This is a genomic window from Brasilonema sp. UFV-L1, from assembly GCF_012912105.1.
Taxonomy (GTDB): Bacteria; Cyanobacteriota; Cyanobacteriia; order Cyanobacteriales; family Nostocaceae; genus Brasilonema.
The window spans coordinates 1-110641 of sequence record NZ_QMEA01000006.1; the positions used below are offsets into that span (position 1 = coordinate 1).

Below are 110641 nucleotides of genomic sequence, written 5' to 3' on the forward strand. Positions count from 1 at the left end.
TCCCTTTTAGGGCGGGGAGGATGTCAATTAAATACTGTTTAATTTTAAAGTTAAGAAAAACCAACTCAAAGATATGCAACTCAAAAGATGGGAATCTCCTCGGCGAAAAGGTAGAAATGACAAGGGTAAAGGCGGTTCTGCAAGGCAAAGACAACTGAAGAAACAGCAGCAAATGCTCCGAAAAAGACTTAAGGAAGGTCATCAACCCGAAAAAGACAACCAACCACATAATCTCAAACAACCAGACAAGAGTAAAAAGACAAGACAGGGGGAAGAAAATTTAATCTTCCCCCTATTTTTTTCTCTTTATCTACCAGAGATGAAAACAACATACTTTGTAAGTGTACGTTACATAGGGTTGGGTAAATCCTGGTCAAACAGGACCACCGTCCATAAATGTCTATATTTTAAATCCACGATCCAGGAGCTTTCAAAGGGCGCGCCTTTGAAATTTTGGCAACAAACCCGACTCCGAAAGCGCCCTATCCATGCAATGCACGGCAATTTTGAGTAAGTGAGCGTGAAGGGGCGAAGAAGCTAAGCAGATTTCAATAATTTTGGCTCATTAGATATTTGTTTATTTGATAAAGATAGTATAAAAATAACAACAAATAAATATAAATTTTTGATAAAGTTTAGTGGATAATGACTAACGAAGCAGATATTTAGAGTAGATTGTTATACAGGCTAATGTAAATAAATAAATACCAGGGAACTCGGCAATTAACTGTAAAAGCGACTGCATCTCCATGTGTTAACTTTCGACCATCTACCAAGAGTTGAAACCAATCAGTCAAGTGAGATAGGCTGAGACATCGCAACATAAGGAATGGTCAGGAAAGCAATTTGTTCTCTATTCAACACAAGGAGTGACTTTATGGTAGGAAGAGTTTTTCTACCAACTCAAAGAGTGCTAGATTTTCCGATTACTGCCTTACGCTTGGATGAGCAGATACGAACAATGTTACGATGGGCGATCGCACGGGAAAGTAAAACTGTATGTGTGGCCAACGTACATATGCTGATGGAGGCATATTGGAATCCAGACTTTGGTACTGTACTGAAGAATGCAGACCTAGTTACTCCTGATGGTATGCCTCTGGTATGGATGATGAAGCTTTTGGGGGCAAGACATCAAGAGCGCGTACCAGGAATGGATATTTTACAGGCATCGTGCGTACTTGCTCAACAATTGAATGTCAGTGTTTTTTTTATAGGTTCTCAAACACAGATTCTTTCTCGTATGAGAGAAAGATTAAATCAGGAATTTTCAAATCTGAAAATTGCAGCGATGGAACCCTTGCCTTTTCGTCCCTTGACACCTGCTGAAGACAAAGCGCTGATTGAAAAAATCAATTCTAGTGGTGCTGGTTTGGTGTTTGTCTCTTTAGGGTGCCCAAAACAAGAAAATTGGATGGCTCAGCACAAAGATAAAATTCACGCAGTCATGGTTGGGCTAGGTGGTGTTTTTCCTGTGTATGCAGGAATCTATAAAAGAGCACCCCGTATGGTGCGAGATTTGGGTTTGGAATGGCTCTATCGGTGGATACAAGAACCCCGTCGCCTTTGGGGACGCTATACCAAGACTATTCCACCGTTTCTTTGGTTAGCTTTTAAGCAACTGTTGACTTCAACTTCGTTGATCAGTACGCCATTCCGTATTCGTGAACGGTACTTAGGATGGAGAGATTAATGATTGGTGAGTGTGGTGATTTAGGGGTTTCTTTCAAAAAATAAGGCAGCGCGAGCTGAGGGTAGTAGGAGCTCAAGGGAAGAGGATTTGACTTGTTTGTTTAATTCATAGCGGGTGGTGCGCCGCCAGTAAGGCTGCTCCTTTGATGCACATTTTGTAACCCTTGTATGGCAAAGATTTCAGTCAGTGAAGAATGCAGGTGCTTCTTTCAAAAGTTACGAGTGGCGATACTTCTGGCGGCTTATCGCTTCTGTAACATAGATTCAGAAACACAATGTCTCGAAATGCTTGCTATATAAGGGTTTGAAAATCTATGTTTTAGGAGTTAAGCAATCATCTTTGCTTAACCCATAGTTTTCCATGCCCTTCCATCCCTTCCCTCCTGCAATCACTGACAATATTCCGATAATCAGAATATCTGTTAGCTGATATCTTGCACTATTCTCAACAAGACCCAAACCTAGGGTTTGGAGAATCAGAAATTAAGGTTTCTACGAGCAGGCATTCTCAAGAAACCCTGTTTTTCACTTCATGCAAGATCTAAGGAACGCAAATGAGTACGAGTTCTTGCCACACGTGGGTCTTTTATACTTGTCAACTCAAATTTAGATGCGCTTACCCTGACGCATTGTCCCCGAAAAAATCGGGCAGCCTATGGCGCATCCGCGCCACGCTTTGCTATCAAGCCCCTTGATTAATCGAGGGGACAACACGCGTATCGTAATAAGGCTGCCCGATTTTTTTACGTGTAAGACCCCCGTGACCCACTAAAGTCAATTAATTTACACCAACCAATCATATAAGTTGAAAAATGAAAGCATCAACAATTAGAAAATTTACACAATTCCCACTACTTCCAAACAGAGTTGTAAAATGGCTAAATCGCTATGACACAGCTATTACCTATCCTCAATTACCAGTCGTTGTGCAAATTTCCTCATATGGTAGATCTAATCAATTTGAAATAAGGAATTTACATGCTGATATTCAACGCAATATCTATTTTCGGGGCTATTATGAAATCAGAGAAATCAATATAGTCAAACAGTTCTTGCGAGCAGGAGATATATTTGTTGACGTTGGAGCAAATATTGGTTTGTACACTATTTTAGCATCAAATATTGTTGGGCAAGGAGGTCGAGTGATTGCTTTTGAACCATCAAATCAAATCTCCAAGCACCTGAGACGCAATTTAGAAATAAATTTTATAAAAAATGTAAAAGTAGAGCAGATTGCCTTATCTCGTGAAAATGGACTAGCTACTTGGTCAGGAGTTATGGATACTAATGAAGGTGCAGGCAGTATTATTCGTAATCCTGAAAACTATACCTCAATTATAGAAGAAGTAAAAACTCTCAAATTTGATGATTACTTTGTTAGCCATGCTTTCAAAAAAATTAGATTCATGAAAATCGATGTAGAAGGCGCAGAAATGTTGGTTTTGCAAGGAATGAGTCAAGTTTTAGAGAAAAAAGCCGTTGAATACTTAATGATTGAAGTCAGCGATTATCTTTTACCAACAGTAGGTAGTAGCAGTCAAGAGCTTTTTCAAATGTTGCAAAAATCTGGTTATGATCTTTATTTAATTAAATACCTGCCATTTAATCGATATACACTGAAACTCATACAACACACAACAACACAGAAACATTATTTTGGCAATATTTTTGCAGTAGCAAATTAAATAGAAAAACTCAAATTAGACAATGGTAGTCTTCAGCGTCGTGTTTTGCAATATGACTACGCTTCCGTCTCTTAGTAATGCACCTTACCCAATTATGGTGTTTGCTCTGATGTAGCCATTGTATAATTAACAATAAACTACAAACATGCAAACTTTTTTGGTAACTGGTGGAGTCGGTTTTATTGGTTCTAACTTCATCTTGAAGGCTAGGAAAGAACTTTGGGCTAACATTATCAATCTCGACAAACTGACTTACGCAAGCAATCCTCAAAGTCTAGAAGATTTGCAGGATGATTCAGGATATCATTTTGTTCGTGGAGACATTGGTGATATTGAACTCATACGTCATCTTCTAGAGCAGTACCAACCAAGCGTAATTATCAACTTTGCTGCTGAAAGCCATGTCGATCGCTCAATCTTTAGCCCTCAGGATTTTGTGCAAACAAACGTAGTCGGAACATTTCAACTTTTAGAAGCAAGCAGGACTTACTGGGAAAAATTATCTCAAAACAAGCAAGAGCAATTCCGTTTCTTACATGTGTCTACCGACGAAGTATACGGCTCATTAGGTTCAACAGAGCCAGCTTTTCGGGAAAATACTCCGTATGCTCCCAATAGTCCCTACGCTGCAACAAAAGCAGGTTCTGACCATCTTGTACGAGCTTATTATCACACATATGGTCTTCCGACTTTAGTAACTAACTGCTCTAACAACTACGGTCCACGTCAGTTTCCTGAAAAACTGATTCCTCTGATGATTCTCAATGCTTTGAATGAAAAGCCCTTACCAATCTATGGTGATGGACAGAATATCAGAGATTGGCTGTATGTTGTGGATCATTGCGAAGCCCTTTACCTGGTTTTAAAACATGGCAGGATTGGAGAAACTTATAATATTGGAGGTAATAACGAACAAACAAACTTAGCAGTCGTAAAAAAAATTTGTGCAATCCTCAATGAGTTAGCTCCCAAACCGGACTTTTGCTACTCTTCTTTAATGACTTTTGTCAAAGACCGTCCTGGACACGACCGACGCTATGCAATAGATTGCAGTAAAATCGTCAAAGAATTGAGTTGGCAGCCAAAGGAGAATTTTGATAGTGGTTTGTTGAAAACAGTTCAGTGGTACTTGAGCAATCTCAAGTGGGTTGAGCAAGTTGAATCTGGTACTTACCAGACCTGGATTCAGCAGAACTACACAGATAGAGAAGCAGTCCTATCAACAAGAGCGAAATCCTAACCTATCTGAGGAGTAGTCAATCATGAAGGGCATTATTTTAGCTGGTGGTTCTGGTACACGCCTGTATCCCCTGACTCAAGTAGTCAGCAAACAACTAATGCCTGTTTATGATAAGCCGATGATTTACTATCCCTTGTCTACCTTAATGTTAGCTGGGATTCGTGAAATCCTGATCATTTCTACACCTGCTCATCTTCCACTGTTTCAGCAACTTCTTCAAGATGGTAGCCAGTGGGGTCTTAAGTTTAGCTATCTTGAACAACCAAGACCAGAAGGAATAGCACAAGCATTCATTTTAGGCAAAGATTTTATCGGCAACGACTCCGTATGTCTCATTTTAGGTGATAATCTCTTTTATGGGCACGGTTTAGTTGATGTACTGACTCATGCGGCTCAGTTGCGTGAAGGCGCACTGATTTTTGGTTATCGAGTCGCTGAACAACAGCGATATGGAGTGGTTGAATTTGATACAGCAGGTCAGGTAGTGAGTTTAGAAGAAAAGCCTAAGTTCCCGAAATCTAACTATGCTGTACCAGGTATTTACTTTTATGATTCTCAGGTTTGTGAAATTGCAGCTACTCTCAAACCCTCAGCCCGCAATGAGTTAGAAATTACTGAACTAAGCCAAGTGTATCTTCGTAAAGGGCAACTAAAAGTCGAGATTTTGGGTCCAGGCTACGCTTGGTTAGATACGGGTACCCATGAATCTCTTCATCAAGCTGCTAGCTTTATTCAAACTTTGGAACAACGACAGGGTTTGAAAATAGCTTGTATCGAAGAAATTGCCTACTGTCAAGGATATATCAATGCAGAGCAACTCTACCAACTCGCTAAACCATTAGCTAACAGCAGCTATGGGCGTTATCTCATGGATATTATCAATGGTGATATCTGTACGACTCAAGTTCATCAAATCAATCCGGTGAGATCAGCTCATTACTTCAAGCAGGAAGAGCGCAAAAACTAAGAGGGTAGTACAGTGAAGATTATACAGACTGAAATTCCTGATGTATTGCTGATTTCACCGCGAGTTTTTGAAGATGAGCGTGGCTTTTTTTACGAAAGTTACAATGAGCGAGTTTGGCGAGAAAAGATAAATGTTGTAGAACATTTTGTACAAGACAATTCTTCTTATTCAGCTAAGAACGTACTACGTGGTCTACACTATCAAATCAAGCAACCTCAAGGCAAATTGGTGAGAGTTTTGGTTGGTGAAGTATTTGATGTTGCTGTGGACTTAAGGAGTAGTTCTAAATATTTCGGTCGATGGGTTGGCGTTCATTTGAAAGCCAAGAACAAGCAGCAGCTATGGATACCAGCAGGATTTGCTCACGGTTTTTTGGTAGTTTCAGAATATGCTGAGACGCTTTACAAAACGACAGATTACTATGCGCCAGAGTATGAACGTAGTATATTGTGGAATGACCCTGATTTAGCGATCGCCTGGCCGCTCAAACAAGAACCCATTCTCTGTGCTAAAGATAGAGCCGGAAAACGACTCAAAGAAGCGGAGGTGTTTGCTTGACCAGAATACTCTTGACAGGGAGCACAGGTCAAGTTGGTTGGGAACTGCAACGAACTTTGATGACTCTTGGAGAAGTTATTTCTGTGGGACGTGAAATCTCCTCCTGTGGTCTACGCATAGATTTATCTCAACCTAACACCATTCGTCACGTGATTCGTGAAGTTCAGCCTGAGTTAATTGTAAATCCAGCCGCATACACTGCAGTCGATAAAGCAGAATCAGAACCTGAATTGGCGATGGCTGTCAACGGGACTGCACCTGGTGTGATTGCAGAAGAAGCAAAGTTGTTGGGAGCAGGAGTCATTCATTACTCTACAGATTATATATTTAACGGTCATCAGGCGACACCGTACACAGAGCAAGATGAACCATGTCCGCAAAATATATACGGAAAAACAAAACTAGCAGGTGAAAAAGCAATTCAAGCAGTTGGTGTACCTCATTTGATTCTAAGAACAAGTTGGGTTTATAGCTTGAGAGGTAAAAACTTTTTGCTAACAATGCTGAAATTAGCACGGGAGCGTGAAGAATTAAGAGTAGTAGATGACCAAGTGGGAGCACCAACTTGGAGCCGAATGATTGCTGAATCTACAGCACAAATTGTCTCTCAAGGAACACAAGATTTGATTGGTTTTTTGAGCAGAAAAAATGGGATATATCATCTAACTGCTACTGGTCAGACAAGTTGGTATGGCTTTGCAAAAGCTATTTTTGAATATGACTCTCAACGCAATGAATATAAGTTAGAAAAAGTGGTTGCAATACCGTCAGAGCAATATCCAACCCCAGCGAAAAGACCAGCTTATTCATCATTAGATACTGAGAAAATTTCTCGTGTATTTGGGTTAGTATTGCCTAACTGGCAAAGAAATTTAGAGTTGGTGCTTGGTTCATAACTAGGCAATACGGTTCGGATAACTCTTAAGATGCACATTTTATAACGCTTATATAGCAAGGCTTTCAGAAAATGAAAAATGCAGGTGCTTTTTTCAAAAGTTGCTAGCGGCGACTTTCGCGACTAGTGAGAGGCTCACATCTTGCATCAAGAAAACTTATGTTTTTTTGTCACTCAGTATGAAGCCAAAAGTCCTTTATTTAGCGCGAGAAAGGCAATAAAAACCATGTAGCTTTATTGCATATTTTTCTAGTTTCTACAGATTTCTAAGGTTAGGTGCAAAATAATACCGTTTCTCTAAAATCTAACTACAGATTGAACCAGGTCTATCATTGCACAAAGAGGGCTACTACAGACAAAGTGTAACCTTAATTTAGAATTGAGAAAATTGGTATAACTTGTTATACATTACCCTCAGAGAAATAACGGAAATTTCAGGCGAAATATTTAAAGAAAAGATAAAGGTATAAAAAATATACAAATACTTCCTGATACCAAGATGAATGTAAAGAAATAATGGAAGGGGGTACTAACAGTGTTTTTTTCTGAGACTTCAGAAATTTTGGCTGCAAACAACCACACATTGTCTCATTAATGATATATGGGTAAGTAAATGAACACAAAAGAACTCACCATTGAGGCAGGTAGGGCTGAGAAGCAGTACTGGAAAGACCTGTGGAAATACAGAGAGCTATTTTACTTTCTGGCATGGCGCGATATCTTGGTGCGCTATAAACAAACGGTGATCGGACTAGCATGGGCGCTGGTTCGACCTTTTTTAACGATGATTGTGTTCACATTTGTGTTTAGTACTATAGCTGGGCTACCGTCTGAGGGTAATGTACCCTACCCAATCATGGTCTATGCAGCGCAGTTACCTTGGCAATTCTTTTCTGGAGCGCTGAGTGAGTGCAGCAACAGCTTAATCAGTAATGCCAACCTGATTTCTAAAGTCTATTTTCCTCGGTTGATTGTGCCAACAAGTGCAGTGATTGTCAGCTTTGTGGATTTTCTGGTTGCTGGTATGCTTCTGTTGGGACTGATGGCATGGTACAACTTTGTGCCGGACTGGCGTATTCTAACTCTGCCAATATTTATTTTCATTGCATTTGTGGCGGCGATTGGTGCAGGGTTGTGGTTAGCAGCATTGAACGTAGAGTATCGAGACTTTCGCTTCATTGTGCCGTTTATTGTCCAGTTTGGTCAGTATATTTCACCTGTAGGGTATAGCAGCAGCAAAGTACCAGAGCAGTGGCGATTACTCTACTCGCTCAACCCGATGGTGGGAGTGATTGATGGTTTCCGCTGGGCGATTTCAGGCGGACAAGCAAGCATTTATTTACCTGGATTTTTTCTATCTCTAGGACTAGTTGTTCTGGTATTTTTTAGCGGAATTTGGTATTTCCGCAAAATGGAACGCAAATTCGCTGACATCATTTAGTAAGGAGGGATGACGTGTCGGATACAGTCATTAGAGTTGAAAATCTCTCTAAAAAGTACGTCTTGAGTCACCAGCAAACAGCGGGGAGTAGTAGCTACAATTCTTTGCGTGATGCTCTAGCAGATGGAGCAAAGTCTTTCAGTAAGAAATTACTGAAGCCTTCCGGTAACAGAACATTCAATCCAAACCGTGAAGAGTTTTGGGCACTTAAGGATGTTTCGTTTGAAATCAAGCAAGGTGATAGAGTAGGCTTTCTTGGGCGGAACGGTGCAGGAAAATCAACTTTATTGAAGATTTTGAGCCGGATTGTAGAGCCGACTCAAGGAAGGATTTCCATTAAAGGACGTATAGCCAGTTTATTAGAAGTTGGTACAGGTTTTCACCCAGAGCTTACTGGCAGAGAGAATATCTTTCTCAATGGTGCTATTCTGGGCATGAGCAAGGTAGAGATTAAACGCAAGTTTGATGAAATTGTGGCGTTTGCGGAAGTCGAAAAGTTTTTAGATACGCCAGTCAAAAGGTATTCATCAGGAATGTATGTACGGTTGGCATTTGCTGTAGCTGCTCACCTGGAACCAGAGATATTAATAGTTGATGAAGTGCTAGCAGTGGGAGATGCACAATTTCAAAAAAAATGCCTTGGTAAGATGCAGGAAGTATCTACAGATCAAGGTCGAACTGTTTTATTTGTTAGTCATAATATGGATGCAATCCAACGGTTATGCTCTCAATGTGTCATGCTTGAGCGTGGTCGATTAACCGCCCAAGGTGACACGAGTAGTATTCTCGTCCGCTATATGTCTAATAATTCCACCATACAAGCTTCGCCTAATCAATGGATTGATATATCACAAGTCAGGCGACAAACAGGAACGAGAGAGGCTCAGTTTATAGAGGTTAAGTATAGTAGCTTAAACGAAGATGCAATGCTTCAACCCTATTCAAATGGAGCGCTTGAATTTGTATTAGCTATTGAGTCAAAATCACCTCGGTCTGTTGGAAGCATTGCTGTGACTATCTATGACAAGTTAGGAACTAAGCTGGTTAATGCTGATTCTCTTGTGCTTGGTCAAAGCATAACTCTTCAAAATGGAAAAAATATCGTCAAGATAAAGATTGAAAAACTATATTTAACTCCAGGAATTTATGTACTTGGATTGTGGATGGCTGACCCCTTAACAGGGGTTGTCTTTGATTGTATTGAATCAGCATTAGAATTTGAGGTCATTAATTTTCAATCTGAAGGGCTTGGCATTAGACCAGACGCTGATGGTCTTGTGATATCTGAATTTGAAATTATGCAAATGAATGAATTAATTAGATAAGAGGAAATCAGAACAAACCAATTACTATAAGGAGTTCATGTATGAAAGAGCAACATCCTTACCGCGCAACTATTCCACCAGTACCAGAGGGAGAACCACCTCCACTCTGGTCAGTCATGATTCCTACTTACAACTGTGCAGACTATTTGCGTGAGACACTGGCAAGTGTCTTAGCCCAAGATCCAGGACCAGAGATCATGCAGATTGAAGTGGTTGATGACCAATCTACTAAGGATGATCCAAAAGCAGTCGTTGAGGAGTTAGGTAGAGGTCGTGTTGGGTTCTATCAGCAACCTCAAAATGTAGGTTGTATCAAAAACTTCAATACTTGTTTGCAGCGATCGCGCGGACATTTCATTCATTTGTTGCATGGTGATGATTGCGTGCGAGACGGCTTTTATCGAAGGATGCAGCAAGCCTTCGAGAGTCATTTTGAAATTGGTGCTGCTTTTTGCCGCCACATTTATGTGGATGAACATGGACATTGGCTATGGTTTTCTGCATTAGAGCAACCTGAAAGTGGAGTATTGAATAATTGGCTAGAGCAAATTGCTGTTATCAATCGTCTGCAACCACCGTCAATGGTAGTACGGCGTGATGCATACGAAAGACTTGGGGGATTTGATAGTCGTATATCTTGCTGTGCTGAAGATTGGGAGATGTGGGTGAGAATCGCAGCACATTATCCTGTGTGGTACGAAGTTGAACCTCTAGCGCTTTACCGCGTTCATTCAACATCTCTGACTGGACGCTGTGCACGTACTGGTCAAAACGTTCGAGATTTACGTAGAATTGTAGAAATTGTTCATCCATACTTACCAACATCAATTGCAAGCAAACTATCTGTACAAGCTAGAGAAAATTGGGCAATTTATGCCATTAAATACATCGCGCCTCAAATGCTTGATATAGGTGATAAAGTCGCCGCGAGCACTCAGATTCAAGAAGCCCTTAAGTGCAGTCATTCATTGAAAGTCATGAAGGAATTGGCTTCCCTTATTTGGCAAACCAAGAAATTCTGGCTGAAAGCACAGTATTGACAACATGAGAGATGATTTTCATGAGTGAATAACTTTGCTTTTTAGAAAGTTCTACACCTGAAATTGTATTTCAATCATCTAGCTTTTTTAAATAGATAGTAAATCAATAATTATGATTCAACAACAACACCTGTATCGACCTACTATTTTACCCGTGCCAGAGGGTACTCCACGACCTTTGTGGTCAGTCATGATTCCGACTTATAATTGCGCTAACTATCTGCGCGAAACGCTAGCTAGCGTTTTAGCGCAAGATCCAGGTTCTGAAGTTATGCAGATTTCGGTCGTTGATGACCACTCCACTAAGGATGACCCTGCAGCAGTTGTTGAGGAACTAGGACGTGGACGCGTAGATTTCTATCGTCAACCACAGAATGTTGGCTATATTAAAAACTTTGAAACATGTTTGCAGCGATCGCGTGGCAAGTTGATTCATCTGTTGCATGGTGATGATTGCGTCAGAGATGGCTTTTATCAGAAACTGCAACGAGGTTTTAAAGAAAACCCTGAAGTCGGTGCGGCTTTCTGTCGCCAGATTCATATGGATGAGCGAGGACATTGGACCCACATTTCTTGGTTAGAGCAGCCTGAAAGTGGCATTTTGAATAATTGGTTAGAGCGAATTGCTGTGCAGCAGCGTATTCAAACCCCATCAATTGTAGTACGGCGCGATGTATACGAGCAGCTTGGTGGATTTGACCGTCGCTTTTCCTGCTGGGGTGAAGACTGGGAAATGTGGACTCGTATTGCTGCTCACTATCCAGTGTGGTACGAAGCTGAGCCACTAGCTCTCTACCGCAGAAGTTCAACCTCTTTAACTGGAAATTCTGTGCGCACTGGTAAAAATATTCAAGATCTCCGCAAAGCAGTTGGTGTCATCAGAGGATATTTGCCAAGTGAGCGTGCCAATAAACTTGCAAAAACAGCATTAAGAAACTATGCATTTTATGCACTTAATTCTGCAAAGGAATTGCTTAGCGCAGGTGATAGTTATGCTGCCAGAAACCAACTTAGAGAAGCTTTACTATGTCATTCATCACTGTCGGTGGTTAACTCTTCTCTAAAATTAGGTATAAAAATTTTTTCCCACATAATGTTGTCCGGGATACGTTGGACACAGCCTGCAAATTCATAATCAAATTAATCTTTTGCTATCCTTAATGTACTGGAATTGTGTTTACAAAAACTTGTAGCATAAAAAAAGGATATAGCTTATGTCTGTAGGAATTGTTTACGTTGCAAATGGTGAGAGGTATGTTGACGAAGCATGTCAGTCAGCATCTAGCTTGAAGGATAAGATGCCACATATTCATATCACAATTTTTTCAACCAAGAGTGTGCAAAATCAGTGTTTTGATGAGCTTGTATTAGTAAAAGATTCTCAAAATCCTAAGCTTGATAAAATCCTTTATATGTCAAAGTCGCCATATGATTATACTCTCTTTCTAGATACTGATACGTATGTATGCGACGATTTTTCAGAGTTATTTACGCTCTTGAAAAAATATGATATTGGTGCAGTCGAAGCAGAACTTAGAGCAGGTAGAAATCAACTTGGAGAATTTTATAATTATCAAGAACTTAAAGATGTTGATGGTCAATTTATTTTTCCAATGTATAACTCTGGTGTGGTTTTATATAGAAAGTCTCTTCAAGTCAGCAAATTCTTTTCTGATTGGTTAACTTCATTTCAAGAACAAATGCAGGAAAAAGGAATGACTTATGGTGATCAACCTTCATTTCAAATGACCCTTCATAAGAGTAATCTTAGAGAAGTCGTCCTAACTCCTGAATATAACTGTCGATTCATCTCTCCTGTGTGTGTTTCTGGAACGGTTAAGATACTTCATGGAAGGCATCCAGATATACGAATGGTAGCTAAAGAAATAAATAGTGATATTAGCACTAGGCTTTTCCATCCTAGGTGGGGATTAATTTCAGACAAAAAGTTGCAGTTAATAACAAAAGTTTTGGCAAAGTGAACTATAGAATTTGTACAGCTTTCTCTGAAGAAAATTTTAGAAGTCTCTTCTTGAACAAAAAATTAGGAATTATGTCATGGAACTAGCTATAAGTGTCATTGTTTGCACTCACAATCCTAGGCGTGATTATCTCGATAAAGTATTAACAGCACTCAAATCTCAAACTTTGCTACTTGAGCAATGGGAACTATTACTAGTTGATAATGCTAGTAAGCAATTACTTTGTGCTGAAATCGATCTTACCTGGCATCCCAATGCTCGTCATGTTCGAGAAGAGCAACTAGGTCTTACACCAGCCCGGTTGCATGGAATTCGGGAAGCTCAAGCTGAAGTATTAGTCTTTGTTGATGATGATAACGTCTTAGATTCAGATTACCTGGAACTAGCCTTACACATAAGTAAAGACTACCCATTTCTCGGTGCTTGGGGTGGACAGATTAGAGCTGAGTTTGAGGTAAAACCTCCAGACTGGACGAAACCTTATTGGGATCACTTGGCTATTCGGGAGTTTGAGCGAGACAAGTGGTCGAACTTATACCAACATGAAACAGCTCCTTGTGGTGCGGGAATGTGTGTACGAAAAATTGTGTCACAGAAGTATGTTGATCTGGTGTGTAATGACCAGAAAAGATTAAGTCTAGACCGAAAGGGAAAGCTATTAATGAGTGGCGGAGATTCAGATCTAGCATTTACATCCTGTGACATTGGTTTAGGTACAGGACAGTTTACATCTCTAAAATTAACTCATCTCATGCCAGCAAATCGGTTAAAAGAGGAATATTTGATCAAGTTGGTAGAAGGTATGGAGTACTCTCACAGAATACTAGATTCTTTCCGGGGTCAGATGCCGAATTTACTACATTCATCATGGAAAGGTAAATTACTTGAATATTATCGACTTTTACAAATGAACCCTAGGGAACGTCGTTTTTATCAGGCAAAAAGGAGAGGATACGTTTTAGCACATCAAGCACTTTTCAATTCTTAAAGCTGAGTCTTTATGTGCTCTCATCAGGCAAAATTGTCGGGCGATCCCGGACGGAGTGCCTCCCCTGAACGGACTTCAGGGAAGCAAGCGAAGCGATTTTGGGCGTATACGGACGATCACTCTTGAAGAGTACACCCTGGAACGCCAAGCACAGCGATATATACAGTTGTATCATCTAGCTTTAGACAAACAAGGGCGATCGCAGGCTACTTCATAGTCTTGAGGAACATGATGCCCATCTAGTTACTGAGGTCGCTAATGATTTCAAACTCAATTCCTGATATTGCAATTATCATCTGTACTTTCAATCCAGAGCAACATATATTTTCTAGAGTTTTAAAAGCAGTAGAAAACCTGGAAATCAAAGATATGTTTCTTGAGTGTGTGATTGTTGACAATAATAGTGCCACACCTGTAACTGAAATAACTTGCGTCAGACATTTTTTAGAAAAGTGCAGATGGGCTAAAGTCATCACAGAATCACAACAGGGTTTAAGCTTCGCAAGAATTACTGGTGTGAAGTTAACGACAGCTCCTATTATTGTTTTTTTTGATGATGATAATGAACCTGCTCCAGATTATCTGCAAGCAATCAAAAATTGTTTAGACAAGCATCATTGTATAGCAGCTTTAGGACCAGGTAAGGTGACTGTAGAGTTTCTCGAACCAGTTTCAGATTGGTTTGAGAAGAATTGTAGCAAACACTTCCAGGAAAGGAATACTGAATATACACAGTATGGCTGCGTACCAGCAACATGGACAGATTTTTATCCTTTTGGTACAGGGCTAGTAGTGAAAAGGGAAGTTTTTGAAAAATACTATCAAGCTTTTCAACTCGGAAAGCTAGCTTCTACAGGTAGGAAGGGAAACAATTTATCAAGTGGTGAGGATATTCAAATTGTCTGGGAAGCAGTCAAGATGGGATTAGCTGCTGGCGTATCACCTGATTTGAAAATTAAACATCTAATTCCAGGTAAAAGAGCAACTTTAAAGTACATTAGGCGATTAACTTTTGGCACAGCTTCAAGCTATATGCCTGCTTTAATTGGTTCTTTTCCATCGGAGAAAGAAAAGGCTTTAGCAGCCATCCCATCTAACAAAACAATTTTACATAATATTTTTAAGATCATCAGGCGTCGTATTTTTAAATTTCAATATAAGCTTTTGCTTATTGATTTAGCTCACTACGTAGGGGAGGTAGTTGGAACACTACGCTCTGTAGACTTTAATGAGAAAAGTCATTTCATTTATCAAGTAGTGAAAATCTTAAAAATCGAGTAAAAAATTAGTTCATTTATTCAGTAAAGTCAATTTATGTCTCTCTCAACACCTGTTGCATTTTTAATATTCAATCGCCCTGATTTAACAGAAATTGTCTTTGAGGCAATTCGTCAAGCAAAACCTCAAAAACTGCTAGTTATTGCAGATGGACCACGTTTTCCTGAAGAGGCTGAAAAGTGTGAAAAAACTAGGTCAGTGATTAAAAATGTTGACTGGAAATGCGAGGTATTGACTAACTTCTCAGACAAAAATTTAGGCTGTCAACGACGAGTATCGAGTGGACTAGATTGGGTATTTTCAGAAGTTGAAGAAGCAATCATATTAGAAGATGATTGTCTTCCTACTCCATCCTTCTTTCATTTTTGCCAAACTTTACTTGAGTATTACCGTCATGATGAGCGAATTATGATGATTAGCGGTAATGACTTTCAGAATACTCAAAATAGAACTTCCTACAGCTACTATTTCTCAAAGTATACCCATATCTGGGGATGGGCTTCTTGGCGTAGAGCCTGGAAGCACTACGATGTTAATATGAAGACATGGCAGGATTATAAAAAGCAAAATTTCATCCGCTCAATATGTGAAGATCCTTATGAACAGAAATATTGGGTCGATATTTTTGATCGTGTATCTGAAGGTTTCATAGATACTTGGGATTATCAATGGACTTATGCTTGTTGGCATCAAAGTGGTTTGACAATACTTCCCAGCTCAAACCTCATATCAAATCTTGGTTTCCGTCCAGATGCAACACATACTTTTGGTGAAAGTCCTTTTTCAAAAATGCAAACTGTTGATATTTGGAAGATAAATCATCCTCCATTTGTCATAAGACATCAAGAGGCTGATGCCTATAGTTTTGACTATGTTTTTGATGGTAAAGCTATCAGAGAGGCAGATAAGGTATCTGCAAGATTGCGTCGATATATACGTAGATATTTAGGTAAAATCAAACAAATGATGAAAAAAACTTTGGTTTGGAGTCATTAATATGAGACGAATATGAGACGGTGTATTTCTTGACCAAGTATAAACACACAATATAGAAGCTATCAAGCCAGCACCATGAACATTCTGCATATCAATCAATCTGATATTTCTGGTGGAGCAGCGATCGCCGGCTATCGACTACATCAAGGCTTACTTGCTCAAGGTATTGACTCGCGGTTGCTAGTGGGTAGAGTCGAAACTAGTAGCGATCGCATAGCTAGTGTACCACGCAAATATCGCACAGAGAAACAACTGTTGCGTATTACTTCACGTCTTGGCTTTAACTACCTCAACCATATCAGTAGTTTTGATATTCCCAAGCACAGTTTCTACAAAAATGCAGATGTCCTGAACTTTCACAACCTGCACACTGGTTATTTCAACTATCTGGCAATTCCATTATTAACTGAAAACAAACCAGCAGTTTTTACGCTTCACGATATGTGGAGTTTTACAGGTCACTGTGCTTACAGCTATGACTGCGATCGCTGGAAAATTGGATGTGGTAAATGCCCATACCCAAACACTTATCCTACCATTGCTACAGACAATACTCACCTAGAGTGGAAGCTGAAAAACTGGGTTTACAGTCGCTCCAATCTCACCATCGTGACTCTCAGTCATTGGCATACTCAGCAAGTTCAGCAGAGTATGCTCAACCGCTTCCCTGTTCATCATATTCCTAATGGTATTGACACGGAAGCCTATCAGCCTCTTGATACCCAACAGTGTCGTTCCTTATTGGGTATCCCCACTAGCAAAAAAGTTCTCATGTTTGGGGCTGAAAGTCTCAAAGATTCGCGCAAAGGTGGCGATTTGCTGCTAAAAGCATTGCAAAACTTACCCGCATCCCTCAAAGCTGAAACTGTACTTTTAACTATAGGTAATGCAGGTGAAGCTATTTCTGAAGCAGTGGGGATAGCGACTCTAAATCTTGGTTACGTCAGCAGCGATCGCCTGAAATCTATCGCCTATTCTGCTGCTGACTTGTTTATTTTTCCAACTCGCGCTGACAATCTCCCCTTGGTACTACAGGAGAGTATGGCTTGCGGTACTCCAATGGTTTCATTCAAAATTGGTGGTGTTTGCGATCTCGTTCGTCCACATATTACTGGTTACTTGGCGACACCAGAAGATGCTGATGATTTTTGTTGTGGAATTGTGAAATTGTTGGAAGATGAGAGTCTGCGCGATCGCATTCGGCAAAATTGTCGGGCGATCGCTCTTGAGGAATACACCCTAGAATTACAGGCTAAGCGATACATTCAGTTGTATCACCATTTGCAAAATTAGAAGCAACAACTTGTAAGTCATTTAAAAAATGACAAAATTTATAGACGATTACTCAAAGTATATAACACTCATTTGTAAACCCTTGTATTAACTATAAGCAGACATCATGAGCAAAGTTAAAGCATTAGTCGGTAGTATTCCTGGGCTTCGTAAGTTGTCTAATTTCTTCAAACAGGGTTACGACGTTAATAAGTTATATGCCTCTCCATTTCTACGCATTTTCCCGCCTGGTCATTTCTATTCACCCATTCCCAGTCTTAGCGATGTGCTAAGCAAAGAAAATTTGATTTTTAGACATAAAAAAGAATTCCCTAGCGTAGATTTAAGAGAGGAAGAGCAACTTCAAATGCTTGATTTGCTTGCCTTCTACTATGAAGAATTACCTTTTCCAGAGCAACCAAGTACATCTAACCGATATTACTACCAAAATCAATTTTTCTGCTACTCAGACGCAATCATTTTATATGCTATGCTGCGTCATTTTAAGCCTAAAAAAGTGATTGAGGTTGGCTCTGGGTTCTCCTCAGCAGTTATGCTGGACACAAATGAAGCCTTTCTGGGTAGTGCTACAAATTTCACATTTATTGAACCTTACCCTGAGCGACTTTACAGTTTATTAAACGAAAAGGATAAGCGTCAGCATCAAGTGATTGAGAAAGCAATTCAGGAAGTTGAACTTGAACTGTTTCAAACGCTAGATGCAGGTGATATCTTATTTGTGGATTCGTCACACGTGGTTAAAATTGGCAGCGACGTTGCACATATCATCTTCGAGATACTTCCTCGGCTCAAGCCTGGAGTGATTGTACATTTTCACGATGTTTTTTGTTCATTCGAGTATCCAAAAGAGTGGGTTAAAGAGGGAAGAGCGTGGAATGAAGATTATTTTTTGAGAGCTTTTCTTCAATACAATTCTGTCTTTCAGATTTTATACTTTAACTCATTCATGGGTCAGTTTTATCAAGATGAACTTGAGCGCAAGATGCCTTTATGTTTACGCAATACTGGCGGTAGTCTGTGGATGAAGAAAGCTGTATAACACCTATGCGATCGCATTCGGCAAAATTGTCGGGCGATCGCTCTTGAGGAATACACCCTGGAATTACAGGCGAAGCGATATATCCAGTTGTAACGTCAGGTTTTAGAAAAACAAGAGTAAACGCAGGCTTGCTCATGAATTGTATTTTAGCAGGTAGTTCAGCTTGGTGAACAAATGCCTTGAACTTCATGCGGAATCTTGCATAAGAGATTTTAGTTTTATGTTATAGCGCGATCTGCCGAAGGCAGCAGCGAAGCTATCGCCTAGTTAAAAACGTGTTGAACCTACAGTCGGCTGATCGCAGATACACTCTGACTTTACAAAAACTTTACAAAAATGATGTAACAATCTTTCCCGATTCATCCTGATTATTGTTGAAGTTACAGAAAAGTCCAGTAGGAACACGGGAATTCATCGGTTAATGATCGCTTACAAACAATATTCCTGAATTTGAAACAAGCCAACCATGATTAGTGTTATCACCCCAGTTTACAACGGCAAAGAATTTATTGAGTCATGCATCAAAGTTGTGATAGACCAAAACTGTCCAAATGTCGAACACATCATTGTAGATGGTGGTTCAACAGACGGAACAGTAGAGATTATCAAAGAGTATGCTCAGAAGTATCCTCATATCCGATGGATTTCTGAAAAGGACAAAGGACAATCTGATGCAATGAACAAAGGAATAGCAATAGCTACGGGTGAAATACTAGCAATTTTAAATGTTGATGACTACTATGAGCCAAACGTGCTGAATCGAGTCTTAGAGATATTCAAAAGTTTACCAGAGCCTAGTTTGCTTGTTGGCAACTGTAATGTTTGGGATGATGAAGGTAAACTCATACATTTAAACAAGCCTACAAAATTAGAGTTCAACGCTTTACTGCTTGCTCCATACATCAATTCTTTCCCAATGAATCCGTCTGCATATTTTTACCATACTTCGTTGCATCAGAAAGTAGGACTATATAAAGTAGACGAACACTATACTATGGACTACGACTTTCTTCTTAGAGCAGTACAAGCAGCAACAGCTAAGTATGTAGATGAGACTTGGGGAAACTATCGACTGATAGAAGGTACGAAAACTAGGAATGATGAGAAAAGTGGTCAGAGTTTTCAACGCCTAGAGCACCTTCTAACGAACTATCGCAGAAAACTTCCTCTATTTCAGCGCTGGAAAATAGCATTTACAAGAGAGTTTTGTAGAAATTTGAAGCAATTCAGATACTACCTAAATAGAGTTAAGCACTATTTCAACGAGCCAGAGGCGATATTAATAAAACTTCAGCAGAATAGAGTGAATTAAAATCTCCAGTTGATCATCGTGATATTAAGAAGTATTAGGCTTTGACGCTTGGGTATTTCAGATTGACAGTCAAGTCAACAAAATTATGAATGTGACAAAAAATAAATTCACAAATCCGGTTGACCAACCTATCAAGATTCAGATTGTTAGTAGAGACATTCCTGTTGAAAATACTGTAGGAAACGCCACTTATATTTTGGATTTCATCCGCTACTTACGGCAAGCAGGTTGCGAAATTGAGTACACACTGCTCAATTCATCACCTAACGGTAAAATTCCTTGGCATATCATTTCACCTAACTTAGCAGCACTTACCAATGTATCAGCAAGGGATAACGTAAGAATTGGTCGGATTCTGCTCAGATTCAATTCGTTATTAGAGTGGCTAATTGCGCCTTTGTACCTAGCTTATAATCGATTGTTACCAAAAGCTTTGAAAAAGTTTTACCAAACTTCCAGAGATAAACGACGGAAAGCAAGTGGTTATGTTGTCCCTCCACCTTGGGATGCTTTAGCAACGCCAGAGGAAGTCGCTTTTGCAAGTTCAAGATTTGTAGAATTTAAACCACATATTGTTATTGCTAATTATGCTTTTTTAGGGAACATTTTAGATTCTCCTGCTATAGATGAAACAGTATTAAAAGTCATACTGACCCACGATGTTCGTCATTATAGAACTGCTCATTTTAAAAAATTAGGGGTGACTGCTTTTGAATCAGATTGGAGCCGAGAAACAGAAACTATAGAATTGTCCAAAGCGCAAGTACTATTAGCTATTCAAGAAGAAGATGCCAAAGTCTTCCAAGAAATGGTACCTCAGTGTGAAGTGATTCGTATGCCGATATCGGCAGTGTGTCATACACATAATGTAAAACAAGTTCATGGTCGTTGTTTATTTATAGGTAGTAATGTAGACCACAATCTTCATGGCTTACAGTGGTTTCTCAAAAATGTATGGCCCATTGTTTTACAATCCAATCCCCAGTGTAGCCTTCATATTTGTGGTACTGTGTGTGATGGTATTGAAAAGAGTTTTCCAAATGTTCGCTTTTTAGGTAGAGTAGAGGATTTAAAAACTGAGTACAGTCGTGCTGAAGTTTGTCTAGTTCCTTTACCTGTTGGAAGTGGTTTAAAAATTAAGCTTATAGAAGCTTTATCACATGCTCGTGCTTGTGTCTCAACAAGTGTTGGGGTTCAAGGACTGCGAGAGATTGTAGATCATGCTGTTCTCGTCGGGGACACTGCTGAAGATTTTGCAGCCGCAGTTCAGACACTCCTGACTCATCCAGAGAAACGCCAATGGATGGAAGAACAAGCCCGCAAGTATGTCACAGAAAAATTTTCACCTCAGGCTGTATACCAACCATTCTTAGACCGAATTGAGCAACACATACAGCAAATCGCAAACAAAACGACTAAACAATTGCTAGATAACAAACTAAGCAGTGACAGAATTTTAACCTCCAACTTAACGCCAAACAAGGAGAAATCACATGAAGTTTGACTGGCTAATTATAGGCGCTGGATATTCTGCTTGTGTCATAGCTGAGCGAGTTGCTAATGAGCTTGGGCAAAGAGTGTTAATTGTAGAACAACGAGATCATATTGGTGGGAATGCCTACGATTATTACAATGAGCATGGCATCCTGGTTCATAAATACGGTCCCCATATTTTCCACACCAAATCTAAAAAAGTTTGGGATTATCTCTCGCAATTTACTGAGTGGAGACATTACTATCATCATGTTTTGGGAGTTGTGGAAGGCAAGAAAGTTCCTGTCCCTTTTAATCTCAATTCGCTCTATGCCCTTTTTCCTCCAAAATATGCAGAGAAGCTGGAGAATTTACTTCTAGAAAACTTTGGTTTTGGCGTCAAAGTACCGATTCTAAAACTGCGTGAAAATGCTAGTGGTGACCTCACTTTCCTAGCTGATTACATTTATGAAAATATCTTTCTCCGCTACACAATGAAGCAGTGGGGAGTGAAACCAGAGGAACTAGATCGGGGAGTCACAGGACGTGTTCCAGTCTATATCAGCCGGGATAATCGTTATTTTCAAGACCCCTACCAGGCTATGCCTAAACTGGGTTACACCGAAATGTTCCGCCGTATGTTGGCTCACCCTAATATTAAAGTACTTCTGAACACAGATTACCGCGAGATTATCAACGAAGTTAAGTTTAACCGAATACTCTGCACTGGACCGATTGATACTTTCTTCGATTATATGTATGGCGAATTACCATACCGTAGCCTGCGCTTTCAATTCGAGACTCTAGATCAAGAGTGCTATCAAGAAGTAGGTACAGTCAACTACCCCAACGACTACGACATCACACGCATTACTGAGCAAAAGTATTTGTCAGGACAAACCTCACCCAAAACCACTTTGGTGATGGAATATCCTCAAGCTTATGTACCAGGAAAAAATGATCCCTATTACCCCATTCTCAACGAAGAGAATCGCGAACGTCTGGAACTTTACCTTAAAGAAGTAGAGAAACTCAATGGTTCAGTACTGTTTGCAGGACGACTTGCAGATTACAAGTACTACGACATGGATCAAGCAGTAGTGAGAGCGTTAGGTGTGTTTGAGAAAGAAATAGCAAATTCAATGTAGGAATAACAAATAATATCTCAAATCCAAATGACAAATCCAAATGACTGATTTAGAACGCTATTAATCTAGGTGGTGCGTCTACCAATAAATAACAATTACATAAAAAATGAGTACAAACCAAATGAACGTAATCAGCAGAATTCGATTTCCCTGTACATCTGAAACTTCCAGCTTGTACATGAGATGCAATGAGGGTGCAACTATAAATTTCTGTACAGAACAAAAGGTCGAGTTAACTAGAAATGGTGTTCTATCTCTAAACACCTATTTTAATTCGTTTTATGAAAATTTCTATGCCAAATATACTAAACTTTCCTCTTTATATTATCTGTTAACACTTGAGGGTGATTTTCAAGTTTCTTTATACAGAGAACAGTATGAGCGAGAAAAAAGAGAACTAATTTACACACATAAATTTGATAAATGTGATCCATCAGAACCGATAAAAGTTTCACTACCAGATTCTTGGCAAAGTCAGGATGCTGGCAGAGCCTATCTTGAAATAACTTGTCTTAGTGAGCGTGGCTGCTTCACAGAGGGAGTCGTTGCAACTGAACAACCCAAGATTAGGGAAGTATCATTAGCCATTATTACTTGTACTTTCAAGAAAGAAGTTTACATAAAAAATACTGTCAAAACTATTTTACAAGATGATTTTCTGCAAGATAGGAAGTTTAAAGTTTTTGTTGTTGATAATGGCAGAACCCTAAAACCAGATGAATTTGGCGATTCTAGGGTTCAATTAATTTCTAACAGAAATGTAGGTGGCGCAGGAGGTTTCACTCGAGGCTTAATCCAAGCTTTACAAGAAGGCGTTTATACACATTTCTTGTTCATGGATGATGACATCGAGTTAGAGAGTGAATCTCTCTATAGACTTTTCCCCTTGTACGAATACGCAAATCAGGACTTTGCTATATCTGGCAGTATGCTGGATTTATATAAAAAGCATATATTGTATGAAGCAGGAGCACTATTATGTGCTAAATCCTTACACCGTGATGGAGATTACGGAAATGATCCGTTCGCTATTGTCTCTTTGAATAATAAACTTAACCTAAATAATTCCTATGTTACCAATAATTTGCTTTTAGAGGATAATCCCGACTATGGAGCATTTTGGTTCTTCTCTTTTTCCAAGACAGTTGTTGAAGAAATCGGTTTACCGATGCCTTTCTTCATAAAGGGAGATGATATAGAGTTTGGTTTGAGGATTACAGAACGTCTTAGTAAGCGAATAGTCGCCTTCCCAAGTATCGCGGTTTGGCACGAGCCTTTCTACGCAAAGAATCCTATCTGGGTGAGTTATTATAAGTTTCGTAATCTTCTAATTACACATTCTATTCGTGGGTCTTTAAAATATTTGGATGCAGTGAAGTTTCTGACAAAAGGATTGATCCAGGGAATTTTTTTATTTGACTATAATTCTGCAGAAATGATTATTAAGGGTTTAGAGGATTACATGCAAGGACCAGCGCTTGTTAAAAGTACTGATGCAGAAACTCTACACGCTAAGATTTTGGAACACAGCAAAATCCACAAAAACCAAACTGTAACATCTTATTCTTCAACTCATAATCTACCTCAGAAAAACTTAAGTATTGAAAATAAAAATCAACCTATTCTCAAGATAATTCTCGGTCTAATGACTCTTAATGGTCATTTAGTCCCAAATTTTTTGTTAAGCAAGGATGATGTCTTTTATTGGATTGGTTCTGACTCTGCTGACAGGTGGTTTAAGGTATTTGCGAAAAAGAGAGTGGTCATTTCCAGAGAAGGAAATAACTCTGTTGAGCAGAATGAAATGAGTCGTTCAATTGGTCTGGGAATTTTAATTAGGTGGTTCAAAATCGTGATTAAGAGTCGTACCAAATGGTCCTCTGTAAGTTCAGAGTGGAGAAATGCTTTTAACCATTTCTCCTCCACTGAATTTTGGAAAGATTATCTCAAGCTCAATGAGCAAATTTGACAACTTGCAGATTGAGCTTTCCCTTCACTGTCCTCACTTTGCCTTAAGGAGTAATAAGTCATGAAAGATGCTGAAGCCAAACAGATTTACATTCACGACAACAAGTAGCAACTAAGCAAGTAATGCTTACGTAGTGTCGTTCAATAAATATTTTATCCAAAAATAAAAATTTGTAAGCATTGTTCATTACTGTCGTTCCTCTCAAATCTTTAGGTGAGTTAATTGTTAGCTATGATTAGACAAATTCTCCGATTCATCAGAAAATATGCCTTCAATACATATGTAGCATTTCTAAAAAAAGGAGGAAGTTATGGTAAGTTACCAGTAAGGCTTTTGAACTATGAAAAACTTTACGATAAAAGAACAGGTGGTTGGTATGAGATTAATGTAAAAGGTATAACTTATGGAAGTGTAGAGTTGGAAGTAGGGAGATTTTATTATGCATTTATTCAAATGACTCAGCCGAAGTTGGTACTAGAAACAGGCGTTTTCAATGGTTATTCTACAAGTTGTGTCGCCGCAGCTTTAAAGGATTTAAATAACGGTGGTCATATCTTTGGTATAGACCCATCTCATATGCCTCATATATGGAAAAACACAGATTTAAAATCATTCATAACATGGATTCCAACACTCTCTCAGGATGCTATTCCATTCATTGAAGGTAAGAAATTTGACTTATTGATTCTGGACTCTGACCATAGCTACAAAACAGTAATGTGGGAGTTAATTAATTTTGAAAAGTATCTGGAAGTCGGTGGTCATATACTTATGCACGACAGCTTATACTTTGATGGAGTTGGAGCGGCTGTGAAGCAAATTTATAAGAATCCTAGATTTGAAGTTATTACTTTAAATTCTCCAAGAACGCATGGTAACGATAAAGGTAGATGTCCCGGAGTTACTGTTGTTAGAAAAATAGCTGAAGGTTTCCCAGCTTTAGAGTTTGAGCAAGAATTTGAAACTTGGGAAGTAGGTGATGCCGAGTCCACTCCTTACTTAAGGGATATCCAGCACGCCACTATTTCAACCAATTAAAAATATGTAGCGATGTCTTGTGACCTACGGCGAGTCATCAGCTGGTTCAGTGGTGGCTCTTAACACTTCCACTCCTTAAGGGGTGGAAGTGTTAATTTTCTTCACTGTCCTCCCATGTAAAGCGGTACCGCGCGACCATTACCATTCGACAGCAACTTGTCGCGAGTCAGTTGACGATTATTAGACTTGCGTTTCTCCTGAATGTGAATCTGGAAATCCTTAGCCCCATAACTCATCGTGGTATAAGAGAGTGCAACCCGAGAGTTGTCATTGATAAAAGCAATCTCATTTGGTGGTATATTTCCAGTCACATACAACAGCGCCCCAAACAACTCACTCGCACCGCCTCCTTTAGTATGAAGCACTGTGTTAACGTTACCTCCTTCGGTCTTAAGACCTAATACCCACAGCTTCCCACCGTTATTGAATATCTTCTTGCTACTACCTTCAGGATTAAGCTGACGCGCCCACACCTGTTGAGGATGCTCAAATTGCCAACCTTCAGCAGATACGTCTTCAATAAAGAGCTTTCCGGCTTTCGGTGTGTTCCGAAACACATACTTCTGGTCGTTAGGTTTTAAGGAGCAGCAAGTCACATCTTTTAAAAAGAGTGTTCGGGAAGTCGCTTGTTCAAAACCAATAAATCCAAGTCGTGGTGGAGCGTTTTGATGGAGGTTAATAATACTAAGATGTTCAATTGTGACATCACTTGCTTTTCCATTCTCGATACGAATGAACGGTTTTGGCTTGTTTGCGTTTTCAAAAGCTGACCCAGAAGAAGAGAGCGTAGCATTTATCGCAGTGATTTTGCGAACATTTCCTTTGACTCGTAGAGTATCGCTCACAAAGTAACGACCAGGTGGAAAGTAAACAGTGGTCTTTCCTGAGTCGAGGGCTTTTTGAATTGCAGCTGTATCATCGTCCCAATCCTCACCTCCATCTGCTTTTTTCCCTCTTGCACCAAAATCCTCAACATTTGCCCAGTTTGAGAGATTATTGTCATGAAAGTTTGGAGATTCTTGAATCGGAAGATTGAGAGATGTCTTTAAGGAAGATGTAAACAAAGTCAAAGGAGCATTTGAGGTAAACTCCCTTAACACAGTCTGCTTCAAGTCTTTCTTATCTTGCTTAAGAACTGACTTATAACCGGATGAGCGAACATTGCGAGCAAACAGACGGCTGTTATTCTCAATCGCACTTGATGAGCGTTCGCCCCCATAAAACTTCCCATCCACAAGAGTCATCAGGCTCGTTGAGTTTATGTTACGCACCGCTGGAACACGATTGCTGCTCGATAAGTCTCGTATTGCGACAACATTCCCCGCGTTCTCTAAACCAACAGTTTTCTGATTGCAAAGAGTCATGTGCTCAAGAGTCACACCGTTGACCTCACCCGCAATACGAACACCATAGTCAAAGCCTTCAACAATGACGTTTTTGACAAGCGCCGGACCAATCCATCGTCGAGTCATATCAAGTCCGACGAGTCCTTGACCGCGAAGTCGAACATTACGAACAGCGCCAGTGTTGTTTGCTAGATAATCGAGTGCGATCGCTCCTCGGTTTTTACCAGTGTCAATCGTCAGGTCTTCGATGTAGTTTGCAAACGCCTCGTTTCCTTCTCCCTTGGCGGGATAATCCTTACCTCCTCCGTTGGGCTGTTCTACATAGAGTCCTGATGCAGTGTAGACGACTGCTTTAGGGTTTTTGGGGTCATTGTAACCTGCGGCATTATCCTTCAAGCGAATAATAGTGGTAGCGCGGTTCTGTCCTTGCAGCCATAGTTGCGATTGCCATTTGCCGTTTTTGTCTCGCCATTCTAGGCGATCGCTCACCAAATAAGTTCCTTTCGGGAAGTAAACAATTTTATTTGTCCCCACGTTCTCTTGAATTGCCTTCTGGATTGCCTGAGTATCATCTGCGACACCATTCCCTTTCGCTCCGTATTGAGTTTTCACATTAATCACAAAATTTTTGGGAAAGAGCTTATCTCCTGTTGAACCTTTGTCAACAACACATTTGCTCTCTCCTTTCTTTAAAGACTTTCCCTCAGAAACCCCTAACACAGAAACAGATATATTTTGAACAAGTGTAGGAGTTATAACAACAACTATCAGAGAAAGTACTAATATTCCACAGAGGCTGGAAAGTCTTTTCCAGAATTTTTTACTGCGCTCAAATTGTATCATGACCACCTCTTTAGGTTTGACAAAACAAGCTTCCTACCTTTAAAAGTCCTCTTGCTTCCTTTCAAAACTGCACTTTAGTGTTTCTCTAGATTCTCAAAACTAAAGTTAACAGTTATTCAGTTATCAGTTATCAGTTACCAGTACTTGTTACTCATAACTGCTGATTTGTGTTCACCCTCCGGGAACGCGGGTCACCTGGGCGTGGGAGAACGCCTCATGCGCGCCCTTACTCACTGTTTACTGTTTACTGTTTACTGTTCACTGTTTACTGTTTACTGTTTACTGTTCACTGTTTACTGTTTACTGTTCACTGTTCACTGTTCACTGTTTACTGTTCACTGTTCACTGTTCACTGTTCACTGTTCACTGTTCACTGTTTTAAGCCTTAGTTATTCAAACCCATAGCAACTCTATCCGGAAAAAAATACAAATGTACAAATAACTTACATAGTTTCCAAAAAATTTCTGAATTTTTCACATTGCTCAAAGTATGAGTATAAAAGCATTTCAGCACTTTGATATGAAATGAAAGACGTTTATCAGTACTTCTTATGATAAAAGAATCCGGAATATTTGCTAATTTGCCGAAAAAGTATGACAGAATCTACTGTGGAAAATGACCAACTCACTTTCCGAAAATTGCTACATTGGGAAATGTAGAAATACTACTTTCTAGTATGCCGCAATATTTCGGTGCAATCTAAGTAAATATGTGTTGAGTTTAGAAAGCTAAATGGAATGACGCTGTTTTGTTACAGACCAGCAGAATATCAATATCACGACATGGAGTACGTTGTGTTACCGACATTGGGTTTGTTCGAGAAGGAAGTCGCAGGTCAAAAATAATTGCACTTCTAGATGAAATCTGTCAGTTACTCCCTTCCCACCAGAAGAATACCGAATTTAACGAACCGCGAAGACGCAAAGGACACAAAGGAAGAAGAAAAAGAAGATAGGTAATCTTAGACCACCAAAGGGAGTAATAAAATGATTGACCATAGCATGCATTGAAAAATTCAATGTTACAGCAATAACATCTAATTAAAACGGAGGAGTGAATGCAGGAACTTCAAACCGAAAAGCAACAACCAATTGAACTACCCAAATTACCTGAAAACCCCCTGGTCTCAATACTGATTGCTAACTATAACTACGCTAAATATATTGGGGAGACTTTGGATAGTGTACTTTCTCAGACTTATCCCCATTTTGAAGCAATTATTTGTGATGACGGTTCTAAAGATAACTCTTGTGAAATTGTTGAGAGCTATGCAAAGAAAGACTCCCGGATTAAGCTAGTACGTCAGCAAAATGGGGGTGTAGCCTCAGCATTAAATACAGCTTACAGAAACAGCAGCGGTGAAATTATCTGTGTGCTGGATGCAGATGATATATGGATGCCCAGCAAGTTACAAAAAGTTGTTGAAGCGTTTCAATCGGACGCGAAAGGAGGCTTTGTTATCGACAATTTAATAAATATTGATGGAGATAGCAAAGTCATTAAATTAACGCCTATATTTAGTGAGCTATCTTCTGGTTGGAAGGCACCTTTCGCAATGGAAAATGGTGGGTTTGCATATAATATACCACCAGCTTCAGGACTTTCTATTCGACGCAAGGTCGCTGACTTCATCTTCCCCATGAACGAAGCATTTACGCGTAACGCAGACAGTCTGATTAGCTATCTCGCTCCTTTAATAACTAAGATAGTGGCTATCCCAGAAGTGCTAACCCAATTTCGCTTACATGGCTCTAACCTGACAAGTTCAAGGAGTTACGTATTAAAAGATTTTGAGAGAGACGTGAGTAATTGGGAGCGTACTCATCAAGAGCAAAAACAGCTTTTAACTAGAGTCTATGGTAAAGAGATTGCAGAAAAACTGACTGGTTTGGAAAAAAGTGTGAAGTATCTCCACTTCCGCTATGTAGCAATGCGCTTAAAGCGCTTACCCAGAAAAGAAACCAAGAAAGCTCACCAGCAACTAACTGCTCATCAACACTTTGGTTATTCTGCGCCTGAACGATGGTTTTTACCTTGGGCAGAGTATTTACCTGATGTTGTGTTTGCCAAAATGTTTGATGTTGTATATGGAGCTAATCCAGTCAAGCACTTTCTCAAAAAGTTAGTCGGAGATTTGACCAATCCGCGTTATGTTCTCAGGTAATTCTAAACCAGATGTTTAACAACAGAGAATTCAGGAGCGGAGCCGGAGCCGCTCCGCCTCCGGTCAGGAGCCAGAAGCCAGAATCGATTCTGTGCGACTGGAGGATGAATGAAGGCTTTAAGTCCCCGGACATAATCCCTGATTTGGAGGTCTACAATTTGAGTAGTGGTCTGAATCCTTACCTGATTGCATTCTGAATACTGAATTCTGAATACTGAATTCTTCTTCAAGCATAATTGCAAAGGACGATAGATGAGTCACAAATCAATTGCTATCTTTACTTGGGGTTTAGACGGCGGAGCATTCACAAACCTTCCAGTCGCTTTGGCAAAAGGGTTTTGGAATTTGGGAGTCAAAGATTTATACATTTTGTATCTCTCAAAAGGACCAGCAGAAGATATCACTGTTCCAGAAGGTGTTAAGTTAGTGTCACTGGGTGTTGAGCGATCAATGGCTTCTCCCATTGCTCTATCAAGGTTTTTAAAAACAGCTAAGCCAGATGTGCTGATAGCTATGCCTACTATCATCTCTATTCCTGCGATTATGGGATGGCTATTAGCTCAACAGCGACAGACAAAATTTGTGATTTATCAAGGAGATACTTTAACCTCAGACATAGCAATTGACCACAAGCATAACCTGCGCATGCAAATCATGCCCTGGCTAGCACGACTTTTATATCCTACAGCTAATGGTTTAACTACTGTCAGCCAAGGTGTTCTTGATATTCTTAAACAAGACCATATCCCGATTCCTCGCAATCGTGTAGCAGTCATCCCGAATCCTGTCGATGTTGAAAACTTTTTAGCGCGTAGTCAAGCAGAACCTGAGCATCCTTGGCTTCGACACAAGGACAGTCCGGTTATTGTGAGCCTTGGACGTTTAGGAAAGCGCAAAAACTATCCGATGCTATTGCAAGCACTAGCAAAAGTTCGCAGCCATCTCAAAGTTAAGCTGATTATTTTGGGAGAAGGTCCAGAAAGAAAAAATTTGGAGGAGCTAATTGCTAAACTGGGTTTGCAGGAAGATGTGAGTTTACCTGGTCATGTCGCTAATCCTTGGAGTCACATTGCTAAAGCTGATGTTTTTGTGATGTCGTCTTTAGATGAAGCGTTTTGTCTAGCATTAGTAGAAGCAATGGCGTGTGGAGTACCTGTTATTTCGACTGATGCGATTGGTGGAGGACCTCGCAGTATCTTGGAAGATGGCAAATACGGGAATTTAGTACCGAGAGATGATGTGCAAGCGCTTGCTGACGCAATTTATAAGGTGCTGACTTCACAGAGTTGGCGATCGCACTTAATTGATGTGAGTAAACAACGTTGTCAAGCTTTTGAGCCAGAAGCAGTTGCCAAACAGTGGTTATCTTTTTTGCAACAAGTCTAAATGATAAAATTTAACACTGGAGAATTCTATCCATGAAAGTCCTTCTGTCTGCTTATGCTTGTGAACCTGGTCGTGGTTCCGAACCAGGAGTCGGCTGGAACATGGCTTGTCAAATTGCAAAACATCATCAAGTCTGGGTTTTGACTTCTAATACTCATCGTCCAGCAATTGAGGCAGAACTTGCTCGTCATCAACCGCCGAATCTGAACTTTGTTTATCTCGATCCATTTAACTGGGTTTATGACTGGTCTTATGAAGGAAAGCGATCGCAATGGTCCGTCTACCTTCACTACTACCTATGGCAGATTTGGGCGTATTTTATCGCCAGACGACTCCATCAAGAAATGAGCTTTGATGTTGCACATCACATAACCTATGGTAGATATTCCAGCCCAAGTTTTCTAGTCTTTCTTCCCATACCCTTCGTTTGGGGTCCAGTAGGAGGCGCGGAATCTACTCCCAAACCATTCTGGCAAGACTTCAGCACACGTGCCAAGGTTTACGAAACTCTGCGTAACCTTTTGCGCTGGGTAGGTGAACTTGATCCATTTGTACACCTGAGCGCTCGCAAAAGTACAGCTGCAATAGTAACGACTCCGGAAACCGCAACCCGTTTGAAAGTTTTCGGTGCTAAAAGGATTGAATTTTTGCCTGGACAAACTGGAATCAATCAACAGGAGTTTGCTCATCTGGAAAAACTTCCCCTTTCATCTGACGAATCATCTGACGAAAGTGTTATCAGATTTGTGAGTATCGGACGTCTCCTGCACTGGAAAGGATTTCATCTAGGTATAAAAGCATTTGCTCAAACAGGTTTAGACCAGAGTGAGTACTGGATTATTGGCGAAGGACCTGAGAGAGAAAGGTTAGAAGAACTTGCAAATCAACTCGGAATTGCTGACAGAACCTTCTTTTTAGGAAGGATATCTCGTGAACAAACCTTTCATACTCTAGCAAAATGTCATGTTGTCGTTCATCCTGCCCTGCATGATTTTTCACCAACTGTTTGCTTAGAAGCTATGGTCGCAAGGCGTCCAGTAGTTTGCTTAAATTTAGGTGGACCAGCTATCCAGATTACAGAAGAAACTGGTTTTAAGATTCACGCTCAAACACCTGACCAAGCAGTAAATGATATGGCTAAAGCAATGACGCTGCTAGCTAAAGATCCAGATTTGAGATTGCGTATGGGTCAAGCTGGACAAAAGAGGGTAAGAGAGGCTTTTAGTTGGGAAAGTAAAGGGCAGTTTTTTGCTCAACTTTACAAAGAAATTTCAACCCAAGATAAATCCTACGTAAAATTGGGTTAGAAAATCATGAAGCGGAACGAACACCTGAAAAATTTACCAGAAAACTTAGTGTTAACATCGCCGCAAGCAGGAATTCTCAAACGGTCTACCATGATTGTGCTATTCCTCGCTTCTGCGATGTTTCCACGAGTTCTTTCAGCACTAAAGTTTCCATCAGTCATTAACTTTTTGCATTTTGCTTTTGCCCTATTTTTACTTGTATGGGTATTATCTATAATTCGTAGTCGAATTGCTGTACAACTATTAGTAGGGCTGCTAATTTTATTAGCAATAAGCACAACGAGTGCCCTGCTCAATAAAGCAGGACTTATCAATGTTATCCTGAGTTTTTTAATGCTGGCTGAGCCTTTTATATTGTTAATAGTAATTACCAGTACAAAGCTGACTCAAGATAGCATTAAAATCATGCAAAAATGGATATCTATATTTGTCTATATTCACTTTGTTTTTGTCTATTTTCAAAAATTCGTTCTCGGATATGAAAATGATTTCATTAAAGGAATTTTTCTGAACATGGGAGCAGGACACCACGTAGGAGGTGATATTGGTTTAACTTTTAGTCTTTATTTTCTTCTCGCTTCTGGAGTTCGTTCAATCTGGTTACGAATATTTGTGTTTCTTTTAGGTGTGGGAAACATTCTTTATGCTGATGTCAAACAGGTCATTATTGCATTTCTAGTCTCCTGGCTTATCTTGATACTGACGCAACTCAAGGAGGTTTGGAAAGCAATAATGTATTCAGCAATTGCCATTCCAGTGACTGTTTTTGTTCTGAATCTTATCAATCAGATGTATGCTGGAATCCGCTATATAAGTGATATGGAAGTCGTGACAGAGGCTTTTCAATATAAATTATCTGTATTTTCTATTATTACCTCATTCTATAAGTCAGATTTTAATTGGTTGTTTGGATTTGGTCCCGGTCATACTATTAGTCGCTTAGGTTGGCTAATGAAAGATTACATACAATTTCTTCAACCATTAGGTGTGACTGGCACTCCTGTTTTTAATACAGTATGGGTCGCCCAAGAAAGTTACTACTGGTCTAATAGTATTACTGGCTCAAGTATGTACTCTTTATTATTTTCTTGGGCAGGTATTTGGGGAGATTTAGGGTTTCTGGGATTAGGAATATATTTATATCTCTGGTTTTTAGTCTGGAAGTATATTTGTGTAGATAAACTTTCAAAGTTTTTCCTCATAACTGTATTTGTAGCTGGTTTTATTTTTTCTTGGATGGAAGAACCTGCTTTTATGCTTTTTGTCGTTAGTTTAATTGGACTGCAATGGCAAAAACATCATGCAGAGAAATCTCAGAGGATATTTGAAAAGTATAGCTTTTCTCATGCTGAAGGTCATGCCGCGAAGTGAAGCATTTGGATAATACCAATTCTCTAAATGAAAGCTTTGTTTATAGTAGCGCTCTTTGCGCAATTACGAACCTTCTTTCATCTGTAGCCAGATTTTAGGAAAATAGTATAAATGTAACTTTCATCAAAATACTTTGTAAAAATTATCAGTTAAGATTAATCCTATGAAAATTCTCATTGCCCATAACCGCTATGTGTACGCAGGAGGCGAAGATGTCGTTGTACAAGCTGAACGCGAGTTATTAGAATCTTACGGACATAATGTCTTAATATGGGAAGTTAATAATGATAGCATCGTCGGAATTCAAGGAAAAGTAAAAGCTGCACTTTCTGTTGTCTATTCATCTACATCAAGAGAGCAAATCAAAGAAAAAATATCTCATTTCCGTCCCGATATAGTTCACGTACATAACTTTTTTCCTCTTCTTTCTCCGGCAGTATACGATGCTTGCCGAGATGCAAACATTCCAGTCGTACAAACTCTCCACAACTATCGACTCGCATGTCCGAAAGCAATGCCATTACGAGATGGTAAAATCTGTGAAGATTGCATAGGCAAAGTCGTGCCTTGGTCTGGTGTTGTCCACGGATGTTATCGTGGTTCATGGGTACAAAGTGCTGGTGTAGCCACAATGCTGACTTTTCATACATTGCGTGGTACTTGGCAAAACCGAGTTGATACTTACATCGCCCTGACCAACTTTCATAAAGATAAAATGGTTCAGGCAGGCTTGCCTAAGGACAAAATTCACGTCAAACCTAATTTTGTATTACCTCCCAAATTTCAATCTCAAACTAGCAAGTTGAAAAACTATGCACTCTTTGTCGGGCGACTTTCGGAAGAAAAAGGCGTGTCAACGCTGATTGATGCTTATGCACAAGGTCATTTGAGCATACCACTAAAAATTGTAGGTGATGGTCCATTGGATGAAGCACTACGCCAACAAGTACAGATGAGAGGACTTGGGGAAGCGATCGCCTTTTTAGGACGACAAAGTAAAGCGACTGTATTGGAACTCATGTACAATGCCAAATTTCTGATATTCTCTTCAATTTGGTATGAAGGTTTTCCGTTGACAATAGCAGAGGCGTTCGCTTGTGGTTTACCTGTGATAGCTCCCAAATTAGGAAGTATGGGAGAAATTGTAGAAGATGGAGTCACAGGTTTGCACTTTCAAGCAGGAAATTCACTGGATTTGGCAGCTAAGATAAATTGGGCAATCACTCACCCTGAAGCAATAGATACTATGGCAATAAATGCTCGCTGCACTTACGAAGCTAAGTACACTCCTGAAGCTAATTACAAACAGTTAATGGAAATTTATAACCAAGTTATTAATCAAGCACAAACCAAATCATCAAACGTGTTATGACTAATCAGTTATCAGTTATCAGTTTGAAGAAGAATTCAGCCATTCTGAATTCAGTATTCAGAAGGAAGAAATAAAGAATTCCGACTCCTTCACGGAGGCGGAGCGGCTCCGGCTCCGCTCCTGACTCCTTCACGGAGGCGGAGCGGCTCCGGCTCCGCTCCTGACTCCTTCACTGCTCACTGTTCACTGTTCATTGATGTTGACTTTCTCTCTATCAGGACTTACGCAAAATAATGAGAAAATAAACCGCATTAGCGTTTGCGCAGCGCCCCCGAACGGGGCTAGCGTGTCCGATAGCGTTTGCGCAGCGCCCCTCTTGGGGCTAGCGTGGCGTTAGCCATAGGATATAGGACGCAAAGAGCACGAAGTAAGAGTGTTTAAAAGAGTTTTTGCGTAAGTCCTATCTATTTTGAATATCTCTTTGAAGGCAACACGCGTATTATATACATTGTTATCAAACGGATTGGTCGGACTAAATAGTAAAAGAAAGAGAAAAAGTTAGGTAGTGGTAGAATCACTCGATCTGCTACTGTTGGCACAAGCAAATGCTCGTAACAATACCGGATTTTATGCCAAGGATGTTCTATCATCTTTAAATGAAAAAATGAACTTCTCACTTTCCAATTTTCTAGAGAAGATTCGGTTGTGTAGAAAAGCTGGGTATAAATCTGGGAAGAAAGAGACTTCAACAATGGACTCGCTTGTATTTGCTGCAATATACTCTTCGGAAGTTCTACTTCTAAAAGTTCATGTGCTAGTAAAAGACCAAGCAAGAGGATTCGCGTCATATGCAATTTCGCTGCGCGTTCACATATTCTCTCCCAATTCATCTCACAAGATGTGCGGATGACTTGAGCAATATCACAAACCCGGTTTAGCTGTAACCAACAGTCCTTAGCACCTTGAGAACAGAGAATCAGGATGAGATCCTCTAAGGCAAAATTAAGAACCATTTTATTAGCAAAAGGCTTTAGCTGAGCATCTTTCCATATCCATTCAGTATCAAACAAAAAGGAAAATTGTTTTGGTAACATTCCGTGATGGACATCTATTGTAATGCGATTGCACTCATCCACTAGATGCAATTCCCAGTGAGATTCCAGATAAGCCTTTTGTTGTTCTGCGTTGAGAGTATTAAGATAAATTGCTTCTTTCTCACTGCTGTTGGAGTATGGTTGATAACCTTGATCTGCTAGTAGTTCTTTTGTTTTCCAAAAATCTTGTTTAGAAACCAAAATATCCAAATCATAGAAATCTCGACGTGAGATATCACCATACGCTGAAATGGCAAGAATAGGACCTTTAAATGGAATAACAGGTATATTATTCGCTTCAAAAAGCTCCAAAAGCTTAAGCAGTTTACTTGTTAAGATAAAGTTGCGTTGAGTTCTTGCATACTGATTATATTGAAGCTGTTGTTGAAAAGTTGTCGGAACTGATTGTGGACATATCTGACATAAACTCCAATGAAGGAGCGGTATCACACCATTTCTATATGCTGTTTGAATAAGGTATTCCCAGTCTATATTTTCTTGAACTAAGGCTTTGATACGCTCAGTTGTCGAATGATTGAAGTGAGTGCGGGCACAACAAAGAAGTAGCTCTATTTCAAAGCGAGTTTTGATTTGCCGATTTTGAGTTTCGAGTTTGGATAAAGTTTGCATAAGTGTGTTCAATTCTATTTTCTGACTTAAGCAAAGTTGCTGCCTACGGTAGCACTTGAATCAGTCTGCATTTGGGCTTTCCAAGACTCAGCATAAAGACCATTTTGGACAAGTAATTCATCATGACTACCCGACTCGACAATCTGACCAGCACGCATGACGTGAATAATATCGGCTCGCATTGCTAGAGTGAAACGATGAGTAATAATAATAGCAGTCCGACCACGAGCTAATGAGCGAAAACGTTCCAACCAATCGTGTTCTGCCCAAGGATCCATAGCGCTCGTAGGTTCATCTAAAATAATGATTTGGGCGCGTCTAAAAAATGCTCGTGCTAATGCTAAACGCTGCCATTGACCACCACTTAAATCAGTTCCTGAAGGAAATAACTTACCCAACATAGCGTTATAACCTAAAGGCAAGCGCTTAATCTTATCGTGAATACCTGATGCTTTAGCAGCTGCTTGAATTTCTGAATAATTTGATGCAGCTGATATGTCACCTAAAGCAATATTTTCTCCCGCCGTGGTGTAGTAGGGAATTGGTGATTGAAACAAAACAGTAATTAACCTGCGCAATGCCTTCACCGAAAAGTTACGCACATCAATACCGTCGAGTTCAATGCTTCCTGATTCTGGATCATAAAAGCGGCATAAAAGCTTAATGAGTGTACTTTTGCCAGCACCATTATCACCAACAATCGCCACGATTTTACCAGCAGGAAGTGTCAGGTTAAATTTACTTAACACTGGTTCTTTAGTACCAGGGTAGCGGAAGGTAACTTGCCGAAAACGAATTCCTTGCTTTGGTGTTGACGGTACGGGAACAGGATTTTGCGGATCTATAATTTTGGGTTGGATTTGTAAGAACTCAAATAAATTACCGATAAATAAGCTGTTACGATAAATTTGCCCCAAGTTGTTTAATAGACCTTTAATAATGCTTTGTCCCTGATTGAATGCCTGGAAAAACAGAGCTAAATCTCCTAAAGTCAAAATTCCTAGCAACATTAACCGCCCCATCCAGGCTAACGCCCCGCCAGCAATAATCAGTGCGATGATAGTAGCAACAAAGCGACCTAAAGTTTGCAGTTTCAATAGATGGAATTGTTCGTGTCTGAGTCGCCGACGCAGATTATGGTAAGATGACTGGAAGTAATCAGCATAGTCAAACAATCGTACTTCTGCTGCTGTCGCACTGTTTGTCAGCAAACGATCATAGTACATTAACCATCGGCGATCAGTCGTTGTGCGCTGTGACCATTGATACTGGAGTTTATTAAAATAAGTCAAAACATAGAATGCTGGGAAAGCGCTGATGATCAGAATTATGGGTAGTGCAAAACCATAAGGAAGCAAAACCGCAGCCATCGCAAACAAAGTGACGGTATTTTGTAATAAGCTACCAGTATTTTCTAATAAAGCAAGCGATCGCCCACTTGCATTATCCCGCGCTCGGTCAAGTTTGTCGTTATACTCAGAGTATTCATAAAAACCATAATCGACCGTCACTGACTGTTTTTGAATCAAACCAGTGACGTAATCGTGTACCATTTCTGCTTGAGCGGTGCGAATCCACTCAGCGACACTACTCAAAACTTCCCCCACTAGCATGATGCCTGCCATCAACCCTACTGGTACGAGTATCTTCTGAATGTTTGCTGCAGAAACCCCTGATCCAGTCACTGCAACCAAAGCATTCACCACCTCTGGCGTCAGGGAAATAGAAGCTGCAGGAAGCAATCCTTGAACCAGCAGCAAAACCATCCAAGCCACAGTCCAATAGCGAGACGCAGCCCACACCAAGTTAAAAGTTTTTACTAAATGGGAGAATATAGTGTTTGCGCTACGGAGTTTGCTAATCAAGATATTAAAACCTTATGAATTCAAGAAGAATAAATTAACTTAAAGTTTATTTAGTAGCTAACAAAGAATGAGATTTATACGAAGTTGCAGTCAAACATGGTACTACGTCATTGCGACTGGAACGCAGCGTAGCGGTTCCTCTTAGGAACTAGTGGAAGGAAGCAATCTCATCAACTCTGAACTACTACAACAGAAAGCAAATTGGTATTAGGAGCGAGTGTTATTGTGCTAGCAAAATTCTGCCAAGTCATCCTCAATTAGCTTCACAAGCTCAGGTAAATCTCCTAGAGAAGGTTTGCGCGTAAAGCGACAAAAGCTAACATTTTTAACAAGTTCAGTACAAAGATGTAAATGATCTGCGATAAATGCCTGTTCGGTGATTGAGCTAATGGCGCGAGTATGACGCACTAGTTCAATGAAGGCTTCTTGGGATTTCATTCTGGTAATTTTGTGTTCGCTTCCCTTGTCCAATACATAAATTTGTTGTAATGGAAGAGGAGTTTGTTGGAAACCACGAGAAAGTTTGTAGGCGACTTTGAATGAGTTTTGAGAAACAGGCAATAAGCTTTTAGTATCTTGTCCTAAAGAAGTTGCTGCTTCCGGCCAAAGTTTAAACTGAGGATAGCTGGGAAAAACAACAGCTTCGCCTGTTCTAATTTGGATGGGTAGTACATCATCTGTTAAAACAGCATAGCCCTGAGTATGAAAAGCAGTTGCTAAAGTAGACTTTCCCCAACCGGAACCACCCATAAACGCCACACCTTTATTATTAATATCAATACAACTAGCATGTAGAACTAAAAGCCCCCTTTGTCGCAGCAGTACACATAATACAGGTCCTAAAAGGACACTGCGAAGAAGAGCCTCGTCCACACCCGCGATAGGATTAATAATAATTTCTCGTCCTTGGTAAATCAAAAACTCACCGACTTCCGGTATTTCTCCCACAAAATTTTGACCACTATTGTGTTGTATTGCAGTTGCACTATCTACTTTGCCAAACCGGACAATTGCATCTGCCTCACCCTCAGTTTCCATCAATTCTGGAAGTTGCAATTCGGAAGCAATGCACAAGTTGTAGGCTTTATAAGATTTCATGTCCTAACTTTACCTAGTGCAATAAGAACAGAGATTTAACAAGCTGAGACACATTGAACTTTTCAAGCTAAAAATCTCACAGCTAAACTTTCAGGCTTCAAAAAGCCTAATTTAGAAAATGCGCGATCGCTTAGGCATTTGCCTGGTTTGTGGTCCCCCCTTATCAGTTCACTACATTTTTTGCTCTAATAGCGTAAAAAATTGTAGGTAGGATTAAATTGTATTTCAAGCCAATAAAGACTTATTGACTTTTGTAAATTTAGCCAACCTACAACATTCTCTTTCTTTTTTGCCTAATAAATGCAGTTTTTTGGAGATTTCCTGCATGATTAAAATGGATTTTTTACAGAAAATAACCAGATATTTGGTATTATCTGTGTTTCCACTTTATGAAATAGTTGACATAGCTTGAAATCAAATATTTTGCTAGTCAAACTATTTTTGTCAAGGCAATTTATGAACAATCAGGGTTTTTACAGTTTATATCTCTTGACCCAAGGTCATTATTGTCAGACACAACACCACCGTTGAAAAACGCAAAATCTTTCCTTGAGTCACCACCAAGAACTTGTGTAATCTTAGCAACGTTACCGTGAACAGTGAGTTTGGGAGTGCTGTATGTAGCTTTCATGATATGTTTCCTCTTTTGAGTGTGAAGTTGATGTAGTACTTGTTAAAGGTAGTGCTCCCTACTTGGACTTACAGTGTGACTTAGTTTGGTAGTCATCAAGACCACAATCTTTCAATTCACAACCAGCCAAGACTGCTGGACTTACGGTGTTACTTGCTTGTATTCGAGCCACAAAGCTAAAATAACTGCCTGCCAAATTACTGTCATATCGTCCTCTCTGACTTCGTTTTCTGCTGATATCATTCGCTGATAAATTGCTTGCAGAAAATCTGAATTAATGTACTTTTCTAGGTATTTGATTTGATGGGACATGACTTCATCCAGAAGTTGGCGATCGCGCCTTAACAACCCATCGTTGAAGTTGGCTGTTAAATCTGCTTTTCCCCCGCGCCATTGGACTTTTTCCGGTAGAATTCCTTCCAAAGCACGACGCATCACCATCCGTCCCCATCCTTGGTAAAGTTTTTGCTCACAGGGTAGTGCTAAACAAAACTCAATCAGGCGCTTATCCATGAATGGATGACGAACTTCCAAGGAAAACATCGCTGCATATTGATCTATCTGTTCTAAGGTATAGGGCAATATACCTTGGGTAAGACCGCGCCAATGATATTCTCTAACGGTGAGAGGTTCTTCGCTCAATGCATCCAACTTCTGAATTCGCTCATCCAAATCAATACGTTCTGCAAAGTTACGCTTGACAAGAGGAGTCTGGGAAACAAAGGAATTGGCAAATTTTGTCTGTTTGTGCTGCCACAGTTGGCGCACTTGTTCCACAAAAGGTTTAATTGCGTGATTTCGTATCAACAGTTGGCGCGAAACACCAAAATGTTTGTGGATAAGCCGTACTCCTTGAAAGAACGCTATCCAGCGGAAGTTCTTTGCCAAATCCTTAAGGTGTGGCAGTCCATAATTGCGAAATACAGCGTAAGGTGAGAGATTAAAGTGTGGTGAAAATGCTTTAATTTCTTGTATGCATGTCTTCCAATTTCCTTGACGTGCTAATTCAGTAAGCCTAGTTGCACCGTGGCAAACTGTGGTGTCCCCATCAAAACCATCTAGGGAAATCCGCAGTCCTAGCTTCTTAAGTGTACGATTCAAGTTCCAATGATAAAAATGACTTGGACCAAGAAGAGCTTCATCTTCGTACTGAAAAATATAGTCTAGGTTAGATAATGGACCAAAGTCTTCACCCTGGATGTAGTGGGGAATAAATCCACCTTGTTCAAGCACCGCATTGATGAAAGGGCGCTCGTCACACTCAGTAATTGTATCAAAAATAGTGGATATTGTGTGTAGCGAAGTTTTCTTTTTTTTAGTAAGTAAATCCCGCGCTACACAGGTCACAGCCGAAGAATCTAATCCACCGCTCAACTGGCTGACAATGGGGAAAGCGCTACGCAGGCGGCAACGTACTGCCTCGGTAAAAATTCGGCGAAATTCCTCTGCATATGCCTCGTCAGAATCCATCTTAATCTCACGATGGCGATCAAGTTCCCAGTAAGACCACATCTTCATTCCTGACTGAGTGACAATCATACTGTGAGCAGGTGGAAGCCGCAGAATATCTTGGTAAGTCGTGATGGCTTTATCTTCCATCATCAATGCCAAGTAGTCAGCAATTCTCACCTCATTAAGTCGGCGTGGTACTTGCGGTAAACAAAAAAGAGCTTTCATTTCCGAGGCAAACACAAAGCCTTTATCAAGTTGGTGGTAGTAATACAAAGGCTTGACCCCAAAATGATCTCTAGCGCAGAAAATAGACTGTTGTCGCTTATCCCAAATAGCAAATGCAAAATCACCCAAAAGATTCTCTGGACATTGCTCGCCCCATTTTTCATAGGCAGCTAATATCAACTGACTATCCGTAATTTTTTCAGCGGGAGAGTTTTCAAACTGTAACTTATTTATAAGTTCATCCCGGTTATCTATGCGAGCATCAGACGTGATGACTAAATTGCCAGTCTGATTAATGAAAGGTAACTTTTCTAGCAAAGATTCAGGAGTCGTCCATAGCATTCGATGCCCTAAACCGACAGATCCTTCAACCCAGATGTCTGCACCATCAGGTCCTCGGTGCTTGAGAATCTCGACCATCTGCCCTAAATCTTGCCGATCTACAGGGCGTTCGTCTAAATAGTAAACACCCATAATGCCGCTCATAATTTCACTCCTTCGAGAGATGGCAGTGGAATAAAGCGTGAGAGTTCGGGGAGATTGCCGATCGCAACCCGTCCTTGATACTCAATCCAAGCGTGAGCCTCTAATTGTCCTCCCTTTTCTTTGGCAACACCGATGCGTAGTTCACAGGAGTAACCATAGCGATTCATCAGGAATTGAGTTGTCAAGGCGCGAGCCAGACACTTTGCTCCACCAGGCATGTAACGTGTTCCTACGTTAACAGCCCAAACAATCTTGCCCACAGAAATTTGACTTCCATGAGTCTCAAATGGGAAACGAACATTTTGCTTATCTATCTTTTGCAAGAGCTTTAGTAAATTCCGAAAGGTCAGAAAAAATAGCCCTAACCTCATTGCTCCCAGCAAGATAAGAGTAATTGCTAAAAGATGGCGATCGCTCCCAGAAAGTTTAAGAAACTTACGCAACTGTTTCATTCTTAACTTTAATGAGCTCTACAGCTTTTAACTCTTTCAGCAGCGCCAAAATATCTCCAACGCAAACTTCGCTTTCCACTTCATATTCTTCCAGAAGTTTCTGCTTAATCTCTTTGACTGTCTTGGGTTGCTGAATGAAATTCCAAATCTTTGCTCCTACTTCATTTAGCCCGTGGTAGACTCCCGATTTCAGATTCAGAATGACTGCTTCCCCACCAAGATCAGAAGATATTTGCTCTACAGTAGCTACTACTATCGACGACTCTGAGATTTCGCACTTCAATGATTTTGAGGTCATTATTCGGAAATTTCCTAATTGGTACTCAAGTTTTCTTCATTTTTATTTGTATAAATAATTTGGTAAATGCAATGAATCAATGCGTATATACACTGAATACTGATCCAAACCTACATTAGTTCTAAAAACTTTGCAAGACCCCCTTGGGTTAATTCACACATTTGCTCATTCAAAGTGTGCCTCATAACTCAGTACGCTTAGTGATAAACTTTTTTCTCTCCCTCTGCAACCTAAGCGCTTCTCTAGCGTGCCTTAACGCTATTGCCCTATGACTGCGGCATAAATTGGGCGAACGCGAGTGCGTCTGGTGGAGGAGATTTGCTTCTGTAGTGCCTAAGTCCTGCGGAGGGTTGCGCCAACGCATTCACGGCATCTGCGCAAGTCAGAAAAATCTCTTAAGCGGTTGCAAAGACGCCTTTCTAAAACGCAAAAAGGCTCTAAGAATAGAGCCAAGTTTAGAAATAAGGTGGGGCGTGCGCACCTCAAGGTAAGTCGTCAGCGTAAAGATTTTGCGCTCAAGACTGCAAGATGCGTAGTGATGTCTAACGACATCGTGGCGTTCGTTAGCGAAGCGGCGCGTCAGCGCGGACTTGAAGGTGCGGAACATGGTGAAAAACCATAAATTAGCAAAGTCGATTTCCGACGCAGGTTGGACACAGTTCCGTACGTGGATTGAGTATTTTGGAAAAGTATTTGGAGTGGCTACTGTTGCGGTACCGCCCCACTACACTTCTCAAAACTGCTCTAGCTGTGGCGAAATTGTGAAAAAGACTCTATCAACTAGGACTCATCGTTGCCTCTATTGTGGGCATGTTCAAGATAGAGATCATAATGCAGCTCGCAATATCCTTGAATTAGGACTTCGTACCGTGGGGTCGAGGTCTCACACGCAGAAATTGAGCCAGCCTTTGTTTGTTGATCTGTCTTCGTAGTCGGGTACTCGTAGTTATAAGGCTGGCTCAATTTCCGGGGACAAGTGCGTGGGCACACGGGAACATACGCCTCTGGAGACATCGACCTCTGCACGGGTGAGGAAACTCCTTCGGGTAAGCCGAGTCATGGAAAGAGGAAAGCCAAGCAGCGATGTTTGGAATCCCCCGCTATATCCGGTACTCCGGATTAGCGGTGGGAGGATGTCAAGCTCAGCCTCTGCTGGAAGAGATACAAAATTAATAACCGTTCCTCACCCCACATCCACCAATACCGTTGCTGTTAAGACATTTATTTGTTGAGATTGCAAGGAGGACAAGGGGAAGAGGGGACAAGGAGAACTATTCTTCTCTCAACTGCTAAGCGAGGACGGTATCATACATCATAACTACAAAAAGTATATTAAAAAAATACTAATATTTCCGATACTGAAAAGATAGGAGTTGAATTATGAAAAGAAATTTTAAAATCAGTAAGAATTATAATTTATATTATTCAAAATCAACTTTTTGAAGTAAGGCTATCCACATATCCGGTGGCTCAGAGTAGTAATCAATGTCCTCTACCTGATATCGACAAGCGTTAGAACTATCACGTAGAATGATGTAATCTCCACGTTTGACACCTTTACCTTGTCCTGTCATATAACCTTTTACCTGATTATCAACTGATTCAAATATATAGTCACGCCCATTAATATCTTGAGTATAGTCATAAGTTTTAGTTTGTAAGGGTTTTCTTTTATTGAATACAAAATTATAGAATGATAAGAAAATAATATTAAGGTTGATACCTGACCTGGTATGAAACATAAGCGATTGGAAAAAAATAGCGTTGAATCAATCAGTTGTTTACTGTGAACTACCTACACCGACCTGACGGTACGGCTTCTTCCGCTCAAAGCTAAAAGTGCAAAACATCAAACGACGAGATTCATCACCATAATTGATAGAGAAAAGCTAAATATTACGATAAACATTGTAAGCTAATACCGTTTCCATATGAAGATACATAGAAATAACCCCAGCGGCTGCGGCACCTCCCCTTTCCAAGAGGAGGGTGCCCGATAGGGCAGGTGGGGCAGCTTCTCAAATTAGAGCGCGAAGTACTTGACACTACCCCCTGAATTATTGCTATATTATTTAAGAGAAAAGTTAATGGGGCGTAGCCAAGTGGTAAGGCAGCGGGTTTTGGTCCCGCCATCCCTAGGTTCGAATCCTAGCGCCCCAGTTTTAAAAATGGTCAATAAAAGCTTAACACTCTTATTAAGTAAAACTCTGGAAACCCCATTAAACAGATAGTCGTCCAGGTGCATCTTCAGGATAACTGAGTGTAAAGCGTACACATTGGCGATAGCTAGCCCCTTAGGGGGCCTGCGCTAACGCTGCTGCAAGGAAGCGCAGATCGCTGAGCCTCAGTCGCCAATGCCCGGAAATAACACGACTTGCAAGAGTGTCGGCACAGCCAAACGTTACGCCTACCTTTGGGTTATCCTGAATGCGTCGTCATATCGATATCAGTAATTATTAGTAATTTTGATCCGGGAAATGATTGAGTGTACAAGAATAGTGTACTAAACAAGATAAATACTCAAAAAATCCTGTCCGACACATACCCAAACAGAGGTTCATGCTTAATCAGCTATGGGTATTTCAACCTTAAGTTAGTAACATAACAAATTAGCCCTCGTAATAACAGCATGATTGTATACGCGATTGCTATTTAATTTTTAAAAAGCGGTAGTCAGTCCAAAGCTTCGCGATCCAGAGTTTAAAGGTTCACTATACCTAGCAAGATAAAAACCGGATTCCTATAGATAGTCTCCGTATAATGTACATAAGATATGAGCAAATTGACAAAATTTTATCGTGTAATGTTACTGTATATAAATAAGTGCATTGCTCCGGTATTATTAGCATTTTTCCCAGACTTCAGACAGGGTAACGTATCTATCACTTGGTTTAGGGCAAAACTCAAATTGTCCTCAAAGGCATCACAACTGTGTCATTAGCTAATGTGTTCACCAACGTTCATGCTGGTGTTGTCGAGCAAATTGGCAGTCGAGCACATTAGATTTATGTATGCCAGGATTTAGCTCGAAAGCGTGCAACTACGGAAAACCACAACTCACAGAAGTTACTAAGGCTATGCTGAAGTCAGACAAATATCCTCACCCGTTGTCACAAGCTTATACAACCCAGTTAAATGAAGAAGGCGGATTGAATCTGGGTCAAATTGGAGCAACTCTCCGACGTCGCGCATTATTGATTGCTGGTGTAACAGGCGTGGTGGTTACAGCCGCAGTGTTGAAGGCAGAAACAGACCCTCCAGTATATCAAGGTCAGTTTGAAATTTTAACAAAGCCTGTGACTGGTGAGGGTCGGGTTGTAGCCAATGTCCCCCAAAGCCTGAGTTCCCAAGAAGGGGTTGCACCTCCTGAGCAAATCGTACAACCTGTTCAGACAACGATGAAAGTATTAGAGAGTCGTCTAATACTAGATCCGGTTATCAAGAAGCTTCAGGAGAAATATCGCACAAAATATCCAAAGTTGGACTATGACTTAATCGTTGATATTTTACAAATAGAATCCCAACAACAAAACATCTTGGAGGTCGAATTTAAAAATGAAGACAAAGAGCTAGTGAGGGATGTTTTAACATTACTGAAAGATGCTTATGTAAAATATAGTGTGACAGAGCGTCAAGACGAAGTTGAACAGGCAGTTAGGTTTGTTATAGAGCAAGAACAGCCATTAAAAAGACGGGTGGAATTCTGGCAAGAAACACTGCGAATGATTCGACAAAGGCATAACTTGGTTGAACCAGCACAAAAAGCTCAAGAAATTTCTCAACAAGTTGCTACCTTAACGCAACAGCAAGCAGAAAATCGGGTGCAGCTAGAACAAATGCAAGCGACTTATGGAGATTTGATAAGGGAGTTAGCACAACAGCCAGGTGAAAGAGCTGGGAATTCAGTGCTGAGTGAAAATGCTCGTTACCAAAAGATATTGGATCAAATTCAAGCAGTAGAAATTGAAATCAAAAAAGGAGGAGCAAAATTCACGAATGACAACCCGAGTTTGCAGTATTTACAGGACCAGAAAGCAAATCTACTCCCAATGCTTGCTGCAGAAGAGAACCGGGTGAAAAAAGATTATGACAGCCGTATCCAAGCACTGAAAGCGCGTGATATTTCTCTTGGACAAAAAATTGCTAACTTCAATAATGACCTGAGAGATTTAGCAGTCGTTATTCGTGAATACGATAATACTCAACGGGAATTAAAGATTGCTACTGAAGGTCTGACTCAATTTTCAGCTAAAAAACAAGCATTGCAGATTGAACAAGCTCAAAGGTTACCTTCTTGGAAGTTACTCGATCCTAAGCTTGAGCAAGTGAAAGAACCAAAGACTGTCTCAGACAGTACCAAACGAAATTTAGCTTTAGGGACAGTGTTAGGTTTGCTGTTGGGTACAGGTGCAGCTTTAGTTGCGGATAAACTCAGCAATGTTCTTTACTCTTCTAAAGATCTCAAGGAAGCAACTGGATTACCGCTATTAGGAGTTGTTCCTTTAAGGAAAGAATTGGGAGCATTAGCTTGGCAAGAAGTTTCTGGTGGAGTGCAACAAGCAGCTAGAGCAGCCTTTTTTGAAGTCTTTCGCTCTCTTTACACCAACATCCTTCTTCTGAGTTCAGATACACAGATTCGTTCACTCGTCATCAGTTCAGCAGCAAAAGAAGATGGTAAGACGACTGTAGCAATGCACCTAGCACTCGCAGCCGCAGCAATGGGACAACGAGTGCTACTAGTAGATGCCAATCTACGCTCTCCCACAGTCCACAATCGTGTGGGTTTGATGAATATTCAGGGATTGACCGATGTCATTTCACAAGATTTAGACTGGAATAATGTGATTGAGCGATCGCCTTTAGAAGATAATTTGTTTGTCTTGAGTGCTGGTCCAATTCCCCCTGATCCAATTAGATTGCTTGCATCTGTGAAAATGCAGGATTTAATGAATGAGCTACAAGCCGCTTTTGATTTAGTAATATACGACACACCACCGTTAGTAGGTTTTGCAGATGCTAACCTACTGGCTGCTAATACCAATGGACTCATACTAGTTGCAGCATTAGGAAAGCTCAAACGTACTATATTCCAGCAAGCATTGGAGGATCTCCAAGTATCTGGCACACCTATTTTAGGAATGATAGCTAATAAGTCCAAAGATACTATGCCTGCCTCATACAGCTACTACCAACAGTATTACAAGCAGAGCATGAGTAGTGAAAGAATTGGAGATGATAGTATTAACCTCACTCATTTCACCTCAACCTCATCTTCTTACAGAAACAGTAGAAGAAACTCATAAAACCTCGTAGGATGTGTTGAAGCAGATTGTGTCTTCCTGAGTCAGACACAACTGCTTTTTGCGCCTAGGAGAAAACAAAAGCGCGGGGATAGAATTTGACTGAGAAATAGACCGTGGGAACGTCAATCAGTCCAGCAAGTCAGGTTGCTGACGGACAATCATGTCATACAGTGACTGGAAATTGAACCAACCCATGAAATCTGATCCAACTTGGCGATAAGTTAAACTAGCAGTATCAGGGTTAATCAGCACCGGCTTTCCTGCTGCTTGGGCCATCAACTGTGATTGACAACAGCGATCCATTGTGATAAACCACCATGCTGCCTCATCCACTGAATGACCAACACTCAGTAAGCCGTGATTGCGAAGAATCGCCGCTTTCTTTTGTCCCAGAGTATTGGCAATACGCTGACTTTCTTCCAAATCCAGTACGACCCCAGTATAGTCCTCAAACAAAGCGTGGTCTTCATAGAAAGCGCAAGCATCTTGAGTCAGCGGATCGAGAAGACGTCCCAAGGTTGACCAGGTTTTGCCATACAGGGAATGTGTGTGAGCAGCCGCTACTACATCTGGTCGCGCTTGGTGAATTTGGGAGTGTATAGCAAAAGCAGCAGGGTTTATTGGCTTGTCACCTTCAACGACCTCACCTTTATGGTTAACCAGTATCAGGTCTGAAACTCGGATGTGACCAAAGTACATCCCAAAAGGATTAACCCAAAAGTGGTCATGGAACTCAGGGTCACGAGCAGTGATGTGTCCAGCAACACCTTCATCAAAACCGTAACGAGCAAACAAACGAAAGGCAGCAGCCAAACGCTGCTTACGATGAAGACGCTCATCTTCCACACGCTCAAACTTGGGTGGATGGGGAAGTTCCGCTTTTGATAATTTTGAGGGGTCTACTGTGAGCATAATTTTATCTCAGTATCAACTTAATGGAAATTTAGCTACCGAATTTTCAAAAATACTTAAACTTTCGTAAAATTATACATTGAATATAATCAAATTATAATCTCCTCAAAATATCGTAAAAAAAACCTTTTCTTGCCAAAATATTGCTGGTTTACGACTTTTGCAAAAAGAAATCACAAAATGAAATATATTTCCTTTAGATAATGAGGAACATATACACTTCCTCAACAGCCTTATTTAAGGAGCAAAAAATGTCAGATTTTCATGACTTCTTAAAACATCAATTTGCCTACGTTGCAATTGGAGAATTCAAACCAGGTAAATTTGAAGAAGCCAAAAGACTTTATGAGCAAGCTGTCTCTACTTATACTCAAGGTTTCAAAGGAGCATATCTACTGCAAGAGCCAGGAAGTGATAAAGGAATTGCTGTTATTTTTTGGGAAAATGTGGGAGATATGGAAGAAAACCACAGTGAGGCTTATGAACAGATCTTGAAAGAGATGACGCCTCTGTTTACTAAGACACCCACGACTTCTTTTTATGAGGTTGTTTGTGAAATTGAACCAGCAGTGACTCAGGATTTGAATATCGACGAATCGTAGAATAATGGCGGTGTCAACAAGGGGCATCATTTTAGGTAAAGTAAAAGCATGGACACACCTGTGAAGTGATTCAATTTTTCTTTGTGCTATTTGCTAACGTTGGCATCGCCGCCTACGACTGATTACTGTGGGGGGACAGACTTTGGCTTTGACTCAGCTGCTGATTCTTTCACCGCAGGAGAAGAAATAGAAGTCTGTTTTGATGGCTGACATTGGCTCACAACTTCGGGTTTCGCTTTGGGAACTTTCAATGATTTGAATTTAGAGGATAAAATTTTGACTTCATCTCCTAGGCTGACTACAGGTTTGTTTGCGGTGGAAGAAGTTGATTGTGAGTTTGATGGACTTGCTTGCCCAATAGAGCAGACTCGCAGATATATCCAACTGTCTTTCTCTATTTTCTCTGACCTGGAAAGAATTTGCAAAACACTACCTTTTGGAGCAATCACTCCGGTTGGGGGCGAGGTTGTTTTGATGAATTCGATTTCGCTCGTCGTCTGAATCACTTGTGCTGCATTTGCAGCAGATTTGTCCGAACCATCCTGAGAACCACTTTTGATAGGTGGTGCTACCAATGGTATCCCCTCCGAGGGAATGATTCTTGGTGAAGAATTTGTTAATTTCTTGATCGGAAGCGACCCTTGATGCCATAGGTATCCCAACAAAAGGCTGACGACAACCAATAGCAGCGGAATTACAAACAGTTGCTTTAGTGTTCGCAAAGTTGTCAACCAACTTTTAGTTGAATCTGATGATTTGGTAGTTGTTGAAGGTACAGATTTAGGCTTTACTCCTTGACCATTTTGAGTTGTTTCCTCCTGAACTGGCTGCGGATTTTGTTTATGGGGCAATGTGGAATTAGCAGATAAGTTATTTGCTATTGGTTGAACAACTCGTCGGTTTTCAAAGACTCGTTTCTCAATCAGCACAATATCCTCATCACTCAGTTCCAAAGTATACTGAAACCGTCGCAATTCTTCGCGAGTTCTGTCACTCATCGGGTACGCACGTTCAATTTCATTGTTCAGTACTTGCTCATACTGTCGCAATTTTTGCTGGTGCTCCTCTATCTGAGCAGTAATGCGTGCTTCAATTGGAGCAACATCCTCATGAGTAAGTCCTAAAAACCCCTGTTGCTCTTGCAGTTCTTGACGCTTTGCCTCACTAAAAGGATATTTTTTTTGAATAGCACTTAGAAATAGATTTTCATACTGCTGTAATTTCTGCTTATATGCTCCTACCTCAGCAGTAACGCGGGTTTGAATGAAAGAAATATCTTCATCAGCAAGTTGTAATTGTTGCTGCATCTGCTGTAGTTGATTGCTTGTTGATGCACTAAGAGGATATTCCTGCCGTACAGCCTTTGAAAATTCTTGTTCGTACCACTGCAAGTTTTTTCTGTAAGCTTCAATCACCGCAGTCACTTGTTTTTCGATAGATGCTGTATCTTCATCATTTAGGTGCAGACTTTGCTGAAAATGTCGCAAGTGTTGGCGGTCAATCTCACTGATGATTAGTTTTTTCTTAATTAGCTCTGTAAATACTTGTTCATACTGTTTTAGTTTTTCTCTGAACTGTTTTCGGTAAGGTTCTAGAATCTCGTTTTCAATTGCCGTCGCCTCTGCCACAGAAAGTCCGAAACGATTTCTCACAAGATCTAAAATATTGCGCCCTACAAAAGAAATTTCTCCACGATCAATGTACCGTGCCACCTCTTTACGATATTTCTGCTTTGGATCGATGAGAGGAACTTTTGTGAGTCGAATCTTGAATCCTTCTCTAATGGCATAAATCTCTGGCTTCATTAATGGTTGAATGTCTCTTACCTTCTTTTTGGCATATTCATGCAACTCATCAATGGATATGAACCCATCTTCATCTAAATCTGCTACACCAGTTTGAATTCCCTCAACCAGATAACGGGTGTAAATTGATAATTCTGAACCCTCCTGCTCAAAGGAGTACTGCGTCGATGAAGATGAAGTCAGGATTGCCCTTCCCTCACCACCTAGTTGCTCCTGAATGTTAACAGTGCCATCATCTCTAACTAATAACCCCTGAGCAAAAGCACCACTAAAGCAACAATCTAAAATCACTACTTGTCGCCGAGAACGGCTTCTACTCATACTTTCTTGAACGAAGCTGGCTGAAACTGCGCTTGAGCGGATTAAATCTCCTTGAGGATTTTTGCGAGTTTTGTGAGTTGCTAGGTAAAGTCTACCTGTATCATCCTTTATGCCATGACCTGAGAAGAAAAACAGCACTAAGTCATCTCTATGACGCCCAGCAAATAGATTCTCAATTGCTTCCTCCATTTGCTGTCTGGCAGGATTTGTGAGCAGCGTCACATCTGCTTGTACAAAACCACCTATGTCTGTATGTAGCAAAACTTGTTGTATAGCCTCGACATCTTTAACAGCCGCAGGCAAAGGGTTCAAACCTGGCTCATACTCACTGACCCCAACCAGCAATGCTACTTTCGCCATTGTCAACTCCCATGCTGCCACATAACCTGCGCTGCTTCAATTATTATCATCAAATTTGCCTGACTGGCGACTTAATATTTAGAGCTTTTTGCTATTGGCTTCCACTTCCATTTTAGGAGTGCTTAGCCACAAATTTATCTACAAGCCCAAGTCTCCATTTTCCGAACTGAAATACTCTTACCAATGCTGATTTAAAAGTTTTATTTTACTCATGCTCAATCACTATTTATACACAAAAGAAAATCGCTAATTGCTGCTTTCTTTAGCAATTAGCGATGACAAGGAGCATAATTTTATTGCGAGAATCCTTTGTATAATCTGCACTCATCTAGGTGCTTGTGCAATGATGTGGAGCACTCACATGAAAGTTTCGTCAGAACCTATTGGTGAAGAAATAGACAAGAGGATAAGCAGGACTCTTAAGTCTTTTTGTGCTAACCAACAAATGATTAACCACACACCCCATATAAAGGCGATCGCCTAAATCTGGGTACTCTTTGCTATTGCATGAAACACCCACCCCAAAGGCGCAATGCTCCAGATGAGCAGCGCTTTGAGCAATATCCTATCAACACTACCTTGAGGATTTTGATTAGATACTTTGTCAATAGAATTAACAAAGTAGAAATTTAAAGTATAAAACTTTACTTGTTGTACTGCTTGATCGCTTCTTTATAGTACAAGAATACTATAAAGAAGATTTGGTAGTCAATATTGATCCTCAAAAATTCGATCTCATTTTCAGTTATATGGATGATTCTAAGTAGAAGGCAGTCCGGATGAAAAATTTTACCCTTCAGGTATGTCCTTTGGACGCTTGTTCATACCCCTTGCGGGGGCGGCTTGCGCTTACGGGTTTCTAGGGTTTGCATTTTACGCTTAACTTTGTCTACCTACTTAACTTCCATAGTCCCTTAAGCTTCAACAGGAAGAATTTCTAAAATGATAGAAGAAAATCAAAAATGACTAGTAATGGGTAGCGATGGGTAGGAATTTAGTGGATTTACGATTTTTAAAAATTTCAAATAGCATGGGAAATTCTCCGCAATAGAGCTATTTTAAGGATCTTTGGAGATGTTTAATGCCCTATACCCATTAGAACTTACGCACCATCTGCTAGAAACCCGGTTTCTTCGTTCGTATTTGCTTGCGAAACAGACGATTTTTGGTAGAAACCGGGTAACTTTTGCCTAAGTCTTACCTATGTTAAGAAGTGCAACAAGGTGCGATAGTATTAAAGTTGCAAAATCTGGAATACCCTCATGACAGCCGATTTACAATTACACGCCTCACCTGATTTTGTCACCGTACTCTCACTCGCTGCAACTGCCTATCAAGGACAGAAGAAGAATCGCCCTAGTGCTGAAATTGTCGTCAATGCTTTGCTGCAAGCAGAAAAAGCTGCTAAACAGCAACGACTGACGTATCCTTTTGAGTCTTTGGTAGGTCGATGGCGGCTATGCTTTGCCACTGGAACCAAAAAAGTCAGAAATAAAGCAGGGATTGTGTTGGGAAAAGGTTTTTATGTGCCGAAGTTGGTTCCAACTCGTATCTCCTTCAATACCACACAAGGTGTAGATGAAACTCCAAATAGAGAGGAGATTGGCAATTCTGTTCAAATTGGTCCTATTGTATTACAGCTCAAAGGTCCAGCACAATATTTAGGGAAGAAAAACTTATTGGCGTTTGACTTTATTCAGATGCAAATCAGTTTGTTTGGTCGTGTGATTTATAACGGTTCGATTCGAGGCGGTAAAGCTCAAGCGGAGAATTTTTATAGTCAATCTGTCAGTAAGCTACCTTTCTTTGCATTCTTTTTAGTAAAAGAGGACTTCATTGCAGCTCGTGGTCGTGGTGGTGGGCTAGCATTATGGATTCGAGAAAAGTGAACTTCGTTAAATGCAATATTCTCAACCCAACTAAATCATACCAAAGTCTCTACCACCAAATAGAGGAGACATCAAGAAAGTAGATGATAGCGTAATAAAAATATTGTGGGTGTAATACCGTTTCCATATGAAGATGCATAGAAAGAACCCCACCGCCGTTAACTGCCCTCCCCAACGCATCGGGGAGGTTAGGAGGGGTAAAAATAATATGCAGCTATGGCACTTTACGGGCAAGCTATCACAGAGAATTGGTATAAACCAAATATTCATAGCGTGCAAGGAGATGTTCCACATTGAATAAATCAGCACTCATAGTCCCCTTCCTGGCATTGCTTTTACTACTGCCAGCAAATATATTTGGTCGTGCTCATGCTTCAACCAATCACGCTCCTAAAATGTCCTCTTTTAACCTGAGTTCTCAAAAATGGAAAAATCGCGTGCTACTAGTGTTTGCTCCCTCTAGTAGCCATCCTGCTTATCAACAGCAGATGCAACTGTTTGAAAAGTATAAATCAAGTTTTCGTGACCGGGATTTAGTTCTTGTTCAAGTTGTTGCAAATGGCAAAAGTTTTGCAAACACAGAGCAAATAGATTCTGCGGCGGCTGCTGGGTTGCGCGATGATCTCAAAGTCAGCAACCAAGATTTTTGCGTTGTCTTGGTGGGTAAAGACGGTGGTGTCAAGCGTCGTGAGACAACTCCTGTGCAAGCGAAAGCTATTTTTGACGAAATTGATGCTATGCCCATGCGAAGACAGGAAATGCGAGAACGAAGCAAATAAGGAGAGAATTTGACAAGACGCACGCAAATCTACCACGACGTCACGGGTGTTTGAGCAACCAATTGAGGAGTAGATGATTAGTCGTTTGCGGTTGTTCTAGCATAAACCAATGTCCTGCTCCTTCGAGCTGTTCGTAACACCACTCGGCTGTTACGTATTTGCCAGAGTCCTTCATGTGCGATTCCCAAAGAAAATCGTCTTTGGTACTCCAGATACCCAAGGTAGGAACAGTCACGGGGAGTGGTTTAGGCAATTCTCCTTGAAGGGCTGCGAGCAGAATTTCAGGAAATGGGTTTGCTTGTTCCAATTTCCCCATACTTTCAAATACACCGAGTTCCAAGACACGGTTGACAATCTGCTCCCTATCCGGGTGAGTTCGGAGGACTTCGCGCAATAAACGACCATTGCTGGCGCGATAAAGCTGAGGTGCAACCTTATGGATGTTAAGAAAGAGATACCACTGATAACGCAGGACATCAAAGGATATATCCAGCAATGATGCCAGGTGCCCAACTGACATAGCAACAAAAGTCTTCAGACGGTTCGGGTACACTGTCGCAAAATCCCAGCCTATAACGGCACCATAGTCGTGTGCGATACAATGAACCTTTTCTAACCCAAGACAGTTGAGCAGACTAACCATATCATTGACCAAGGCGGAAAACGTATATCGTTCAACATCTTGTGGCTTGTCGCTAAGTCCGTAACCGAGTAAATCGGGACAGATAACGCGGTATCCAGCTTCCAGCAAAACCAAAACTTGATTCCGCCACACTGTGCTGTCATCTGGCCAACCATGAAGCAAAAGAATGCTGTCTTTCCCTGAACCCGAATCTCTCACATAGTATCGAGCGCCATTAAGTTCTATCGTTTTTGCGCCAAGAGTATCGTACATCATTTTTCTGTTGGATTATAGGTGTTTGGATACCCTCACATTACCTATACCAACGAGAGTGAGTCGCGCACATTCTTGCAATTAAAAGCATATTCTTGCTACTGACTCCGAAACGCTTTAGGAGACATACCTACCAAGCGTCTGAAATGCCGACTGAGATGACTTTGATGAGCAAACCCGCATAAAAGTGCCACATTTGCAATACCTAAATCTGATTGTTTGAGTAACCGCTTTGCTAGTTCCACTCGCCGCTGAATCACGTATTGATGTGGTGTCATATGCATGGATTGTTTGAACAAACGACAGAAGTAGAAAGAACTCATTCCCACATTGTTCGCCAAATCCTCTAGTTGAATATCTTCTTCTAAATGAGCTTCGATGAAATCCAGCACTTGCTTCAGTTTGAATTTCGGTAAGCCATGAGAATATGTCGGAATATTTGGCTGTAATATCGAGAAGTTTTTGAGCAGATGCATGGCAAGGGCTGTACCAAAAGATTCACCGTATAGCCGCCCTGCTGGACACCCAGCTTCTAAATCTGCTTTGAGCGCATTGACTATGGTTTGAATAACTGGGTCGAAAATTTGCCATCTGGGAACAAGTTCGAGTTGATTGCAACTTAGCGCTTCATAAGCTAGCTGTTCAAGAAACTTTGGATCAATCACCAGTATTGTAAAGTGACTTGTTTGTTCCCAGCTTGTCCAGTGACTGGTATTCGCTGGACACAGACAAATTTCACCACCACCAATTCTGGATGATAAATATTTTCCATCCATACGACGCTCATGATGTGACCATGAATTAGTATCGATGATTTCCAACGCATGCTGTTGCATCACGTGTTCACCAGTTTCTGAGCCAGGATGCTGGTAATAAGCTAGAAAAATATTGTTCCAGTCAGCTTGTTTGCTAGTCAACAATGGTGGGTGAGGAAGAATTTGGGACAAGTCCTCTAAGCTTGTCAGATCTAACGTCATATTTCAATTTGAGGCAAGTATTATAAATACTAAAGTTTTTACCAGAAACAGAACAGACATCAAGAAAGTCGATAATACGGTAGAACAAATATTCACACCTAGAAATTAAACGGCAGATGTTTTCAGTTTTTATACGTCGTTTTTGGCTTTCGTTTGGAGCAGTTATTTTGCTTTCGTTTATTTTGCTTCCAGTCAAAGCACAAGAATCATCTCTAAGGGCTTTATCTCCAAGCATCACTGAGTTATCCTCACAGCAACTTGAGCAACAAATTCATCAAACCGCACCGCTTGCAGATGGAATGATGAAAGTCAGCGCTGTTGTCACTGCGGCGCAGCCCAACACTTCAGTATTTCAAGAACGGTTAAAAACTCTCGATGTTTCAGCCGCTCAAGGTAAAGTTGGTATTGGGGTTTTGGATCTTAATAGCGGTCAAAGCTGGTTTCTCAATGGTAAGCAGCGCTTTCCCATGCAAAGTGTGTATAAGCTTCCTTCTGCCATAGCCGTCTTAAAACGACTAGACGAGGGCAAGATTTCGTTTAAGCAATTAGTCACCATTATGCGTCAAGACGTTGCTCCTGGATGGAGTCCTATCGTCAAGGAATTCAAAGGTGATAGAGTACAGTTACCACTCCGAAACGTTCTAGAACGCTCTGTGGGAATAAGTGATAATACTGCAGCTGACGCTTTGGTACGATTGCTTGGTGGACCTCAAAAAGTCACTGCTATCTTACGCGATCTGCAAATTCGCAACATTCGCGTTGACCGATTAGAACAGCAGCTGCAGCCGGAGAGTGTGGGACTCAAAAACTTTCAACCTGAATTAGCTGACGAACAAAAATACAAGGAAGCTGTGGAGAAGATTCCAGATCGCGATCAGAAAGCTGCTCTCCAAAGGTACCTTCGCGACTCACGGGATACTGCAACTCCTGAAGCTATGGTTGACCTTTTGGCAAGGTTACAATCGAATCAGCTATTGTCCGAGAACTCTACCGCTTTGTTGCTAAAGATCATGACCGATTCTCCAACAGGAGAGAAGCGTCTAAAAGCAGGACTACCTGAAAATTGGTCGATCGCACACAAGACTGGTACGGGTGCAGATGTTCTCGGGATAAATACTGCAACAAATGACGTTGGAATCGCTAGTTCGCCGGATGGGAAGCGGGTGGCGATCGCCGTATTTATAGCCGGTTCAAAAGCTCCTCTGGAAGAGCGCGAGAAAGTTATGTCCGACATCGCCTCAGCAGTGGTAAAGGCGATGCAATAAACCTCAGTTGAAAATAGCAGGGGAAACATTCGTCATGTTTAACGTCATATTTAAATTTGATTTAAATTAGAGGCAATTCTTACAGAGACTAACTCTCATTAATGAGGATCGATAAAGCATGACGGGCATAGTTTGCACCTGCTGGAGTTCCTTCAATCGTTGCCATCAGACTGGCACCACCAATTAACAGTAAGTACTGCTGAGAGAATGCTTCTGGATGACGAACCCCTGCTTCTATTGCTAGTTGCATAACATGAGTGCGAATTGCCTCACGCAACGATACGGAAACATGATGAGCCGGATGATTTGCATCTGCTATTTCAAGAACTGCATTAATGAATGGGCATCCTCGAAAGTCTGGTTGAGCATACCACTCTCCAAGCACATCAAATATTGCGAGTAGTTTTTCTTTAGCTGTTTGTCCTCGCTCCTCAACAGCTTTGTGAAACCACTTCAACCATTGCTTTTCGCGATAGCGCATGACTTCCAAAATGAGTTGGTCTTTTGAGGGGAAGTATTTGTAGAATGTCCGTTTTGCAACGTCTGAAGCAGCAATCACTTCGTTAATCCCAACGTGCTGAATCCCCTTCTGGTAGAAAAGCTGGGAGGCAGTTTCTAGGATGCGATCATAAATGTTGTTGGTATTTGATGTCATATTTTAGTTTTCTCGGCTGTAGACAAACTTGTCTACTTAAAGTATTCTACTAAATGTAGACAAACTTGTCTACTCAGCAACAAGTGTGTAATGAGCGTAAATGTTCCGGTTTTTGTACACACAATTCTGCTTTTGTCAATACTGTAAAAGATATAGCATAATGGAATTCACTATTTACACTCCCCAAACCGCCCCTGAAGAGTCCAAAGAATCTCTGCACCATGCCAAGGAAACATTTGGCTTCATTCCCAACCTAGAGGGTATATGCGCTCTTGCACCTGCACTCTTGAAGGGTAGTATGGCTCTGTGGGATCTTTTCAGCACAACCAGCTTCACTCTACTCGAACAACAGGTAGTATACCTAGCAGTTAATTATGAAAATGAGTGCCACTACTGCATGGCAGCACACTCAGGTTTGGCAAAAAAGGTTGGTTTGTCAACCGAGGATATAAATGCTGTGCGAAATGGTGAACCTCTGCAAAACCCAAAACTACAAGCACTTCGTCACTTTACACAGCAAATGGTGCAAACTCGTGGTTGGGTTACTGATGATGAAATTGAGACCTTTTTGAAGGCTGGTTACACAAAGCAGCAGGTTCTAGAAGTCATTCTTGGTATCGCTGTGAAAGTCATTCACAACTACACTAATCACATTGCCCAAACGCCACTCGATAACGCGTTTGAGCGCTACGCTTGGTCGAAACCCACCGTTGACGTGAATACATCACAATAAGGCGATCGCATTCGCATCAACTAAGTAGTTATGTGAAAATCACGGCGGAGCGCAGACGCCTAAAAGACAAAGATGCAATCGTCGCCGCCCGCCTTATATCCCGCCACTAAACGGAGTACCATTATAGTGGAGGATGAGGACGCGAAGAAATTAAACTAGAAAATTAACAACTGAAGCAGAACCTGAAGCATGGGACTTCTGTGTCTGCCTTTGCAAGTAACGATAGAAGCGATTCATCGCATTCATATAAGCGTAAGCCGATGCAACCACAATGTCAGTATCGGAAGCTTGTCCAGAGAAAATACGTCCTTGATGCCCCATCCGAACTGTAACGGTTCCCAGCGCATCAATTCCTCCAGTGACAGACATGATAGAAAAGTCAATTAATTGATTGGGAATCTTCACTAGTCGATTAATTGCTTTATACACCGCATCCACCGGACCTACCCCTACAGCTGCATCCGTGAGGATTTGTCCATCGGGAGTCACGATTGTAATAGTTGCAGTTGGACAGGTGCAATCTCCACAAGTTACTTGGACATGTTCAAGTTGAAAGCCTTTGTCTACTTGAATTTGCGTTTCGTCCCGAACGATCGCCTCTAAATCCCAATCAGACATTTCCTTTTTCTTATCGGCAATTTCTTTGAACCGCATAAAGGCTTTATTCAAATCTGCCTCACTCAACTCAAACCCCAATTCCTGAAGCCTGCTTCGGAAAGCATTCCTTCCAGAGTGCTTGCCCAAAATAATCCTGTTTTCAGAAAGACCAATATCAGCAGCTTCCATAATCTCATAGGTCTGCCGATGTTTGAGAATTCCATCTTGGTGAATTCCAGATTCATGAGCAAAAGCATTTGCTCCGACAATGGCTTTATTTGGCTGAACCACAATTCCTGTGAATTGCGAAACCAAGCAAGATGTTTTGTAAATCTCTTGCGTCTTAATTTTTGTCAAAGGTGTATCCTCATCAACCGAACGACCAAAGTAAGGATTAAAATGAGATTTGCGAACTTGCAATGCCATGACAATCTCTTCCAGCGCTGCATTTCCGGCTCGTTCACCAATTCCATTCACCGTACACTCCACCTGACGCACACCATTTTCAATTGCTGTCAAGGCGTTCGCTGTCGCCAAACCCAAATCGTTTTGGGTGTGAACCGAAAGAATGACTTGATCAATATTAGGAACATTTTCTTGCACACCTTGAATGAGTGCCGCCATGTCTTTGGGGGTGCAGTAGCCGACGGTGTCAGGAATGTTGATGGTGGTTGCACCTGCAGCAATCACTTGTTCTAAAATTTGGTAGAGGAATTCTGGATCAGTGCGGCTTGCATCCATCGGTGAGAATTCCACATCCTCTACAAAAGACTTGGCATAGGCTACCATTTCTTGGGCGATCGCCACAACTTCACTCCGAGACTTTTTCAACTGGTACTTCAGGTGAATATCTGAAGTGGAAATGAAAGTATGAATTCTCGGATGAGCAGCCGGTTTCAATGCTTCAGCAGCAGCTTGAATATCTTGCCGAATTGCTCTTGCTAAAGAACAAATGATAGGTCCACCCAATACGCCGACTTCTTGAGCTATTGTTCTAACAGCTTCAAAATCTCCACGACTGGCTACGGCAAATCCGGCTTCAATCACATCAACACCTAGTAGAGACAGTTGATGAGCGATCGCCAGTTTCTCTTCCACCAGCAGCGTTGCGCCTGGCGACTGTTCACCATCTCGTAGCGTTGTATCAAAGATAATCACTCGGTCTGGTTGAGGTTGAATGCTCATCACTGTCTCCCGTGGTATCAATAGAGGGATTGTTAGACATCTTTTGAATATTGTATACACAAAATTGTATACAATATAAAATATGAACTGCATAAATTATGAACTTAAATGACCTAGCAGCCAATTTGCTGCAACAACGCAGTACCCCAGATTTGATTGCAGACGCTTTGCGAAAAGCAATTGTGGAGGGAATTTTTCAGGAAGGACAATCTCTAAGACAAGATGAAATTGCCACTCAGTTTGGAGTGAGTCGCATTCCTGTGCGGGAAGCTTTACGTCAGCTTGAAGCAGAAGGATTGGTGACACTTCATCTCAATCGCGGAGCAATGGTATCATCACTTTCTCCAACAGAAGCACAAGAAATCTTCGAGATTAGGAGTGCGTTAGAAGTCAAAGCAATCCAACTGGCAATTCCCAAGCTAACCGCATCAGATTTAGAAAAAGCCACTATCATTTTAGAAAAGACAGACCAGACAACTGACGCAGGTTTGCTTGCGAGACTGAACTGGGAATTTCATGAAACGCTTTATGAAACTGCACAACGTCCTCGACTACTGACGATGATTAAAACTCTACACCTAAATGTTGACCGTTATGTCCGTCTTCAGATGAGTCAGATGGATTACTCAGAGCGTTCCCAGAAAGAACATTATCAATTATTGGAGGCTTGTCAACAGCACGATACGAAAGCTGCTGTTAGGTTACTCAAAAAACACATTGATACAGCAGGAGAACAACTAGTTGCATACTTACAACAAAACGTTTACCGAAATTAAACTTCAGATACCGGCGTTGCTGAATCAGCGTATGAATTGTCATTCTGTTAGCGCAGCGTGCCCGGAGGGCATACGTAACGAAGTGAAGCGTTAGCGCAGCGTGTCCCAAAGACATAGAATCTCTGCAGATGCTTCATTTCGCTTCGCTACATTCAGCATGACAAAACTAGATTCATACTTCAAATCAGCAACGCCCAGATACCTAGTTATTTGTATGGGAATTGGTTTGCAGTTCTGCAATCAGGTTTGTTAAGATTTACTTTATAAATCACCTTTCACAGAGCAAGCTAAACGAGATTGACTTAGCCACGAGTGATCTTTGGGCTATTTTTGACAGTCGTCCATTCGTTTTTAACTTTTCAACACATTTACAACACCTGCTTCCTTCTCTATTCGGTCTAAAGCCTTCTTCGCTCTAAAAACAACTCGTAAATAAGCCACCTGATGACTCCAAGCCGAACGAGGTAACAGAGGTGCTTGAGAGTCTACCTGAGTCTGGAACTCAGAAATAGTCGTATTTTCTTCAGGCATAGAATCAGTGGAGATTTAGTTTTCTTTATTTTGAACTTTGAATGTGTTAGTAGCGTGCCGTAGGCAGCGAATTTTGAATTGCTTATGGCTCTTGTTGCCAACTTTCTGACCATTGAATGCGATCGCTACTAAACTGAAGTGGATCATTTGTTGGCAAAGGAGCATCAATTGCTTCCTCAATCAGAGCAAATTCACCATTATCAAACGGGTTTCCCTCCGCTTGGTGCTTGAGAAAAACCCGCTCACGAACATCGCGTTTTGCTTGCGTGAGAGCACGGTGATGACAATAAGGATTATTACCTCTTTTATCAAAGAAAACATGAGCAGTCCAAGAGCAACCACCACGACAGAGTTCAGCAAATTCACAACTTTTACAGAAACCCCAAAGATGTTCTGTCCCTTTAGGAGTATCAGCTCCGAGATTAAATCGTAATTCTTCTGTTTGTTCGATGATTGTTCGGAGTGAGTGGTCGCGGATGTTTCCTCCGGTGTATGCTGAAGTAGGCAGTGAAGGACAACCTTTGATGGCACCATCCGCTTCAATGCCCAAAGTAGACAGTCCCGCGTTGCATCCTTGCCAGAAAGCCCAAGCATGTCCTCCCCGTAGCAGTCGTTCGTAGGGACCGTAATAGCCGATATTGTTTCCTGGCTGCACCTGCACACCTTCTTGCTTAGCCCTTTGGGCAACACGAGCTATCATTGGGTAGACATCTAGCAGTTCATAAGGTTGCAGCAGAATCTCGCTATTATCCGCTGCATTTCCCATTGGGACTGTTAACTGAATCTGCCAAGCAAAAACGCCAGCATCGCGGATACATTCGTAGATTTGGGGAAATTCCGGTGCAGATAAGCGATTGATTTGAGTGTTGCAGCCAAAGGGAATACCGACTTCCTTAAGATAGCTCATGGTCTTAAATGCCCATTGCCAAGAGCCTTTTCTACCCCGGAGACGGTCATGAGTGGCTTCCAACCCATCAACCGAAACAGAAACGACTCTAATCCCAGCTTCTTTCATCCGGCGTGCTGTATCCAGAGTGATACCATAACCACCAGTAGTCATCCCACAAAGCATTCCAGCATTGGTAATAGCAGAGGCAATTTCCAGCCAATCAGGACGCACAAAAGCTTCACCCCCAATTATGGTGACTTCTGTAATCCCAACTTCTGCCATTTGTCTAACTAAATCAAGGGCTTCTTTTGTAGAAAGTTCTTTCGCCCTTGTCTGACCAGTACGAGAACCGCAATGCTGACAAGCTAAATTGCATTTCAGCGTTATTTCCCAAACCGCATAACTAACTCTGCGATATGTCATTGAAATACTCTGGGCTAATTTATTCAGATCGGGACAGACTTATCTGCATCCGTCCCAAAAACCTAACCTTATTGCTCAAACTTCCTTAAAATTTTTCTTGCGATATGACAACTCCATACATAGGCTGATACACAGGAGGAGTGTATGGCCACTTAAAAATGGGTGAGTACTCAGTATCTGGTTGAGAAACTACTCCATACATCGGTTGTACATCCGTTCCACCAAAAATAGTTGCCAATTCTTTTTCGTCTAACTCTGCTAGCTCATCCTCACCAGCACTTAACTCCAACAATAGGGCTGTATATTCTTCAAATTCTTCTTGGGTGAAACTATAGCCAGCAGTTTTGACAGTTTGGCTACATTCATCCTTACTCCTAACTCCTTGAATTTGAGTACGGAAAGCTTCGTCAGTTGCTAGTCTTTGATAAAATGCTTTAACATTTTCTAGAGACATAATTTCTCCCTGGGATTAGTTAAATACAGGTAGTACCGCTACTTTTGCAAGTTACCCATTCAAAAGGAGCCAGTGCCTTGGGTAATTGCCAAGGTCTTGGTGGTTTCCCCAAGAGGAGCACAAGCGCGTCACCTGGCGTTCAAAAGTCCTTTTTTTTCGAGCTTTTGACCTCCTAGAGATGGTAACTTTATTTCTGCACCGCCGTACTAGTATCCTAGCTGATATCTTGCACCATTACTTTGTAAATTACCAATGCTTATATTAAGTAGTGTTTAAATTTACTCAAAAATTAGTTCCAATGTCAATCGATTTTAATAGACTTCGGCTATGAGCGGCGGGAGGTATTCTCAAGAAACCCGCTAGTTTCACTCAGGTGCAAGATCTCATATTATGTTCGGTAAATTACTTATGATATGTCCGCAGCGGAGCACGTAGCGGGCAAGGGAGGACATACAGAACGAAGTTAAGTCAAGTGTAATCCCAACGCTCTTGCAATTGCTTCGCGTTTGCCTTAGGCACGCTACGCGTTAGCCCTCTGGGCGTGCGCAAAGCGCATACGCTTGCTGCGGACAACTGTTCAACCGGACATGATATCAGTTAGCACAGGGCAAACGCACCAAAATAAATTAATTACCCAATAACGAAATAGGAGCGTCGAGAATTTTCAACTGGACTAATGCCAGAATCACAAGAGTATAAATCGTTGAAGAAACTAAACCTGTAAGTAATTCTTTTTTTAAATTACGCTCCTGGGATTGATTTGGCAAAACATCCATAGCTCCAAATTGCATCAAGAGAATACCAACAATATTAGAAAGCCAGTAGCCGACTATTGAGCAAGGCAAGAGTAACTTTGGATCAAATAAACTACAGACATACCCAAAACCATAAGCAATTGGTAAATTGAATAACAAATCATTCCACCAACATAGTGGTGATAGCAAATATCCGAGAACTAAAAAAAATCCGCCTCTGAATTTCTTGAACGTAATTTGTTTCCAGTCCCACAAAGCAGACAACTGTAGCGGCTTCGGAGTTGTTTGTCCTGCTACGCTTGACTCCTGATTGACGACTGGGAGATTTTTCATCATAATTCATAATTTCTATATCTTTTCCGTAGTTTAAACTAAAAACTCAGAAAAAGTCCAGTGCAGAATCATACAGTTCAGAATGGATTGATCTATTTTTTCTCCCTCTTACGCTTTGTTCGGAGGATGAGGACGTATTAGTTTCTACTTTATTTACAAACACATAATAAAACTAGTTGTGTAACAGTTTTATTAAATTAGTGACAAAATTCCGTAAAACAACTGTACGAAACATAGAGAATAAGAGAATAAGTACAAAAAATGTAAGAATTCAGGAGCCAGAATCCAGGAGCGTTCCCCCTGCCTACGCTCCGGCTCCGCTCCTAGGTGCTAAATTCTTACCAAAAAATCTCACCATTGGCTCAAAGTTGTGATACCTATAATTAGGATACTGTTTTCTATGAACAATATGACTAATTCACCTTTAACGACTTCTTTGTTAATTGCAGGAACTGTTTTTCTTACTATTGCTGTTGTCGGACAAGCCAGATTAGGTTTTGCTGAAATCAATCCTGGTTGTTTTGGAAGATTTTTAGCTTTAATTATTGGTTTGTTTAGCTTGACGTGTGCTGTTTTAATAGTCTTATTTCCAGCAGAATTTGTTGATTTAATAAGAAATTATTTGGTACAGGAAATTCAACAAAACCTGGGTTTCATTATCTAAGCTCAAGCTTGATAAAGAAAGAATTCAGGAGTCATACTGTTTGACTTTAATGTTAATAGAAATCGGCAGTAAGAGAGCAGGAGAGCAAGGAGGAACTTTTTTGTATAAGTAATTTTGTAAAATGGTATTGGGAGCCAGAATATGTCCTGAGCCTGCGGTTCTGCTACGCAGTACGGACACGCTACCTGAACAGCATGAATTCTTTAGATTTGGTGATAAATAAACGGGTTTAAGTCCCCACCAAAATTGCTCGCGTAGCGTGTCCAGAGGACATAGATTTGGTGGTTATCAATTGGTTATGGGTTTGAATCTCCAACCAATCGATTCAGGAATTGTGGCTTATGTCTTCTGACTGGAGGTGGAGCGTAGGCAAAGAGAACGCTCCTTCTTTAAAATAACTGAGAAGCTGTAAAGAAAGAATGCGTTACTCTCAAGAGTAACGCACCTCTAAACAATAAATTTCTTGTGAAAGTCAGAAAATGTGAATGTCATTAGTCACGAAACGCAGTGTAGCGTTAGCGTAAGCGCAAGCGCACGCAATCATGCGTTCCGCGAGCGCGTGTCCCAAAGATATGGAATCTCCTGTAGATGTTTCGCTCCACTTAACATGACCTTTCAAGCATTTTTGCAATATTGTCTAATAACAATGAATTAATAATATGCTCCTACAAGGCTATAAATAAGCGCTGTCAAAACTATCGAAGTAATAATAACATATGTAAATTCTCGCTTTCTTAGAAAAATGAATAGAGAAATAGCTACACGGAGAATTGGAGTCGCAACGAGTAGCAGTAGTCCAAGTTGAATAATACCACGGCGACTACCTGACAATAGCGCAACTATAACACCTGATGGAGAACAGAAGTGGGATGGTTCTCCTTGAAAAAAATGATAATCAGCAGGTTCAGCACCGTGACGAATCAGATACAAGATACCACCTATTAAAACGATAATGCTAGCCAATATAACGCCATACTTTAGTACATGACTAAGCAGCTGCTCAAATTGCTGTTCACTTAGTGTTTTCGTATCTTCCTTGTTTGTATCAACCTCATAGTTCTTAGGAGACTCTGCTATTACACTAGTCTGCTGGGCTAACTGTTGAATATCACTGTCTGGTTTTTTTTGCTGCATTTGGAGTTTCATAACTTCATTCTCTGATGGTGTCGATGAACTCCACCAAAAACCAAAACTCATTTTATTCATTCTAGAATCCCCCAATTAGACTGTTGTAGACCATTTTGAATGCCATGACTACCAGCACAATAGAGAAAATAATTCTCAAAATCTGAGTTTTGGCTCCCATTAAAACTCGTGCTCCCAAAAAAGCACCAGGTAGTACCCCTAACATTACTGGCATTGATAGTCCTGGGTCAATGTAACCACGCGCTAAGTAAACTCCTGCTGATGCGGCTGCAGTTACGCCAATGATAAAATTGCTGGTAGTTGTAGAAACTTTGAACGGGACACGCATGATTTGATCCATCGCCAAGACTTTAAACGCTCCCGAACCAATGCCAAGCAGTCCAGAAAGAACTCCAGCGAGTAACATTATGCTAAAGCCACCGGGGACAGAATGAACTTGATAAGATACTAATCCTTCAGAAGTTGGGTAAGTACTATTAAGTTGTAAATAACTTCCTAACGGATCCGGTGATTCACTTTCAGAGTTATCAAGTTTGGGTTGCTGTGACACATAAGCTGAATAAAGTAAAACAACAGCAAGAACAATGGTTAGTGTTTTGACTGAAATTAAAGTGGCTATTAAAGCTCCTATTAAAGCTCCAATTGTTGTTGCCACTTCTAGAAACATTCCTAATCGCAGATTGGTATAGCCTTTTTTAATATATATAGATGCCGCACCTAAGGAAGTCGCAATCACAGACACCAACGAAGCACCAACTGCATAACGGATATCAACTCCAAAAACTGAAGTTAACAAGGGAACAATAACAACTCCACCTCCTAAACCAGTTAGCGCTCCTAAAAAGCCAGCGGTAAATGACCCAATCCAAATCAGTAAAGAAAACTCTAAGATGTTCAAATTTTATTCCTTTATATTGTCAATGTTATGAAGTCCACATTACTTAATAAAAATCTAAATTATTCCAAAAATTCTTCCTTCGCATTATAAAAGATATGAAATCAAAAAAAAAGAGCCTTTATTCGTTCAATCTTTAAGTTTTCCTTTGATTTTTGATAAGAATTAATTAATGAACTTTTTTTGCAGTGGACGAGTGCAAACAAAATTCAATTTTATGAACATGAAACCACAGATACACAGAGATTTTGAACAATGCCGTGGATCGCTAGAGCACCGGTACAGTGATTCCAAAAACCCGGTTTCTTTAAGGTGGCTCAACGAAAAATCAGTCTTTTCGATCACAGAAACCGGGTTTTTTACCCATATGCGTGACTTATGTACCGACGAGCACTCTGTAGAGTGCATTTACCGTTCCAATACTCAGATACCAGATTTTTTCAAGAAATCGAATGCACAGACGCGGAATTTCGCATCTATGCAACGCCTGCATCTTCACGTAAGATGAACTTTTATTCCTCACTTATTAACTGCGTTTCTTCTGGAAGTAATGTTGTTTCCTCTACAGGAGGAGTTTCACTAACGATAGTGTCTTTAGTTAAATGAGGTCTAATAACCAGGCTTACGCCAATTGCCCAAGCTATAGAAACCATCCATCCTGCCAGAATATCACTGGGAAAGTGAACTCCTAAATAAAGTCGTGTCCAGCCAATACCTAATACAAATAAAGTCCCAGCAATCAGAACAACCCAGCACCAAACACTACCCCAGGTTAAAATGACAAGAGCTGCAACCAGTGTCATACTTGCCATGGAATGACCGCTGGGAAATGAGAAACTAGACTCAGGAGCAAGTGATTCCCAAAGGTGGGGACGCACTCGATGCATGAATTCCTTTGCTGTGCGATTGATGATGGCGCTTCCGATCTCAGTGGTGAGTAGATAGGTGAGCGATCGCCACCGTTTTTGGCTTAACAACACCAGTCCAATCACACAGACAATGGGAAAAACAATCCGAATTCTCCCAAATTGAGTCAGCGTTACGGCAATAACATCCAGTTGCGCCCGTGCTGTGGAATGAACTGCTACCAGAATCGGTACATCCCAAGGGAAACCACCTTGATTGTTCCATATCTCTACCGCCAGCAACCCAAAGATTTGCAAAGGTAGATAAACCCCAATCAATAGCAGTACAAGAGAACGCCAACGAGCAACAAGCAGCTTTTTAGAGAAGTTGAGAAACGACGGGATAAGCTTGCTCAAATCAGTGCTAAACATTTTTAATGGAACTTAACAGAGTATGTACGACTAATATTTGTAATATACGCACTTTACCGCATACACCATACATCACCTCTCCTTACTAAGGTAGATTGGAAGCATTTGCACAACTACAAAGAGATTTTTTGGGAAAAAATATATAGCAAATAGTACACTGTTTAACCAGAAACAAGAGTTAATTTCTATTTCAACAGCTACTGATATTGGATTTAACAGCAACACAACCTATCGTCAGCAAATTGAGAAATTAGCCGAACAAATTGAGGCTCTCAATCAAAACAGTGAAGCGTATTGCCCTATGGGGTGAGATTTTTTTGCTTGAAAATTTGCTATTTGTAAAGGAATGGTATTTCCGTGGAGTAAACCCTGATGGTTGCACAAGGGCAGTACACGCATGAGTTTAACAACCTGCTTCAGACCTTTGATGCTTGGATAAACTTCAGTAAGGCGAGCTTTGACTATCTGTTAGTGCTGCTTGATGTCTGGGTGAGGGCATTTGAGGAACTGATGCGGGAGTTGGTATCTTCCCAAAACAAGGGTGAAATCGTTGAGAACTGGCGGCAGTTTCTGCAAGTCTGGAGTAGTATATTTGACCGAGTATTCGCACAGAGGTTCCATTCTGAGGATGCCCTTGAGATCCAGGGAAAATTAATGAACGCAGCCATGACCTGGCGGCTGCAGCAGCAACAACTGATGGAAGTGCTTCTCAAGATCAATGACCTGCCAACTCGTAGCGAATTGGACGAGATTTACCGCAGCCTCTACGAATTGCGAAAGGAAGTTAAAAACCTTAAAAAAACCTTGGCAGAATCCCTTAGCAATCAGGTATTGTAAGCAAGCGATGCACGAGTTTACTGAACTATTCCAAAAACTGGTCAAGGGGATTGATATATCAAGCCGCCTGCGCGAAGAGGACGTTCAGATTGGGGTGACACCCAAGAAGGAGGTCTACAGGGAGGATAAAGTGGTGCTATACCGTTTCCAGCCTCCAGTAGAGACGCCATATATGGTGTCTGGTCGCATCCCCATCCTTATTGTTTACGCCTTAGTCAACCGTCCTTACATGGTCGATTTACAACAGGGGCGATCGCTCGTTGCCAATTTGCTCAAATTAGGTTTGGATATCTACTTAATTGACTGGGGGTATCCCACCCGAGGCGATCGCTGGCTCACTCTTGACGACTATATCAATGGTTATATCAATAATTGTGTGGATGTGATACGCAAGCGCCACAACTTGCAGCAAATCAACTTGTTAGGAATTTGTCAGGGGGGAACCTTTAGCCTTTGCTACAGTTCCCTTTACCCAAATAAGGTGAAAAACCTAATTACTATGGTCACTCCGGTTGATTTCCACATCAATCAGGGACTCTTCAATGTTTGGGGTAGATGCACTGTGGGGTCAGAGGCTGTGGACGTGGATCTCATGGTAGATACTTTGGGCAATATCCCCGGCAACTTCCTAAACTTCACCTTCATAATGCTCAAGCCTTTTCAGTTAGGAATCAAAAAGTATATTGACTTTCTCGAGATAATTGACAATGAAGAGAAACTTGTCAACTTTCTGCGGATGGAAAAATGGATTTTTGACAGTCCCGATCAAGCTGGTGAGGCTTACCGACAATTTATCAAGGACTTCTACCAGGGAAACAAACTCATCAAAGGTGAAATCGAGATTGGAGGGAAGCGAGTAGATTTGGGGAATATCCGCATCCCGGTTTTAAACATTTACGCAACGCAAGATCATCTGGTGCCCCCTGCATCTTCCTTGGCTCTTGAGAAATACATCCAAAGTCAGGACTACACAGTTTGCTCTTTTCCTGTCGGACATATTGGGATATACGTGAGCAGTAAGGTTCAGCAGAACCTTCCTCCAACCATTGTCGATTGGCTGAAGGTGCGACTTGTCTGAGGTAGGAGGTTAGTAAGCCAACAAATAGCTATTATAAATTGACAAAATTCCAGCATTTTGATACCAGACATCTTGCACCACACTTGTGAGACTGCAAGTCGCCAAGTGCCAAATTGATATAAGCCTCTTTACCTAAACGGAGACTTGATTTTATGTTTTCTTCTAAAGCTAAACCTCAAGCTAAACGCATCCTGGTTGTGGATGATACACAAGATAATTTGTCTCTACTAGAGGCAATTTTGATGGAAGAGGGGTATGAGGTTGATGTTGCCAATAATGGCAAATTAGCGTTAGCCAAGATAGAAGCATCGCCACCCGATCTCGTGTTGCTCGATGCCATGATGCCAGGAATGAGTGGCTATGAAGTCACTCGGCGTATTCGGCAAAATAAAAAACTCCCTTTTATTCCTGTTCTTCTGATCACGGCTTATACAGAAGCTGATGTCCCCCAAGGATTAGAGTTAGGAGCTAATGACTTCATCCGTAAGCCGATTGATTTTGATGAATTAATGGCAAGAATTAAAGCATTTTTGCGATTGAAAGACACCATGAATTCTCCTTCATAATTCGTCACGTAGTTGAATGTGACGCGGGTGTTTTGACGAATAGCGGCAAGATGACAGTGAAGGTGGAGCCAACTCCAAGGAGCGATACCAGCTCTATTTTGCCTTGCATAAGTTTTACTAGCTGCGAGACAATTGCCAACCCTAAGCCAGTACTATCGGGTACACGAGTGCTGCTATTGTCAGCTCGAAAGAAGGGGTCAAAGACACGCAATTGGTCTTCTGGTGCAATTCCAACGCCTGTGTCACTGACTGCAATAGACCACTGGTTATCGGATAGTATCTGGCACGTTAATTTGACGCTACCTGACTCTGTGTAGCGAATCGCATTGCTTAGAAGATTCGTGATTATTTGCTGCAATCGCAAAGGGTCTGTCACCACTTTTTCGGGGGCACGTTCGCAATCAACCACCATTTGTAGCTCTTTCGCAGCAGCCAAAGGGTGCAACATTTGAAACACATCGTCGATTGACGATCGCACATCTATTGGCTCTGGGTTCAGTTTCATCTTCCCAGACTCATACCGAGAGATTTCCAATGTATCGTTGATCAAGCGGAGTAACAGTCTGCCATTGCGTACCACTCGCTCAATGTGTTGCAAATGGGGAACCGTGCCCTGAACTTCAGGGTTTTTGCGTGAGGAGCGCAAAATCAACTCCGAGTAGCCAATAATCGAATTGAGAGGAGTTTTCAGTTCGTGGGCGAGTTGAGAGACGTTCTCCTGATTCGCTTTTAGCAAGCGAGTCAGTTCCTGATTGGTTAGCTCTGCATGAGTTTGTAGCTGCTGGAGTTCCCGCAATCGCTCGTCTACATAACTTTTGAAGCACTGGGCAATTGCTTCGTCAATCGTCGCGTCAATCACACTATAAACTCGCATGACTTCCCGAGCTGTACCCTCTAGTAGGTCTGCCTCTAAAGTAGAAAAGATCACCTGACGCAGTAGACGATACTCCCGCGCAATTTCTGTTGGAGCGAAACCTTGTGCAGCCCTCAATACGCCATGTTCCAAACTATTCTGCACTATCGACTGAATATCGCTGTCTTGGGATTGGGAAAGCACGGTTGCCATCGCCATGAGAACATCGGGAAGATGATCCCGTATGGCTGAGCCTGGTAAATCATCGGCACTCGAAATCTGCCTATCAAGGCGAACTGCTTCAACCCAGTTTTTTAGGATTGTGTCTCTTTTTTCAACAAGCAATTGACTAAAATTCATTGTGGCTGGGGCGCGCTATTGAGTAGATTGCAAAACCCTCTTTGCATCATTCTAATTGAGCGCTCACGCAGTTTACGCACGCTAGTTGTGTCTTGCTTTAGATAATTTCCACTTGAGTTTTCTGTCAGTTTTGCAATTAGGACAAAATTGCCCAAAATCTAGCACGGATTTCTGGGCTTTTGTATTCATGAATACGAACAGGCTTAACATTATGCCTTCTCTCTTTAGATAGAAGATTAGACAAAGTTGCAGGGTTAGATTTTAGTCATTGACTTTTTTAGTGAATTCAATCTTTTGATTAATATAATGAATAGGAAAAGTTTTATATGACACCGGTTCATACTTAAAAAACTCCCCAATATTCTTTTGGGGCTTTATTAAAGCTTAGAGTATGTTTGTCAAAGAGACTATTTTATAATTCATTTACAAACACACTCTAAAAAAACAGAAACCACTCCACTCTTTAATCTGTGAACCCAATGCCACTCTACTACTCAGTTTTTTTCTTCATACTTTCCGTAACATATTGAAATAGCTCTCCCAAAATTGCTTCTGGGTTTCGATTGACATACGGGCTAACAGAGCTTGCAATTCTAAAGAACTTGCCACTACGGATTCCTGGAATTTTAGGGTATTCTCGAAATTGTCACGGAAGTTTGGTGTGGTGAAGCTTTGCATATTCGGCATCATAGATGTCCAGCTATTGAAAAGCCCTCTCTGCATTTCGCTTAACTGCCTTAAGTACTGCTCAAAATTATTGAAGAAATCCATTGTCGTTGCCCCTTTGACTTTGTTATAGAATAAAATTGTCTTGTATTAGACTTTTTTAAATAATAATTGATAACTAGCTCTTCTGAGTGATGTATCAAAAATATTTTTAACTATTCATGGTAAAGTTTTTTTTTTAAAGCGCTATTTCAACCATGAATATTAAGTATTAATTGTGCGAGAAATAACTATTTTTGGCAAACACTGAAGAAGAGCAAATCCACCTTTGCTCAACGAATGGAATTTGCTTTCATAAGCATCCCGCTTAAAGTTAGTAGCGCTTAAGGACGTGGTTTTGTAAAAATGGTAATCAGTATGGAAGAAGCTTATATTGTCTCAGCAGTACGCACGCCACTAGGTCGGTTCGGAGGTGTTCTTGCGGGTTTTTCCCCAGTGGATTTAGGTGCGATCGCCATGCGCGCTGCGTTGGAACGGGCGGGAATCTCCGGGGAAGCATTAGACCTTTACATCTTTGGAAATGTCCTCAGAGCCGGTCACGGACAGTCATTGCCCCGTCAAGCGGCATTCAAGGCTGGGATTCCAGAAACAGTGAACGGGTATGCAGTGGACATGGTGTGTTCGTCGGGCATGATGAGTGTGATGAACGCCGCCACTGCTATCCGCGCTGGTGAAGCCGACATCGTACTTGCTGGCGGAATGGAGTCTATGTCCCAGACCGGATTTTTCCTATCACACCGAGCGAGATGGGGTTACAAATTCCTGCTGGGTGCGCCAGAACAACTCACGGATATTTTACTTTACGACGGTCTGACCGATCCCACTACCGCTGAAGCGATGGGAGAGCAAGCTGAACGGCTGGCAGCGGCTTACCAGGTTACGCGGGCTGACTTGGACCAAGTCGCCTTATATTCACAACAGCGGGCAACACTCGCCTCGGAGCAAGGTTACTTCAAGAAAGAGATAGTACCAATTGAGGTCAAAGGGAAGAAAGGTTTGCAATTGGTGGAAAAAGATGAAGGCATCCGTCCGGAAACCAGCTTAGAGAGCCTTACCCGACTAAACCCTGCTTTTGCAGAGGATGGCGTGTTCACTGCGGGTAATAGCAGTCAGATATCGGACGGAGCTGCAGCTCTTGTGTTGGCAAGTTCTAGGGCGGTGGAACGTTACGGACTAATGCCCCTAGCTCGGATTGTAGGGGGAGCATGGGTAGGTGGGGAAGCTTGGCGCTTCCCTGAAGTTCCCATCTTGGCAGTGAATAAGCTTTTAGACAAGCTGAAGATGAAAATCTACGATTTTGACCTGTTCGAGAACAACGAAGCTTTCGCTTTAAGCAACGTGCTGTTCAATCGGGTGCTGGGAATTCCCTACGAGAAACTAAATATCTTTGGGGGGGCGATCGCACTAGGGCATCCCATCGGTGCTTCTGGGGCACGAATTGTAGTTACACTACTCAACGCTTTGCAGGAGCGAAATGGGCAGTTAGGGCTGGCAGCTGTCTGTCATGGCACTGGCGGCGGTACAGCGATCGCACTCTCGCGACTTAAATAAGTCAAAAGTCACATATTCAAAAGAAAAACTTACTCATGATATCTTTAGGACTGGAAGACAAAGTCATCTTGGTAACGGGCGGTAATAGAGGGATCGGAGCGGCAATAGTCAGTCTTCTAGAGGAGTTAGGAACCAAGGTTGCTTACACACACCGCAGCGATAGCAATGATCACTATGGAGCTTTGGCAATTCAAGCTGATGTCACTGACTCGATAGCAATGGAAACAGTGGCAGAAAAAGTTGAACACAAACTAGGACCAATTTACGGGATAGTCGCTAACGCTGGAATTACCCGAGACAACTTTTTTCCCAAACTTAAGGTAGATGATTGGGATGAGGTAATAGATACAAATTTGAAGGGAGTATACAACACGCTGATGCCCGTTATCCCCAAGATGTACGAGCGTCGGGAAGGCTCGATTGTCTGTATCAGTTCAATTTCGGGCGAGCGGGGAAACATCGGTCAGACCAACTATGCGGCATCCAAAGCAGCTGTGATTGGTCTAACAAAGTCCCTCGCTTTAGAGGCGGCTCGCTACGGTGTGCGAGCCAACGCTGTGGCACCGGGATTTATTGAGACTGATATGGTCAAGTCGGTTCCAGACAAAGTCAAAGAGCGCATTCTGTCTGAGATTCCTTTCCGTCGTTTTGGTAAGCCTGAGGAGGTTGCCTGGGCTGTGGCGTTCCTGCTCTCGCCGATAGCGAGCAGCTACGTCACTGGTGAGGTTCTCCGAGTCAACGGTGCCCATCACACTTGAGGACAACGGCTGATGCTTTAAACATGATGGAGCAAAGTGTGAACACTGCGGTTGAAGAGCAGAGAATAAATGTAAACGGTTTAACCACTCGCTACTTCACGGCGGGCAATTATGACCCACCATTAGTGCTGCTACATGGAGATGCTGACAGCGCTCTTGATTGGTCTTGGGTAATTCCCACGCTGGCTAATCGTCATCGGGTCTACGCATTGGACTTTCCAGGTTTTGGCGATGCTGCTAAGCCCCACCGCGAATACTCGGTGGAATTTCTAACGCAGTTCGTGGCTGATTTTCTCAACGCTCTAGGAATTGAGCGGGCGATACTGGTCGGCAACTCACTAGGTGGTCTGGTTGCGCTGCGCTTTGCACTGTCACATTCCCAGAAGGTGGCTGCTTTGGTGCTGGTAGACAGTTCGGGGCTGGGTCAGGTGGTCAACCCAATCCTGTCCCATTTGACTATGCCCTTGTACGGGGAGGCTGCAATTACCATGTGCAAAGTTCCTCCTAGCAACAAGCTGCGAGCTTGGGCACGGGCGGCGTTGCTTTTCGCTCATCCCTCACTCGTTCCGGAAGCGTGGATAGCAGAGCAGGAGCGAATGTCGCTTCTTCCCGGCTTTCTTGAAGCCACCCTATCCTCGCTGCGTGACCAGCTTAATTTATTTGGACAGCGCCAGGTGTTGCTTGACTCTTTAGGGCAGTTGCAGATGCCAACCCTTGTTGTCTGGGGTACTGAAGACTTAATTTTCCCAAAAGAACAGGCTCAAGATGCAGTCAGCCGTTTACAGAAAGGACAACTCGCCTTCATACCTGAGTGTGGTCACATACCTCATATTGAGCGTCCCGAACAGTTTACGGATGCGTTGAGCCAGTTTCTGGCGGGCGTTGATTTTTAGTAAGAACTTTAAGGAGTAGCATCAATGCAACTAAAGCCAATAAATCAGCAGGTTGTTTCGGTCGTTGGAGCTTCGAGTGGCATCGGGCGTGAGACAGCACTCCAGTTTGCACGGCGTGGGGCAAAGGTGGTTGTCTCTGCTCGCAGTGAGCCGAAGCTAAATTCCTTGGTGGACGAGATTCAAGCGTCTGGCGGTGAAGCAACTGCTATCGTTGCCGATGTAGAGGTCTTTGATCAGGTCAAGGCGATCGCTGACCGTACCGTCGAAGTATACGGGCGACTCGATACGTGGGTGCATTGCCCGGCGATCGCCGTCTTTGCCACGTTCGACAACACCACACCAGAAGAGTTTCAGCGCGTCGTTAATGTTAACTTAATGGGGCAGGTCTACGGTGCGATGGCGGCACTACCTTATCTCAAGCGTGAGGGGCGGGGGGCACTGATCCACATATCTTCAATCGAGGGCAGGCGAAGTTTCCCATATCAGAGTGCGTATTCCGCAGCAAAGCACGGCATAGAAGGCTTTGTGGAATCCCTGCGTGTCGAGCTGCTACATGAGAAAGTACCCATCAGCGTGACAAGTGTGAAGCCAGCGGTCATCAACACACCCTTTTGGAACAATGCTCGCACCAAGTTAGGCGTGAAGCCAGCAGGGATACCGCCCTATTATGACCCTAAGCTAGTAGCTGACGCAATTCTCTACGTTGCTGAACATCCAACTCGTGACTTCTTTGTTGGGGATGCGGCTAGAGCGCTAGATGCACTTCAGCGGCTCTCGCCCGAACTGGTAGATTCCTTGTTACTACTCATCGGCTTCCGGCTGCAGCGCACCACTGAGCCAAAGTCTGAAGATGCACAAAACAATTTTTACGAGCCAGTCCCCACTGATACCAGAGTTGAGGGAGACTTTAGCAACATGGTGGTACCAAGCATTTCTGACTGGCTGGATAAGAATCCGCAGATCAAATGGGGTGCAGTTGCTAGTACGGCAGCGTTAGCATTGTTGGCGGTACAAGCATTTCAGAACGGAAGGCAACTGTAGCATTAATTGCTTTATTGTCAAAGCGTTTGGACAAACCTGTGCAGGTCAATTTCTGGCAAAGGTGTGGAATTGGTGATTACACTGGGTATGGGTTTTGGTTCTGCTTTGTTTGTAGATGGTAAAAATTTTTTTCTTCAACAAGTGCAACCCAACTGATAAAACTATGCATAAAAACTGGGTTTTGGTAACTCATCATTCAATGCCCAGTTTCCCAAATCTCGCACTTTGTAATCTACTGGATCATGCAGAGTGAAAGTGCGGAGATTACGCCAGTATCGGTCAAAGCCATATCGAGTACTGGTGGCGCGTGCGCCCATCACTTCAAAAATGCGGTTAGTGATGTCTAAACCAACTCTGGTGGCGGCAACTTTGGCAGTGGCGATCGCCACTGCTGATTCTCCTCGTTGTTCTGCCGTTAGCGCCCATTGCTGTTCCCAAGCCGCTTGTAGTAATTCCCCCGCTTGCTCAGTCAAACAAGTCGCTGCTTGCAGGTCAACCCACATATTACCATAGTGCTGGAGAATATAGGGGTCTTGGCTTGCACTTTCTACGCTTGATGTCAGCCAAGGTCTTGTGATAGTTCTAGTATATTTTTTAGCTGCTTCAAATGCGCCCTGTGCAATTCCCAAATAGATATTGGCAAGGTTCAATTGAGTTAGGCAAGAGCGAATAGTGCTGAAAGGTTGACTTGGTTTATTTCTACTACCCAAAATTTCATCAGAGTAAACTAGCACATCGTCAAAAGTAATACTACCACTATCGGTTTGACGTTGACCTATATTATCCCAGTCATCATGAATAGTAACGCCTTCCCGTTGTGTAGGAATTGCCAGGATAGTTAATTCACCAGTTTCAGTATGAGTAGCAGTAATAGGTAATACATCGGAGTCTTGAGATCCAGAGCAGAAGCTTTTGATACCATTGAGACGGAAATGATTGTCCTGTGATCTTAGCGTTGTTCTGTGATCCAGGGGGTTGAGAGCATTGCACCAAAACCAATTGTTGCGGATAGTTTCGGAGTAATACCACTCTTTCTGCTTGGCTGAACCAAAGATATGAGGAACAACCACACCTAAATGATGGTAGGAGAAAATATGAGCAATTGAGCTATCAACTTTGGCAAACTCGCGAGTTATTTTGAGTGTGGTGATCCAAGTTTGCCCGAGACCACCGTACTGTGTGGGTACAATCAGTTTGAGCAAGTTGCTTTCACGCAGGCGATCGCGTTCCTGTTTTGGTGTTCCTCCTTTAGCATCCCGTGCGACTGCTGTCTGAGCAAATTCCTCTGCTAAAGACTTAGCAACAGCAATGTAATCTTCTGATTTTTTGGTTTCGATGACTTGCATTCGTTGCAATTTCTCCCACTAAAAAATAGGCGACAATTCCTGTAACCAATTAGGATGTAGTAGAGTAAGGCCTCCCCAAACAAGCAGACTAGTCCCTACTACTGGAACTAGCACACGACTCCAGCTTGATGTTTTCTCTGCTACCATCACGCCAGTTAGTAATAACATCAAGGTAAGATGCCCTACTCCCACAGCAAACATGACTAGCATCAACGCCCAGCAACAGCCCAAGCAGTAAACACCATGCCTAATTCCCAAATTCCAGGCAGCTTTTAACCCTCTTTGGTAGTGGTGAGTCAGAAAACTCAAAGGATGGCGACACGACTTTAAACAATGTTCCTTCAGTCCGCTAAACTGGAACGCACCAGCCATTAGCATAGTTGTACCAGAAATCAGCCAAGTACGTTGACGAAGCCACGGTAAGGAATTAACTAAATGGTGCAATCCCCAGTCACCCAAAAAATTGACGAGAGCAAAGCCAGTCCAGACTGTAGCATAAGCACAGATGAATACGACCAAAAGAAGATAACTTTTCTCTTGACTTTGTTGCCGACTCACTTTCGAGAACAGCCGAATCAATGGTAGGCTGGAGGGCAACATCATCGCCACTGTCATCACCTGCCAAGTTAGCAGAAAAATAAACAGTTTTAGGAGTAGAGGTTGAGATTTTTCCTCCATCAAACCATCATGATGCAACCAGTGGTCTTGATTAGTAACTACTAAAAGCAGCATTAACACCCAAGCTAAAAATACCACCCCCCAAACCAGCACCATATCATCAGCTAGAAAGTTATACAGCCTGCTTAAGAGTGGATGTACAGATGTCGTTTGGCGCGGTGAATTATTGATCACTGTTTAAGCCTCAAAGCGAAACTCACCCTGAATAGCATTGCGTCCGTTGTATTCCCAAGTCAGATTGAACTCTGGTAAATTCACCTTGTGATAGGAAGCTTTGCCAACGTAAGCAGGAGAACCCGGAATTGTGCTGAAGATGCTATCAACTAGCTTAGTAGGTTTGCCGTCAGCACTGCGGTAGGGTGCCATTTCTGCACTCAGTACATCTGTAATGCGAATCGTCCCTTGGGCTTCTTTGATTTGATACTCAATTGGTGCAACTCGCACATCCAGATTCTCACTCACTAATTTTGCTAAATCGGCGATCGCCCCTCCAAGTTCACCTGTAAAAACTTTGATTAATGCCTGCTGTTGTTCAGATGTTCCTTTTGCATCAATATAAATAACTGCTCGCCAATTTCCCGCTAAGACATTTCCAGGAATATAGACAATTTTCACAAGCGTTAATCCAGAAACATCTAAACCCTGAATTTCTCCCTGTTCAACGTGATAAGCTATAAAACTATCACAACTTCCCCCATCAGGATCTTCTCCAATCCAGCAAGGGCAAGGCGTATTACAGGAACATGCTTCCAGGATTTGTCCTTCTAACTCATATGTTTTGGTAGCTGTTGTCATTTTTATTTTTCCTGTTAATCTTCAATCTAAGATAACTGTGAACTACCTACCTAAGATAACTGTCACTGACGTTGGGAATCCAATATGCAAACTTAATATTCACCATGATTGCACCTCTTTTTGTGCTGTGTGAAACCTACTAATTAGTTGTTACTGCTGCTGTGAATCACCAGAGTAAAGTTTGGACATAATGTCAGAGTTTGTAGATATAACTCAATTTGACGCAGGAAATCCTACGTTCATGTTGAAAAATTAAATTTCCCTAAATTTTGTGTCAAATTGAAAATTTTTAAGTCCTTACTGATAATTTCAATAAATATACTGCAAAACTACCAAGTTACCGCTGTTTTTTTGTATTAAACCACAGCTTATCCTTAAAGGCAAGTTTTTGGTGACATTTGTGAGAATACACACGTCATGATCAAAAATCATAACGTGTAAGTTTTTCTAACTTATCATCCTGCTGGAAAACCCCCTGTGCGTAGAATTCGTCATCCAACAGTCAAAAAAAGTACTATTAAGCCCAAAAAAGAATTGTCACGTGTCAGCTTAATATTTAAGAATTATGCATCGTACATAAGTACTACACACAATTTGGGTATTTTACTTGAAGTGATTGCCGGAGGCGCAGCTACGCTTAACGCATGATTCATATTTTGATTCAGCAACGCCCATATTATGGTTAATTTGTACAGTACGTAAATTCCAATAAATATTGAGTTTATATTTATTACAATGTTTCTAACAAAATATCTAAAATTTTTTATGACTTTTAAATGAATCTCTGCAACCTATGAAAATTCAAATTTTTTGTAGATACTCAGGTGGCACACTATCTATTAACCAAACACCGTTATCGGAACAGTAGAATTTATAACCGGCTTGATACATAGCCGCAGTATCTACGAGCAAAACTACTGGTTTTCCATGTCTTGCACCTACAATTTGTGCTGTAGCAATATCTTTTGATAAATGGACATGATGTCGCAACATTTTGCAGAGTCCTGTTTGCATTATTGACTCTACAGATTTGTGTCCCGTACCGTGATAAAGCACGTCTGGAGGAACAACAGGTTCTAATTGTAAATCAACTTCTGTTGAGTGACCTTGGTTAGCACGAATCAGAGTGCCTGTGGAGTTAAAAGAAAAGCGTTTTTTCTCGTTGAGTTCAACCACCACCTGTAATTCCTGACGGGTGAGTGGAAATTTGTTTTTAGCGCAAGCGGTAAGCAGTTCATCAACACTAACCCAACCACCAGGGGCAAGTTTAATTCCAATTGCATCCGGTGTATGTCGCAAATATTTGCTAAGATATTTGCTGATTTTGACGAGGCGAGAATCACTCATATGATTGCAGTAGCGTTATTTATAATACATATATATATTAATTGTAATACATGATAATTTTTAGTAAATCGACAGAATTTGTCTGACTATCAGACCTGATGCCACTCTAATCATCACAATTAGTGTTATTCTACCACCAGGAACTAGTTGGTGATCTATAACAATCCTATTAGGAGTCTATTTGTGAGCAAATCAATTTCTAAGTTAGTTGATGAACTACCAACCAACAATTTGACTGTTCAGGCATTGCGTGCGCTCGATTTTATTGCTCCTGGTGAATGGCAAAATGTAGTTGGCTTTGTCAACACCATTAAAACTGTAACTGGCGAAACCGACGAAAGGCTGATTCAACAAATTGGCGAACGAGCAGTTTATCTCTACAACGATCGCTCTCAAGGATACCAACGAGCAATGTGGCTTTATCAGACCGTTGAACATACAGATAAAGCACTTGGTGCAGCCGCATTCGCAAACAAAGTGGGTGAGAAAATTCCCCTTTTAGGTTTTTTAAACCGACTCACTCCCAAGGCTGATAAAGCACAAACCATAGATTTGTGCTTAAAATTAGTTGTTGAATTAGTCGCTTTCTGCCAAATTAACGGTATTCCCGGAAACAGTATTGGGGATTTTGTCAGGTCTTTGGGTGAATACAGCGGTGAATCTTTCATCCGCATGGCTGCATTAGTTTGCTTTGATGGTTTAATACCCCTAGGTCCAGACTTTATTAACAAGGCACTATCTAGAATTAATCAGACAAGTCCTCAGGAGTTAGAGCAAAACTCGACTTTTCAAAATATCAGAACAGAAATTCCAGGTAACAATTCCACTAGCAAACTGAACTTTATCGGCGAAAGCTTCAATTCAGTCAGTGGTTGGATGAGTGGTCTCATTACTTCAAAAAATTTAACACCACAAAAAGTAGCTAACAACTTACAAGGTTTTGTCGATTTTGCTGATGATAAGCTAGACTTTCTCGCTGCGTTGCTGGATATATCCACGAATTACTACGAACATACAGGTACACAAACTTTAGCACGTCGATTGATAGAGCGAGCGGCGGCTGAAATTTAACGCAAGCAAATTCGGGTCTTTTTGTTGCTAATAATGTTAATCAACTATGAATGAAGCATCTTTCTTTTGAGAACCTGGCGATTGCTGCCCAGGAAAATCTTGATTGGCAATAATTTCGCCAAATGGACTCAAGACATGTTGCTGTTCAACTGTGGAACCATTCTCCAGTGGAAGATGAGGCTGCAATCAATTTGAGTAAAGCTGTCAGTTAGACAGTGATAGCCTGTGGACTGGATAACGCCGACGTTACCAGGATGAAGCAAGGAAGTAAACGAAACTTAATCCCGATTGAATAGCTTTGATAGTTGTTGATGAGGTTTGAGTAGGATTTATGTAACAGAATAAGAGTTCCGCGACTCGATAAGCCTCTTCCAAGTGGGGATAACCAGAGAGGATGAAGGTATCAATACCTAAAGAAGTATATTCCAACATTCTAGCGGCAACTGTACTGGGATCACCGACTAAAGCAGTTCCCGCACCACCTCGGACTAAACCGACGCCTGCCCACAGATTTGGACTAATTTCCAATGCTTCGCGACTACCTTTATGCAGTTGAGTCATGCGGCTTTGTCCAACAGAATCCATGCGGGCATAAGCTTTTTGTGCATTGGCGTTAAGCGTAGCTCTCCGTAGGAATCGCCTTGTCATCCACATACCGAATTAATTCCTCCGCCGCCTTCCAGGCTTCACTTTCAGTTTCCCGCACAATGACATGCAAACGAATGCCAAACCGCAATGTTCGTCCCTCAGCTTCTGCCAGTCTGCGAACTGAGGCTATTTTTTCAGCAACTTCAGCAGGTGGTTCACCCCAAGTTAGATATACATCCACGTGTTTAGCTGCAACACGCTGGGCAATCAAAGAAGAACCGCCAAACCATAAAGGTGGGTAAGGTTTCTGAATTGGGGGAAATAGCAGTTTACCACCCTTAACATTGAGATATTCTCCTGTAAAGTTGATTTCTTCGCCTGCACTAATTTGCCGCCACACTGTCAAAAACTCATCCGTCAACTCATAGCGGTGATCATGACTCAGGTGCAAGCCATCTCCCGCTAACTCTATCGGATCGCCGCCTGTCACCACGTTAATCAGTAAACGTCCGCCAGAAAAACGATCAAAAGTCGCCGCCATCCGTGCTGCTACTCCAGGTGAAACCAATCCCGGACGTACTGCCACTAGAAAACGCATCTGTCGAGTCAGCGATGCTAGCGTTGACGCCACAATCCAAGCATCTTCGCAAGAACGACCCGTAGGTAATAATGCCCCAGCATAACCCAGATCATCCACCGCTTGAGCAATTTGTCGTAAGTAGGGAAAGCTAACTGCCCGCCCACCTGTAGCAGTTCCAAGGTACCGCCCGTCGCCGTGGGTTGGGATAAACCATAGTAGCTGCATAATCGCTATCCTATAAATATACGGTAAACTGATTAAATTGCCGTATTAATTTGCTAACTTAAAAGTATTGCACAGCCAATTCAGTAAATCAAGCTCTTACCAAAAGCAGGAAGTTAGCAATGCAGGACCTCTGCCTTTTTCCGGTAAAATCAGCAAAATGTGATCCAAACCTTGGTAAGTCTATGCACAGCTTTATTCCGCCAAAACGCTTTTTTCCTTACCTCACTTGGACTGACATCCAAGCAATGCCGAATAAGGAAAATGTAGTCATTATCCAACCAGTGGGAGCAATTGAACAGCATGGTCCTCATTTGCCGTTAATTGTTGATGCTGCTATTGGTGTGGCCGTTTTGGGAAAAGCTTTGCACAAGCTAGATACCACTATCCCGGCATATGCTCTGCCAACCTTATATTATGGAAAATCAAACGAACACTGGCACTTTCCCGGTACCATGACTCTGAGTGCCGAAACTCTCATTGCAACCCTCACGGAAATTGGAGAAAGTCTGTACCGTGCTGGGTTTAGGAAATTGGTCTTGATGAATTCCCACGGGGGACAACCTCAAATCATGGAAATTGTCGGGCGGGATTTGCATATTAAATATAGTGACTTGTTAGTATTTCCGCTGTTTACTTGGCGAGTGCCCCATATTACCGGAGAATTACTGACGCCCAAGGAAAAACAACTAGGTATTCATGCAGGAGATGCTGAAACGAGTATTATGTTAGCCATTTTACCAGAACAAGTGAAAATGGAGTCTGCCGTTGCAGAGTATCCACCGGAACTGCCAGAAGGTAGTTTGCTCAGTATGGAGGGAAAGTTATCTTTTGCGTGGGCAACACGAGATTTAAGTAAAAGTGGAGTGGTTGGAGATCCAACAGTTGCAACTAAGGAAAAGGGCGATCGCATTCTGGAATCTGTTTCTGATGGTTGGGTGCAGGTGATTAAAGATATATACGTTTTTCAACAACCTCAACCCAAGTAAAGATTTTTTTCTTCAACAAGTTTTTGCAACTCAACGGATAAAACGGCGTTGCATTCACGTCTGTTTGCAAGACTGTTCGACAATGCCGACAGTCGTGAGTTTTTGTGAAGAGTGATTTCTTAGCAGAAACAAATCTTATTCTTGACACTGCTCCGCCTACTGCCTATACTTGCCCCAGCACTTTTGGGTTGATTTCGTACTCGGATTTTCAACTTACCTTTTTATAAGAAAATGATCATAACAATGACTCATGAAATATGAAAAAACCCGGCTTAACCGGGCAGATGTACTGTTTGTCGAATTGAAGAGTGATGGTTACGGTTTAATTTCACAAGTTAATGGGCAAGAAGCAAAAACGGCAGTTGTTTGCAGATTTTCTTCTTCTCCATGCAACCAACTTAACCACTTGACTTCGCTGGGGTGAACTCCTTTTAGAGTTAGTACAAGAGCAGCCATCACAACCGCCATTACATTAAACATAATTAAACCACCTGCAACAAGCAAAACTGCGCTGACAGGCATCACCGATTGCAAAACAACTGACAACAGACATCCGACCGTAGCCATCAAGACAACTAATGGAAAACCGACAACCAGCAAGCATACTGCCAATGTAAAAGTCCATATTAAAAAACTTTTAATCATCACTAAAGAGTATGTCTTACCGAGATGAGATGTTTGAGACAAAGCCATGACTTTTTCCCTCAAATAAAAAACAAACAAAACAAGAATTCAGAATCAGAAATGTCTTGCTCATGAATGAGCGGGATCAACAATTAAAAATTCAGTATATAAAAACCAACTGAGAAAATGAGCATTTATTTAATAAACTTTACAGTTTATTTTTTCTAAATATGTGCTCTCATCTTGTTTTAGATAGTATGAAAAATTTGCTTTTGACATCTATCTATAGGCATATAAACAAAAAAGCAATCATTCTAAATGTTTTTTCAATTTAGTTTGTTTCCAGCATGCTTAATATTTCTTATGAAAACAAGGTAAATTCCTCATAATTCATAAATGCTCTTAAACAAGCTATGTTTTGATGGGTTGATGGTGACTACCTCAATGAAAGGGCACAGTTTTTTCATGATAATGTATGAATTACAAATATTAAGAATCTTAAATATGACCGAAAGGAATATCAAAAATTACTAATTTTGAATTGAGAATGCTGTTTGCTTAGCGTCCTCATAAGCCTTGCGAACACAATGAGTCCCTCGCAGTGCGGTATGGCTGGGCCATTAGCGCAGATCCTCCCGAATAAGGCACGGATACGTGACAAAGAGCGTGAACGCGAGCATATTTCAAGAAACACAGGGGCAAAACAAGTCAAAACCATAAGGTAAGAAGTGAGCCAGCGCGGTGGACGGGTTCCACAGGCTACAGCGACTGGCGGAACGCGCAGCGAGACCGGAGGTCTTCCCCCGAAGGGGTCAAAATTAATACTTTTGACTTTTGATTTTTGTTAGCGCAGCGGGACGCAGCTGCGCCTGCGCCCTTCGGGTTCACAGTCGCCTGTTGTCGGGAAACCCTCCCGCAGCGCTGCTTCACCGCGCAGCCTCCGGTCCTTTTTGACTTCCCCGTTGGCGCAGCCGCCCTGAAAGGGCTAGGGATGTGGGGGTGTAAGAGAAAAAGGTGTTTCTTTCATTCGTAGCGGGTGGTGCGCCGTCCGTGGGGCTGATCTTAAGGAGATAAGGAGTGACAGGTTCTTGACATCCGACAGACCACTTTTACCTCAACTGTTTAAAGGCATTGCGCTCTTTACACCTGGAGGAGATTTAATTTACTGTATCGATCCTAGTAAGCAGGGTCGATGGCATTTGCATTTGTGCATTACCTTACAGGAAATCCTTAACTTACCAGAACCGCCTCACTTTTTGGTACCTTGCTACACGGCGACTATAGACCATTGGTTAGATCCACGCACTCAACAGATACAGACTTTTTGTGAAGCTTATCCGGCAGTTATGCGACATCAAGCTGTTCTGAACGCTATTTTTGGGACAGGCGAATTATCATGGCAATCTGCACCTTGGCAAGAAGGGTTATGCGATCGCCTAGTATTGACAACATATCGTTCCACATTCCCCCAGCTTTGGGAAGACCACGACTTAGTGATGCGCCTCGATCTTTCGGAGCCAAATCCTTCTTACTATCAACCAGTCATATCTACACAACAACCCCAACCAAAAACAAAAGGTTATGTTCTGCGCCTATTTCTTGCAGGACATAGTGCTGCGACTGAACGCATTTTGGAGAATTTACACGATCTGTTAGAAAAAAATCTTGGCAACCCTTACACACTAAAAGTGATTGACGTTTTAAGGAATCCAGAACAAGCAGAATCCAATCAAGTTTCTGCAACTCCAACCCTTGTCAAAGTTTGGCCTCATCCTATTCGACGCATTGTTGGGGATTTAGATAATGTGGAGAAAATTTTACAGATGTTGGCAGCTCAGGAAAACTCATAAACCAAGTAAAAAGAAATTGTAATTTCTTTTTACTTAGTTCGTTTTACTTGTAAGGACGGCTGACTTCTTCTAACTGCTTCATCTCGTCATCGCTCAATCTCCAACCCAAAGCACCTGCATTCTGTCGTACCTGTTCGGCTGTTTTTGCCCCAGCAATAGGAATGATGTTTCCTTGAGCGATTAACCAGTTCAATGCAACTTGGGCAGGGGTACGTCCGTGAATTTCTCCTATCTGGCGTAGTAAAGATATCACAGGTTCTATTTTCTGCAAACCTGCTTTACTAAAACGAGGGTCTATTCTTCTGCCATCTTTGAGATGACTAGCGTGCTCAGGAGTATATTTGCCAGTCAGTAAACCTTGAGCCAAAGGACTATATGCCAAGATTGTTACACCTAATTCACGAGCAGTTTTGAGAATGCCATTAGTTTCAATTTGCCGAGTCAGCAACGAATAACGGACTTGATTCACTGCTAAAGGTACACCACGGGCGGCTAATATCTGGTGTGCTTCTCGCATTTGCTGCTCTGAGTAATTACTGACACCGACGGCTTCAATTCTGCCTCGCTTCACCTCATCTGCCAAAGCATTCATCAAGGTTTCTTGACTCATAAAGAACGTAAAAGGCCAATGAACTTGATACAGAGTGACTCGTTCTCGCTGTAAACGTTTGAGACTATCTGTCAGAGCATCAGCAACAGACTGATTTATAAATCGCCAGGGAAAAGGACCGTATTTGGTTGCAATTTCTACCTGTTTGTCGGTTTTCTTTAAGAATTGTCCCAGAAATTGCTCTGAAAGTCCTAATCCATAAACTTCAGCGCTATCAAAGAAGGTGACACCAACTTCTAAAGCTGCTGTAAAAGCTGCTTGCAACTCATCTGCACCATAATTGTTGCCGTAATTCCAAAAGAGTTTATCACCCCATGCCCAAGTACCAATACAAAGTGGTGTAACAGCTGGACCATTATTCCCTAGTGTGATGCTTTCCACGTTTATAAGATTACATTTATTTACACTTGTTTACTTTTCAGTGTATTGCAAAACTTCTCGCAAAATATCTCTCAGAATGCAGAATACAAAATACAGAACTCTGTTATGGAGGCATTAATCTTGACAAACCCGCAACCGATGAGTTGTGGTAAACCTCGCGCCATCTGTATTTTTCTTCAAAAACTACATACTACCCAGAAGTTTTGTGCTTCCCATCAAACTTTATAATGATATGGAAGACATCAGCCTTTAGGAACTACCTCTTCAAGGAATTGCCCAGAATTTCAGCGAGCTAGTCACCCGGAAGCCTAAATGATTGACACTAAACACATATACATATTATTTAGTGACTAAATACTTCTGATGGTAAAAGGGATCATTGTATGGGCTTGAGTAATGGAAGTAAAATTTCTCAGGTTATAGAAAAGTATGAAGCGGATTTGTTGGCTGATTGGATGCAAGCGCTCATGGCTAACAACACCCGCAAAGGTTTGCTCAAAGAGACGGAACTACAACAGGAGTGTCGAGAATTTCTCAATTTGTTGAAGACGGCTGTACAGCGCGGTAACTTAACCAATGTGCAATCATCTGAATGGCGCTCTGTGGGAGAAATGCTAACTAGTATTTCTCGAAGTCGTTCGCAAAAAGGTTTTACACCGTCGGAAACGGCTACCTTTATTTTTTCTTTTAAACAACCTCTATTTACTTGTTTACGTCAAGAATATGTTGAAGATGCAGCTGGCTTGGTTGAAGATACCTGGCTTGCCACTACTCTTATAGATCAGCTCGGATTGTTAACTATAGAAGCATACCAGAAAACGCGTGAAGAAGTCATCATTCGCCAGCAAGAAGAATTGCTAGAACTTTCAACACCTGTTGTCAAGCTCTGGGAAGGAGTTTTAGCTCTGCCTATTATTGGGACTTTAGATAGTAGTCGCACTCAGGTGATGATGGAATCTCTCCTGCAAAAGATAGTAGAAACAGGTTCAGAAGTTGCGATCATCGACATTACCGGAGTACCGACAGTAGATACACTCACAGCTCAGCATTTACTCAAGACAGTCACCGCAGCTCGGTTAATGGGCGCAGAGTGCATTATCAGTGGAATTCGCCCCCAAATTGCTCAAACAATTGTTTACCTCGGTGTGGATTTGGCAGATGTGGTTACAAAGGCGAGTTTAGCAGACGCTTTTTTGATAGCTCTAAAACGCCTTGGCCTAACAATCAACCATTCCTAAACTGGGTAAAAATTTCAGAGGTTTTATGGAACGCATTCCAATACTTAAGATGGGCGAATTTCTTTTGGTGACGATTCAAGTTGATATGCATGATCAGTTGGCGAAGGTTTTGCAAGATGATTTAACAAATCGTATTACTGAAACTCAGGCTCGTGGGGTGTTGATTGATATTTCGTCCTTGGAGATTGTGGATTCTTTTATCGGTAGAATCTTGGGGAACATTGCTAAGATGTCACAGGTTCTTGATGCTCAGACGGTTGTTGTAGGAATGCAGCCAGCAGTCGCCATCACCTTAGTAGAACTGGGACTTTCCTTGACAGGTATTCGTACCGCCTTAAACCTTGAAAAAGGCATGGCACTTCTGCGAACATCGCTGAAGGCGACTGCTGGAGGAAACACAGATGGATATGCACGGGTGTGAAATCATGAGCATCCAATCCTCACAAGATGTTGTTTTCGTTCGCCAAAAGGTGCGTCAATTCGCTGTTAAACTGGGGTTTAGCCTGGTCGATCAAACAAAAATTGTCACAGCAGCCAGCGAGCTAGCTCGTAATACCTTAGACTACGGAGGCGGTGGGACTGTTAAACTGGAAGGACTTCAAGATGGGATGCGTCATGGTCTGCGGCTCGTTTTTGAAGACTCCGGACCAGGAATACCAGATATTGAGTTAGCACTCAAAGACGGTTACACCACTGGTGGTGGGCTGGGTATGGGGCTAAGCGGTGCAAGGCGATTGGTCAACGAATTTGAGATCGTCTCCCGTGTTGGTGAAGGTACCCGTGTCAAGATTATAAAATGGAAGTAACCAGATTGTAAGCAACCCCCGGATTGAATCCGGGGGCTTTAGCAAATGTTGAAGCCTAGCTTACCCGACACGCGTACTCCCTTGTACTACGTTATTGGCAAGCTGTTGAAGAACCTACCCTGGAATGCGTAGCCAGTTTCAGGCTCTAGAAGTCGAAGATTAAACAAGCATAAAGGTTTAAAGCTAGTGTCTTCGACATAGTACCGACCAATAACATTGTCCAGGCTAACATTACCCGAAAGGAGGGACATATGTCCAAAATATTTGTCATCGATTCAGACGAACGACCACTAGATCCAATTCATCCAGCACAAGCAAGGCAATTATTACGAAACAAAAAAGCAGCAATTTTTAGAAGATTTCCTTTCACTTTGATTCTTAAAGAAGCTAGACCAGAAGCTCCTACTCAGCCACTACGATTAAAGATTGACCCTGGTGCAAAGTATACAGGAATGGCATTAGTTAACGATTCTACTGGTGAAGTAGTTTTTGCAGCAGAACTAAAACATAGGGGTTTTGCAATTCGAGACTCCTTAACTTCTAGAAGACAACTTCGTAGAGGTAGAAGAAACCGCAAAACTAGATATCGTCAACCACGATTTTTGAATCGAACACGACCGAAAGGATGTCTACCTCCTAGTTTGCAAAGTCGAATTGAGAATATCAAGACTTGGGTAGCGAAATTACGAAAATACGTACCACTCGAAGCAATTAGCCAGGAACTAGTTCGTTTTGATATGCAGTTAATTCAAAATCCAGAAATTCAAGGAAAAGAGTATCAGCAAGGAACTTTAGCAGGTTACGAAACTAGAGAGTTTTTATTGGAAAAATGGAATAGACAGTGTGCTTACTGTGGTATTAAAGATGTTCCATTGCAAATAGAACACATTCATGCAAGAGCTAAAGGAGGTTCCAACTCAATCACAAATCTGACCTTGAGTTGCTCCAAGTGCAACACAAAGAAAGGAACTAAAGACATTAAAGATTTTCTTAAAAAAGACTCCCAAAGGCTGGATAAAATTTTAAAACAAGCGAAAAGACCATTGGCAGATGCAGCAGCAGTAAATACAACAAGATTCGCATTGTTAGAAGTTTTAAGAGCAACAAGCTTGCCAGTAGAAATAGGTTCCGGTGGATTAACTAAATTTAATCGGAATCAACAAAAGCTACCTAAAACTCATTGGTTAGATGCTGCTTGTGTCGGTACATCAACACCAATTCTCAATATTAAAGGTATTAAACCTCTGATGATTACAGCTAATGGTCATGGCACACGTCAATCATGCCGTACAGATAAATATGGATTTTCAAATCGTCACTGTTCAAGAACCAAGTTTCACTTTGGTTTTCAAACTGGAGATATTGTAAAAGCAGTTGTAACAAGCGGTAAAAAAATAGGCAAATACGTTGGAAGAATTGCAACTCGTGCAACTGGGAGCTTTAATATTTCAACTAAAAACGGATTAGTTCAAGGAATCAGTTATAAACTTTGCAAACAAATTCACAAGAAGGACGGTTATTCGTATGCGTAATTTGGAGAATCGGACGGTTGATAAATCAACCGCGTCGTGTTTCTTCTCTGGTCTAAAGACGCAGAGTTTCCACACTCCCGGAGGCTTTTAGATGAAACAAACCCTCGCCTTACCAATGATAGAGCCAAGTCAGGCAGGTGAAGCGCGACGGAGTGCGATCGCCTTAGCAACAAGTCTTGGTTTTAATGAAACTGAGCGGGGAAAGGTGGGGATTGTGGTGACGGAAATAGCAAATAACCTCGTACAGCATGCCAAGAACGGGTTAGTGTTGCTACAAGCAATTGAAAAACACAACATTCATGGCCTGGAAGTCCTGGGGTTAGACACTGGACCAGGGATAAGCAATATCAGCGAGTGTCTACGTGATGGGTTTTCTACAACGACAACTCCGGGAAATGGGTTAGGAGCTATCACCCGTCTTTCTAGTTTGGTAGACATTTATTCTATTCCGGATATGGGGACAGTTATCCTTAGTCATCTCTGGGCTAGCCCCATACCCGAAAGTTCATCCTCAAAACATCTGGAGTTAGGAGTGGTCTGTCTGCCAAAAGCGGGAGAAGAGATTTGCGGCGATGCTTGGGCGTACGAAATCTCTCAAGAACGCTGTTTAATACTTGTTGCTGATGGATTAGGTCATGGATCCCTAGCCGCCCAAGCATCAACAGAAGCAGTGAGAGTTTTTCACGAACATATCCACCACACTCCTCGTGAAATTATGGAAGCAGCTCATAAAGCTTTACGGAGTACACGAGGAGCAGCAGTGGGGATCGCCGAAATTAATTTTGCAGATCAATCTGTTCGCTTCGCTGGAGTTGGTAATATTGCTGGCATTATCCTCTGTGATACAAAACGCCAAAACCTGGTTTCTTACAATGGAACAGTCGGGTGTGAAGTCCGCAAAATTCAGGAGTTTACCCACCAATGGCATCCTGGTGGACTCTTGATTATGCATTCTGATGGCTTAGGAACTCAATGGCGATTAGAACGCTATCCAGGTCTCATCCATAAACATCCCAGCTTGATTGCTGGTGTTTTATACCGAGACTTTTACCGAGTTCGCGATGATGTCACTGTGCTGGTTATGCGTGAGAGTGTATAGTCATGAGTACAACTATCCTCACCTTGGAAATTCGCTACGAGCAAGATGTGGTGCTGAGCCGTCAACAAGCACGCCAAATTGCCCAAGCTTTGGGATTTGATGCCCAAGACCAAGCACGCCTTGCCACAGCTGTTTCTGAAATCGCTCGAAATGCTTTTGTCTATGCCAAAAGTGGAACTGTGGAATTTTGGGTAGATGACGAATCTCCGCAGAATTTCTGGATAAGCATACGAGATAGAGGTCCGAGTATTCCCAACTTGAAAGCGATTTTAGATGGACAATTCGTATCTACAACTGGGATCGGATTGGGCATTATCGGGGCTCGACGGCTGATGGACACGTTTGAAATTGAGTCGATACCAAAGCAAGGAACTCAAGTTTTGATGGGGAAGACCTTACCAAAACGCTTGCCGAAACTAACATCCCAAAGCTTGAAACTTCTTAAAGAAGATTTGGATAGTCGAAAACCACAAAGTCCTTTTGAGGAAATTCAGCGACAGAACCAGGAACTCCTCCGCACAATGGAGGAACTACGCAAGCGTGACGAGCAGTTAACTCAGCTCAACCGCGAGTTAGAAGATACAAATCGCGGTGTTGTGGCTCTGTATGCAGAATTAGACGAAAAAGCCGATTCTCTACAACGGGCTAATGAACTCAAGACGCGATTTCTCTCAAACATGAGCCATGAGTTTCGCACACCGCTAAACTCGGTAGTCTCTCTCTCACGGATCTTGTTAGACCGAATGGATGGTCCATTGACAACAGAGCAGGAAAAGCAAGTCCAGTTCATGCAAAAAGCGGCGCTTGGTCTTTTGGATTTAGTCAATGATCTGTTGGACATTGCCAAGGTAGAAGCCGGAAAAACTGAAGTTCATCCTAGTCATTTTGAAGTCAGTGATTTGTTCGCGACGTTAAGAGGAATGCTACGTCCCCTGCTTGCTCATAACTCTTCGGTGACGCTGGTTTTAGAAGAACCTGTTGGCATTCCACCTCTCTACACCGATGAAGGTAAAGTTGCCCAAATTCTGAGAAACTTCATCTCCAATGGACTAAAGTATACCGAGCAAGGTGAGGTTCGGGTTGCAGCACTCATGACAGGCAATACTGTTACTTTCTCAGTGACTGATACGGGTATCGGAATTGTACCGGAGGAGCAAGAGCGGATTTTTGAGGAATTTATTCAGATAGAGTCTAAACTGCAAAAAAAAGTCAAAGGAACAGGTCTGGGACTACCTCTGTCGCGTAAACTAGCACAATTGTTAGGAGGAAGCGTCTGGGTAAAGAGTGAATTAGGGAAAGGATCTACATTTTTTGCGTCAATCCCACTGGTTTACTCTAGTGCTGCAGCCGCTTCAATGCCACAACCGACTTGGCAAATCGACCCGACTCGCCACCCGATCCTGGTTGTGGAAGATAATCCAGAAACTCTTTTTACCTACGAGAAGTATTTTCAGGAATCGAATTATCAGATGATTTCGGCACAGACTCTATCTGTGGCAAAGCAAGTGCTAACGGTCTGTCAGCCAATTGCGATTATTCTGGATATTTTACTAGATGGAGAAAGCTCTTGGGCATTCCTGATAGAAACTAAGAGCAATGAAGTGACTCGAAATATACCGCTGCTTGTGATTACTGTCGTTGATAACGAAAAGCAGGCGATCGCCCGAGGAGCTGACGGATTCTTGATTAAACCTGTAGATAGATTTTTACTGTTGAACAAACTGAATACACTGGTCAAGCGGGGCAAGCAACAAAAACTCTTACTGATTGACGACGATCTCACAGCCCGGTACGTATTAAAGCAACTTCTTATTCCTATTCCTTTAGAGATTATTGAAGCCGCAGATGGACGTGAAGGGATTCGCTTGGCTCAAGTTGAAAATCCTTGTTGTATTGTTTTAGACCTGACTATGCCCGAAATCAGTGGCATAGAAGTTTTAGAGCAACTCAAAAGCAACCCCGCCACGAGTGCGATTCCCGTCATTGTCAATACATCACAACAACTAGAACCCCAGGAGAAGAACTTTTTTACTCAACACACTGTGGCAATTCTTTCTAAAGAGGTAGTTTCTCAAGAAGTTGCGATCGCTCAACTGCACCAAGCCCTCACAAAAGCCGGGCTAGCCTTAGATATCTGAGAAAAAAACTATGTCAGAGCCGTTAGTGACTATTTTACATATTGACGACAACGAAACTAATCGTTATGTTGTCGCTCGCGTTTTACGAAATGCTGGCTTTGCAGTCATAGAGGCGGCTACAGGTGAGGCGGGGTTGCAAGCGATCGCCCAAGCAAAACCTGAGTTAGTGATTCTGGATGTTCAGCTTCCTGATACGAGCGGCTTTGAAGTTTGTCATCAGATAAAATCTAACCCCGCAACTTCTACCCTTCCCGTACTTCATCTGTCTGCCCATTTTGTTGAGAGTCGAGACAAAGCCCAAGGATTAAACGGGGGCGCAGATGGTTACCTCGCGCAACCAGTTGAACCGATTGAGTTAATTGCTACAGTCAAAGCCTTACTGAGAATTCGGCAGGCTGAGGAGTTAGCTTTAGCGCGGGCGCGAGAGTGGCAAACAACTTTCGACTCCATTCATGATGGTGTAGCCCTGCTGGATCACGAAGGCCGATTCCTGCGCTGCAACAAAGCCATGAAGGAATTTTTGAGCAAACCGTTCAGCGAAATCATCGGGAGTCAGCATCAGGAACTCATGACTGATGCACTATCTGGTTGCAATGTCAATCTTTTTCTTCGTGTTCAGGAAACTCTACATCGTCAAAGCTTGGTCATTCACACTGGAGGACGGTGGTTTTCTATCACAGTGGATCCTGTGCTAGATAAGCATAGAGCATTTGTTGGCGCTGTTTACAGTCTAGCTGATATTACGGCTCACAGGCAAGCAGAAATAGCGTTGCGAGCAAGCGAAGAACGGTGCCGCTTACTGGTAGAAAACGTCAAAGACTACGCAATTTTCTTCTTTGACACACAGTGGCGGATTACTGGTTGGAGTTTGGGAGCAGAGAATCTTTTAGGCTATCAGGAACCAGAAATTTTAGGACAACCTGCCTCGTGCATTTTTACACCAGAAGACTTGCAGCAGGGCATAGACAAACAAGAACTGGCAAAAGCTGTGACAGAAGGACGGGCTGAAGATGAGCGCTGGCATATCAGGAAAGACGGCAGCCGTTTTTGGGCAAGTGGCATTGTCACACCCTTACGAGATGAGACTGGAAAGCTACGAGGCTTCTGTAAAATATTGCGTGATTTTACAGAACGAAAGTTGATGGATGATCAACGAGTTCAACTCTTGCAGCGCGAGCAAGAGGCACGAAGTGCAGCCGAAACTACCAATCGTATGAAGGATGAATTTTTGGCAACTCTTTCCCACGAACTCCGCTCTCCTCTCAATACGATACTGGGGTGGATTAAATTACTAAATACTCGCAAGTTTGACGCAGCCACAACCACACGCGCAATGGAGACAATCGAGCGCAGTGCCAAGTCACAAGCGCAACTGGTAGAGGATTTGCTCGATGTTTCCCGTATTATTCAGGGTAAGCTCCGGTTGAATGTTTGCCCTATAGAACTGGTTGGAGTCATTGAGGCTGCGCTGGAAACAGTTCGTCCAGCTGCTGATGCCAAGCAAATTCAACTTCAATCAGTTCTTGATCCAACAGCTGGTTTAGTAGCGGGTGACTTTGACCGTTTGCAGCAAATTGTCTGGAATTTATTATCTAATGCAATTAAGTTTACTCCTAAAGGAGGACTGGTTCAAGTCCAGTTAGAACGTGTAAACTCTCATGTAGAAATTACGGTGAAGGATACAGGGCGGGGCATCAGTCCTGATTTTATCCCTTATGTGTTTGATCGTTTTCGACAGGCTGATAGTTCCACAACCCGCATCCATAGTGGATTAGGGCTAGGATTGGCAATTGTGCGTCACCTGGTAGAGTTACATGGTGGAACAGTTCATGCAGAAAGTCTTGGTGAAGGGCAAGGAGCAACCTTTACCGTTCAGTTACCACTTGTAAAACAAAGCAGGAGAGTAGAGGAGTTCTTGAGCAGGAGAGGAAATATTGCTTCTGTGTTTATGTATACTTCTACACCTTTACCTATCCTTGAGGGAGTACGAATCTTGATTGTTGATGATGAAGCTGATACGCGAAATTTTCTTGTCACTGCAATAGAAATGTGTGGGGCGCAGGTGATTGCAGCTTCATCAGCAATTGAGGCAATTCAAATTATCTTGCAACAGAGACTGGATGTTTTGGTAAGCGACATTGGTATGCCAGAAGAAGACGGCTACAGCTTAATACGTAAGATACGGAGACTCCCGAAAGAACAAGGAGGGCATATTCCAGCAGTCGCTTTAACAGCTTATGCTAGAGATGAAGACAACAAGCGATCGCTCTCGGAAGGATTTCAAATGCATTTGTCTAAGCCTGTCGAACCAGATGAGTTAGCAAATGTGGTTGCAAGCTTGGTGAAAAAAAATATTTGACTAATATTAAAATATCTGACGAAATATTGTATGTATCAAATGCTCTATAAACAATTTATTTATTGGCGGCAAAAATGGTTACTTCCCATCGTCGTACGTATTGTTGCTAGAATCGTGGTAACGATTTGTCTAACGGCAGGAATGTTAGGCATCTTGGGAAGCAATGCTCCTATGAGTCATGCTCAAACTGTTTTTCCAACTTCTGTAGTCAATACTCAAACGTTAAGCACTACTACGCGCATCCAAAATCAACATGCTACTGTATATCGTAGTCCCGATTGTACTTGTTGTGGTGGGTGGATTAACCATTTAAAGACACATGGTTTTAAAATTAAAGACTTTCGCACACCTGACATTGAAGCAGTCAAACAAAAGTACAACGTGCCGGATAACTTAACATCTTGCCACACAGCAATTGTCAATGGATATGTTATTGAAGGACACGTACCAGCACAAGACATCAAACGACTGCTGCAAGAAAAGCCAAATGTGCTAGGCTTATCTGTTCCCCAAATGCCTGTAGGTACTCCTGGGATGGAGATGGGGAATCACAAAGATCCATTTAATGTGTTTGCTTTTGATAACAAGAGCAGAGTCGCGGTTTTTAATGAGTATAGAAATCGTTGACTGAAAGTTTGACACTCCCCGCGTCTAAAGACGCGGGGATTCTACATTCACCGTCAGAACTTGCTCAAGCAGGTTTGCACCCTTCGGGTTCGCAGTCGCCTCTGTCGGGAAACCCTCCTGCAGCGCTGTCTCACCAACTAGAGTAGAGGTTCCGACTCCTGTAGCGTTACTTTGGGGATGCCCTCCCCTAGCTCTTGCAAGATTCAGAATATTAATTGCTGCGTTCACGTCCCTTTGCAATTCGCAACCACAACTACATCTGTGTGTTCGAGTTGAAAGGGATTTTTTCACAATTGCACCGCAATCACTACACTTTTGAGATGTCATTCTAGGATTGACTGCAACGATTTGAGTGTTGAACTTGCTAGCAAAATATTCTAGCCAACGACGAAATAGTGTCCAAGCCGCATCATTAATGGACTTGGCAAGACAGTGATTCTTTACCATGTTCCGAACCATCAAGTTTTCATAGGCGACTAAGGCGTTAGCCTTGCATACGTTACGTGCAACTCTCTTTGCATGTTCATTCCGTTGCCTACTTACTCTTAAATGTTTCTTCGCATATCTCTGCCTAGCTTTGCGTCGTTGGTTTTTACCTTTCTCCTTGGTGTAAATTCGTTTTTGTGCGTGCTTGATAGCTTTTTCAGTTTTTCTTAGGAATCTTGGATTGGGTTCATGATGCCCGTTGGAATCAGAGTAAAAATGCTCCAACCCTACATCTAACCCAATCTCCCCATTACTTATTCTTGTTTCTGGTTGCACATCAACACTAATAGCAAATTGACAATAGTACCCGTCGGCTTTACGAACTAAGCGAACACGCTTAATCGATTTGACTGAATACGTGTGAACGTCCCACTTGCCCAATAGCTTGACTTGACCGATACCCTTCTTATCAGTAAAAGTAATTCGTCGTTTTGTTGGGTGTAATGACCATCCGGAGGTCTTGTATTCAACAGAGCGATTATCTTTCTGAAATCTTGGGAAGCCTTTCTTGCCTGGTTTCTTGGATTTACAATTCGTGTAAAACCTTTCAATACTTAACCATGCTCTTTCAGTTGCAGACTGACAAGCCATTGAATTTAAATCTTCTACAAACTTAAATTCCTTACGTAGTGCTGTAGAGTAATTGTTTAAAGCAATTCTGTTAATCTTTGCTTCGCGAGAAGCGTCCATCCAGTACCTAATAGCTTTATTCCGGATGAATTGAGTTGTACGAATAGCTTCATCAATTGCTTGATATTGCTGACGATTACCTTTTACTTTCATTTCTAGTACCAGCACTACTTAATCACCTCCTTTCACATTTTCGTGTACTATACGAATATAACACGTATACAAGAGAGTGGCAATGAGAAAGAAGATTTATGGAGAAGAAAAAACTAAGACGACGCTAACCTTGACTCAAACGGCAAGGGATTGGCTAGAAGACCAACGAGTAAAGTTGAAAGCTGTCAGCATTTCAGATACTATTGAAAGAATGGCTAGAGAAAACAGCACCGCAGGCTAAACCCAGCAAGAGTGGCTTTCATCCGACGCATTGTCCCCTAAAAAATTGGCAGCCTTAATACTACGAGTACTCGTGTTGACTCACCGATCAATCAAACGTTTGCGTAGCGCCCCCTTCGGGGCTAGGCTGCCAATTTTTTTCGTGTTAGACCCCGCCCCGGTCTAAAGCACGGAATACGCAACTACGTTGCTGTTCCTCCGGGGTTTTCAGCCTACCGCCTTATAAGCAAATACTAGCAAATAGCGAGTGAAGCGATGAGAGGGAAACCTTCATCAAGTACTGTCAGTATGACAAAAATATTAAATTTTACTAAAAAACCAAAGACTCACTAATTTTGTTAAAGTCTCAATTCACGTTCACATCTGCTCGTACACCTGCTAAGACAAAGTTAAGCGATTCTTGAGCATGTTCCTGTAGCATGGCTTTACTTAGCATTCGTTTCCCAGCCCAGAGATGTTTTATATTCTCATGGGCTGCTAAGTAAAACACACAAGTTCCCACAATATTGACTGCTGTATGTCTCGGTTCTAAAGGACGAAAAACACCTTGCGCTATTCCTTGCTCCAAAATGGCAATCAGCTTTCCATAAAGTTGTTCTATCGACTGCTTTGGGTAATACTTTCCTCGGTTCTGAATGGCTTCTAGAAATAAAATCGAAGCAATGTTAGGGTTTTTTGACATCTGTTGCAGAAACAACTGAGTCAAACTCTCCAATGCAGCCTGGGGTGGCAATTGTTCTAAATTCAACTGTACAATTTCGTCAATCGGCTTGATAAACGCTCGGTTGAGAACTTCCTGGTACAACGCTTCTTTATTTTCAAAATAGTAATAAATCATGGTTTTCGTTACACCTGTCTGAGCTGCTATTGTCTCGGTGCGAGCAGCGCTAAATCCGGCGATCGCAAACTCCTGTTCCGCCGCATCCAAAATTTGTGCCTTTGTTGCTTCTGCATCCCGTACCGATAATGAACGTTTACGTTTTGCTTGTTGAGAGGTACCCATATTCACAAAAAACTGACTTACTAGTAAGTCAGTTTAACTGATTCAAACTCATATAGCACAAAGTGTTGCGAATATTTCACATTGTAAACCATTGACAGAAAGCAGTTTTTGATCTTATATTACTTACTAGTAAGTAAGTTAATAAAAATGAATACACAATCTCACAAAGAAACTGACTTGGTAACAACAAAGTTAATGATGAACCGAGTTGCCTTGGTAACGGGTGCCAGTCGAGGCATCGGTGCGGAAATCGCGAAATTGTTGGCGTTGCATGGTGCGGCAGTTGGCGTGAACTATTACAGCAATGAAGCGGCGGCGAAATCAGTCGTGGATGCGATTGTCAGCGAGGGAGGTAAGGCAGTAGCAGTCAAAGCCGATGTGAAAGACAACCACCAAGTTCAAGCAATGGTGCAGCAGGTGGTAGAAACGTTGGGACCAATTGACACGCTTGTCTTGAATGCAGCAGGCTCGTTTAAAGTTGCTCCATTTATCGAGTATGAGTGGGAGGACTTTGAGGCAAAACTGTTAGGTGAAGTGAAAGCTGCATTTCATCCAGCAAAAGCAGTCGTTCCTGCAATGATTGAACAAAAACGGGGCTGTATTATTGTGATGAGTTCCGAATATTCTCGTTTTCCAGGTTCAGGATTTTCCGCTCATAGCACGGCTAAGTCGGCATTAGATGCGTTTGTTAAAAGTTTAGCGTTCGAGTTAGGACCACATGGCATTCGAGTGAATGCTGTATCTCCAGGTTTGACAATAACAGATGCTTCTGCATTTGTTCCTCAGGAACGTAGAGATGCAATCGCTCAAATGACGCCTTTAAGAAGAATAGGTGTGCCTGAAGATATCGCTGGTGCTGTACTTTTGTTGGCATCCGAACAGGCAAAATTTATTACAGGAGCATATCTGCCTGTAAACGGTGGTATTTTTATGCCTTAAGATAATCTTGGCATAGACAATGAACAGCTCTAAATTCACGCTCGCATTCCGTCTTTATGCCTTAAGATAATCTTGGCTTAGACAATGAACAGCCCCAAATTCACGGAACATCACGTCACAGCAGTCATTACCCATTTAGTCAAACCGGGTCGAGAACAGGGATATGAAGAATGGATGCGAGGAATTATTCCTGTCGCTAAAACATTTGAAGGACATTTAGGAGTCAACATCCTACGACCCGAGAAGAATCTGCATCCAGAGTACATCATTGTTCTTCACTTTGACCATCACAAGAATCTACAAGCATGGCTAAATTCAGATGTGCGTCGGGAGTGGATTGAACGAGCCAAGCCTCTGATTCAAACATCGGAGGATGTACAAGTTCTCACAGGTTTAGAAAACTGGTTTGTCTTGCCAAGAAAAGCGCCAAAGCTTCCTCCTAAGCGTTACAAGATGGCGTTACTGACCTGGATAGCGGTGTTTGTGACACTATCCACTGTGAGATATCTCCTAAGTCCTCTGGTTGTCTATCTCCCTGGATTACTGGCGCAACTCATCACTATTGGGATTGTCGTGTGGCTCCTGACTTACGTTGTGATGCCTCAGTTAACCCGATTATTTTACAAATGGCTGTACCCAAATTCTTAAATGCAATATAAAGCTATCCAAACTTTGTTTTATTTCTTTTGAATTCTCAAGCAAAAAAAGATGAGCGATAACTTTACCTCTGATAATTCGGTGATACTTTTCATCGATCATCAAGTCGGGACAATGCAATTGATCAAAAATATTCCTTTGGACCTTGTGAAGCGAAATACGCTCGCTTTAGCAAAGACTGCAAAAATTCTCAACATTCCAGTCGTGCTGACTAGTAGTCAGGAAGAGAATCTTCAAGGTCCACTCATGCCTGAGTTGCAGGACATTTTGCCTGAAGCTTTTGAGAAGCGAATTAAACGGGCGGGTATTGTGAATGCTTGGAACGATATTAACTTTAAGCAGGCAGTAGAAAACACTCAACGCAAAAACATTATCATGGCGGGTGTAACAACAGATGTGTGCCTTGTCTATCCAGCTATTAGTGCCTGTCGTGAAGGATACAATATTCAAGCTGTGATTGATGCTTCTGGATCACCGTTCGACATTTCTGAGGAGATGTCTAGGCGGAGAATGGAGCGTGAAGGGGTTGTGTTAACAGCAACCAATACGCTCATGGCTGAACTGGCTCAAGACTGGAGCCGACCACAGGGAGGTCAGCTCTTGCAGGTTCTGTTTAGTGATGTTCTCCCTAAGATTGGGTAGTGTCAGTCGGCCTACAACTTTTTCTTAAAAAAATGCCTGGTTGAAGTTTATCAACCAGGCTTAATATCATGTCATACAATTAGCTCTCTATTCTAGACAGAGAAAAGCTTTATGCTGTAGGTTGTTCCAAATTAACCTTGACGACTTTATTTTTTTCTTGCTCCGTTTTAGGCAGAGTCAAATTCAAAATTCCGTCTTTGTATTCAGCTTTCACATTGGTATTTTGAATCCGAGTTCTTAGAGGAATAACTCGTTGGAACTTACCGTAGTAAAATTCACTTCTTGTTCTACCATTCTCGTCAGTTTTGGTTTCTGATTTACGCTCTGCAACCACCTTAACTGCATTCTCGGTGACTGAGATATCTACATCTTTAGCATCAATACCAGGGAGTTCCAGCTTCAGGTGTACGGCATCTTCGGTTTCGTGCAGTTCGGCTGCTGGAGCTTTGGTAAAGGTTGGTGCTTGAAAATCTTCAAAAAGGGTGTCGATTTGACGTTGCAGTGTGTTCAATTCTTGCCAGGGGTTGTAACGTACTAATACCATAATTCCTCTTGTGATTCGTAGTTGTTTCTTTATTGACTTCAGGATTTATCGAGTAGCTTTGATTCTTATAGTAATGATGATTTTCATGACTGAAAATACGGTTAATAGCACCGAAGAATTGATGATTGCCGCACAAGAATTTAGGCAGAATTAAAGGTGGGAAAAACATGTCTTTTTTGGTACGGTAAACCCAACAATTAGGAAATATAAGCGAATAGAGAAATCAGCACATAACGCTGACAAAGAAGGTAGTCAAATCTTAAAATAACGTGAATGTAAAACCAATCACCGTCAACTGATAACCTGCATGTAACGGCGCAGATATCCTCTGAACGAACTATTCAAATGACACTGGTGCAGCTACAGCAATCTTAAATAGATCGTGAACAAAAAAATTATGAAAACGTAGACGCGGAGCGGCTTCCCGCAGGGTACCGCAAAGTACGCCCTAGACGCGCAGCGGCGTGCCGTAGGCTAGTACACAAAGGAAGAAAAGAGAGAAGATGTTCACAAACAATTTAGGTTTGCTGTAAGACGATCTCAGATAGAGTATTCAATTTAGAGGGCAGAGTGTCGAGTAACGGAGGGACAAACCTGTCACAAGATGGAAGCTGAGATGGTCTGAATCAATTAAAATAGTAGATTAATGTTTTATTCATAAACCAGAAACTACACCCTATGAATCGTTCCGCGTGCCTTATCTTTAATCCAGTTGCGGGTCAAGGAGACTCAGAGCAAGATTTGGCAATGATTCGGGCAATCTTAGAACCGGAAATCGACCTGGATATTCAACTAACAACAGAAGAAATAGGTGCTGAAGAACTAGCGCATGAAGCAGTTAAGCGGGGTGTAAATACCATTATCGCTTCAGGTGGAGATGGAACTCTCTCTGCAGCAGCAGGTGCTGTAGTCGGTAGCAATATTCCATTTGGCATAATTTCACGAGGAACTGCAAACGCTTTTGCCACAGCATTGGGAATTCCCGATACTATTGAGGGTGCTTGTAAAGTCATTTTGGGAGGAGTCACTCGGACTGTAGATGCAGCTGATTGTAACGGTAACCCGATGGTGTTGCTGACAGGTGTTGGCTTTGAAGCAGAAACTGTAGAGAAAGCAGATAGGGAAGCAAAAAATCGGTTTGGTGTTCTGGCATATATTCTTGCAGGACTTCAAGAATTGCGGAATTTACAAAACTTTGATGTTGAAATTGAGACAGATGAACACATCATTAAAACTTCTGCAGCAGCAGTCACAGTCGCAAATGCAGCACCTGCTTCTTCAATATTGGCTCAGGGACCAGCAGGCATTATTGTAGATGATGGGTTACTAGATTTAACAATAGTGGCTCCAGCGAATAGAGCAGGGGCGATCGCCGCAGCCTTTCATCTGTTTCAATCGGCTGCTGTGGGCGATGCTGCAGAGCGAGATGACATAGGTTACTTGCGAGCAAAACGATTTAAAATTACAACTGAGCCTGTACAAAAAATTGTTGTTGATGGAGAAATTTCAGGGACAACTCCTGTAGAAATTCGTTGTATCCCGGCAGGTTTGAAAGTTTTTGTACCGTCAATTGAAGAAGAAGAACTTTCGGAAAAATTGGAAGGATTGCCAAATGTGACAGTTGAGGATAAACAAGCAGCTTTTGATTAAGATTCAGGTATATATTTAGGAGAAAGTTGCGTTGAAACTCGTATCCGATCCGGCAATTGCCGACAAAATTCGCAAGATGAACCAGCGGGTGCGGTGGCAAGATCCTGTCATTTTAGAAAGGGGAATTGACCAAACTCAGCTGGTGCTGGACGATGAAGGAACTGACTCTCCAGAGTTTTCGTTTTTGGTTGTGGGTGACTCCGGTTCTGGGGCACACCGGGGACACAATCCTCAGCGACAAGTAGCCGAACTGATGCAACCCCACCACCAAGAATGCCGTTTTATGCTGCATACGGGTGATATTATCTATCTGGTGGGATCAAGCGAGTATTACCAGGAAAACTTTATCAAACCTTATCGAGACTTTCTTCTGGAAGGAGAGCAACCCCAGCGCATTGCCTATGATCGAATGATTTTCAAACGACCAATTCTACCTGTACCAGGAAATCACGATTACTATGATTTACCACTGATATTTGGCTTAGTATCCTTGGCAACAATGCCTTTGCGTCGCTTACTCCCATCGAAGCTAGATCTTGATGTTGGCGCTCATGGTTCATGGCAAGGTGACGCTTATGCAAAAGCTTTTCTGGATTACCTCAAGGGGTTTATGCTGCCAGGAGATTTAGCTCGTCACCTAGATGAACATTACACTGGCAAAACAAATACAGGCCGCTGTCTGCGCTACAAGCCAGGGCGCTTTACCCGCCTTCCCAATCGTTACTATAGCTTCCGCTACGGTGGCATCGACTTCTTTGCACTAGATTCTAACACATTTAATGCTCCGGTTCCCCTACCTGCAACACAGGAAGGAGATGCTTATCGCCAACAATTGCAAAAGCGTCGTAGTGAACTAGAACAGCAAAAGATGGAATTTATGGAAACCTCTGCAAAACTCAATCCGGATAACCCCAGCGAAGCAGAGCAACTAGATGATACACATGGCAGGGTGTCACAAATTGAGGAAATCATTGTTGATATAGATAAGCAATTAGCCTCCGATGAAAAAACGGTAACTGATATCGACCAGTTGGAATGGCTGAAGTACAGACTCATAGAATCTTGGAATACCGCAGATGTGCGGGGACGAATTGTTTATTTTCATCATCCTCCCTACGTGACTGAAGCAACAAAATGGGAGCAAGCGCAAACTTTGGCAGTTCGCGATCGCCTGCGTAGTGTGCTTAATGGCGTTGCTGAAGTCGTAGGTTCCAATAGAGGTAGTCGTCCGTTAGTCGATTTAGTCTTAAACGGTCATGCTCACTGCTTAGAACATATTGAAACATTAAACACAGGAAGTGCTGATTCTCACATTCATTGGGTTGTCTGCGGTGGGAGTGGCTATAGCCTGCGACGACAAAGGACTGAGGGAGCAAATTTATTTGAGACTTTCCCACAAGTCGCCAAACAAAATCAAAAGTTAGTGGCGCATTCGCACCTCTTTGTTGGTCGTAACGGGCAGGGCTTTCAAAAGCGAAGACCTTACTCATGTCTGCGTATTGATGTTAAGGAAGGTTCCACACCCAAGTTTATTGTCCGTCCCTTAGTTGCTGAATGGTATCAGCGACAGTGGCATAATTACGAAATGCAGTCATTTCGGATTTGACTTGGGTGCAACACCTACCTCAACTTGTGCTACTTCCTTCTCACCGGAAAATTACCTAAGAATTAACCGCAGAGGACGCAGCGGAAAGTCTGAGCGGAGGTTTCCTCCGATCAGAGCTTTCCAAGACACAGAAGAAGACACTTCCGTGCGGGGGTTCCCCCCAACCCCAGAGGGGACGCATGTGCCCCCCGTTGAGGAATGTGTCCGTCGCAGAGGAAATACAGGAGAGTATAGGTAATTTTAAAGCATCGAAGCGAGTAGTTTGGATCTTTTAGCGACGAGGGTGCTCAATGTCACTAAAGCCGCGCAATCCCCTTCCTTGAGAGCGACCAGCGTAGACATCCGCCCTACGAACTTCATCGGAGAACTTCAAGCCGATTCTGCTCTCCAGGTTAGTGATGGACACCTGGAAGTTATTGAATTCACCAACAGGCCTGCGCTCAAAGGGAATATTATTAACGAATCTCTCCTGACTGACAACGTAGGCGCTAGAATAAAGTTTGCGGTTTCTGTCTACTACCAGAACAACCTTCCAGAAAAATTGGGGAACTTGAACTCCTCGATGAACGACATCGGTTTGTTGGAAGATGGGACCAGTAAAAACACTTGCGAGAAGATCATCTTGATCGGTGTTAGTGAGGATGAAGTTTTCCAAGCCCTGCCACAACTGCTGTGATTGGTTGAACTGAAAGTACTGAGGAGAGCAATTTGTGAAGTGGAATGTATCGCTGTTGGCTATCCTTGCCTCGTTTTGTTCTCCCCAAATTGGGTCTTGTCTGCGGACAAGATGACCCCGGTCAAAAAAGTTTCCTCCAGGTTCATTGCTGTAAAAGTCGTTTCCGACTTGCATATCTAAGGAGATACGGGGGTCAAAAAACCATTCGTCGTCTCTGCGTTCCAATCCAACCCACTGTCTCCCATCAATATTAACAGCTGTGTGGAAGGCTAAACGACGGGTTTCACACATGACAATTGAGAAGTGCGTATAGCGGAGGATGTTGTCCTGCGTCCCTTCTACTTGTGCGACTGGACCAAAAGCAAGAGCTGCTGGTGTCAATTCTGGTAGGGGAATAGTAACCCCAAGAAAATTAGGGTCATAACCTTTGCGACCCTCATAATAACTCAATGGACGAACACTTCCGCCACGGCTTGGTCTAGTAACTGAACTTGGGGGACGTCTCCTCTCATCCAAGCTGAGAGTCTCTCCAACTGAGATAGGAGTACTGATTGTCGAGGTGATCACGCTTTCGCGGGGAGTCGTACCCGGAAATATGCGGATACCCTTAGCGTCTTCAAGGAAAGCTTGAACCAACTGGGAGCCAGAACCGTCTTGTTGAGTTTGGATTTTGTTGACTTGTTCAAGAATTTTACTTGTCCGAACACCCTGATTGGCTATCCATTTAATTTTCTTTTCACTAAGATTTTCTGCTTGTTCCTTAGCTACCCATTCGCCGTTGGTCAGTTGAATTTCTTCAACTCCTTCACGGATGCGGGTTTCTACTACACTCTTATGATGAACAGCAACCACCTGCCAGTTATCATTGAGGGCTGGGGAGCCGGAAGACCCAGGAGCAGTATCGCTAGCATACCAGAGAAAATTGTCCTTAAGGGCATCTTGGTTATCACCAATCTTGAGGACTTTGTTTTCCCGAATCGCAATTTGCTTGGGTTGACCATCGGGGTGTTGGATGATGGTGACGAATTCTAATGGTTCTACCTTGTGAAGCGTAGGATCGAGACGCAAAAACCCGTAATCTGCCAGGCGAGTTTCTCCGTCATCCGACGTTTCAGCAACAGCGACTAAGGTAAAATCAAGATCAGCATCTGTGATGAATGCTTCATCAGGAGTTAGATTAAAAGCTTTTCCTTGATGAATTTTACCGCTAATGTCCATCTCATAGCCAAACTGGGCTGATGATCGCATTGCCATATCAACAGATTCAATCACATGATGATTTGTGAGCAGCAGACGGGGAGATACGAGAAAGCCAGTCCCCCAGCTTCCATTTGAGCCAAACAGATCTCCCACCCAAATCCGGCAAATTGCACGAGCAGCCAGTGTCCCCCTTTGGAGAAAGTTAATGGGTAGCAGGTCATTACGCCCAAGGATACGCTCTAGATCAAACGAAGATACTCCAGAGCCACTCGCCGCAATGTTCTCAACTCGCCTGGCTAGAACCGTTATGGGGTCTGCTCTGCGATCGCGTCTCTCTATATTGGATAAGAAACTTTCCTGGCTTGTTGAAACCTCCTCGTTCCGCAAGGATTTTAGCTTGTCGAGAAAGTCGAGCGCGTAAGTCACTGTCTTAAGAGACATAAGTGTTTAAGACTCCATAATTTGCAGAATCTGGACTTAATTACGGCAAAGCTAGACGTGTGTATAGCTTTATATCATTTATGCAAAAAATCAAACCTTAAAGACGGAAAATCATTGATTGAGAATATATCTATAAACTCTAGGCAACTCAGTGTGGTTTCGGCAGTACCTTTAAGGGTACCTTTTCATCGGGTGTGAGCACACAGACAAAACAACTCAGCATCAAACAGCCAGCAGATAACCCCGAGTTAGTACTTTAACTAAGAACTAGAGCAGTTTAATTATTTATCTTTCGTAGGGGTTTGGGGGAGCTATAAGACCTACGCCATAATCTTTGATTTGGCGTAGGATAACAAGCGACCTTTTTCCACGGGCTTCTCATTCCCCAAAACATTAGTCGCGATCGCACCTGCCAAATTTCCTAAAAACGACCCCGTAATTGGTAGTAATACCCTTTCACGAAAATCCTGATACATTTCACTTCCCCTAC

General features: G+C 41.9%; 95 protein-coding genes, 1 tRNA gene and 5 pseudogenes. 65 read left to right on the plus strand and 36 right to left on the minus strand.

Annotated features, from left to right (window positions below):
• Positions 1–73: 73 nt before the first annotated feature.
• Together DP117_RS03240 and DP117_RS03245 are read left to right on the plus strand one after the other, a co-directional pair.
• A pseudogene (locus DP117_RS03240) lies at positions 74–307 on the plus strand (hypothetical protein); the annotation flags it as partial.
• 570 nt (positions 308–877) lie between these two features.
• The gene (locus DP117_RS03245) at positions 878–1693 is read left to right on the plus strand and encodes a WecB/TagA/CpsF family glycosyltransferase (RefSeq protein WP_169216903.1); all 816 of its coding nucleotides are present in this window, start codon (positions 878–880) and stop codon (positions 1691–1693) included.
• A gap of 311 nt (positions 1694–2004) precedes the next feature.
• Here DP117_RS03245 and DP117_RS37170 read toward each other — a convergent pair whose 3' ends face one another.
• A complete protein-coding gene (locus DP117_RS37170) occupies positions 2005–2151 on the minus strand; it encodes a transposase family protein (protein ID WP_339381335.1) in 147 nt (48 codons plus the stop codon).
• A gap of 353 nt (positions 2152–2504) precedes the next feature.
• Here DP117_RS37170 and DP117_RS03255 point away from each other — a divergent pair, with 353 nt between their 5' ends.
• The 21 genes from DP117_RS03255 (at position 2505) to DP117_RS03350 (ending at position 25359) form a co-directional block, all read left to right on the plus strand.
• Positions 2505–3377: an FkbM family methyltransferase gene (locus DP117_RS03255; protein ID WP_169216904.1), complete on the plus strand. Its 873-nt coding sequence runs from the start codon at positions 2505–2507 to the stop codon at positions 3375–3377.
• A 145-nt stretch (positions 3378–3522) separates the two neighbouring features.
• The gene (gene rfbB / locus DP117_RS03260) at positions 3523–4617 is read left to right on the plus strand and encodes a dTDP-glucose 4,6-dehydratase (RefSeq protein WP_169216905.1); all 1095 of its coding nucleotides are present in this window, start codon (positions 3523–3525) and stop codon (positions 4615–4617) included.
• Between the two features lie 22 nt (positions 4618–4639).
• Positions 4640–5584: a glucose-1-phosphate thymidylyltransferase RfbA gene (gene rfbA / locus DP117_RS03265; RefSeq protein ID WP_169216906.1), complete on the plus strand. Its 945-nt coding sequence runs from the start codon at positions 4640–4642 to the stop codon at positions 5582–5584.
• Between the two features lie 12 nt (positions 5585–5596).
• On the plus strand, positions 5597–6142 hold the full coding sequence (gene rfbC, locus DP117_RS03270) for a dTDP-4-dehydrorhamnose 3,5-epimerase (protein ID WP_169216907.1): 546 nt from the start codon (positions 5597–5599) through the stop codon (positions 6140–6142).
• Complete coding sequence (gene rfbD / locus DP117_RS03275) at positions 6139–7038, plus strand: dTDP-4-dehydrorhamnose reductase (protein WP_169216908.1); 900 nt, start codon at positions 6139–6141, stop codon at positions 7036–7038. Before rfbC ends, rfbD begins: the two co-directional genes overlap by 4 nt.
• 612 nt (positions 7039–7650) lie before the next feature.
• Complete coding sequence (locus tag DP117_RS03280; RefSeq protein WP_169216909.1) at positions 7651–8478, plus strand: ABC transporter permease; 828 nt, start codon at positions 7651–7653, stop codon at positions 8476–8478.
• Positions 8479–8492: 14 nt separating this feature from the next.
• Entirely contained in the window at positions 8493–9803 is a 1311-nt protein-coding gene (locus DP117_RS03285) for an ABC transporter ATP-binding protein (protein ID WP_169216910.1), read from the plus strand.
• A 41-nt stretch (positions 9804–9844) separates the two neighbouring features.
• Positions 9845–10843 carry a glycosyltransferase gene (locus DP117_RS03290; protein ID WP_169216911.1) on the plus strand — a complete coding sequence of 333 codons (999 nt, stop codon included), beginning with the start codon at positions 9845–9847 and terminating at the stop codon, positions 10841–10843.
• Positions 10844–10955: 112 nt separating this feature from the next.
• Positions 10956–11978, plus strand: a complete 1023-nt coding sequence (locus DP117_RS03295; RefSeq protein WP_169216912.1) for a glycosyltransferase family A protein — start codon at positions 10956–10958, stop codon at positions 11976–11978.
• A 79-nt stretch (positions 11979–12057) separates the two neighbouring features.
• On the plus strand, positions 12058–12825 hold the full coding sequence (locus DP117_RS03300) for a glycosyltransferase (protein WP_169216913.1): 768 nt from the start codon (positions 12058–12060) through the stop codon (positions 12823–12825).
• 76 nt (positions 12826–12901) lie between these two features.
• Complete coding sequence (locus DP117_RS03305; RefSeq protein ID WP_169216914.1) at positions 12902–13813, plus strand: glycosyltransferase; 912 nt, start codon at positions 12902–12904, stop codon at positions 13811–13813.
• A 55-nt stretch (positions 13814–13868) separates the two neighbouring features.
• Entirely contained in the window at positions 13869–14030 is a 162-nt protein-coding gene (locus DP117_RS35295) for a hypothetical protein (protein WP_211175889.1), read from the plus strand.
• Between the two features lie 41 nt (positions 14031–14071).
• Positions 14072–15094: a glycosyltransferase gene (locus DP117_RS03310; RefSeq protein WP_169216915.1), complete on the plus strand. Its 1023-nt coding sequence runs from the start codon at positions 14072–14074 to the stop codon at positions 15092–15094.
• Between the two features lie 33 nt (positions 15095–15127).
• Positions 15128–16087 (plus strand): glycosyltransferase family 2 protein, encoded by a 960-nt coding sequence (locus DP117_RS03315; RefSeq protein ID WP_169216916.1) that lies wholly within the window; start codon positions 15128–15130, stop codon positions 16085–16087.
• Positions 16088–16162: 75 nt separating this feature from the next.
• Positions 16163–17380: a glycosyltransferase family 4 protein gene (locus tag DP117_RS03320; protein WP_169216917.1), complete on the plus strand. Its 1218-nt coding sequence runs from the start codon at positions 16163–16165 to the stop codon at positions 17378–17380.
• 106 nt (positions 17381–17486) lie between these two features.
• Positions 17487–18419, plus strand: a complete 933-nt coding sequence (locus DP117_RS03325) for a class I SAM-dependent methyltransferase (protein WP_169216918.1) — start codon at positions 17487–17489, stop codon at positions 18417–18419.
• Between the two features lie 466 nt (positions 18420–18885).
• Positions 18886–19731: a glycosyltransferase family 2 protein gene (locus DP117_RS03330; RefSeq protein ID WP_169216919.1), complete on the plus strand. Its 846-nt coding sequence runs from the start codon at positions 18886–18888 to the stop codon at positions 19729–19731.
• An 85-nt stretch (positions 19732–19816) separates the two neighbouring features.
• Entirely contained in the window at positions 19817–21235 is a 1419-nt protein-coding gene (locus DP117_RS03335) for a glycosyltransferase (protein ID WP_169216920.1), read from the plus strand.
• Entirely contained in the window at positions 21225–22352 is a 1128-nt protein-coding gene (gene glf / locus DP117_RS03340) for a UDP-galactopyranose mutase (RefSeq protein WP_169216921.1), read from the plus strand. The genes DP117_RS03335 and glf overlap by 11 nt, the downstream gene beginning before the upstream one ends.
• A gap of 121 nt (positions 22353–22473) precedes the next feature.
• Positions 22474–24321, plus strand: coding sequence for a glycosyltransferase (locus DP117_RS03345; RefSeq protein WP_169216922.1), 1848 nt, complete (start codon positions 22474–22476; stop codon positions 24319–24321).
• Positions 24322–24552: 231 nt separating this feature from the next.
• On the plus strand, positions 24553–25359 hold the full coding sequence (locus DP117_RS03350) for a class I SAM-dependent methyltransferase (RefSeq protein WP_169216923.1): 807 nt from the start codon (positions 24553–24555) through the stop codon (positions 25357–25359).
• A 101-nt stretch (positions 25360–25460) separates the two neighbouring features.
• Here DP117_RS03350 and DP117_RS03355 read toward each other — a convergent pair whose 3' ends face one another.
• Complete coding sequence (locus DP117_RS03355; protein WP_169216924.1) at positions 25461–27548, minus strand: glycosyl hydrolase family 28-related protein; 2088 nt, start codon at positions 27546–27548, stop codon at positions 25461–25463.
• 1058 nt (positions 27549–28606) lie between these two features.
• Between DP117_RS03355 and DP117_RS03360 the strand changes: the two genes are divergently transcribed.
• The 5 genes from DP117_RS03360 (at position 28607) to DP117_RS03380 (ending at position 35149) form a co-directional block, all read left to right on the plus strand.
• A complete protein-coding gene (locus DP117_RS03360) occupies positions 28607–29713 on the plus strand; it encodes a glycosyltransferase (RefSeq protein ID WP_169216925.1) in 1107 nt (368 codons plus the stop codon).
• A gap of 252 nt (positions 29714–29965) precedes the next feature.
• Positions 29966–31099 (plus strand): glycosyltransferase, encoded by a 1134-nt coding sequence (locus DP117_RS03365; protein WP_169216926.1) that lies wholly within the window; start codon positions 29966–29968, stop codon positions 31097–31099.
• 32 nt (positions 31100–31131) lie between these two features.
• Positions 31132–32406, plus strand: a complete 1275-nt coding sequence (locus DP117_RS03370) for a glycosyltransferase (protein WP_169216927.1) — start codon at positions 31132–31134, stop codon at positions 32404–32406.
• Positions 32407–32412: 6 nt separating this feature from the next.
• Positions 32413–33777 (plus strand): hypothetical protein, encoded by a 1365-nt coding sequence (locus DP117_RS03375; protein ID WP_169216928.1) that lies wholly within the window; start codon positions 32413–32415, stop codon positions 33775–33777.
• A gap of 163 nt (positions 33778–33940) precedes the next feature.
• Positions 33941–35149, plus strand: coding sequence for a glycosyltransferase (locus DP117_RS03380; protein ID WP_169216929.1), 1209 nt, complete (start codon positions 33941–33943; stop codon positions 35147–35149).
• Between the two features lie 404 nt (positions 35150–35553).
• Here the strand turns inward: DP117_RS03380 and DP117_RS03385 are convergent, their stop codons facing one another.
• The 7 genes from DP117_RS03385 to DP117_RS03415 all read right to left on the minus strand — a co-directional run bounded on the left by DP117_RS03385 (position 35554) and on the right by DP117_RS03415 (position 43320).
• Positions 35554–36813, minus strand: coding sequence for a nucleotidyltransferase family protein (locus DP117_RS03385; RefSeq protein WP_169216930.1), 1260 nt, complete (start codon positions 36811–36813; stop codon positions 35554–35556).
• Positions 36814–36839: 26 nt separating this feature from the next.
• Positions 36840–38678 carry an ABC transporter ATP-binding protein gene (locus DP117_RS03390; RefSeq protein WP_169216931.1) on the minus strand — a complete coding sequence of 613 codons (1839 nt, stop codon included), beginning with the start codon at positions 38676–38678 and terminating at the stop codon, positions 36840–36842.
• A gap of 228 nt (positions 38679–38906) precedes the next feature.
• On the minus strand, positions 38907–39776 hold the full coding sequence (locus DP117_RS03395) for a hypothetical protein (RefSeq protein ID WP_169216932.1): 870 nt from the start codon (positions 39774–39776) through the stop codon (positions 38907–38909).
• Positions 39777–40230: 454 nt separating this feature from the next.
• Positions 40231–40407, minus strand: coding sequence for a lasso peptide (locus DP117_RS03400; RefSeq protein ID WP_169216933.1), 177 nt, complete (start codon positions 40405–40407; stop codon positions 40231–40233).
• A 141-nt stretch (positions 40408–40548) separates the two neighbouring features.
• Positions 40549–42570 (minus strand): lasso peptide isopeptide bond-forming cyclase, encoded by a 2022-nt coding sequence (locus tag DP117_RS03405; protein ID WP_169216934.1) that lies wholly within the window; start codon positions 42568–42570, stop codon positions 40549–40551.
• Positions 42567–43022 (minus strand): lasso peptide biosynthesis B2 protein, encoded by a 456-nt coding sequence (locus DP117_RS03410; RefSeq protein WP_169216935.1) that lies wholly within the window; start codon positions 43020–43022, stop codon positions 42567–42569. The genes DP117_RS03405 and DP117_RS03410 overlap by 4 nt, the downstream gene beginning before the upstream one ends.
• Entirely contained in the window at positions 43006–43320 is a 315-nt protein-coding gene (locus tag DP117_RS03415; protein ID WP_169216936.1) for a PqqD family peptide modification chaperone, read from the minus strand. Before DP117_RS03415 ends, DP117_RS03410 begins: the two co-directional genes overlap by 17 nt.
• A gap of 367 nt (positions 43321–43687) precedes the next feature.
• Here DP117_RS03415 and DP117_RS03420 point away from each other — a divergent pair.
• Together DP117_RS03420 and DP117_RS35905 are read left to right on the plus strand one after the other, a co-directional pair.
• A pseudogene (locus DP117_RS03420) lies at positions 43688–44252 on the plus strand (transposase); the annotation flags it as partial.
• Between the two features lie 50 nt (positions 44253–44302).
• A pseudogene (locus DP117_RS35905) lies at positions 44303–44443 on the plus strand (RNA-guided endonuclease TnpB family protein); the annotation flags it as partial.
• 298 nt (positions 44444–44741) lie between these two features.
• Here the strand turns inward: DP117_RS35905 and DP117_RS37175 are convergent.
• On the minus strand, positions 44742–44894 hold the full coding sequence (locus tag DP117_RS37175) for a hypothetical protein (protein ID WP_339381337.1): 153 nt from the start codon (positions 44892–44894) through the stop codon (positions 44742–44744).
• A gap of 514 nt (positions 44895–45408) precedes the next feature.
• Here DP117_RS37175 and DP117_RS03435 point away from each other — a divergent pair.
• Positions 45409–45480: transfer RNA gene (locus tag DP117_RS03435), tRNA-Gln, on the plus strand.
• Positions 45481–46397: 917 nt separating this feature from the next.
• Positions 46398–48623: a polysaccharide biosynthesis tyrosine autokinase gene (locus DP117_RS03440; protein WP_169216988.1), complete on the plus strand. Its 2226-nt coding sequence runs from the start codon at positions 46398–46400 to the stop codon at positions 48621–48623.
• Positions 48624–48749: 126 nt separating this feature from the next.
• On the opposite strand, the gene DP117_RS03445 is transcribed toward DP117_RS03440, so the two are convergent.
• On the minus strand, positions 48750–49535 hold the full coding sequence (locus tag DP117_RS03445) for a class II aldolase/adducin family protein (RefSeq protein ID WP_169216938.1): 786 nt from the start codon (positions 49533–49535) through the stop codon (positions 48750–48752).
• Between the two features lie 251 nt (positions 49536–49786).
• Here DP117_RS03445 and DP117_RS03450 point away from each other — a divergent pair, with 251 nt between their 5' ends.
• Positions 49787–50137, plus strand: coding sequence for an antibiotic biosynthesis monooxygenase (locus DP117_RS03450; RefSeq protein ID WP_169216939.1), 351 nt, complete (start codon positions 49787–49789; stop codon positions 50135–50137).
• Positions 50138–50259: 122 nt separating this feature from the next.
• Here the strand turns inward: DP117_RS03450 and DP117_RS03455 are convergent, their stop codons facing one another.
• Positions 50260–52623 (minus strand): caspase family protein, encoded by a 2364-nt coding sequence (locus DP117_RS03455; RefSeq protein WP_169216940.1) that lies wholly within the window; start codon positions 52621–52623, stop codon positions 50260–50262.
• A 361-nt stretch (positions 52624–52984) separates the two neighbouring features.
• On the opposite strand from DP117_RS03455, the gene DP117_RS36870 reads away from it, so the two are divergent.
• The 3 genes from DP117_RS36870 to DP117_RS03470 all read left to right on the plus strand — a co-directional run bounded on the left by DP117_RS36870 (position 52985) and on the right by DP117_RS03470 (position 55291).
• A complete protein-coding gene (locus DP117_RS36870) occupies positions 52985–53107 on the plus strand; it encodes a hypothetical protein (protein WP_282440249.1) in 123 nt (40 codons plus the stop codon).
• Between the two features lie 778 nt (positions 53108–53885).
• Positions 53886–54512 (plus strand): hypothetical protein, encoded by a 627-nt coding sequence (locus tag DP117_RS03465; RefSeq protein ID WP_169216942.1) that lies wholly within the window; start codon positions 53886–53888, stop codon positions 54510–54512.
• 293 nt (positions 54513–54805) lie between these two features.
• The gene (locus DP117_RS03470) at positions 54806–55291 is read left to right on the plus strand and encodes a DUF4174 domain-containing protein (protein ID WP_169216943.1); all 486 of its coding nucleotides are present in this window, start codon (positions 54806–54808) and stop codon (positions 55289–55291) included.
• Between the two features lie 40 nt (positions 55292–55331).
• On the opposite strand, the gene DP117_RS03475 is transcribed toward DP117_RS03470, so the two are convergent.
• Together DP117_RS03475 and DP117_RS03480 are read right to left on the minus strand one after the other, a co-directional pair.
• Positions 55332–56189 (minus strand): alpha/beta hydrolase, encoded by an 858-nt coding sequence (locus DP117_RS03475; protein ID WP_248277512.1) that lies wholly within the window; start codon positions 56187–56189, stop codon positions 55332–55334.
• A 95-nt stretch (positions 56190–56284) separates the two neighbouring features.
• A complete protein-coding gene (locus tag DP117_RS03480; protein ID WP_169216944.1) occupies positions 56285–57163 on the minus strand; it encodes an AraC family transcriptional regulator in 879 nt (292 codons plus the stop codon).
• A 116-nt stretch (positions 57164–57279) separates the two neighbouring features.
• On the opposite strand from DP117_RS03480, the gene bla reads away from it, so the two are divergent.
• Positions 57280–58428 carry a class A beta-lactamase gene (gene bla, locus DP117_RS03485; RefSeq protein ID WP_169216945.1) on the plus strand — a complete coding sequence of 383 codons (1149 nt, stop codon included), beginning with the start codon at positions 57280–57282 and terminating at the stop codon, positions 58426–58428.
• Positions 58429–58516: 88 nt separating this feature from the next.
• On the opposite strand, the gene DP117_RS03490 is transcribed toward bla, so the two are convergent.
• Positions 58517–59083 (minus strand): TetR/AcrR family transcriptional regulator, encoded by a 567-nt coding sequence (locus DP117_RS03490; protein WP_169216946.1) that lies wholly within the window; start codon positions 59081–59083, stop codon positions 58517–58519.
• A 160-nt stretch (positions 59084–59243) separates the two neighbouring features.
• On the opposite strand from DP117_RS03490, the gene DP117_RS03495 reads away from it, so the two are divergent.
• Complete coding sequence (locus tag DP117_RS03495) at positions 59244–59816, plus strand: carboxymuconolactone decarboxylase family protein (protein WP_169216947.1); 573 nt, start codon at positions 59244–59246, stop codon at positions 59814–59816.
• A 150-nt stretch (positions 59817–59966) separates the two neighbouring features.
• Here the strand turns inward: DP117_RS03495 and DP117_RS03500 are convergent, their stop codons facing one another.
• Positions 59967–61592 carry a 2-isopropylmalate synthase gene (locus DP117_RS03500; RefSeq protein ID WP_339381339.1) on the minus strand — a complete coding sequence of 542 codons (1626 nt, stop codon included), beginning with the start codon at positions 61590–61592 and terminating at the stop codon, positions 59967–59969.
• A gap of 104 nt (positions 61593–61696) precedes the next feature.
• Here DP117_RS03500 and DP117_RS03505 point away from each other — a divergent pair, with 104 nt between their 5' ends.
• Entirely contained in the window at positions 61697–62374 is a 678-nt protein-coding gene (locus tag DP117_RS03505) for a GntR family transcriptional regulator (RefSeq protein WP_169216949.1), read from the plus strand.
• A 351-nt stretch (positions 62375–62725) separates the two neighbouring features.
• On the opposite strand, the gene DP117_RS03510 is transcribed toward DP117_RS03505, so the two are convergent.
• From DP117_RS03510 to DP117_RS03525, 4 genes are all read right to left on the minus strand, one after another.
• Positions 62726–62905, minus strand: a complete 180-nt coding sequence (locus DP117_RS03510) for a hypothetical protein (protein ID WP_169216950.1) — start codon at positions 62903–62905, stop codon at positions 62726–62728.
• Between the two features lie 82 nt (positions 62906–62987).
• Positions 62988–64217 (minus strand): nif11-class peptide radical SAM maturase 3, encoded by a 1230-nt coding sequence (locus DP117_RS03515; RefSeq protein ID WP_169216951.1) that lies wholly within the window; start codon positions 64215–64217, stop codon positions 62988–62990.
• A gap of 85 nt (positions 64218–64302) precedes the next feature.
• On the minus strand, positions 64303–64671 hold the full coding sequence (locus tag DP117_RS03520; protein WP_169216952.1) for a Nif11-like leader peptide family natural product precursor: 369 nt from the start codon (positions 64669–64671) through the stop codon (positions 64303–64305).
• Between the two features lie 626 nt (positions 64672–65297).
• Positions 65298–65759 carry a hypothetical protein gene (locus tag DP117_RS03525; RefSeq protein WP_169216990.1) on the minus strand — a complete coding sequence of 154 codons (462 nt, stop codon included), beginning with the start codon at positions 65757–65759 and terminating at the stop codon, positions 65298–65300.
• Between the two features lie 409 nt (positions 65760–66168).
• Here DP117_RS03525 and DP117_RS03530 point away from each other — a divergent pair, with 409 nt between their 5' ends.
• Positions 66169–66423, plus strand: a complete 255-nt coding sequence (locus DP117_RS03530; protein ID WP_169216953.1) for a hypothetical protein — start codon at positions 66169–66171, stop codon at positions 66421–66423.
• Positions 66424–67074: 651 nt separating this feature from the next.
• Here the strand turns inward: DP117_RS03530 and DP117_RS03535 are convergent.
• From DP117_RS03535 to DP117_RS03545, 3 genes are all read right to left on the minus strand, one after another.
• Positions 67075–67629, minus strand: a complete 555-nt coding sequence (locus DP117_RS03535; RefSeq protein ID WP_169216954.1) for a DUF1634 domain-containing protein — start codon at positions 67627–67629, stop codon at positions 67075–67077.
• Position 67630: 1 nt separating this feature from the next.
• Positions 67631–68467 carry a sulfite exporter TauE/SafE family protein gene (locus tag DP117_RS03540; protein WP_169216955.1) on the minus strand — a complete coding sequence of 279 codons (837 nt, stop codon included), beginning with the start codon at positions 68465–68467 and terminating at the stop codon, positions 67631–67633.
• Positions 68468–68976: 509 nt separating this feature from the next.
• Positions 68977–69741, minus strand: a complete 765-nt coding sequence (locus DP117_RS03545) for a phosphatase PAP2 family protein (RefSeq protein ID WP_169216956.1) — start codon at positions 69739–69741, stop codon at positions 68977–68979.
• Between the two features lie 372 nt (positions 69742–70113).
• Here DP117_RS03545 and DP117_RS03550 point away from each other — a divergent pair, with 372 nt between their 5' ends.
• The 3 genes from DP117_RS03550 to DP117_RS03560 all read left to right on the plus strand — a co-directional run bounded on the left by DP117_RS03550 (position 70114) and on the right by DP117_RS03560 (position 72222).
• A complete protein-coding gene (locus tag DP117_RS03550) occupies positions 70114–70578 on the plus strand; it encodes a poly(R)-hydroxyalkanoic acid synthase subunit PhaE (RefSeq protein WP_169216957.1) in 465 nt (154 codons plus the stop codon).
• Between the two features lie 7 nt (positions 70579–70585).
• Entirely contained in the window at positions 70586–71656 is a 1071-nt protein-coding gene (phaC, locus tag DP117_RS03555; protein WP_169216958.1) for a class III poly(R)-hydroxyalkanoic acid synthase subunit PhaC, read from the plus strand.
• A gap of 152 nt (positions 71657–71808) precedes the next feature.
• The gene (locus DP117_RS03560; RefSeq protein WP_169216959.1) at positions 71809–72222 is read left to right on the plus strand and encodes a response regulator; all 414 of its coding nucleotides are present in this window, start codon (positions 71809–71811) and stop codon (positions 72220–72222) included.
• Positions 72223–72226: 4 nt separating this feature from the next.
• Here the strand turns inward: DP117_RS03560 and DP117_RS03565 are convergent, their stop codons facing one another.
• A complete protein-coding gene (locus tag DP117_RS03565) occupies positions 72227–73435 on the minus strand; it encodes a HAMP domain-containing sensor histidine kinase (protein WP_169216960.1) in 1209 nt (402 codons plus the stop codon).
• A gap of 1071 nt (positions 73436–74506) precedes the next feature.
• Between DP117_RS03565 and phaA the strand changes: the two genes are divergently transcribed.
• From phaA to DP117_RS35910, 5 genes and pseudogenes are all read left to right on the plus strand, one after another.
• Positions 74507–75712: an acetyl-CoA acetyltransferase PhaA gene (gene phaA / locus DP117_RS03570; protein WP_248277513.1), complete on the plus strand. Its 1206-nt coding sequence runs from the start codon at positions 74507–74509 to the stop codon at positions 75710–75712.
• Between the two features lie 35 nt (positions 75713–75747).
• Positions 75748–76470 carry an acetoacetyl-CoA reductase PhaB gene (gene phaB / locus DP117_RS03575; protein WP_169216961.1) on the plus strand — a complete coding sequence of 241 codons (723 nt, stop codon included), beginning with the start codon at positions 75748–75750 and terminating at the stop codon, positions 76468–76470.
• Between the two features lie 23 nt (positions 76471–76493).
• The gene (locus DP117_RS03580) at positions 76494–77363 is read left to right on the plus strand and encodes an alpha/beta fold hydrolase (protein ID WP_169216962.1); all 870 of its coding nucleotides are present in this window, start codon (positions 76494–76496) and stop codon (positions 77361–77363) included.
• 24 nt (positions 77364–77387) lie between these two features.
• Positions 77388–78404 carry an SDR family oxidoreductase gene (locus DP117_RS03585; RefSeq protein WP_169216963.1) on the plus strand — a complete coding sequence of 339 codons (1017 nt, stop codon included), beginning with the start codon at positions 77388–77390 and terminating at the stop codon, positions 78402–78404.
• Positions 78405–78452: 48 nt separating this feature from the next.
• Positions 78453–78527: pseudogene (locus DP117_RS35910) on the plus strand (ROK family protein); the annotation flags it as partial.
• A 38-nt stretch (positions 78528–78565) separates the two neighbouring features.
• Here the strand turns inward: DP117_RS35910 and DP117_RS03590 are convergent.
• From DP117_RS03590 to DP117_RS03605, 4 genes are all read right to left on the minus strand, one after another.
• Positions 78566–79750 carry an acyl-CoA dehydrogenase family protein gene (locus DP117_RS03590; RefSeq protein ID WP_169216964.1) on the minus strand — a complete coding sequence of 395 codons (1185 nt, stop codon included), beginning with the start codon at positions 79748–79750 and terminating at the stop codon, positions 78566–78568.
• A gap of 18 nt (positions 79751–79768) precedes the next feature.
• On the minus strand, positions 79769–80602 hold the full coding sequence (locus DP117_RS03595; protein ID WP_211175890.1) for a DUF2182 domain-containing protein: 834 nt from the start codon (positions 80600–80602) through the stop codon (positions 79769–79771).
• 3 nt (positions 80603–80605) lie between these two features.
• Complete coding sequence (locus DP117_RS03600; protein ID WP_169216965.1) at positions 80606–81223, minus strand: DUF1326 domain-containing protein; 618 nt, start codon at positions 81221–81223, stop codon at positions 80606–80608.
• A gap of 801 nt (positions 81224–82024) precedes the next feature.
• Positions 82025–82570, minus strand: a complete 546-nt coding sequence (locus DP117_RS03605; RefSeq protein ID WP_169216966.1) for an RNA 2'-phosphotransferase — start codon at positions 82568–82570, stop codon at positions 82025–82027.
• A gap of 183 nt (positions 82571–82753) precedes the next feature.
• Between DP117_RS03605 and DP117_RS03610 the strand changes: the two genes are divergently transcribed.
• Positions 82754–83641, plus strand: coding sequence for a hypothetical protein (locus tag DP117_RS03610; RefSeq protein WP_169216967.1), 888 nt, complete (start codon positions 82754–82756; stop codon positions 83639–83641).
• Between the two features lie 36 nt (positions 83642–83677).
• Here the strand turns inward: DP117_RS03610 and DP117_RS03615 are convergent, their stop codons facing one another.
• Positions 83678–83827, minus strand: a complete 150-nt coding sequence (locus tag DP117_RS03615) for a hypothetical protein (RefSeq protein ID WP_211175892.1) — start codon at positions 83825–83827, stop codon at positions 83678–83680.
• A 60-nt stretch (positions 83828–83887) separates the two neighbouring features.
• Positions 83888–85034: pseudogene (ssuD, locus tag DP117_RS03620) on the minus strand (FMNH2-dependent alkanesulfonate monooxygenase).
• Between the two features lie 182 nt (positions 85035–85216).
• Between ssuD and DP117_RS03625 the strand changes: the two are divergent.
• Positions 85217–86020, plus strand: coding sequence for a creatininase family protein (locus tag DP117_RS03625; protein WP_169216993.1), 804 nt, complete (start codon positions 85217–85219; stop codon positions 86018–86020).
• A gap of 315 nt (positions 86021–86335) precedes the next feature.
• Here DP117_RS03625 and DP117_RS03630 read toward each other — a convergent pair whose 3' ends face one another.
• Positions 86336–86713 carry a hypothetical protein gene (locus DP117_RS03630; protein ID WP_169216968.1) on the minus strand — a complete coding sequence of 126 codons (378 nt, stop codon included), beginning with the start codon at positions 86711–86713 and terminating at the stop codon, positions 86336–86338.
• A gap of 1019 nt (positions 86714–87732) precedes the next feature.
• Here DP117_RS03630 and DP117_RS03635 point away from each other — a divergent pair.
• On the plus strand, positions 87733–88494 hold the full coding sequence (locus DP117_RS03635) for a circadian clock KaiB family protein (protein ID WP_169216969.1): 762 nt from the start codon (positions 87733–87735) through the stop codon (positions 88492–88494).
• Between the two features lie 43 nt (positions 88495–88537).
• Here DP117_RS03635 and DP117_RS03640 read toward each other — a convergent pair whose 3' ends face one another.
• Positions 88538–89485 (minus strand): aldo/keto reductase, encoded by a 948-nt coding sequence (locus DP117_RS03640; RefSeq protein ID WP_169216970.1) that lies wholly within the window; start codon positions 89483–89485, stop codon positions 88538–88540.
• Between the two features lie 383 nt (positions 89486–89868).
• Between DP117_RS03640 and DP117_RS03645 the strand changes: the two genes are divergently transcribed.
• The 8 genes from DP117_RS03645 (at position 89869) to DP117_RS03680 (ending at position 99284) form a co-directional block, all read left to right on the plus strand.
• Complete coding sequence (locus tag DP117_RS03645) at positions 89869–90723, plus strand: STAS domain-containing protein (protein WP_169216971.1); 855 nt, start codon at positions 89869–89871, stop codon at positions 90721–90723.
• Between the two features lie 25 nt (positions 90724–90748).
• Positions 90749–91144, plus strand: a complete 396-nt coding sequence (locus DP117_RS03650; RefSeq protein WP_169216972.1) for an STAS domain-containing protein — start codon at positions 90749–90751, stop codon at positions 91142–91144.
• 4 nt (positions 91145–91148) lie between these two features.
• The gene (locus DP117_RS03655; RefSeq protein ID WP_211175893.1) at positions 91149–91529 is read left to right on the plus strand and encodes an anti-sigma regulatory factor; all 381 of its coding nucleotides are present in this window, start codon (positions 91149–91151) and stop codon (positions 91527–91529) included.
• A 251-nt stretch (positions 91530–91780) separates the two neighbouring features.
• Positions 91781–93061, plus strand: a complete 1281-nt coding sequence (gene iscB, locus DP117_RS03660; protein ID WP_169216974.1) for an RNA-guided endonuclease IscB — start codon at positions 91781–91783, stop codon at positions 93059–93061.
• A gap of 91 nt (positions 93062–93152) precedes the next feature.
• Positions 93153–94160, plus strand: a complete 1008-nt coding sequence (locus DP117_RS03665) for an ATP-binding SpoIIE family protein phosphatase (protein WP_169216975.1) — start codon at positions 93153–93155, stop codon at positions 94158–94160.
• A 2-nt stretch (positions 94161–94162) separates the two neighbouring features.
• Positions 94163–96298 (plus strand): ATP-binding protein, encoded by a 2136-nt coding sequence (locus tag DP117_RS03670; protein ID WP_169216976.1) that lies wholly within the window; start codon positions 94163–94165, stop codon positions 96296–96298.
• Positions 96299–96308: 10 nt separating this feature from the next.
• A complete protein-coding gene (locus DP117_RS03675; protein WP_169216977.1) occupies positions 96309–98657 on the plus strand; it encodes a response regulator in 2349 nt (782 codons plus the stop codon).
• Positions 98658–98696: 39 nt separating this feature from the next.
• Complete coding sequence (locus DP117_RS03680; protein WP_169216978.1) at positions 98697–99284, plus strand: DUF411 domain-containing protein; 588 nt, start codon at positions 98697–98699, stop codon at positions 99282–99284.
• 24 nt (positions 99285–99308) lie between these two features.
• Here the strand turns inward: DP117_RS03680 and DP117_RS03685 are convergent, their stop codons facing one another.
• Positions 99309–100568 (minus strand): RNA-guided endonuclease TnpB family protein, encoded by a 1260-nt coding sequence (locus DP117_RS03685; protein WP_169216979.1) that lies wholly within the window; start codon positions 100566–100568, stop codon positions 99309–99311.
• A gap of 67 nt (positions 100569–100635) precedes the next feature.
• Here DP117_RS03685 and DP117_RS03690 point away from each other — a divergent pair, with 67 nt between their 5' ends.
• Positions 100636–100794 (plus strand): hypothetical protein, encoded by a 159-nt coding sequence (locus DP117_RS03690; protein WP_169216980.1) that lies wholly within the window; start codon positions 100636–100638, stop codon positions 100792–100794.
• 345 nt (positions 100795–101139) lie between these two features.
• Here the strand turns inward: DP117_RS03690 and DP117_RS03695 are convergent, their stop codons facing one another.
• On the minus strand, positions 101140–101796 hold the full coding sequence (locus DP117_RS03695; RefSeq protein ID WP_169216981.1) for a TetR/AcrR family transcriptional regulator: 657 nt from the start codon (positions 101794–101796) through the stop codon (positions 101140–101142).
• Positions 101797–101943: 147 nt separating this feature from the next.
• Here DP117_RS03695 and DP117_RS03700 point away from each other — a divergent pair, with 147 nt between their 5' ends.
• From DP117_RS03700 to DP117_RS03710, 3 genes are all read left to right on the plus strand, one after another.
• Entirely contained in the window at positions 101944–102735 is a 792-nt protein-coding gene (locus DP117_RS03700; RefSeq protein ID WP_211175894.1) for an SDR family oxidoreductase, read from the plus strand.
• An 84-nt stretch (positions 102736–102819) separates the two neighbouring features.
• The gene (locus DP117_RS03705) at positions 102820–103383 is read left to right on the plus strand and encodes an antibiotic biosynthesis monooxygenase (RefSeq protein ID WP_169216982.1); all 564 of its coding nucleotides are present in this window, start codon (positions 102820–102822) and stop codon (positions 103381–103383) included.
• 60 nt (positions 103384–103443) lie between these two features.
• On the plus strand, positions 103444–104034 hold the full coding sequence (locus DP117_RS03710) for an isochorismatase family protein (RefSeq protein ID WP_169216983.1): 591 nt from the start codon (positions 103444–103446) through the stop codon (positions 104032–104034).
• Between the two features lie 109 nt (positions 104035–104143).
• On the opposite strand, the gene DP117_RS03715 is transcribed toward DP117_RS03710, so the two are convergent.
• Positions 104144–104578: an Hsp20/alpha crystallin family protein gene (locus tag DP117_RS03715; protein WP_169216984.1), complete on the minus strand. Its 435-nt coding sequence runs from the start codon at positions 104576–104578 to the stop codon at positions 104144–104146.
• A gap of 678 nt (positions 104579–105256) precedes the next feature.
• Between DP117_RS03715 and DP117_RS03720 the strand changes: the two genes are divergently transcribed.
• Positions 105257–106228, plus strand: coding sequence for a YegS/Rv2252/BmrU family lipid kinase (locus tag DP117_RS03720; RefSeq protein ID WP_169216985.1), 972 nt, complete (start codon positions 105257–105259; stop codon positions 106226–106228).
• A gap of 31 nt (positions 106229–106259) precedes the next feature.
• A complete protein-coding gene (locus DP117_RS03725) occupies positions 106260–107834 on the plus strand; it encodes a metallophosphoesterase (protein WP_169216986.1) in 1575 nt (524 codons plus the stop codon).
• A gap of 271 nt (positions 107835–108105) precedes the next feature.
• Here the strand turns inward: DP117_RS03725 and DP117_RS03730 are convergent, their stop codons facing one another.
• The gene (locus DP117_RS03730; RefSeq protein ID WP_169216987.1) at positions 108106–110151 is read right to left on the minus strand and encodes a DNA/RNA non-specific endonuclease; all 2046 of its coding nucleotides are present in this window, start codon (positions 110149–110151) and stop codon (positions 108106–108108) included.
• Positions 110152–110641: the final 490 nt, after the last annotated feature.

Coding starts and splice junctions, on each gene's coding strand:
- phaA (WP_248277513.1), top strand. CDS start 74,507: ATGGTAATCAGTATGGAAGAAGCTTATATTGTCTCAGCAGTACGCACG.
- DP117_RS03535 (WP_169216954.1), bottom strand. CDS start 67,629: ATGAATAAAATGAGTTTTGGTTTTTGGTGGAGTTCATCGACACCATCA.
- DP117_RS03255 (WP_169216904.1), top strand. CDS start 2,505: ATGAAAGCATCAACAATTAGAAAATTTACACAATTCCCACTACTTCCA.
- DP117_RS03345 (WP_169216922.1), top strand. CDS start 22,474: ATGAACGTAATCAGCAGAATTCGATTTCCCTGTACATCTGAAACTTCC.
- iscB (WP_169216974.1), top strand. CDS start 91,781: ATGTCCAAAATATTTGTCATCGATTCAGACGAACGACCACTAGATCCA.
- DP117_RS03525 (WP_169216990.1), bottom strand. CDS start 65,759: ATGAAAAATCTCCCAGTCGTCAATCAGGAGTCAAGCGTAGCAGGACAA.
- DP117_RS03305 (WP_169216914.1), top strand. CDS start 12,902: ATGGAACTAGCTATAAGTGTCATTGTTTGCACTCACAATCCTAGGCGT.
- DP117_RS03645 (WP_169216971.1), top strand. CDS start 89,869: ATGGGCTTGAGTAATGGAAGTAAAATTTCTCAGGTTATAGAAAAGTAT.
- DP117_RS03680 (WP_169216978.1), top strand. CDS start 98,697: ATGCTCTATAAACAATTTATTTATTGGCGGCAAAAATGGTTACTTCCC.
- DP117_RS03290 (WP_169216911.1), top strand. CDS start 9,845: ATGAAAGAGCAACATCCTTACCGCGCAACTATTCCACCAGTACCAGAG.
- DP117_RS03350 (WP_169216923.1), top strand. CDS start 24,553: ATGATTAGACAAATTCTCCGATTCATCAGAAAATATGCCTTCAATACA.
- DP117_RS03590 (WP_169216964.1), bottom strand. CDS start 79,750: ATGCAAGTCATCGAAACCAAAAAATCAGAAGATTACATTGCTGTTGCT.
- DP117_RS03365 (WP_169216926.1), top strand. CDS start 29,966: ATGAGTCACAAATCAATTGCTATCTTTACTTGGGGTTTAGACGGCGGA.
- DP117_RS03310 (WP_169216915.1), top strand. CDS start 14,072: ATGATTTCAAACTCAATTCCTGATATTGCAATTATCATCTGTACTTTC.
- DP117_RS03515 (WP_169216951.1), bottom strand. CDS start 64,217: ATGACATATCGCAGAGTTAGTTATGCGGTTTGGGAAATAACGCTGAAA.
- DP117_RS03295 (WP_169216912.1), top strand. CDS start 10,956: ATGATTCAACAACAACACCTGTATCGACCTACTATTTTACCCGTGCCA.
- DP117_RS03545 (WP_169216956.1), bottom strand. CDS start 69,741: ATGTTTAGCACTGATTTGAGCAAGCTTATCCCGTCGTTTCTCAACTTC.
- DP117_RS37175 (WP_339381337.1), bottom strand. CDS start 44,894: ATGACAGGACAAGGTAAAGGTGTCAAACGTGGAGATTACATCATTCTA.
- DP117_RS03360 (WP_169216925.1), top strand. CDS start 28,607: ATGCAGGAACTTCAAACCGAAAAGCAACAACCAATTGAACTACCCAAA.
- DP117_RS03605 (WP_169216966.1), bottom strand. CDS start 82,570: ATGAGTGATTCTCGCCTCGTCAAAATCAGCAAATATCTTAGCAAATAT.
- DP117_RS03335 (WP_169216920.1), top strand. CDS start 19,817: ATGAATGTGACAAAAAATAAATTCACAAATCCGGTTGACCAACCTATC.
- DP117_RS03720 (WP_169216985.1), top strand. CDS start 105,257: ATGAATCGTTCCGCGTGCCTTATCTTTAATCCAGTTGCGGGTCAAGGA.
- DP117_RS03400 (WP_169216933.1), bottom strand. CDS start 40,407: ATGAAAGCTACATACAGCACTCCCAAACTCACTGTTCACGGTAACGTT.
- DP117_RS03705 (WP_169216982.1), top strand. CDS start 102,820: ATGAACAGCCCCAAATTCACGGAACATCACGTCACAGCAGTCATTACC.
- DP117_RS03490 (WP_169216946.1), bottom strand. CDS start 59,083: ATGACATCAAATACCAACAACATTTATGATCGCATCCTAGAAACTGCC.
- DP117_RS03715 (WP_169216984.1), bottom strand. CDS start 104,578: ATGGTATTAGTACGTTACAACCCCTGGCAAGAATTGAACACACTGCAA.
- DP117_RS03505 (WP_169216949.1), top strand. CDS start 61,697: ATGAACTTAAATGACCTAGCAGCCAATTTGCTGCAACAACGCAGTACC.
- DP117_RS03670 (WP_169216976.1), top strand. CDS start 94,163: ATGAGTACAACTATCCTCACCTTGGAAATTCGCTACGAGCAAGATGTG.
- DP117_RS03665 (WP_169216975.1), top strand. CDS start 93,153: ATGAAACAAACCCTCGCCTTACCAATGATAGAGCCAAGTCAGGCAGGT.
- DP117_RS03445 (WP_169216938.1), bottom strand. CDS start 49,535: ATGCTCACAGTAGACCCCTCAAAATTATCAAAAGCGGAACTTCCCCAT.
- DP117_RS03370 (WP_169216927.1), top strand. CDS start 31,132: ATGAAAGTCCTTCTGTCTGCTTATGCTTGTGAACCTGGTCGTGGTTCC.
- DP117_RS03405 (WP_169216934.1), bottom strand. CDS start 42,570: ATGAGCGGCATTATGGGTGTTTACTATTTAGACGAACGCCCTGTAGAT.
- DP117_RS03450 (WP_169216939.1), top strand. CDS start 49,787: ATGTCAGATTTTCATGACTTCTTAAAACATCAATTTGCCTACGTTGCA.
- DP117_RS03580 (WP_169216962.1), top strand. CDS start 76,494: ATGATGGAGCAAAGTGTGAACACTGCGGTTGAAGAGCAGAGAATAAAT.
- DP117_RS03675 (WP_169216977.1), top strand. CDS start 96,309: ATGTCAGAGCCGTTAGTGACTATTTTACATATTGACGACAACGAAACT.
- DP117_RS03710 (WP_169216983.1), top strand. CDS start 103,444: ATGAGCGATAACTTTACCTCTGATAATTCGGTGATACTTTTCATCGAT.
- DP117_RS03395 (WP_169216932.1), bottom strand. CDS start 39,776: ATGAAATCTTATAAAGCCTACAACTTGTGCATTGCTTCCGAATTGCAA.
- DP117_RS03550 (WP_169216957.1), top strand. CDS start 70,114: ATGGTTGCACAAGGGCAGTACACGCATGAGTTTAACAACCTGCTTCAG.
- DP117_RS03245 (WP_169216903.1), top strand. CDS start 878: ATGGTAGGAAGAGTTTTTCTACCAACTCAAAGAGTGCTAGATTTTCCG.
- DP117_RS03465 (WP_169216942.1), top strand. CDS start 53,886: ATGACAGCCGATTTACAATTACACGCCTCACCTGATTTTGTCACCGTA.
- DP117_RS03530 (WP_169216953.1), top strand. CDS start 66,169: ATGACTAATTCACCTTTAACGACTTCTTTGTTAATTGCAGGAACTGTT.
- DP117_RS03315 (WP_169216916.1), top strand. CDS start 15,128: ATGTCTCTCTCAACACCTGTTGCATTTTTAATATTCAATCGCCCTGAT.
- DP117_RS03380 (WP_169216929.1), top strand. CDS start 33,941: ATGAAAATTCTCATTGCCCATAACCGCTATGTGTACGCAGGAGGCGAA.
- DP117_RS03410 (WP_169216935.1), bottom strand. CDS start 43,022: ATGAAACAGTTGCGTAAGTTTCTTAAACTTTCTGGGAGCGATCGCCAT.
- DP117_RS03650 (WP_169216972.1), top strand. CDS start 90,749: ATGGAACGCATTCCAATACTTAAGATGGGCGAATTTCTTTTGGTGACG.
- DP117_RS03625 (WP_169216993.1), top strand. CDS start 85,217: ATGCACAGCTTTATTCCGCCAAAACGCTTTTTTCCTTACCTCACTTGG.
- DP117_RS03560 (WP_169216959.1), top strand. CDS start 71,809: ATGTTTTCTTCTAAAGCTAAACCTCAAGCTAAACGCATCCTGGTTGTG.
- DP117_RS03480 (WP_169216944.1), bottom strand. CDS start 57,163: ATGACGTTAGATCTGACAAGCTTAGAGGACTTGTCCCAAATTCTTCCT.
- DP117_RS03475 (WP_248277512.1), bottom strand. CDS start 56,189: ATGATGTACGATACTCTTGGCGCAAAAACGATAGAACTTAATGGCGCT.
- DP117_RS03440 (WP_169216988.1), top strand. CDS start 46,398: ATGCTGAAGTCAGACAAATATCCTCACCCGTTGTCACAAGCTTATACA.
- DP117_RS03415 (WP_169216936.1), bottom strand. CDS start 43,320: ATGACCTCAAAATCATTGAAGTGCGAAATCTCAGAGTCGTCGATAGTA.
- DP117_RS03300 (WP_169216913.1), top strand. CDS start 12,058: ATGTCTGTAGGAATTGTTTACGTTGCAAATGGTGAGAGGTATGTTGAC.
- DP117_RS03325 (WP_169216918.1), top strand. CDS start 17,487: ATGAGCAAAGTTAAAGCATTAGTCGGTAGTATTCCTGGGCTTCGTAAG.
- DP117_RS03630 (WP_169216968.1), bottom strand. CDS start 86,713: ATGGCTTTGTCTCAAACATCTCATCTCGGTAAGACATACTCTTTAGTG.
- DP117_RS03690 (WP_169216980.1), top strand. CDS start 100,636: ATGAGAAAGAAGATTTATGGAGAAGAAAAAACTAAGACGACGCTAACC.
- DP117_RS03375 (WP_169216928.1), top strand. CDS start 32,413: ATGAAGCGGAACGAACACCTGAAAAATTTACCAGAAAACTTAGTGTTA.
- DP117_RS03695 (WP_169216981.1), bottom strand. CDS start 101,796: ATGGGTACCTCTCAACAAGCAAAACGTAAACGTTCATTATCGGTACGG.
- DP117_RS03565 (WP_169216960.1), bottom strand. CDS start 73,435: ATGAATTTTAGTCAATTGCTTGTTGAAAAAAGAGACACAATCCTAAAA.
- DP117_RS03730 (WP_169216987.1), bottom strand. CDS start 110,151: ATGTCTCTTAAGACAGTGACTTACGCGCTCGACTTTCTCGACAAGCTA.
- glf (WP_169216921.1), top strand. CDS start 21,225: ATGAAGTTTGACTGGCTAATTATAGGCGCTGGATATTCTGCTTGTGTC.
- DP117_RS03385 (WP_169216930.1), bottom strand. CDS start 36,813: ATGCAAACTTTATCCAAACTCGAAACTCAAAATCGGCAAATCAAAACT.
- DP117_RS03585 (WP_169216963.1), top strand. CDS start 77,388: ATGCAACTAAAGCCAATAAATCAGCAGGTTGTTTCGGTCGTTGGAGCT.
- DP117_RS03330 (WP_169216919.1), top strand. CDS start 18,886: ATGATTAGTGTTATCACCCCAGTTTACAACGGCAAAGAATTTATTGAG.
- phaC (WP_169216958.1), top strand. CDS start 70,586: ATGCACGAGTTTACTGAACTATTCCAAAAACTGGTCAAGGGGATTGAT.
- DP117_RS03320 (WP_169216917.1), top strand. CDS start 16,163: ATGAACATTCTGCATATCAATCAATCTGATATTTCTGGTGGAGCAGCG.
- DP117_RS03495 (WP_169216947.1), top strand. CDS start 59,244: ATGGAATTCACTATTTACACTCCCCAAACCGCCCCTGAAGAGTCCAAA.
- rfbB (WP_169216905.1), top strand. CDS start 3,523: ATGCAAACTTTTTTGGTAACTGGTGGAGTCGGTTTTATTGGTTCTAAC.
- phaB (WP_169216961.1), top strand. CDS start 75,748: ATGATATCTTTAGGACTGGAAGACAAAGTCATCTTGGTAACGGGCGGT.
- DP117_RS36870 (WP_282440249.1), top strand. CDS start 52,985: ATGAAAGTTTCGTCAGAACCTATTGGTGAAGAAATAGACAAGAGGATA.
- DP117_RS03455 (WP_169216940.1), bottom strand. CDS start 52,623: ATGGCGAAAGTAGCATTGCTGGTTGGGGTCAGTGAGTATGAGCCAGGT.
- DP117_RS03600 (WP_169216965.1), bottom strand. CDS start 81,223: ATGACAACAGCTACCAAAACATATGAGTTAGAAGGACAAATCCTGGAA.
- DP117_RS03520 (WP_169216952.1), bottom strand. CDS start 64,671: ATGTCTCTAGAAAATGTTAAAGCATTTTATCAAAGACTAGCAACTGAC.
- DP117_RS03280 (WP_169216909.1), top strand. CDS start 7,651: ATGAACACAAAAGAACTCACCATTGAGGCAGGTAGGGCTGAGAAGCAG.
- bla (WP_169216945.1), top strand. CDS start 57,280: ATGTTTTCAGTTTTTATACGTCGTTTTTGGCTTTCGTTTGGAGCAGTT.
- DP117_RS03510 (WP_169216950.1), bottom strand. CDS start 62,905: ATGCCTGAAGAAAATACGACTATTTCTGAGTTCCAGACTCAGGTAGAC.
- DP117_RS03655 (WP_211175893.1), top strand. CDS start 91,149: ATGAGCATCCAATCCTCACAAGATGTTGTTTTCGTTCGCCAAAAGGTG.
- DP117_RS03355 (WP_169216924.1), bottom strand. CDS start 27,548: ATGATACAATTTGAGCGCAGTAAAAAATTCTGGAAAAGACTTTCCAGC.
- DP117_RS03700 (WP_211175894.1), top strand. CDS start 101,944: ATGAATACACAATCTCACAAAGAAACTGACTTGGTAACAACAAAGTTA.
- rfbA (WP_169216906.1), top strand. CDS start 4,640: ATGAAGGGCATTATTTTAGCTGGTGGTTCTGGTACACGCCTGTATCCC.